Here is a 115343-nt window from a genome sequence, read left to right on the forward strand (position 1 = left end):
AAATATGACTAATATTTTATAAATAATTCTACATAGTGATAAAAATACTCATGCAACATCAGCAGCCCCAACCCCTCCCAATAAACACACCGAGTCAATTAGTAAATTTTGGTTTTAGAGAAATCCAATGTGCATGGAATTATTGTTACCGTATGGGATGGATGCATCCAACATTAATAAATACAATTTCTTTAGAACAAAAAATGAATCACTTGGTAATTTACTTAAATAGTTTAAGCAATAAAGATTATTTTATTAATCAAATAATTTACCACCAAACAAACAATTTAATTGATAACAATTATTTCAATTGGATTAACAAAAAAGATAAAAGATTGATTATTCATTTAATTAACGCTTTAATAAATGAATTTAAAATACAAATCAACATAGGTTTTCTACCCAACCTATATGAAGAGTTTGTTATTAATTTTGATTCCATACTTTATGATACAAATACAAAAATAAGTTTTATAACGAATCAAAAAAATATATGGAGTCAAATCAAAACCAAGGATTCTCAATTAAAATGGCTAGAACAAAATAATACATCCCAATTAAATTGGGCATGGGATTATTTAGGTAAATTTAATAAAAGAAATAATGCCTTTTTTATACCAACTGATAATGATGACTTATTATTTTCTATACAAGCAGCTTTCGATTATATGTCATACGGAAATCCATCGGACAAGATTTTATTCCTTGAGCGTATGAAAAAAACATGGAGTCAGAAAAAATTTAGAGATTCTGGAAAGGCAAAAAAACCTTATCATCTCCCTTTAACAAAAAGCACTCAAAAGCAACTTGAGCAATTAGCTGAGCTAAAAAACTGTCGAAAAGAGCAGGTTATTGAAAAGCTAATTAAAATCGAATTCGAATTACTAAATTTAGATGAGAATGGTAAACCTAAATACAAATAGTAGTATCCCACTGATTGATATTGAATAGTGACTAAGATTAATTACTTAGTCACTATCTTTAAGGCAACTAGTTCATACTTTTTAACTCTATTATTTTATAGACGCTAACCACGACTATTTAAAATGATTAAATCCCCAAAACCATCTGATAATGCTTAAATCCATCCAGTACAACTCCACCAATCAGATTGATGAATGGTTCTGTATTACCATAAGCCATCCATTGATCTAAAGCCTCATAGTAGGCTAAACGATTTTCTACTGTAATCACACTGGGCGGATAGCCTGCTTTAAGCAGTTCCAGATTCATCAATAACCGAGATGTTCGTCCATTCCCATCGACAAAGGGATGGATACCTACGAATTCAGCATGAACTTTGGCAGCTCGTTCAACTGGATGCAATGTATGAGCTTCCGTATTATACCAATCTATAAACTGAGTCATTTTGTCATTAAGCAAAGTATGGTCTGGCGGATTAGTTGTAGCACCTGAAATTAATGCATTTTGCTGGCGATATCGTCCAGCATTTTCATCATCAATGTTTTTCAATATTAGTTGATGGATGTTCCGAATTTGCCATTCTGAAAATGGCTCTTCTCTTTTTATAATGTCTTCGACATACAAGATTGCATCACGATGATTGATCACTTCAAAATGCTCTCTTAATGCCTTACCACCTACCGTAATTCCTTCTAGAACAACTTTGGTTTCCAATAAGGTTAAAGTATTACCCTCAATCGCATTGGAATGGTAAGTCCATCGCAGGATTAAGTCTTCATGTAAATTTTTGACAATCGCAGGTGAAAGAGGTCGACGCTGATCTAATTTAGTTTTTAAATCATCAATGATCTCAAACATGCTTGTCTCTGTACGTACGTAAGTATCAAATGATCATACATTAAAAAACGATGGCAATAAAATCCGTCAGGTTAGTGCAAAGCTTTAATGATATAGTAAGAAAAATAGCTGTGTAGCTAAGGAAGTACCCTCATGCAGTTGGGGGTATAACTGGGGGTAAAACACAAAATACGTTTTTAAATTTTAATTAATTATCATACATTTAAATTAATAAGTTTATTCCCTCTCTCGCCAAGATTTATATGAATGAAAAGCTTAACTCGGAAGGGTTAGGCTTTTTTATTATTTATATCGCCTTAAATTTAATTAATTGAAAAGTAATAAAAATATATTCTAAGTAGATTAATTATTTAGCTAGAATTTTTTAAAGAAAATTTTAGATATTTAAATAATTGATTACATCACAAGGATTATCCAAATTAAAAGGTATTACTTTCAAAAGAGCTCTATTATGAGTTGCATTAAATGTGAATTGAGGTAACGGCTGATTAAATTTATCTTTACGATATGGATAAATAAGAATTACTTCACTACTGTGCTTTAAATAATGATGACTGTATGCAAACATTTGCTGAATATCACTATCTTTCAATCCATATCGCCCTGACAGATCGCCCTGATTAATCAGTTTCCATTTTGTATCTAACACAATTTTTTTATTTTGCTTTTCAATATAGATATCTGGTTTTAGTTTAAAAATTTTTCTATCTTCATGTGTACACATATGTTTACTTGATACTTGTGTCTTTACTTTCCAATCTTTTAAACTTCGGCGTAAAAAATAAGCAACATAATGCTCAAACAGTTTTTCCATAGGAAACAGTAGGCTCATCCCACGCCAACCGCCTTGAGTAGATACGGGCATGTATTCACTTAAAATCAGCTCAGTCCAAGGTTTTATATCTGCATATAGTGCGAGTAAACGCCCTGACTGCCACTGTTTAAAATCTTGAGTAATATTTTGACTCTTTGGAATTTCTCCAGTCATTAAGCGAAGCTCTTGAGCAAGTTTCCAATTTTTAGAACTTCGTGTTTTTTTACAAACGACTTCTAATGCCGTTTTAATTAACCTATTTTCAGGGCGATCAACTTCATAGATGTCGTGCTCAATCGGGAAAATATGCTTTCTTGCTGGGGATTGTCGCATATGCTTCACATGCTGCAATTGCCCTCTTAAGTACTTTTGCTCTTCTTGCACACGTTGATAATCAAAGCGTAAACCGCGTTGTATTAGTTTTTCAAAATTACAAAGAAACTGATCTATGATCCACTCATGTATAGGCTGTTTAAAACGACTTAAATTTGCCTCACCAGCATCCCGATATGGTAAATGCAAAGATATCCTAAGCATCTTTTTTAAAAGCTCACGTTCTTTTTCAATCACCGTTTCATTAGATTCACTAGGCTCTATATCAACATACTTCGGTAATATTTCAATACGCGTACCACATTTGGTTTCGAGAACTCCGACATATTGATCTAGTCTGAGTTTCCTACGCCCAGCTAATTCAAATACCTTTGCACCATGTCGAGAAAATGATGCTGAGAGTTCACACAAATGATCAAAAGCAGACGCAGAAATATAAGCATGGTCTATCGTTGATTCAGGGCATCCAGCATATGCAACACTAAGATATGCATATTCTCTGACGGTTATCAGATCAGACATATTTGCCCCTATCAATGCTGAATAATCTTTGCAAAACTTTCAATAGACTTGAATGATGTCGGGACCAACTCCCAAGTTTTTTTATCTTCAAAGTAACCTAAATCTTCAGAATCTACATTCGGAAATATTGCTGATTTTTCTACAGGTTTTGGTTTAAGCATTCCATTACCATTTAAAACTAAATTGATCTTTGCCCAGTCATCAAAAAAGTATTCTTGTAATTGTGGAATGACCTTCTGCTTAAAAATATCTGACAAATTATCTAAAGTTGGTTTCTCTTTTAAATTCATAAAATTAGCATGACCTAAGCAATGATCACGATCAATTAAGATTTCAATTCTTTGGTTGATAACAGTTAATAATCGTTCAATATCTACACCATCAACACTCACATCTCTCAATAGATTTGGTTGAGGTGGCATCTCAATAAAAGTGAATCGACGACGTAAAGCAATATCTAAACCTGTTAAAGAGCGGTCAGAAGAGTTCATCGTACCAATAAGGTAAAGATTCTTTGGAACAGTAAGCTCATATTTAGAATATGGCAAAGTAACAGATAGTTCTTCTTCTGCACCTTGACGCTTTGAATCCTCAATTAAAGTAATCAATTCACCAAATATACGGGAAATGTTGCCACGGTTGATTTCATCGATGATCAGTACGAATTTCTTATCATTGTCTTCCTTTTGATGACTCTCCAAAAGATTTTTAAGTTTAGTAATATTTATTGCATTTGCTAAGTTGTAAATTGTTTGTTGCGAAAGAACTTTATCAAATAGTTGTTCTACATTTAGGCTCGGTTTGAACAATTTAAGCCATTTAACAGATTTCTTTTGAACGTATCTAGGTGCATCATCACTATCAGGTAATAGTTCATAATTACCACTTATTTCACCAATAGCTCTAAATTTATAATTCCCATCAGAAATGATGATTAAGTCACCAACTTTCGTTTTGTTTTTAAAATCATTTACAAATCTTGAAGCTGAAGGATATTTTTTACGATAATCCTCATAACCTTGTTCATCCATAATCTCCTCAACTTGCTTACGGTTAGTAGTACTAGAAAAGTTTATGTCATCTCCCCATCCAAGAAGTACACAATGATTTTTGACGCAGTAATCGAAGATATCCTCATCCTCTCCTGCTCTTCCTAAAGACATTTTCCATATTTCATTTGCACTAGAATCAAAATTGTTCTTTTGACTTTCTAAAATTACTTTTGATTGAGCAGTATCACACAACGATTTAAATACCCCAGAAACTACAGGATATTCGATATTTTTTTTACCCTCATTATCTTCTACTGTTTCAGCTCGAATGCCCTCTACAAAATCCTCGTAACTGAAACTCTGATGAAAAGTTACAAACTTAATCTGTCCTTTATTCTTATACTGATCAAATCTATTTTTTAGATCTTCACGCTCTTCTTTTTCCAAATCTTCTAGGGACTTATCTTCAATAATCGAAAGTGCATGATTGATTGTATTAAAAGTTTTCCCAGTCCCAGCAGCACCAAATAAAATACGATTTAATGGTTGTACCATCTTATTCGACATTTCTTTATTTTCCTTTGAATTACTCTTGTCTAATGATTGAAGTGTATCCAATTCATACCATTCACAAAATTTTTCTAAATCATTTAAATTATTTATCTCAATGTAATATGCCTTATTACCCTTATACAAACTAGGAGCATGAGACTTCAAACCATCATGACGTCCTTCGTTTTCATCATATTTACCGAATATTTTTGAATTATTATCAATAAAATTAAATTTAAAGTATTGGTTGTCTTCTGGGTCTACACCTATAAACAAAGAAGGTCTAGAATTTTCTAAAATCAAAGCTAACTCTCGATTAGAATTATTTCTAAATCCAACTATTTTCTTAGTTGCTTCCTTAATTTTCTGATATTTTGTTTTTAAAAAATTGTAAGCTTCTAAAGTTGTAAAATAGTCTTCTACTTCATAATTTACAGGGTATAAATCTTCACCTGAATAATCTAAGTCTAACTCCTCAGTGAATGTCTTTACCTGATCTAGCCAGCCTTTTAAATTTAATTCTTTTTGTACAGATTGATCATATCCTTGTGGTAGGACATCCTCATCAACACGTAATAATCTATATGTTTGATCTGCGATGTACAGTATAAAATTTCCATTCTTTTCTAAATGAAGTACAAATAAGAAATCTTCTACTCTCTTCGCTTGAACTCTTTTTCTACCAAAACCTAAATACCCATACTTAGATGCTCCAGCATGGTAGATATCAATATTTGGAAATACTTGCTTTATTTCCATCAATTGTTCCCAAAACCAATTCTTCTGTGATTCCGATAAAAGTGCTACATAATCGTTAATACGAGGCAAATTAAATTTTTGCTTAAATTCTTCTAATTCCATGAATTAAATAACCTTATGCTTTATCTATTATCTTCTTGTTTTTTGCTGGCTTACCAATACATCATAAATAATATTGGCAAACTGCTTCATTTTGGCTGGATCACTCATCAGCTGTGTCATTTGTTCAGTATGTGCAGTATTACTATCGAGTACCGCATCATCTAAAGCACTATCAAACTCACCCAGCATCGCTTGTTCACGGGTATTGTTTTGAATCTGCTTCATCATCTTGGCGTTTTCAGACATCTTGTCTGCCACCGTATAGACATAATTAATCATGTCCTGATCTGTCAGCTTATCGGTAATAAAAACATCATTTACACGCTGTAAGATGACCGATAAAAAATCCTCTTGTTTATTTTTTGCTTTTGCCGAACCGAGATCATTAGCTGGTTCTAATTTATGTTCAGTACTATCTGCTTTAAGTTGAATATCCTGTTGACGGATTTTAGAGAGCCGATAATGACTCATTGCCACATTACTCAAATCAATCACATCTTCATCTGCCGCTTGCTCACGTAATAACGGCCGCAAAGTACGAGCAAACAAACTGATTTTTTCGAGTTCTTTATCATCATATTCTACAATCTGTGACATAAACTCATAAAAACGACTAAAACTACCTAAATCCTTTTTAAAGATTTCGAGTGCATCACGTGCCTTTTTCGCTTCGGCAAATTCATTTTCAGCATTTGCAATCAACACAGGTTCACCTGTCCGTTTGCTAATTTCCAAACGATTCTTGGTCACGTCATAATCATTGATTGCTTGAGAATAACGTTGCTGCCAACGTTGCATCGCTGGTTTACAGATATTGGCAAGTGCAGCATTGGATTTATTTTTACTATAGAAAGCATCAACAAATTGCTCGACTTCAGTCATGAGAAAAATGCGTGCTGCTTTCAGCTTTTCAGCAAGGTCATAGACAATATCAGGATTAGAAACATCTGCCAGTTCTGCCGTTTGATAGTAAGGCTGGAATGCATCCAAAATTTCTTGTGGTTCATTAAAGAAATCTAGAACAAATGTGCCTGATTCTGCTTTGCCAGGATAGGTTCTGTTTAAACGCGATAAGGTCTGCACGCACTCAACACCACCTAGTTTCTTATCGACGTACATAGCACACAATTTTGGTTGGTCGAAACCTGTCTGAAACTTATTCGCCACAATCATTACTTGAAAGTCATCACTATCAAATGCTTTACGCATTTCACGCCCTTTCAAATTTGGATTGATATTAGTTTCAGTAAACTTCTGCCCGACCAAATGGCTGCTGTCTGCATCGTGATCAGCAAATTCGACTTCACCTGAGAATGCTACTATCGCTTGAATATTGGCATAGTTTTGCTGTGACACATATTTATCAAAGGCTTGTTTATAGCGTATGGCTTCTTTACGTGAGCTGGTCACGACCATGGCTTTGGCTTGACCACCCAATAAGCCCATCACATTCTTTTTAAAATGCTCAATAATCACGCGTACTTTTTGCGAGATATTGTGGTCATGTAGTCGCACCCATTGATTAAGCTTAATCTTGGCTTTTTTGGCATCGACCTGATCGTCTTTTTCCTCAATCTTTTGTTTGAGCTTATAGATAACTTTATAGTTGGTATAATTTTTTAAGACATCCAAAATAAAGCCTTCTTCAATCGCTTGGCGCATTGAATAGACATGATAGGCTTCGGGCTTATTGATTTTGGATGGGGGTAGTTCAGGATTCGGCAAACACCCAAACAGTTGTAATGTCTTATCTTTTGGGGTTGCAGTAAAGGCGTAAAAAATTAAATTATCACTCCCTTTACGTGAAGCCATGACCGCATCTAATACATCTTCTGACGTGAGCTGATCATCTTCATCACGCTCATCAAGCATCAGCGTTTCTTTGAGTTGTCGTGCCGTTGAGCCACTTTGCGAAGAATGTGCTTCATCTGCAATTACGGCATATTTACGTTCTTTTAAACTGGTACTGTTTTCAATTGCTTTGAGCACATGAGGGAAGGTCTGAATGGTGACAATAATAATCGGCTGTGCCATTTCTAATGCTTTTGCCAATTTTTCAGATTTAGAGCCATCGCCCTCTTTATTGTTAATTCGTCCAACCACGCCATCCGCATGTTCAAACTGATAAATAGTATCTTGTAGCTGTGCATCCAGAATAGTTCGGTCAGTCACTACAATCACTGAATCGAACATCTTGTTATTGTTGGCATCGTATAAGCTAGACAGTTGATGTGCTGTCCATGCAATTGAGTTGGACTTGCCTGAACCCGCACTGTGCTGGATCAGGTATTTTTGCCCTGTTCCTTCAGCTAGTGAATCTTCAACCAGTTTGGTTACAACTTTCCATTGGTGATAACGCGGGAAAATCAGACTTTCTTTTTTATATTTACGCCCTTCCCAATCTTCTTTTTCTTCAATCTGTAAGTGAATAAAGTTACCAATAATATTGAGTAAGCTATTTGGGGTTAAAACCTCATTCCACAGATAACCTGTTGCATATTCATTTGTATCTTCAGGTACATCATTGCCTGCACCTTGTTCTTTAGTGCCTTTGTTAAAGGGCAAGAAATAGGTGTTGTCGCCATTGAGATGAGTTGCCATATAGACTTCATACTGACTCACCGCAAAATGCACTAATGCACCACGTTTAAAGGTCAATAATGGTTCTGGCTTATTGATTTCAGGGTCTTTGGGTAGGCGTGTTTTTTTGTACTGTGCCATGGCATTTTGTACGGCTTGTTTAAACTCTGACTTGAGTTCTAGCGTTGCCACAGGAAAACCATTAATAAACAGGACTAAATCGATGCGCCATTTTTTGGCTTGTTTGCCTGTGGCTTCGAGTTCGGCTTTATTGGCATATGGGCTATACACCAACTCAGGTACAATACGACAAACATTCTGTTTATAGATGTCAGTTAATTCAGGGTTTAAACTATGTTCAGGTTTAAACTGACAAAATGAAAAGCGTGTACCACGGGTTTTCAGTCCATGACGTAATACACCCAAAGTCCCATAACTACGAGATTCAATATCCGTAGCATTAATATCGGCTTTTTTAAGCTGAGCCACCACCGTATCTAAAAAATGGCGTTCTGTATCATTCGGAAAAATACTTTTAAACTTTTGCCATTCTTTGTCTTGGGTCTTTTGTACAAAATCTAAAACGTCTTGTTCATAGAGGGCTTTTTCACGGTTGTAGCCCTGTGGTGAACCAACCTGCCAACCATGACTTTGCATTTGCGTAATAATATCTTGTTGAAAAATCGTTTCTAACGTTACATCCGATCTCATTGTTTCCGTCGCCCTTTTAAATTCTAAATATCTTTTCTATTGTTTTATTTGCCAGATTGGATAAGTTTGCCAATCTTCAGGAAAGCCCATAAATGCTTTTGATATGTTGTTATGCGACAACAAAAGATCAATCAAACGCTGACGCCATGTATGTTGTAGAGTAATTTTATCTATAAAGTACAGTAGAAAAACCAAGCTATTATACAATTTACGATCTGCCGAGGTTTTTTGATCAAAATTGCACTGCTGAGCTAAGCCCAAAGGTTTATTTCGAGGTTTCGCAATGGTTTTAGTAAATTTACGATTCCATAACCGTGAGTGATGTGCACAGGTATTTCGCAAATATACGAGATGCTGTAATAAACCCTCAAATTGTTTTTCATCGCAATCAAAATGACTCGAAATTGCTGTGCGTGTTTGTTTCGGAGCCAGTGACTGATACCATTTAGAAAGTTGCCCGAAACTCATCACTTCACAAGTTGCCCAAATCGGTGGCAATGCAGGCTGATCATAAGTACGTTGGTAATGTTCTATAAATACTTCATCAGCTCGGTCTATTTCTCCCTCTAACGACTCTAATAATTTTTCCCATCTAAACAGGGGTTTAAAATATTGCGAATGCATAAAAGCATGTGCACCGTGCCGATGCGCAAGTTCATAAGCAAATTGGGTACGAATTGCTACCTCAATCCGTTCGATTGCATCGAGCACCAATAATCTGAGTTCACGGTCAAAAACATAGATTTCCCACACCTGTTCAAAATGCGTGTTTTGTTTAAAACAGTGGGGGGAATGGGTCTGTTCAAAGGGTAACCAATAGGCACCTAAACGGTAATAATTGACTTGGGCTAAATGAAAAATGGCTTTTTGTTCATCGGAAACGACCATCCCGCGAGATTTTAAAATCTCCAGTTGTTCAGAAAATGTTTTAGGCGATTTATTAAATGCTTTCATACGGCCTTACCTGCACATCGAGGTAATTGCCTGTATGTAGCGTCATGATTATGTTTTGGTATAGCAGAAAAAAGTAACCCGACAGTTTGAGGATGCAATTGCTTGCCTAGCCTTGTCGGGTGTTGTTGTGAGTATTGTGCAGCTTTGTGCGTTTTTGTGCAATGACTTTTTGTTCGCATTTGCGAACAAATTTGTATAAAACACATGGAGAGCATCATGCACTTAACTCCATATTCACCTCATTATTTTTATTCGGATTTTGCCAGTTGCGAACATCGATTTTACCTGTTACGGCTGCTGAAATTAGTGCTGTACGGCGTTCTTGCATAAGTTGAATTGCGTTATGGGCTTTAACTTCTAGCTTACTAAATTCAAGTACCTTATCTTCAAGATATTTAACAAGCTCTTTTTGTTCTTCAGTAGGAGGTAAAGCAAAATAAAAATTTGATATTTGCTCGAAATTCAATCCCTCTCTATTTCCACCTGTTTGAATTGATTGAATTTGTGCTTGAATAAGATCGGATTGAATTACCAAAGCCAAAAACTCTTGTAAATACTTACTTACCCTAATAATGCATACATGTTGATTTACATTTGCTTCAGGGAATTCATCTGGAACTAAGCAACTACGTCCAATCGAACCACCTGTGATATTCAGGAGAATGTCACCTGAATAGACCTTAGATGTTGACATATCATCATGAATGGCTTCTGAAATATAAGTACTTTCTGAACTTTCAACTCTTAACCCATCATTGTAAACATTTTGACTTCTTATAAATAAGATACCTTCATCTTGATATATTTCAGCTCCACCTTTAGGTGTTTTACCACTGCCAATTTTTAATGTATGGAATCCAAATTTTGTTACAATCCAATGGTCAGGCACTTCCCCTAACCATTCCACACCTGAATCTTTCATTGCTATATTCGGATTTAAACCTTTAGTCACCGCATGACTAATCACCGCTTGGCGTTTTTCTTTCAGCAGTTCAATCAGCTTTTCTTGTTTGGCAATGAGGGTGTCAATTTGTGCGGTTTCGTGGTCGAGGAAAGCAGCAATTTTATCTTGTTCAATTATTGCTGGTAATCTAATCAAGATATTATCCATATCTGATTGATTCAACTTATCTCTAGTGCTTCCTGAAATATACAAAGAGTAATCAGTACAATTTAAGGCATATGTTAAAAATTTAGTATTAACTAGTTTTTTAAAAGGTCTTAAAACATGTACATGGTTATTAGGCCAAATTTTTCCATTTACAGCAAAAGCAACATTTTTTGATTTATCAAAAAATGGAGCACCATCCTCACCCAACAAAATAAGTTCCTCATCAAAAATCCAATCATTGAGGTAATCAACAACTTTATTTGCTCCCCAATATGGAATATCCCCTTGTTTTTCACCTCGCTCAGTACCATTCAGAGGAATTCGCTGCCCATCTAAACATTTTGTAAGAAATTTAATTTTTGAAATATTCCAGTTAATTGGTATTTGACCAATTTCTTTTAAACCCGAATCTTTATATTCAGCATACTTCTGATACTTTGCCATTAAGAATGCACCTCTTGTAAAAGTGCCATAATTTCACGGCTCACAGCATCCAAATCGGCATCAATCTCTGCTAAATCACGTGGCGGTTGGTACACTAAAAATGACGGTTAAACGGAATCTCATAACCAACTATACCAATCTCTCCATCCTGTGCATCACGCTTATCCGCATTGATCCACGCATCAGGCACATGTGGTAGTACTTCACACTTAAAATAAGACTCAATTAAATCGGTGGTGCTTTGGCTTGGATCAAGCGCAATATTTTCTGCATCACGCAAATCGCCATCCTGAACAAACTCAACCACTTTGCCCTTGTAATTAAACTGACCGTATAGCGGGTTTTCTTGTGCTTTAATGACTTTATTAATTACAGGTTCAGCTTCAGCATTCTTCCAAGTTACCGCATCCAAGAACTGCTTTTTCTCTTTCGCTTCGAGTTTAATATTGCCATCTTTTAAAGCCTGTTTAAGTAGCTCATCAAAGATATTAAAATCATCAAACTGTGCTGTACTGATCTTGGTTTGTAAGCTTTGTGCTTTACGCATTAAAGCCCGTTGTTCAAGCCAGAGTTTTGGCTCAAGTACAGTTTTAATATCTTTTTCTTTCAGTTCGCTAAATTCAGCTTTGATCAATGTACGAATTTCAACTTGAGCATCGTCACTCAACTGACAATAGTTCGTGTCAGTCCAATCATTGCCGTAATCATCGTAAATTTTCTGCATCACCGTATTAAACGGCTTTGGTGCAAAACGTAAACTGGCAATTCGTTCATCAGACAATTGCGCAGATAAACGTAGTGGACGTTCAATAGTCACACGGCGATAGCCAAATTCATAACTATTAAAAATTTTGCTAGAGAATGGCTTTTGTTGCTCGCTTTCACCATCTAAAGTCAGTGTATCTACCGCTTCAAACGCGCCATAGTTTTGTGTGATGGTTTTAATTTCTGCATCAGTAAGGTAGTTACGCTTCGAGCCAAGCGACTTACGCATTTTCGAACTGAGGTTTGTGGCATTAATTAAATGCACTTTGCATTTGCGCTCTGCGTCTTTCTTATTACTGAGCACCCAAACATAGGTCGCAATACCTGTGTTATAGAACATATCGGTTGGTAAAGCGATAATCGCTTCAAGCAAATCCGCTTCTAAAATATAACGGCGGATTTCACTTTCACCACTACCTGCACTACCCGTAAACAAAGGTGAACCATTTAAAATGATACCAATACGACTGCCCTGACCTGTGCTATCCACATCGCGCATTTTACTGATCAAATGCATCAGGAATAGCAATGAACCATCTGAGACACGGGGTAAACCAGCACCAAAACGGCCATTAAAGCCCTTTTGCTGATGCTCATCTTTAATCTCATCTTCGATCTTTTTCCAGTCCACACCAAATGGCGGATTTGAAAGCATATAGTCAAACTTTTCATAGGCAAGCTGATCATTAGACAATGTATTGCCTAACTTGATACGGCTGACATCCTGCCCTTTAATCAACATATCCGCTTTACAAATGGCGTAGGATTCTGGATTCAGTTCCTGACCAAATACACGCATCACTGCTTCAGGATTATGCTCATACACATATTCAGTACCTGATGATAAGAATCCGCCTGTCCCAGCAGTAGGATCATAAATGGTACGAATCACACCTTCTTTATTTAGGGCATCATCATCTTGGCTAAAAATCAAACCTGTGGTGAGTCGTACAATATCTCGTGGGGTAAAGTGTTCCCCTGCGGTTTCATTTGAACTTTCAGCGAAACGACGAATCAGCTCTTCAAATACCAAGCCCATGTCATGGTTTGAAATACTTTGTGGACTTAAATCCGTGCTCGCAAATTTTTGCACGACTTTATAAAGTAGATTGGCATCGTCCAATAAGCCTGTGAACTCATCAAACTTAAAGTGTTCAAAAATTTCACGTGCATCTTTTGAAAAGTGCTGGATGTAATTACTGATATTCGCTCGAATATTTTTTTGCCCAAGGCTACTTAAATCAAGCTCTGAAGTATTAAAAAATGACAGGCCTTCTGTCGCCCTTAATAACATTCTTTCTTTAGCCTCTTCTGGCAGAGGCATCGCCTTCACTTTTTCATTTGCTTCAAGCACTTTAGCTTTGCTTGGCTCAAAAACACACTCTAAACGACGTAGTAAAGTAAATGGTAAAATCACACGTCCATATTGAGATTGTTTAAAGTCACCACGAAGTAGGTCTGCGACTGACCAAATGAAAGCTGCAACTTGAGAAAAATTGTTATTTGTCATTGAAATATACCACTTGCTTTACAGCTTAAAACTGAAAATTTATGCGGCTAATTGTGCCTGATTTACAATGGGTTTTACCACCCGTAGAATGTCTTAAAAACTGATTAATTCTTATAAATATAGGTTTCTTAATGGTGTTTGAAGAAAAAGAAACTTATAGTTTTATATTCAAAGACAAATAAGATGAAAAACTAACATCAACTTTTATATTAATTACTGACTAATATAGGTTATTCAGAAAAGAGACGTTAAACGCTAGATAAAGCCCCATCCAACAACTTATTAAAATTATTTGTTTGCTCATTTTTTCGCTTGTCTTTTTAGCTAGATTAGGTAAAATGCTCGCCACGTTGCCGGCATAGCTCAGTTGGTAGAGCAACTGACTTGTAATCAGTAGGTCCACAGTTCGAATCCGTGTGCCGGCACCATCAAATTCAAAAAAGGCTTAAACTTTCAGGTTTAAGCCTTTTTTATTGCCTCGCATTTCACTGCACTGATTTGAACATAACGCACCAAACCATCTCGGTAGAGTTTTCGGCACAGCTTGGCAGTCATATTGATTTTCAACTGAGCAAAATCCACTACTTTTTTTTCGATTTGCTGCATTTCAATATATCGCGCAAAACCATTTAAAACAGGTTCGGAGAAATCCTGAATGTCGATATCACTTAAACCATGCTGTGCTAAGGCTTGTCGAAGTTGTTGCTCATTCATCAAATGCTGCCAATCAACATCCGCCCCTTTTAATAACAAACGATATTGTTGCTTTTGCATATAGGAACACTGTTGCCAAGCGTCAGACCACATTAAATAGTGAAAAACAACACGACCTTTTGAATTTAAAACGGGAATGACTGAATTCAGAAATGAATTCAAATGACTGTGATACGCCGCATCAATGCAGATCACGGCATCAAATGAATTTAAAAAATAAAGGGTGTTTAAATTCAAAAAAGATTGGCAATAGCTTTCAATCTGTGGCAAGTTTTTTTGAATTTGTTCAATGCAGGCGGGTTGTAATTCAACTGCACAGAGCTGTTCGACGTGATAACGCTTGAGCCAATGCAACACACTCGCACCTTGCCCACAGCCGAGGTCTAAAACACGATCCTGCTGTTGCAATTGGATCGAATCTGCGGCTTGATCAGCGAGACTTTGGCATGCGAGTGGATAATCATCATATTGGGCTTGCCAATATCCTAAATTACTCCAAGCAAGCGTGGCATCATCACCGAGCCGTTTGGCATCAATGGCATACTTATGCCCGATGAATTTTTCAATCCATGCCTGCTTGAAGCGGGTCATCTTAGTAACCGAGTTCAGGTGCAACGGTAACCTTCGGTTTAAGCCCAACAAAAGGTAACGGTGCACCTAAGATTCCAGAGATATGCATCGCCGAAGTCACAGCTGATTCCAAGATTGGTAGACCATCACATGACCAAGAACCACAGTAGAAAACTTTACGATTTTGGTCTAAATGACGTTGCTGAATTTGCTTATTCAACGCCACCGTTTCTGAGTCCACCACCGCACGAGTAAGTTTTACTTTAGAAATAATTTTCTTTGGATCAATATCAATCACAGGACACCATGTTTGGAACACGGCATTTTTACCCACCAAAGTCGGTTCAATCGCGTTGATCCACACCGTAAACTGCTGACGGGTAAATTTACGATCCATCATATAGCTCAACACTGCCCAATCTTTACGGCGTGGTGGCATGACCACAGAATCGGTATGAATGACCAAATCGCCTTGCTCAAATCGAAATTTCTTTAACAGAGCAATATCTTCAGCAAATTGTGGCTGTTTCAAGAAATTTTCAATCGCAGGAGTCGGTGTTGCGATGACCACACGATCAAACAACTGGCTTTGACCGAGTGCATTTTCTACCAAAATCTTGTCACCTTGCTCTTCGACTTTCTCAACCGCAGCGCCACTATGGATCTCAATACCTTCAATCAAGCGGCTGACCAAAGCAGGCGTTCCCCCTTTCATTCGCAATAACGCCTCACCTTCAGTCAATTGGCGAATAAATTCTAATAAGGGTCTCGCTGGCCATTCTCCAATGGTTTTTGGATGGCAAGTGCAAATAGTATAAAGAACGGGCATAACCGTTCCGTGCCAAAATACTTCTTCAATATGATATTGATTCATAAACTCCGCAAGCGTGATGTCTTGATTCTCAGATTTAAAGAACTGATTCACTGCTGTTTTGAGCTGCAACATTCCTTTGACCAAGCGCCAACCGTATTGCTGAATACCTTTGCGGTTATTAATAATCGGAAAATTACCGATACGACTACGAGATGTCGTCAACCATGTGTCTGTTCTGTCTTCAAATAACCAACTGCAGGCCATAAAAGTCCGAACAGGAAAAGTTTCAATGCCTAAGTAACTGGCTAAACTTAAAGTGTTCTTCCAAAGCTTTGGATTCATCACACGCAAGGGAGCATCAATGATACCGCCATCAAAATCTATACTATGACTATCCATACCTCGACCTGCGAGTGCTTCGAAGATCGTTACTTTATGTCCTGCATCATGTAGGATTCTGGCTGCAGCAAGCCCTGCCATTCCACTGCCGATAATTGCAATATCCAAAATTATGTCCCATCAGTTGATGATTTTTATTGATTATGACCGATCATTAACCTAAACACCTTATTAAAAAATACCAGATTCAGCATTTAAGTCAGACTTTTGTCTAAATATTTTATCTTACTATAGTTACATTTTATCACAATTCATTTTATGAATATAAATAACTGAAATTCATAAATAAATTTCAAAAAAAATCCAAAAATATACAGATCCTTCTATATTTTTCCATATTTTAGTTTTGAAAGGCTTTGCAAAGTTCAAAATTCAGGCTATTCTGTTTGTACAACAATGAGAACTGAGTCACATAATAAGCTGTATAATTATAAGTGACCTAACATTAAAAAAATCAATAGAGAACGTTATAGCCGAAGCCCATAACTCTAGCGGAGTTATGGGCTTTCTTATAAGCAATTGATAAGTAAAATAATTTAAACTACATCGCTCCAAATTTACCACTATTGAAGTCATGTATCGCTTCGGCAATCTCAGTTTTACTGTTCATGACGAATGGTCCATATCCTTCAATCGGTTCATTCAGTGGCTGACCCGTTAAAATCAAGAATTTACTGTTCTGCTCAGCTTTGATTGAAAACTCAATCTCTTCTCGGCTGAGTACCACTAAACTTGGTGATTGTACCTGTTGCGTTTCATTTAAAGTCACTTCACCTGCAAGTAACACCAACAACGTTGTATGGCCTTCAGTCACATAAAAATGATGTTGCTGACCTTCAACAATTGTCCCATCCCAAACATTGACAGGACTGAATGTCGTCGCAGCGCCTTGGGTATCTTGATATTGCCCGGCAATCACACGTAACTCACTGCCCACGTCATCCAGTGCAATATGTTGAATCTGTGCTGCATCAATCGCTTGATACTTGGCAGGGGTCATTTTGGAATGAGCGGGTAGATTCACCCAAAGCTGTACCATTTCAAAGAGACCGCCTTGCTCAGCAAAGGCTGGTGAATGAAACTCTTGATGCAAAATTCCCCCACCTGCAGTCATCCATTGCACATCACCCGCTTTGATGGTGCCACCACCGCCAGCAGAATCTTTATGCGTCACTTCACCTTGGTAGGCAATCGTCACCGTTTCAAAACCACGATGTGGATGAGTTCCCACACCATGTTGTGCATGGGTCGGTTCAAAGCGATAAGGTGCAGCATAATCTAATAGCAAAAATGGGCTAATGCTTTGTCCTAAACGGTCGTAGGAAAATAGGTTATATACTGGAAAGCCATCACCTACCCAATGCATGTGTTTATTTTGATAAATACCAAGAATCTTTTTCATCTATGTACTCCTATAACGTAGAAGTTCTGATCTTGGTTATTATTTTACGCCCCTCTACTCAAAGCTTATATCATCAGATTGACAACACATTATTCCATAAATAGGACAAACGACTATATAAAATACGAGATAATTCCAGTAATTGTCTCTTATCAAACGCACCTAAATCTTAATCATCCTATTTTTAGTATTGTTTATCCTATTTTTTAGACTTCATTCCGCTTCGTAATTTCACTAGCATTATTTTCAGAGATACCCATAGGGCGTTTTACCTTCGTATTTATTTTACAACAACATGAGGATACAACAATGGCTCAAGACTATATTCGTCTAGACAAAGACAACGCAGCAGTGCTTTTAGTCGACCATCAAACAGGTTTACTATCATTGGTTCGTGATATTGATCCAGATAAATTTAAGAACAATGTATTGGCGCTTGCAGATGCCGCAAAATACTTCAATTTACCGACAATTTTAACCACAAGCTTTGAAAATGGTCCAAATGGCCCACTGGTTCCTGAACTCAAAGAAATGTTCCCTGATGCACCTTATATTGCTCGTCCTGGTCAAATCAATGCATGGGACAATGAAGATTTTGTCAAAGCAGTGAAAGCAACCGGCAAAAAACAATTAATTATTGCCGGTGTCGTGACCGAAGTTTGTGTTGCATTCCCAGCACTTTCGGCCCTTGCAGAAGAATTTGAAGTGTTTGTGATTACCGATGCTTCTGGTACATTCAATGCATTAACACGTGATGCAGCTTGGGATCGTATGTCTAAAGCTGGCGCTCAACTGATGACATGGTTTGGGATGGCTTGTGAACTACATCGTGACTGGCGTAATGATATCGAAGGTTTAGGTACATTATTCTCTAATCACATTCCTGATTATCGCAACCTCATCAATAGCTATAATCAAAATACATCACAAAAATAAAACACACGGGAGGTTAGAGTCCTACCTGCGACTCTAATCTTCTCTCTGTACAGGACTACATCGATCTTGATTAACTCATTTGATGATTTCCATTATTTCTATCTCGTGGTGAAACACGGTGGCTTTAGTGCTGCCAGTGAAGCAGAACATATTAGCAAGTCGAAGTTAAGCCGTCGGATTATTGAACTGGAAAATAAATTTAATGTCAGTCTCATCCAACGGACAACCCGCCACTTTAAAGTGACTGAACTCGGACAGGAGTTTTATGAAGAGTGCTGCAAAGTGATTGCACAAGTTGAATGTGCTGAAAATGTGTTACTCAAACAAAAAAGTGAACCTCAAGGTTTGGTCAAAATCAGTTGCCCACCATTGATGATGCATTTCCAAATTCGCAAGTTATTAAATGAATTTCTAAAAACCTATCCCAAAGTTGAAATTGCCTTAGAACTGACTAGCCGTCGTGTCGATCTCATGCATGATGATATTGATATTGCCATACGAACCAGCTTTGAACCCAATGAAGACTCAAGCCTCATCGTTCGTGATGTGATTCAGACTGAACATTGTTTGGTTGCTGCGCCTGAACTTTTGCAGGGTCGACAGATTCAACATTATTCAGAATTATCCCATTACCCGAGTGTGGCTCTGGGTATCCAGAAAAGCCAATACTTTTGGCATTTATGTCATGTGAGCGACGATAAAAGCGTGGATGTTCCCTACACGCCTCGGGTCAGAAGTAATGATCTTGCTGGCGTGTATTATGCTGTCAGCGATGGTTTAGGTATTGCAGATTTGCCCTACTTAACCGTGCAAGCAGATATCGAAAAAGGCAAATTGATCCATATTTTACCCGAATGGAAATCCAATCGGGGTACGGTGCAATTGGTCTATGCCTCACGCAAAGGACAGCGCCTAGTGGTTGAAAAACTGATTGATACCTTGATCGAAAATTTAAGACGTCTGCCTGAAAGCCAACACCAGCATGGCTATCTTTCGACTTAAAAAAACGGTCATGAATGGGCATGACCGCTCTTTAACAAGTTTGGATCTTCAGATATCCAAGATCTACTCAGATAGATCCACACAGAGATATTTCATCTCGAGATATTCTTCAATACCAAATTTTGAACCTTCACGTCCCAGACCTGATTGTTTTATGCCACCAAATGGCGCCACTTCATTCGAAATTGCGCCCGTATTAATGCCAACCATGCCATATTCAAGCGCTTCACCAACACGCCATTGACGAGCTGTGCTTTGAGTAAACACATAGGCCGCCAAACCAAATTCCGTATCATTTGCCAGTGCCACTGCTTCGTCTTCAGTGTTGAAACGGAATAACGGCGCAAGTGGACCAAACGTTTCTTCTTTAGAGACTTTCATGTCTTGAGTGACGTTGGTGAGTACCGTTGGTTCAAAGAAAGTGCCACCGAGTGCTGAACGCTGACCGCCAATACGTACTGTCGCACCTTTTGAAGTCGCATCAGTAATATGAGACTGGACTTTGGCAACCGCATCTTCATCGATCAATGGGCCTTGGGTGGAAGCTTCCTCACGGCCATCGCCGACTTGTAGCTTGGATACTGCTTCGACTAAATGATCTGCCAAGGCATCGTAAATACCCTCTTGCACATAAATACGATTCGCACAGACGCAAGTCTGACCACTATTGCGATATTTGCTCGCCATAATGCCCTGAACCGCTTGATCGAGATTGGCATCATCAAATACCAACACAGGCGCATTACCACCCAATTCGAGCGATAGCTTCTTAATGGTTGGCGCACATTGCTGCATTAAAATGCGTCCCACTTGGGTTGAACCTGTAAAGCTCAACTTACGTACAATATCGCTCTCGCACAGGGTTTTGCCGACTTCAATCGAATCCCCGCTGATATTTAACAAAATATCGGCAGGTAAGCCTGCTTGCAAAGCCAACACTTCCAGTGCATACGCAGTCAAAGGGGTTTGTTCAGCGGGTTTGACCAACATCGAACAACCTGCCGCAATTGCTGGTGCAGCTTTGCGTGTGATCATCGCCGCAGGGAAATTCCACGGCGTAATCGCAGCCGTTACCCCAATCGCTTGTTTAATCACAAGCAAACGTTGATTTGGCAATGTTGGCGTTAACACCTCACCATCGATACGACGAGCTTGCTCTGCAAACCAACGGATGAATGAAGCCGCGTAACCAATTTCACCTCGTGCTTCAGCCAACGGTTTGCCTTGTTCTGCAGTTAAAATCTGTGCGAGATTTTCTTTATGCTCAAGCATCAATTGATACCACGTCAATAGCACGTCAGCGCGCACTAAAGCGGTTTGCTTTTTCCATTCGGCTTGAGCTTGGGCTGAACGCTGAATTGCTGCTTCAACACCTGCACGGTCATAGCTTTTCACCCATGCCAATGTTTCACCTGTCGCAGCATCTTTCACTTCGATATCCTTATGCGCGGCTGGTGCAGCGAATGAAATATCGGGATGCTGTAATAAATACTGCAAATTGTTTTGAATCATGCAGATTGCTCCACGGCTTGTGCACGGTCTGCTGTTAATGCTGCAAAACCTTGTTTTAAAATATCGAGACCTTGACGGAATTGCTCAGCAGGAATAGTTAACGGATATAGGAAACGAATCACATTACCGTATTTACCACAAGTGAGAATCAATAAACCATGTTCCATTGCGTAATTTTGTACTGCTTTTGCTTGTTCCGCTGTTTCTAGTTCAGCAGCCACCATTGAACCCAAAGCACGAATTTGAGTAATAACATCACCTGAAGTGTCTTGAATTTCTTTTAAAACAGTAACCAACGCTGCACCCAGCTGATTGGCACGATCACATAAGTTTTCTTCTTCGATTGCATCAATCACAGCATGCGCAGCAGCAACCGCGATTGGGCTACCTGCATAGGTACCTCCCAAACCGCCTGGGTTTGGTGCATCCATCACTTCGGCACGTCCCACTACACCTGAGATTGGGAAACCACCACCCAAGCTTTTCGCCATCGTGATCAAATCTGCTTTGGTTTCATAATGATTCATGGCAAATAATTTGCCTGTACGGGCAAAGCCAGATTGCACTTCATCTGCAACCAATAAAATACCGTGCTTATCACACAAAGCACGTAAGCGTTTTAAGAATTCGGCAGGTACAACGTTGAAACCGCCTTCACCTTGTACAGGTTCAAGCACAATCGCAGCGACATCATGTGGTGCAATATCTTCGCTAAAAATATCTTCAACACTTTCAATCGCCGCTGCAACCGAGATGCCCTTTTCTGGCACTGGATAACGCGCATGAAATACACCTGCTGGCATCACACCAAAGTCACGTTTATAAGGTGCTGTTTTACCTGTCATTGCCATCGTCATAAATGAACGACCATGGAAACCATTACCAAACGTAATGATGCCATGACGACCAGTATATGAACGTGCAATCTTCACCGCATTTTCAACAGCTTCTGCACCTGTGGTGAAAAATGCCGTTTTCGCTGCACCTGCGATCGGCGCACGTTGATTAATGCGTTCAGCCAAAGCCACATAACTCTCATAAGGCGTAACTTGATAAGCAGTATGGGTAAATTTAGTCAGTTGCTCTGTTACGGCAGCGATCACTTTCGGATGACGATGGCCTGTATTGAGTACCGCAATCCCCCCTGCAAAGTCGATGTATGGTTTACCTTCTTTATCCCAAATCGTTGCATTTTCAGCTGTTTCTGCATACCACTGACACATCACACCGACACCACGTGGCGTTGCTTGCTGTTTACGTATATTCAGTGCAGAATGTTGAGTGTCCATTTGATTCCCTCATATTTCATCATCAGTTACAGCTTTGGTCTTACATCCTAGGAGTCGATTTTTGGGATGCGATACAATGGCTGCCTATAGCTGTAATTTCGCTCGTCTGATGGCAAGTGACGAGAGCCATTTTTAAACTGTAGGAGAGAGCCAATTGCGTAGCTTACTTGGAGATCATTTACTGCAAAGACTCCAACAAGACACTGAAGGGAAACTCCATCAACGTCTTTTCCGTTGTCTGCGCGCTGCAATTATAGATGGGGTGATTCAGCCGATGACGCGCTTACCTGCGTCACGTGATTTAGCCAGCGAAATTCATGTCTCTCGAAATACCGTGCTCAGCGCTTATGAGCAGTTACAAGCGGAAGGTTATTTAGAAGCACGCACAGGCCATGGCACTTGGGTCGCTGAAAAACTGCCTGAAACTTTTTTAAACAGCAGAAATAAAAATAAAAATTCTGAGATACCCCACATTGAAAGCTCTTATGCTTTATCACAGCGTGGTTCAAACTTATTGGGTTATGCGGCAGCTTCACCCCATCAATGGGGAGCATTTGTACCAGGTGCACCCGATGTGACTGAGTTTCCCCACCATATTTTTAGTCGCATTCAAGCACGTTTGAGTCGTGAACCTGATGTCAATCGACTAATTTATAGCAATGCAGGGGGATGTATTGAACTTCGAAGTGCCTTGGCGGATTATTTAAAAGTCGCACGCTCAGTGCAATGCGATGCGGATCAGATCATAATCACCGAGGGTATTCACCAAGCCATTGATTTAGTGTCTCGTGCCCTCAGTGATATCGGGGACCGTATCTGGATCGAAGATCCTGCCTATTGGGGCATGCGGAACACGCTCAGGATCAATGGTCTGGATATTCAGCCTATGCCTGTCGATGCAGAAGGTATTATTCCTGAAAATAACCCGACCCAGCCGCCAAAGCTGATCTTTGTGACACCCTCGCACCAATATCCATTAGGCTCCCATCTCAGTTTAGATCGACGTCGACAATTGATTCATCTCGCACGCCAGCACAACAGTTGGATCGTGGAAGATGATTATGACAGTGAATTTCGATTCTCTGGGCAACCTTATCCAGCCCTGCAAGGTTTAGAACATAACGCCCCCGTGTTATATATGGGCACCTTTAGTAAAACCATTTATCCCTCATTGCGGATCGGTTATTTGGTAGTGCCTAAACCGCTATTTTCACCGTTACGCATCGTAGCGGCTGAACTTTATCGTGGTGGACATTTACTGGAACAAAAAGCTTTAGCCGAATTTATTCGTGAAGGTCATTATGAAGCGCATATTCGGCGTATGCGCCTACTGTATGGCAAACGTCGGGACTATTTGGTGAGCTTGATTCAACGTTATCTAGGCGCTGAGTTTTTACATGAATATGATGAAGCTGCGGGCTTACATCTGGTTTTAAAATTACCCGATTATTGTGATGATGTTGCCATCGCAGCAACTGCGTTGGAACGTGGGGTCAAAGTCCGCCCTCTCTCCCAATACTATATGCAGTCCCATGCTCGTGCACAACGCGGTTTGCTCATGGGCTTTGCCTGTGTCAATGAAAAAGACATGGTGATGACGTTTGGAGTCTTGCTGCAATGTCTACGTGAAGCAAAAGTACCGACGCTTTCCGCATAAATTCAATAAAAAAAGAACCTCGATATGAGGTTCTTCAATTCGCTTCAACGTTTCGGATTAAAGCGATGGCTTTTCTTGAATCATTTCACTTTGTGCGCTTTTTCCCCAGTTGAATTTCTGAACCAGAAAACCTACTGCCACAATGAATAAGGCCAATAATGAAGTATAGGTCACTTCTTTAAAATATGTGCCTTCAATCAACATGGTAATGATCGAACCAATGATCGCAAAAATCACCAGGTAAGTCAGCCAAGGAAATAGCCACATTTTAAAATCAATTTTAACACCTTCAGCTTCAAGTTTTTTACGCATCCGTAGCTGTGAAAAGGCAATGGTCAAATACACATACAACGCTGCCGTACCCGTTGCCAGCATGAAAATATCATAGACATTCATACTCTCTGTGGCGGTCAAAAAAGTTGCGAACAAGGCAAATAAACATGATGCAATTACACCAATGCCTGGACTGCCTTTTTTATTTAAATAACCAAAACTTTTGGGTGCATCACCCCGTTTAGATAATGAAAATAGCATCCGTGAACAGGTATACAAGGCCGAGTTAAAGCAACTACACACCGAAGTCAGCACCACAAAACTCACAATATGACGTGCTTCTGGGACGCCCAAAGCATTCAAAGTTACACTATAGGTTCCCCATGTCGGGTCTTTTAACAACGGGTTGTTATAGGGAATCAAACACACGGTAATCAGCATCGAACCCACATAAAACAACATAATCCGCCATACAATCGAGTTGGATGCTTTGCGAATTTCCTTAGATGGATTTTTCGACTCTGCAGCGGCAACGGTGACGATTTCAGCCCCGATATAGGCGAACATAACCCCAAGTAAAGCGGTGATCACAGAGGAAAAACCATTAGGCATAAAGCCTTGTGCAGTGAGATTACCCACACCTGCGGCAGAAACCTCTCCCCAAGGCCAGAGGTGCATAATGGCTAAACTACCGATCACTAAAAAGATTACAATCGCAATGACTTTAATCAATGCAAACCAAAATTCAAACTCGCCATAATTCTTTACGTTTTGTAAGTTGATCCAAACCAGTGACCCAATCACCAACAGCATATAGCCCCAAATCGGGATAAAAGGAAACCAGTTGTTCAAGATTTTGCCTGCAACATAAGCCTCCCATCCCATGAGTAATGCCCATGAACACCAATATAACCAACCAATGGTAAATCCCGCCCAGCGACCAATGGCACGATCAGCATAGGTTGAAAAGGAGCCGCTGTCAGGGTTTTGAACCGCCATTTCCCCTAACATACGCATAATAAATAAAACCAGTAACCCACCTAGGGCATAAGCCAAAACAGCCGCAGGTCCAGCGGAGTAAATCACATTGCCCGAACCGATAAATAATGATCCACCAATCACGCCTGCAATAGAGATCATGGTCAAATGTCGTGATTGCAATCCATGTTTTAAATTTTGGGAGAGATTGGCTTCAGAACCGTGTTGATGTGCTGCCATATCATTTTCCTTAACCTATTGGGGATATTTGCAACCTGAGAACTGTTCATCTCAATGCCCCATATATCCCTTAAAATGGTGTTGTTCAAACCTGCTCTCCTCAAATAAAAGAAAGGACGAATGAACAACGCTTCCGTATGCATACTTGCTATGGCTTTAATTTGTCGTTTCGACCCTGAAGAAACGAGAGCCATTTTTAGAATAAAAGAGAGAGCCAATTGTAAAAATTATGCACAGTTTTGGCGAGTTTTATGATCAACCCAATCTAATTCTCAATCGGTGATTTAGCGTTTTTATGGAAGTTTATATAGGGGATATATTCGTTGAGATGACATAACAAAAGCCCCTTTCCAATCGCTGAAAAGGGGCTTTCGAGAAACTTGTTCAGTGAATATTACAAGTTAGAACGGCAAATCATCATCTAAATCCGCAGGTGCTGTTGCAGCAGGCTGTGGTGCTTTAGGCGAGTTAAAGCCATTTCCAGCTTGTGGGCTGCCAGCATAATTGCCTTGGTTTCCACCATTAAAACCACCACCTTGACCATAACCATTTTGATTGTTGTTATGACCTGTGTTTTGGTATCCACCGCCTTGATTATTGTTAAAACGTGGTTGATTGAAGTCACCACCGCTTTGTTCGCTCTGCTGACGTGAATCAAGCATTTGCATTTGATCACCGCGAATTTCAGTGCTGTAGCGCTCTTGACCATTTTGGTCAGTCCACTGACGAGTACGTAGCGAACCTTCGATATAAACCTTCGAACCTTTGCGAAGATATTGCTGTGCAATTTCACCTAAACGGTTATGCAATACAATACGATGCCATTCCGTTTGTTCTTTACGTTCGCCTGTATTTTTATCTGTCCAAGATTCACTTGTTGCAATCGAGAACTGTGTTAGCGAGCCACCATTCGGAAAGGTCTTTGTTTCTGGATCTTTACCCAAAGTACCAACTAAAATAACTTTATTCACACCACGCATTAGCTGTCTTCATCCTATCTATTTCTATGTTTTACTTTATAAGAGTTATGCTTAAATGGCTACCTCTTTGCCAATCAAGTGCGTTAAATCTTGTCGCCCAGCATCATCTAGACACTGTTTATCGACCTTAATATAAGCAACCTGTTGTTCGGGCATCACCACCACTTCTTCAATACCACGAATTGCCAAAAGTTTTGAAGTCCACTCGTCCGTTTTTTGGATTTCAGGCAGTGCAAGCACCACTGATGTCAAATAACGCGGCTGAGTCAGACGAAAACTGATGAACAACCATAGTATAGCAATGACCGTGAGTACACTCCAACCCAGTGCAGTATTCTGTAACATGATCAATTGACCACCTAGAATCCCACCACAGAATGCCCCTAAAAATTGGGCGCTGGCATTGATGCCCATGGCAGTGGCTTTGGATTGTAAAGGTGCAGATTTAGACAGCCACGACGGCAATAAAGCCTCCATGACATTAAATGCAATAAAGAAAATACCCAAACCTGTGAGTAATACATATTTTGATTCATAACCAAAAATCAAAATAAATAAACCAACGATTACCCCTGCAATAGCGGAGAGAAAAATGCCACGCATTTTTCGATATTTCTCTGCCACAATAATGCTTGGAAAAGCAAAGAACAGACTGATCAACAATAATGGCAAATAAACCCAACCATGTTGTGATAATGGAATTTGGGCGTACTCAATCAACTGCGAAGGCGCATAGATAAACATTGCGGTTAACAGCAAATGTAAGGCAAATACAGAAATGTGCAGACGATTCAAGTCTGCCATCTGAATCACTTGTTTAAGTTGGGGTAAATAACCTTGTTGGAAGTTGCGATGATGGCGTGTGACTTTTGGAACCAGTAAGAGCATGACTATTGCAATCAAGCCCATTAAGGTGGTTACCCAAAACAAGCCTGAAATCCCAACCAAACTGGTTAACCAAGGTCCTAAACTAAAGGCAACCACAAAGGATAAACCAATACTCATACCCATGATGGCCATGGCTTTGGTTCGTTGCTCTTCACGCGTGACATCTGCCAACAGTGCCATTACTACAGCAGAAACGGCTCCTGCACCTGCAATCGCACGACCAATAATCACGCCATAAATGGTTTCAGACATGGCCGCAATCGCGCCACCTAAAGCAAAAAGTAATAAACCAAGCACGACCAATGGTTTACGACTAAAGCGATCTGCGAGCAGGCTGAATGGAATCTGTAACAGTGCCTGAGTCAGCCCATAGACACCGACAGCCAAACCAATCAATGCAGGCGTTGCATATTGATAGGACTGCCCTGCTACTGCAAATACAGGAATAATCATGAACAGGCCCAACATGCGTAAGGCAAAAATGCTACTTAAGGCAAAGGTTGAGCGGCGTTCTAAAGCATTCATCATTTTAAGACACTAAAACTGGCTGAACGGATTATAAGCCATCCGCTCACAAAGCGTTGAAAAAAACATAACCAAAAAACAAAAAGGGACGTTGCCGTCCCTCATCATCTTAGTCGTTTGAACTGAACTCAAACTTAAGAGAGTTGCTGTTGTCGCTTGCTATACTGTATCGAAGCGATTACCGCCCAAACAATAAAGGCAACGCCAATCAAACCTGTTACAACTTCGGGCACATGTAAACCTGTACCGCTTGCAATCATAATAAATGCTAAAGCACCAATCGCATAATGTGCCCCATGCTCCAAGAAGATATAAGCATCTAAAGTGCCTTTTTCGACTAAATAAATAGTCATCGAACGGACAAAGATTGCACCAATCGCAAGACCCAACATAATGATCACAACATCACTGGTAATCGCAAACGCACCAATTACACCATCAAAACTGAATGATGCATCGAGGACTTCCAAATACAAGAAACCACCAATCCCGGCTTTTACCACACCTTTTGCTGCCCCATCTGCACCTTGTGTTACGGCATTGCCATTGTCATCCACCTCAGGCTCTCCACCCAATAAGTGACTTAGAACTTTCACGCCGATATACACCACGATGCCCCAGATCCCCGCCATGGTCACCACGAGACGTTTCACTTCATCAACATGCGCAGCCATGATTAACATCGCCACCAACGCAATAAAGACCGACATCGCAGGTATACTGGCTAAATCTGCCAGTTTAGACTCAATCCAGCGGAACCAATGGGTTTCCTTTTCATCATCAAAAAAGAAGTTTAAAAACACCATGAGTAAGAATGTTCCACCAAAAGCTGCGATCTCTGGATGATGCTCCATCAAACGTTCAGAATAGGTCTTTGGATCATTCAATGCCATTTTCACCACTTCCATCATGCCCATGTCTGCAGTGACAGCAACGATCAAAATCGGGAAAATCAAACGCATCCCAAATACAGCAACGAGAATACCCACGGTTAAGAACAACATCTTCCAGAAGTGATCCCAATTACGGAGGACGGAGGCATTCACCACGGCATTATCAAATGACAAAGAAACTTCCATAATCGCCAAAATGACAGTAATGGTGAGTGCCTTTAACATGGTTGAAATGCCTGCTTCTGGGCCATGGGTGTAACCCCAATATGCAGACAGTGCCAAACACACGATGGTGAAAAAGATGGAAAAACGGAAATGCTTCATGAGCTGCCTTTTAGACAAAATTATTGGGTTATAAAAATGTGTCTATTGTAGGCGAGTTTTGACCGAAAGACAGAAAAGATTGTTGGACTTGTTTGCAGATTCAAGTGAAGTAAAACTAACTTCTGTTATAGTTTGGACAAAATTTATTTTTATCATTTTACAGGTTCATTTCATGGCATTTTCACAAGCGCTTTGGCAGCAAAACGAAGATTTATACCAAAAAATATTAGCTCTTCCCTTCAATCAAGAACTGGCAGCAGGCACATTAGACCCAAAAACATTTTGCCATTATGTGATTCAGGACGCGCATTATTTATTAGCGTATGGTCGCGCACTTGCGATAGCCGCAGCCAAGGCGTATGAAGCCGATGACGTGATTCAATTTTCTGAAGCTGCAAAAATTGCCATCATTGTTGAACGTAGCTTGCACAATGATTTTATGCAGGAATTTCACATCAGCAAAACCGAGTTTGAAAGCACGCCATTGACATTGGCTTGCCATCATTACACCTCTTTCTTGACCGCAACTGCATGGTCAGAAAGTTACCCTGTGGTTTTGGCCGCCTTACTGCCTTGTTTTTGGATCTATGCCGAAGTTGGTAAGGATATTGTCAATCAATCCGTCGCTAACAATCCCTACCAAGCATGGATTGATACCTATGCAGGTGAAGAATTTAATATCGCCGTTGCGAATGTGATTGCGACCGTGGATAAAGTTGCCGCACGTTGCGATCAAGATACTTTAGCGAAGATGCATGCGGCCTATACCATGGGTGCAAAACTCGAATGGTTATTTTGGGACAGCGCCTATCAGCAACGCCAATGGTTAGGTCTAGACCAAGCCTAAGCCATTCCGTTATTTTTTAGTTTTTAATCGACATAAAAAAGCCCCGATGAAGGGGCTTAGTCGTATATCGTATCGTCCGACATACTGTATGAGGCTCATCTCAAACTGGCGCCATTAAAACACAAAGCTCAAACGCTGCATAGCTCCAGCATTAAAATAAATTGACGACAATTAAAGCAACCAAAGCTGGCAGCGCTTGGATATAGATAATATTCTTACTAGCAGTCAACCCACCATAAATTCCAGCCACCAACACACAAGCTAAAAAGAAATTCGCCAAAGGCAATGCATAGCTGTCAGGTGCATACAATGACCAGAATAAACCTGCGGCAAGGAAACCATTATAAAGCCCCTGATTTTGTGCCAGTACCTTGGTGAGCTGTGCTTTTTCAGGCGAATTTCCAAATGCTTTCAAACCTGCTGGTTTATCCCACAAGAACATTTCCAACACTAAGATATAAACATGCAACAGACCAATCAACGCGATTAAAATATTTGCTAGCATTGTTCTCGATTCCTTATTCTGCTCATCCTATGATTGAGATGAATGTAGCACTGATCTAGCGATTTTGCTCGATCGGCAATTGGATTTGTGTGACTTTCCAGCTCAAGCCCGTTCTTTGCAAGATAATTTTGGTCGGCAAATGATTGTGTGGATGCTGAATTTGCACGGCGAATTGATTGAAAGACTGGTAACGACCTTTATAGCTCACTTTTTCTGCACGAGATGAAAACGCCGATTCGGATGAATGTGTCGTTTGAGACGTTGTGTTTGCTTGCAGTGGCAAACTGTCTTTGAGCTGCTTACCTTGCATAAGCAGGGCCACTCCTTGTGGTGACACCATAACATCCACTACTTTATCCAGCATTGATGAAGCTAAAATTGCCCCGAATGCAGCGAGTCCTCGCTCCGAAGAAGGCACTTGAGGCATATCTTGCAACATTTGTGCATTGACCTGATCTTTTAAACTCTGGCGTACACTTGGAAAATCAATATAACTGGTCAAGGCTGCACTATCCTCTTGTTCAATCGCTTGACGAATTTGATAAATCGTTAAATAAGGTGAAGCAAATAAATAACCGAAGACCAATAACACCAGCATAATGCTGAACATCTTAAATTTTTGTGACATCTTATCCTCAGCAATGAACAATTTTTTTACTAAATGGTTTGTGAAAACTCACAGATAAACACTTGGGCAATATAAAAATTTCATGTTAAAACATTAGGCACATCATTTATCCGACACAAACTGACGCTTAAAATCGTTTTGTTACAGCTTGAACAATTTTAAATCGCTATTATATAGAGGGTTTGAGGAAACTTCACAAATCCTAGTAGGAATGAAGATTACACTCCCTATTTCAATTTCCACATTACTGAGATGTATTTATGAGTCAAAGTCATATCCGTATTCGAGGCGCACGTACCCATAATTTAAAAAATGTGTCACTCGATATTCCACGTGACAAGTTTGTGGTGATTACGGGACTTTCAGGCTCAGGAAAATCATCCTTGGCATTTGATACCTTATATGCTGAAGGTCAACGTCGCTATGTTGAATCACTTTCAGCCTATGCACGTCAATTCCTTTCGCAAATGGAAAAACCTGAAGTTGATTCAATCGAAGGTTTATCCCCTGCAATTGCGATTGAACAAAAATCGACGAGTCATAACCCACGTTCAACTGTCGGAACGATTACCGAAATTTATGACTATTTGCGCTTACTCTATGCGCGTGTCGGTACACCTTATTGTCCTGAACATGATTTGCCGATGGTCGCGCAAACTGTTTCGGAAATGGTTGATGCGGTAAAATCGCTCGATGAAGGTACAGCACTAATGTTGCTCGCACCTGTGGTTCGTGAACGTAAAGGCGAATACAGCAACTTATTTGAGCAACTACAAAGCCAAGGTTTTGTACGCGCACGTGTCGATGGCGAAATTATTGATATTGATACCCCACCTGAACTGGATAAAAAGAAAAAACATACCATCGAAGTCGTGGTCGATCGTTTCAAAGTACGTGATGATCTTGGCAATCGAATTGCAGAATCCTTTGAAACAGCCTTACGTTTAGGCGGCGATATTGCGATTTTATCGTGGATGAATGGCGAACATCCTGAACGTGTCTTTTCAGCGAAACACTCTTGCCCTGAATGTGACCGTGCGGTTGCTGAACTCGAGCCTCGTTTGTTCTCATTTAACAATCCTTTTGGTGCTTGCCCTGTCTGCGATGGTTTAGGGACGCGTAGTCATTTTAGTGCAGACAAACTTATTCCAAATCCAGAAGTATCGATCAGCCAAGGTGCAATTCGTGGTTGGGACAGACAGCGACCGTATTACTATACGATGCTTCAAAAAGTCGCAGATCATTTTGATATTCCACTCGATACCCCGTGGAATCAACTGGATAAAGAGACACAAAAGAAATTCTTACAAGGTACAGGCAAAGAAAAAATCGATCTGAGTTATATCGATGAACGTGGTCGTAAACATAATCGTGTGCAACCTTTTGAAGGAATCTTGCCACATTTAGAACGCCGCTATCGTGAAACGGAATCGAATTATGTCCGTGATGACTTAGCTCAATACTTATCCAATGCCGCTTGTGATGCGTGTGGTGGTTCTCGTCTCAATGAAATCTCGCGTCATGTTCGCGTCAAAGACAAAACCATTGCTGAAATCACCAAGATGTCGATTGGTGATGCTGAAAGTTATTATCAAGACCTCAATCTTGAGGGGGCTAAAGGCGAAATCGCGGATAAAATCTTTAAAGAAATTCGTGAGCGTTTACACTTTTTAGTGAGTGTGGGACTCAATTATTTAAGCTTAGCACGTTCGGCTGAAACCCTTTCAGGGGGTGAAGCGCAGCGTATTCGCCTCGCTTCGCAAATCGGTGCAGGTTTGATGGGCGTGATGTATGTTCTTGATGAACCATCGATTGGTCTGCATCAACGAGATAATGATCGCTTATTACAAACCTTAATTCGTTTACGTGATCTCGGCAATACCGTACTGGTCGTTGAGCATGATGAAGATGCGATTCGTGCTGCGGACCATATTATTGATATCGGACCAGGTGCAGGGATTCACGGTGGTGCGATCATCGCCGAAGGAACCTATGATGAATTGGCAAGCCATGCCGATTCGCTTACAGGTCAATATCTTTCAGGCAAATTAAAAATTGCAGTGCCAAAACAACGTACCCAATCACCACGTCCTGATGAAGTGATTAAGCTTTCAGGCGCAAGCGGACATAATCTTAGAAATGTCGATTTGACTATTCCTTTAGGCATTATGACCTGTGTCACTGGTGTTTCAGGTTCAGGAAAATCAACCTTAATTAACCGTACTTTATTGCCTTTAGCAGCCACTCAACTCAATGGTGCAACCACTCTTACCGCAGAAAAATTTGATTCGATTGATGGGTTGCAACACTTGGATAAAGTGGTTGATATTGACCAAAGTCCAATTGGTCGTACACCACGTTCGAACCCTGCTACCTATACGGGGTTATTTACCCCGATTCGTGAGTTATTTGCACAAACACCTGAAGCCAAAGCACGTGGTTATAGTGCAGGCCGTTTCTCGTTTAACGTGAAAGGCGGACGCTGTGAGGCCTGTGAAGGCGATGGCATGATCAAGGTCGCGATGCATTTCCTGCCTGATATGTATGTGCCTTGTGATGCCTGCCACGGCAAGCGTTATAATCGTGAAACGCTGGAAGTGGGCTATAAAGGTAAGAATATCTCTGATGTGTTAGAAATGACCGTAGAAGATGCAGCAGAATTCTTTAGTGCAATTCCTGTGATTCATCGTCGTCTAGAAACCCTGACGCAAGTGGGTCTTGGTTATATCCGTTTGGGTCAAGCCGCAACAACCCTTTCAGGTGGTGAGGCTCAACGCGTGAAATTAGCGCGTGAGTTAGCAAAACGTGATACAGGGAAAACTTTATATATCTTGGATGAACCAACTACAGGTCTGCATTTCCATGATATTGCCAAGTTACTCGACATCTTGCATGAACTACGCAATAAGGGTAATACCATTGTAGTGATTGAGCATAATCTGGATGTGATCAAAACTGCCGATTGGGTGATTGATCTTGGACCAGAAGGTGGTTCTGGTGGTGGTCAAATTATTGCAGAAGGTACACCTGAGCAAGTGGCTAAGGTTGAAATCTCACATACTGGTAAGTTCTTAAAACCGATGTTGAAATAAATTTAATTGATTCTCCAAAACTGGCGTAAATTTAGGCTGTACTTGTCTCTCTAGCTTGAATTTACGCCAACTTCCTAAATGCGGAACAGATGCATATTCAATATTATCAAACAAAGAATACTGTGTTTTCTGTAATTTCTCAGCACGCTTTATGCATTCCCTCAACCATGAGTAAGACATTTTCATATAGTCAGCGACATTCAGATATGTATATTTGAGTAATTTGGGTTTTAGACTTTCAAATAATTGAACATATGCCAAAGCCATCGAGAAACTATTTTCTTGAATCTGTTTTACTTGTTTCTTTTGGAGGAAAAGTTGTTCTTCATCATCAATCATTCCCTGTAATGGCTCAGTTGATGCTGAAGATGATATGCTCAAAAGAATCGGATTAATCGCTTCATCTGGATCATTTCTAGAACTTTGATCAAAACTCAATGCATATTTAATTATACGATCCGTACCATGAACAAATAAATTCCACATTTTGTGTTTTAATTCAACCCAGTGTTCGGGATTGTATGAGTCAAATTCACCAACCCACTTTTCTACAATAAATAAAAAGGCATCTTGAGCAATATCTTCCGCTTCACATTGTTTAGAAGAAAGAGTTATCTTCTGCCAATCTTTGTAATGTTCAACAGAATAAATCAACTGATATAATTTTTTTTGGTCTTTTGCTAGCACAGATAGAATCTAATATTCGAATTCATTTAAACTATCAATTCTAAATTTAAATTTGATGACGAAATAAAAATAACCGCGGTAAATCGCATGATAACGTTTGTTTAACCCTCCACCACATTCTTCCCTTTTACCTTCGCTTTCAATAAAGACTGATCCGCATTTTCTAACAGTTCAAGCCAGCTTTCTGCACCAACTGCGACACCAATACTCACCGAAACTTGAATGATCTCACCCGAACTTGAAACCACAATCGATGCATTAGAAATTTCAGTACGAATACTTTCCGCAATTTGTTTTGCAGCATCCATTTCAATATTTTCAATGACCACCAAGAACTCATCACCACCATAACGGACGATTAAATCCGATGCTCGTACATTGTGCTTTAACTGATCAGCGATCATTGTAATCACCTGATCGCCAACAATATGCCCATACTGATCATTCACAAATTTAAAATTATCAATATCAATCACAATCACAGCTAAATGCCTAAGAAGCTCAGGTTTAGATTGAAGTAGATCAAGATACTCATCTAGAGCAAGGCGATTGGATACCCCTGTCAACGCATCCGAATTGGCAATCTGTTTTAATTGCAACTCCATCGTATCCCGTTGAACCAGCATAACTTTGAGTTTATCTATCGCCTCAAATAAAGAATAAAACTCATTTTGGGATTTGTTTGAATTTACTGGTTCATCACTGACATCAGATAATTCAAGAATCATATTCCGTGCTTTGATCAAAGGACTAAATACTTTTTGCTTGGCATAAATCATCGTAAAGAGTGCGATTAGTAAAGATAAACTCGATATACCGAGCGTAAAAAGAAATTGTTGTTGGGCATGCTTTTTTTGGTTGATCGCAAATTCAATACTGTAGTCCAGAATATAGTTTTGCAAATCCATCACTGTCGTGAATTTATCTACAATTTGCTCAGTAAGTTCCGTTCCAGAAATAAAATAATCTTCGTTATTTTTACTCTGTAATAATAATCGAGTCACAATTGGAAGCCCTTGATCCAAGAACTCAGTTTTGACTCGTTGATGCAACCGACTATATTCAGGCGTTTTGGATTGCTCTAAATGAATCGTATCGACCAAAGCCCATAAGTAATAAGTTTGATGTTGGGTTTGTAATGAACGAGCGAGATTCTCATCTGAGATTTTTTCATCAAAGGTCACGGGAGCCATGATATTAGAAGCAACCCGCCCTGCCTGATCTCGCATGTCAGTTAAGATCAAAATAGACGTAAAATAATTTGAAATTTTACTGTCCTTACTTTTTGACTGGATCATTAACTTGTTCAAAAGTTCACGTGCTTCATCCCACGCAGCAAACATGGATAAAATCGCTTGATCAAACTGCAACGATGTTCGTTGATGAGGTGGAATTAATGCATAAGCATCCACAGTGATTCGAGCTTGGGCCAATTCTGCTTTTAAATCAGTCTGCAAAGATTGAGCTATTAACGGAAAACCACCTTGCTCTAAAATTGTAATGGTTCGATCAATTTCAGCATCAACAACACGTCTAAAAGCACGTAACTCCGCTTGGTTTGCCACCAATTCATCTGGTGTACTAGACATTACTTTATTGGAAGGTGCACGTTCTCTAGAAATTTTATTTACGGTCTTGACCAATGCCCTTAAACTTGTTGTTTCTGTGAGCACCTGTTTAGTTTCAATATATTCTTCATAGCTGCGAATAATCAGCGGTATAGAGATATATAAAATCGATAGAATAATCACAACCATACATGAAAATAAACGAAGGCTAATTTGCTCAGAACGTAGTTTTGAGTTTTTTAAATCACGTCCCATGAACACACCTTGCTTTTCTCACCCATCATTTTGATCAATTCACAATCAAATAAACATTTTAGCGATGTTCTTACAATCACCAGACCTTTAAGCGATCGACATCATATACTTCTACTCACACTATTGCCGAAACAGATTGTAAAAATGAAAATTATCAATTTTACAAATCAAACATCAAACTACATACTTTGATTAAGCAATATGAATGAGTTACTACTCACCAATTACCCTCTAGGATGTTTTCTCCCCCAAGCGTAAACATCCTATTTATCAGCCCAACTCAAACCAAGAGAGTGGGCTTTTTTAATAAAATCAGTATATTACCTACTACAATAACTTTAGTTGCGTTAATGCCTGATAAACAATTTCTTTACGTGCAGCTGCATGTGTAGGTTGATTCATTTCCATATTGAGAGAAAAAGCGGTAACTTTTCCGTTTGGATCTTCAATCCAGCCTGTCCACCATCCTACTTGCGGGGTAATATCCATCCCCCAGCCACTTTTGGCGTAAATTTTGGTTCCTCGGACTTCATCAACCAACAACATATCAATCACTTGCTTTTGAGTGTTTTGGGTAAACGGTAACTCCCGTTTTGCAAGCCTGTAAGCAAATTGTGCTTCTTCAATTGGCGTAATCTTTAAAGGGCCAACGAGCCAGAAATTATCAACTTGTGTTCCGATGAGCGTATTACCGAAGTCTACTCTTTTGACTTCTTTTGCCATGAGATCTAAACCAATCCGCTGAGCAAGCGTTTGATAAACAGGTACAGCTGATGCTTGCATGGCTTCAGCTAAAGTCAGGTCTTTTTCCCAACTTTCAAAAGCACGTTTCTGACCATCCCACTTAAACATTTCATTTGGAAAGGTCTTATCATGTTCTATACCAATCAAAGCATTTAAGATTTTGAAAGTAGATGCTGGGACATATGCAGTCTGGGCACGATTGAGATCATTACCGTATGTTTTAAGCACCTGCCCATCAAAGGTAATCAAAACACCTGTTGTTTGAACATCTTGAAATAAAGACGCGATCTTTGAGGCTTGATCATTTTGAACTTGAATGAATGATACTGGCGTGGGATTATGCTGGCAGGCGACAGCGGTTAATCCAACACCAATGAGTGCAGCGAAGATAAATAATTTTGATTGCTTCATTTTCTGTATTTAAGTTATCGGACTTTAATCGTTACTATAGAGCTTTTATACAAATTACTTTGTGATATTTCTTGATTTGGATCTTCTACTATAAGTGAATAAAAAAAGCTCGACCTTGGGGAAAGCCGAGCTAGAAAACTTAAAAAATACACAAGGAAAATGTTAGGAGATCGTAAAATGCAAATTACATATCTCTTGATTCGTATTATGTGAACTATACCTCAAAAAGTAAAGTAAATTAAATAAATTATTTTCTATTTTTTAATCGGTTTATTAAATAATGACGATAATTTGAGCTTTCTTTAAGCGGAATTGGCCGTTTTTTCAAACAAAATCACTGCTATTTTTCTGCTACATTGATCGCATAATTGTGAAAAAAACGCATCAAAAACACATTTTTTATGGCAATTTCATGACAACTGATTAAGCACATTAAACGTAAAAATCGATTGTATTAATCGTTTTAAACAATCTCATCCCTCTTATTCTCAATCTTCTAGTAACGTGTATTTTTGTAACAAAACCCAATCATCTCATTGTTAATTATATATTTTTTATCAGGTTGACAAGAAAGGATGCTTTTGTTCGATTTTTAAACAACCTATTGTACTGATTTTACCCTTGGTCGAGTAATTCGATTTATGACATTGACAACATACTTTGTTACAATACAATGACTCCAACTTAACTCAATCACTGTTAAAGCTGGAAATTATTATGAAAAAACTCGGTTTAGCCACTGCTTTATTATTAGCCATGACCGGTGCCAACGCTTACCAAGTAGAAGTTCAAGGTCAATCTGAATTCATCAATGCAACTGATGCAAATGACAAAGACTTCACAGGTGCTGGCCAAGCAACTTATTACTTCAAAGATGTAGACGCTTCTAAAGGTCCTTTAGCAGAAGCTGCGTTCTTAAACCAAGCTTCTAATGTTTCTGCTGCTTATAGCTTTGCAAAATTAAGCGGTGATGAAGTTGTAACATCTAAAACTCAATCTTATGGTGCTAAAGGTGAAGCGTATATTCCAACACCTTACTTACCAGTATATACAAGCGCTTCTTATAGCCACACTAAATCTAAAAGTGATGATGAGCGAGACAATGGTGACCGCTTCGCATTAGAAGTGGGTACTATGCTTACACCTAACTTCTTAGTTGCTGTTGGTTATACCAACATTGCTGACCAATTTGCTTTAGATGCAAACAGCGTACTTTCTAGCGGTATTGCTAAATCATTTGCTCAACCTTTAGTTATTGGTGAAGACCAAGATGCGATTACTGCACGTACTAAATACGTTGGTAACATCGATGGTACAAACATGGCTGTAGGTTTCGAAGCTGGTCTTGTTTATGGCGATACAACTGCTTATGAATTAAAAACTGACTTCTATGTAACACCTAAGTTAAGCGTTGGTGCTTCTTATGCAGAAGTAAGTGCAAGCTCTAACCAAGCAAATGACAAATTCTCTCCAATCAGATCGGCTTGGGGTGCAAATGTAAATTACTTCATCACTCCAGCAATTGCTGTTGGTGCAAGCTACGTAAATGCAAACGCAAAAAGCTTCCTAGATGAAGATGCTGAAACTGTTAACTTAGATACGCAAACAATCGGTTTAAACGCGAAGTTCCGTTTCTAATTTTGGATTTTGGTTCTTTCTATAGAACACATGATTCATAATAAAAAAACCAGTTCTTTTGAACTGGTTTTTTTATGCAACGTTTACAAAATACGTCGATACCACCAAAGAATATAAAAATCAGGAAATTTTCTTCTCATCAATATTTAATGCACTGATCGCTAAAACGGCTTGAGTACGATTTTGCACGCCCAGTTTACGGAAAATCGCGGTCACGTGCGCTTTAATAGTTGCCTCAGATACATCCAATTCATAAGCAATTTGTTTATTTAACAACCCTTCAGCAACCATCATGAGTACGCGAAACTGCTGGGGCGTTAAAGACTGCAAGCGTTCTGCCAAAGCCGTCTCATCTGCTGCTCTTGGATCAAAGCTCGCATGGGTCGGTAGATTTGGGGGTAACCAGATTTCTCCATCTAAAACATGCTTAATGGCTTCACCAATATGACTTGGATGAGATGATTTCGGGATATAGCCCATCGCCCCATGTGCAATGGCACGTTGAATAATCGAAACTTCTTCATGTGCTGAAACCACGATAATTGGAATCGCTGGGTATTGCGCCCGCACATAAACAAGAGCAGAAAAACCCGATGCACCAGGAAGGTTTAAATCAAGCAAAACCAAGTCAGGTTCTGCACCATGCTCTAAACGCTTATAAAACTCATCTACATCAGCCGTTTCTTGGATCTGCGCTTGGGGCAAACTGTAACGAACCGCTTGAATTAAAGCGTGTCTAAAGAGAGGGTGATCATCTACAATTAAAATATTCATAAGCGCTATAAGCAATCTGCTGTTTTAGTACGTCACTGTACGGTGTTTATTAAAATTAACCTATCTAAGCCTATTTTTAAATAAACCATTGGTCAAGCACTCTGACATTTTTTCTTTCTTTTTCCAGTAAAATAAATCACATATTCGTATAAATCAAAGCGATTACGACTCTATTTTAAAAATTTTGAATAGAAACATAGAATTAAATCACGGTAAATTTTCGATTTTACATACTTAGGCGATATATCTTTAAAACAGATAAGCTTGCAGCATTTCCTTATTTTACAGAATGAGGACAGATGTCGATAAATAAAAGCCATTGGTAATGAACTTTTATTTAGGCGATCTCTATGTCCAAGCATCATACGCTCTCAACTCCGCTCAATATCGTTGCTGTTTCAGGCGGTTTAAATAGTCCATCAAAAACAGAAAGCCTCGTCCAAGCCATCCTTGATGAGCTTGCAGAAGCAATTAATATCCAAGTCCATTTTGTAAAACTCAGCGAAATCGGCCCCTTATTGGGCGGCGCAATTTATCGAAACCAATTACCCCAACGCGTCCAAGATGACTTGGCTGCGGTGGAAGCTGCAGATGCATTAATTGTTGGAACACCCGTTTATCGTGCTTCGTTTACAGGGCTATTTAAACACTTTTTTGATTTTGTTGAACAAACTGCCCTAGTTGATGTTCCAGTACTGTTGGCTGCTTCAGGTGGTAGTGACCGCCATGCTTTGGTACTCGAACATCAATTACGTCCTTTGTTTAGTTTTTTCCAAGCGCAAACCTTACCGATCGGTGTTTACGCGACAGATCGTGATTTCACAACAGCATACACGGTCAACAGTGAGCAATTATCTAACCGCATCACTTTAGCCGTTGCACGTGCCTTACCTATTTTGGAGTGGGTTCCTGCCAAAGGACAACGTGCAGCGGTTATCAAAGCCAAAACAGAACAAGCCAACCAAAACTTGGGGATCAATAAACAAATTGAACAGGCAGAAGTTTTACCCTCAGCGGTTGTGCCTGACCTCACTACTGCCGAATCTCGCTTACACCCCAAGCTGACAAAAAAATTAACCCACGTCGCTTAAAAAGAAAATCTGGAGGGGCGAAAAATGACAATTTCATCAGCAATTAAATTTGCCTATTGGGTTCCCAATGTCAGCGGCGGACTTGTGGTCAGTAATATCGAACAACGCACTGATTGGAGCTATGACTACAATATCCGTTTAGCACAAACCGCAGAAAAAAATGGATTTGAATATGCACTTACCCAAATTCGTTTCACGGCAGGTTATGGTGCAGAAAATCAGCATGAATCCGTGAGCTTTAGTCATGCGCTATTAGCCAAAACCGAAAAACTCAAAGTGATTGCAGCAATTTTACCTGGCCCATGGAAGCCTGTACTGGCTGCAAAGCAACTGGCGACTATTGACTACTTAACCCAAGGCCGCATCGCGATTAATGTTGTAAGTGGTTGGTTCCGCGGCGAGTTTGATGCAATTGGTGAGCCTTGGCCTGAACATGATCAACGTTATGTCCGTTCTGAAGAGTTTATCCGCACACTCAAAGGCATCTGGAGTACTGATAATTATAGTTTTGAAGGTAAATATTACCAATTTCAAAACTACACCCTAAAACCTAAACCCCTACAAAAACCTTATATTGAAGTCTTTCAAGGCGGCAGTTCCCGTGCAGCACGTGATATGGCAGCTCGTGTCTCTGATTGGTATTTTACTAATGGCAATAGCGTCGCAGAGATCAAAAAGCAAATCGATGATGTACGTGCCAAAGCAAAACTGGAAAACCGACAAGTTAAAATTGGAGTGAATGCTTTTATTATTGCCCGAGACACGGAACAAGAAGCCCAAGCTGTGCTAAATGAAATTATCACGAAGGCAAATGTAGAAGCCGTCAATGCCTTTGGTGATGCAACACGTGAAGCAGGGGCAGCAGCGCCAGAACAGGAAGGCAATTGGGCTAAATCAAGCTTTGAGGATCTTGTGCAATACAATGATGGCTTTAAAACCAATTTGATCGGTACGCCACAGCAAATTGCTGAGCGAATTGTGGCTTTAAAACAGGTCGGTGTAGATCTGATCCTGTCTGGTTTTCTACATTTTATTGAGGAAGTGGAATATTTTGGTGAAAAAGTATTGCCATTGGTGCGGCAACTAGAACAACAGCAACTGCCTCACGTCACCGCGAAATCAGCTTAAATTTCAAACATTTTTTGAATAAGAAGAAAAATAAAGATAAAGGCGCAAAAATTACCCCCAAGACTCGGCTTGGGGGCTTTTTCAATTTAACCTTCTACCTTACTCATTTCTGGGTAAACCGTTGCGATTAACGCATCTACCACTGCTGGTTCAGCAAGGGTTGACGTATCGCCTAAGCTATCCAGTTCATTCGCTGCAATCTTTCTCAAGATACGGCGCATGATTTTACCAGAACGTGTTTTTGGTAAAGCAGGTGCCCAGTGTAAAGCATCTGGTGTTGCCACTGGCCCAAGAACTTTACGAACCCAATTGACCAATTCCTTACGTAATTCCTCAGACTCTGACACATCGGCTTGTAAGGTCACAAAGGTACAAATCCCCTGCCCCTTAATATCATGTGGCATACCTACTACAGCAGCTTCAGCTACTGCTTCATGGGCAACCAATGCACTTTCAATTTCAGCAGTGCCTAGACGATGTCCTGAAACATTGAGTACATCATCAACACGACCTGTGATCCAATAATATCCGTCTTCATCACGACGTGCGCCATCGCCAGTAAAATAGCAGTTCTTGAAGGTTGAGAAATACGCTTCAATAAATCGCTGTGGGTCCCCCCAAATCGTGCGCATTTGACCCGGCCAAGAATCCTTAATCACCAGATTCCCTTCATTCGCGCCTTCGAGTGAGTTACCCTCACCATCAACCAAGGCAGGTTGTACCCCAAACATTGGACGTGTTGCCGAACCCGGTTTTAAAGCTGTTGCTCCTGGTAAAGGTGAAATCAGAATACCGCCTGTTTCTGTTTGCCACCATGTATCGACAATCGGGCAACGTCCTTCACCAACCACTTCGTAATACCAGTTCCATGCTTCAGGGTTAATTGGTTCACCCACTGAACCGAGTAAACGTAGGCTACTACGATCACTCTCACGAACATAAGCATCGCCCTCACGCATCATGGCACGAATGGCAGTTGGCGCAGTATATAGAATCGTGACATTATGCTTATCAATCACATGACCAATACGCGCCCATGTTGGGTATTGAGGAATCCCCTCAAACATCACTGTGGTGGTTGCATTACAGAGTGGACCGTACAATAAATAGCTGTGTCCTGTAATCCAGCCTACATCTGCTGTACACCAATACACGTCCTCTTCTTTGAGATCAAAAACCTCTCTAAACGTGGTATTCACATAGACTAGATAACCACCCGTTGTATGTAGCACACCCTTAGGTTTACCTGTCGAACCAGATGTATACAGAATAAATAAAGGATCTTCCGCCTTCATTGGTTCAGGTGGACAATGCTCATCCACTTCCATGATTTCTAGGTGATACCATAAATCACGTGCTTCATTGAACTGGATCGGGTTACCTGTACGGTGAACCACAATGACATGTTCTACACTTTCCGTACCCTGAATTTCTAAAGCGGCGTCCACATTCTCTTTCAATGGAATCAGTTTACCGCCACGCATACCTGCATCAGCAGTAATCACGAGTTTGGCTTGACTGTCTTCAATACGGCTTGCCAATGAGTCAGGTGAAAATCCACCAAAAACCACACAATGTACAGCACCAATACGGGCACAAGCCAGCATCGCAATTGCTGCCTCAGGAACCATTGGCATATATAAAACAACGCGGTCACCTTTGCTAATGCCTTGTTTCTTCAACACATTGGCAAAACGGCAAACCTCATCATGCAACTCGGCAAATGAAATAATCTTATGGCGTGAAGGATGGTCACCTTCCCAAATGATTGCAGGCTTTAATGCATTGTCTTTCAAATGGCGATCTAAACAGTTTGCCGAGACATTTAGTTCACCATCTGCAAACCATTCGATTTTAAAGTTCGCTGGGTCAAAATTAGTATTTTTGACTTGAGTAAAAGGTTTTATCCAATCAATATTTTGTGCTTCTTCTGCCCAAAATTCTTCAGGCTGCTCAATTGAATATTGATAACGATTGAAATAGTCTGCTTCCGAGATCCTTGCCGTTTCTTTAAATTTTTCAGGCACTGGGTAGATTTCTTTCATAACTTACTTCCTTGGTCTTTTATCTCATACCTTAGATGTACTCATCTATTTCTTTGGTATGTCTGTGCTCATTTGCAGTATGGCGATCATCTATAAGGGTAAACAATGCGGCTTTGGTCGTAGGAGTGCGCGCCCTATCCGCTCACTTGACTATAAAGTCCCTCAAAATAATTTAAATATTAACTGCTTGTCGATGTTTTTTATTTTCAAAAAGGATCATTATTTTGATCATTGACCATCAATCAACCGACCAAAGTATAAAAAAATAAACTGATAAAATTGTTTATTTTTTGACAACGAAACTTCTAACAATCATCATAAACGATCATGCTCAATACGTTATAAAATAAAACCATAAAGTTGTGAACGAATTTCTCATGCGAGCCGATTGCAAATTGATTATGATGACGCACCTGATTCCACCTCACCATGACATAGAGATCTTACCTTGGCAAACGAACAAATCACCTTAACAAGTGTCGCCAAAGATACAGGCACATTGATCCAACAAGCAGGCAGCAAAACCACCGAAACGGTCTTGGCGCATACTGAAAAATATCAGGATGCGTATAGTGCCATCGACAAAATGATCTATGCATTTTGGGATCGTATTCCTTATATCGGTCTTGCGATTATTGTTTTTGTCATTTTTTGGTTGCTGACAAAATTATTTAAAGTTTTTGTGAATAAAACGCTTAGCAACCGTTCTTATACACGACAAAATTTGGTCTTGGTATTACACCGTGTCGGTAGCACTTTTATTTTATTTTTTGGTTTCTTGATTGCTTTAGTAATCGCCATTCCAGGTTTTACGCCGAGTCAGCTCATTGGGGCTTTGGGGATCGGTTCAGTCGCGATTGGTTTCGCATTTAAGGATATTTTTCAGAACTTACTTTCTGGTGTATTAATTTTATTAGGCGAGCCATTCCGTATTGGTGACGCGATCATTGTCAATGGCATGGAAGGCACGGTTGAAGATATTCAAATTCGCGCTACTTTCTTACGCTCTTATGATGGTCGTCGAATTGTGATTCCAAATGCAACGGTGTATACCAGTGCTGTGACGGTTAATACAGCTTATCAACAACGTCGCTGTGAGTTTATCGTTGGTATTGGTTATGATGATGATGAAGAGAAAGCCAAACAAATTATATTGGACATTCTAAACAACGACCGCAACGTATTGAGCCAGCCAAAATTTACAGTCAATGTAACAGCACTTGCGGATTTTTCAGTTACCTTAACTGTTCGTTGGTGGATTGATACCACAGAAACTGATATTGCTACCTCTACAAGCTCTATCCAAGCTCAAGTAAAACAAGCATTTAATGCTCAAGATATCAATATTCCTTATCCGATCCAAGAGCTCAAAGTTCAGGCAAATCAAACTGCAGAATTGCCACCAGCGATACAATCTTCAGATAAACAGCCGTCCTAAAATATTCGACACAGCTGTTTCTGTTCGCAAAATTCGGTTGCCTAAGCATACTGCTTGGCAACCATTTTTTTGTAGTAATTCAACTTCATATGGAATGAATCCTCCCTCAGGTCCAACGATCACACTACATCGATGTTGAATCGCATGAGGCATAACCGCTTCAGCATAAGGATGTGCGACATATGCAGCGGCCTCAGTCGTGATAAAGCAAGGTAAGATATCCTCAACAAAAGGCTTGAACCGCTTATACAATTGAATCTCAGGAGCAATCGGATCACCTGCTTGTTCTAAGCCAAGCGTCACATAATCATCCAATTGTTGCAAAAAAGGCGTTTGCCAATAGCTTTTATCCACTCGATAACTATGGATTAAACTGATCCGTTCCACCCCCAAAGTCACAGCATCCATCACCATACGGCGCAACACTTTAGGACGAGGTAAAGCCAAAATCAGATGGACTGGTAATTTTTCAGGAATTGCCTCAACTCGAATCGGTTTAACAATGATTCTTTGCTCGGAAACATACAACACTTCTGTTAAATAACGCTGCTCGTTGCGAATACCTATTTTTAATGTATCGCCGGCACTTAATTGCAGATGTTGCTGTAAATGTTTTAATTGACGTGGGTTGTCGATTAACCATTGATCAGCACTAGCCGTTTGATGTGGCTCCAATAAAACCATGTTCATGACAAATTAGTTTGCTTCAAATAATGATCAAGTAATTGAATATGCTTTTGCAATGAACCCTGATTACGCTGTAACACCACTTGAGCCTGTTCGATTAACTGCTGACGTTGCGTTGAATCATTCAAACAATTGAGAAGTTGTGCCGTAACCTGCTCAGCATTCTCGCCAATCAAAATCGCCCGCTCTGCAACAAACTCATCCACGATCGTTTGGAAATTAAAATAACGGGGACCAATCACCGTTGGGACATCTAAAACCATCGGCTCTAGAATATTATGCCCACCACCTGGTTCATTCAATGATCCACCTACAAAGCAGGCTTGACTCAAGGCATACCACAACCACATTTCGCCCATACTATCAGCCAAAAAAACTTGCGTATCTGCTTGAATCATTTGCTTAAGACTACGACGTTGCGTATTTAAATTTAAACTTTGGCAAGCCTTATACACTTCCTCGAAACGCTCTGGATGACGAGGAACAACGATACAAAGTAGATGAGGATTTGAATTTAAATATTGCTGTAATTGTTTAAGTAAATTTTCTTCCTCAGGGGCATGCGTACTGGCTAAAGTGATAATTTGCCGCCCAAGTAAATTCCAGTCTTGTTTTAATTGTTCTGCTTGCTCGACAAACTGCTGGGGAGCAGTAATATCAAATTTTATATTTCCTAAGACCTGACTTTTTGTTCGATCCAGACCTAACTCAATATAGCGTTGTTGGGTAGCTTTATCTTGTGCCAACAGCCAAGTCAGCTGTTGTAACATCGGTCGAGTTAAACGACTCACTTTTCCATAGCCTTTGGCTGATTTTTCCGAAAGGCGTGCATTGAGCAAAATACAGGGAATTTGTTGTTGTCTTGCTTCAGCAATTAAGTTCGGCCAAATTTCAGTTTCAACCAAAGCCAAGAGTTTTGGTTGATATAACTCAAAAAACTGTTTGAGTAATGACTTTTGATCAACGGGTAAGTAAACCGCCTGAAATAAATCAAGATAAGGAGCTTTTAAAAAAAGTGATTTTGCTCGAGCTTGACCTGTCTTGGTGGTATTGGTGACCAGTACTGGATGACCTAATTTTAAATAATGCTCAATCAAAGGCTGTGCAGCATTGGTTTCACCGACAGAAACCACATGAAACCAAATGGTCGCTAAATTTTTTGGTGGCTGGAAGGGACCAAACCGCTCCACACATTCTAGCTGATACAGCGCATCACTTTCTGCACGTTGTTTTATTTTCCAACGATATAAGGGTTTGAGACAGGTCAATAAAAAGTTATACCAAAATGGTGTTTGCTGTACTGCGTTTTGCTGCGCCATCCTAGACCATATTTCACGATTTAATATGTGCTTATTATGCGGAATTTCAATAAAAAACTCATGCCATTTTTGTTGATTCTGTTAAGACGATTTAACAACCATTAATGACATGAGTGTTCGAATAGAAGCTTATGCTTCTAGTTTTTCAAATACAGGATAATCCGTATATCCCTCTGCACCATCAGCATATAAAGTTTGAAAGTTTACCTGATTTAAAGGTAAATCATATTGTAAACGCTCGAATAGATCTGGATTGGCAATATACGCTAAACCAAATGCCACAGCATCCGCTTGCCCAGTCGCCAAAATGCGTTTTGCTGATGCAGGCGTTAATTTTTCGTTGGCAATCCAAGTACCTTTGAATTTAAGGCGTAATTTTGGCATTAAACTGTCTTCTGCTTCATATTCACGCGTGAAAATGAATGCAACATGACGTTGATCTAACTGCTCCACCACATAACCAAAGGTTGCCAATGGATTTTCATCCCCCATATCGTGCGAATCAGCACGTGGTGCTAAATGTACACCGACACGACCTGCGCCCCACACTTCAATAAAGGCGTCCACGACCTGTAATAACAAACGTGCACGGTTTTCGATAGAACCACCATACTCGTCATCACGTGTATTGGTCTTACTTTGCAAGAATTGATCGATCAAATAACCATTGGCTGCATGTAGCTCCACCCCATCGAAACCTGCTGCTTTGGCTTGTTCAGCAGCATGTTTATATTCCGCTACAATTTCTTGAATTTCTTCATGTGATAAAGCACGAGGTGTGACGAAAGGACGTTTTGGACGAAGTAAACTCACTTCACCAGCAGGTTGAATTGCACTTGGTGCAACAGGTGTATCGCCATCCAATAGGTCAGGATGCGAAATACGGCCCACATGCCAAAGTTGAACAACTATTTTTGAACCTTGTGCATGTACGGCATCAACAATCTTGTGCCAAGCTTGAGCTTGTTCTTGTGACCATAGACCTGGTGTCTTGGCATATCCCACGGCCTTAGGACTAATCACCGTTGCTTCAGTAATAATTAAACCCGCATTCGCACGTTGTTGGTAATATTCCACCATCAAATCATTTGGAATACGTTCTTCACCACTACGTGCACGGGTTAATGGAGCTAAAACCAAACGGTTTTTAATTGTAAAATCACCTACTTGTAAGGTAGAGCTTAATTCTGCCATGATCGCCTCAACTTCACTATGAACCGAAGCTTAAAGACCAAGTCTTGACTCACGGCTATAGTGTTTGTTTTAAATATTCGATGTATTGCTGAATCAAAGCTTCATTACGTGTGAAGTATGACCATTGCCCATATTTTTCAACTTTAATCAAACCCGCTTGCTGTAATACAGACAAGTGATTCGACATCGTCGATTGCGCAACTTTGCCTAAACGTTCGATGTGTCCTGCACATACACCGCGTTCAAAACTGCCACCACATTCTTGTACAGGTAAAAATTGCTCAGGCTCTTTTAACCATTGCAAGATCTGTCGACGTAATGGATTGGCTAAGGCCTTGCTTATAACATCAATATCCATAGACTCACCATGTTTCTCAACAGGCAAAGCTTTGTTCAGCACCTAGAATCAGTATATCGAATTTTATAAATATTAATATCTATTTTTTTCGATATTAATATCATATTTTTCCGATTAACCTTAAGGTACTGAACGAGATTGCCGTTCTGAATTTCTTTATCCCCCTCCTTTTGCTCTCTCAGAATACTGAGAAAGTTCATCTCTTCAAAAGAGAGGACACTCGATTAGACCATCGAAGACGTCTCCCTCTTTTAAGAAGTGATTGAGAGAGGTTCTTATAAACCTTGTTTCAAACTCGCTTCAATGAACTTATCTAAGTCACCGTCTAGCACAGCTTTAGTGTTGGAATTCTCCACACCAGTCCGTAAGTCTTTAATTCGTGAGTCATCCAAGACATAAGAGCGAATTTGACTTCCCCAACCAATATCAGACTTCGAATCTTCCAATGCTTGTGCAGCTTCATTACGCTTGCTCATCTCTAACTCATAGAGTTTGGCACGTAATTGCTTCCATGCATGGTCACGGTTCGCGTGCTGCGAACGCTGGTTCTGACACGCCACCACAATTCCTGTCGGAGCATGCGTTAAACGCACCGCAGAATCGGTTTTGTTAATATGCTGACCACCTGCACCCGAAGCACGATAGGTATCAGTACGAACGTCAGAAGGATTAATATCAATTTCGATATTGTCATCAATCTCTGGTGAAATGAATACCGCAGAAAATGAAGTATGACGGTTATTGTTACTGTCAAATGGCGATTTACGTACTAAACGATGCACACCACTTTCAGTACGTAACCAACCATAAGCAAACTCACCATCGACACGGATTGTTGCTGATTTAATACCCGCAACATCACCATCTGAAACTTCCATCAACTCGGCCTTAAAGCCATGACGTTCGATCCAACGTAAATACATACGCAATAGCATAGACGCCCAATCCTGTGCTTCTGTTCCGCCAGAACCTGACTGAATTTCAAGGAAGCATGGATTCGGATCCATAGGATTGCTAAACATGCGACGGAATTCTAGATTACCTAAAGCTTGTTCTGCACTGTCCAACTCAGCTTGTACATCGAGCAATAGACTTTCATCATCAGCTTCAACAGCCAAATCAAGCATTGCTTTTGCATCATCAAGCTGTTCAGCAAGACGATCAAACACTCCAATGGTATTTTCTAAACTGCCCTTTTCTTTGGCGATGGCTTGAGCGCGGTTTTGATCGTTCCAAATCGCAGGGTCTTCTAATTCTCTTAAAACTTCTTCTAAACGCTCAACTTTTAGATCGTAGTCAAAGATACCCCCGTAGTGTTTGGCTACGATCAGATAAATCTTTCAATTGAACTAAATACGGATTAATTTCCACGTGTGTTTTCTCACAAAAATTTTTCACTCAATTTGATATTTTAACATAACTGATATAGCCGACACAGCCTCTATCAGGTGAGAGCAATAATTGCGAAACAAGATCAACATCAACATTTTTTCTTATCGGTTTTATAACTCTCAAACGACACATTTAGCGACAATAGTGTTCAATAATTACACGAAGAATACCTAAACACACAATCCATCCTATGTTTTAATAAATCAAAACATTAATTTTTCACAATAAAAATCAGTATGTTAAATAAAAAAACTTACAATACACTTACATTTGTACCATCTGATTACTGACGAAGGATTGACGCATACTGGTTTTAGCCTAGACTGGAAGTTGTAACAAAACATGTAATCGAAATTTCATTTGGTTCATTATCTCAAAGGGGCATAACCATGAAAAAATTAGCAATTGCATCAGCACTTTTATCTGTATTTGCAGTAACAGGCACTGCTCATGCGTATCAAGCTGAAGTTGGGGCATCTGTAGGTTATATCGACCCTGACAAAGGTAGTTCAGGCAGTGACTTCGCGATTAATGGTAAATACTATTTCAATCCTGTACAAACTCGTAACGCGCCACTTGCTGAAGCAGCATTTTTAGATCGTGCAAGTAACGTTAGCGCTGAAGCAGTTTGGAAAGACAAAGGTGATACTGATGACAATACCTATGGTGTTGGTGTCGAGTACTTTGTTCCTAACTCAGATTTTTATGTCAGTGGTGATGTGAGCCGCAACACCTTGAAGTTGAAACAGGCACGTGATATCAAAACCACTTATTATGGTGCTGAAGTCGGTTATCTACCTGCACCAGGCTTCTTAATTGCAGTCGGTATGAAAGGCTATGACAACAAGTTTGACGATGGTGTTGATCCAACTATTCGTGCGAAATATGTGACTCAAGTCGGCGGTAATGACATCAACTTAGAAGCTGGTGCAGCATTCGGTGACTTAGATGAGTTTAACCTAGCAGCGGATTACTACATCGATAAAACATTCAGTGTTGGTGCTGATTACTACGACAATGATCTCTCTAAACAACGTGAATTTGGTGTGAATGCACGTAAATTCTTCAACCAACAAATGAGTTTAGAAGGACGTATTGGTTTCGGTAAAGACAGAACCGTTGCTAAAAATGACTACAATACATTTGGTGTTGCAGCAAAATATCGTTTCTAATGTAATTACTAAAATAGACTTTTTCGTCTAATACATAATCGCTCTGAAATAGGAATATTTCAGGGCGATTTTTATATACATAATTTCAACCAAATCAGAATAACAATCCAACTTCCCTAAAAGCATAAATGTCTTTTTTAAACGATAAATATATAATCGATTTGACCATTCATTTAATAATTGACGTATCTATTTTTTTCACTAAACTACTCCCCTGTAACAAAATATCAATAAATGACTTATTTTAATAAGGGGTTATCAATGAAAAAACTAAGTTTAGTTACTGTTCTTTTATCATCATTCATCGGCTTTAATGCAAATGCATATCAAGCCGAAGTCAATGGTGCTTATGAATATACAGATATTGATGGAGGGGTAAAAGTTAATACAGCGACTATTAGTGGAAAATACTACTTTAACCCAGTTCAAACTCGAAATGTACCTTTAGCAGAAACCGCTTTTTTAGATAAAGCATCAAATATTGGTCTAGGCTATACTTATTCTAAACAATCAATGAAAATTGGCTTTGAAGAAAATGAGTTATTTTGGAATAGCCCTGCCGTAATCGCCAACTTAAAACAAGAATTTAATACGATAGGTATCAATGGTGAGTTTTTTATTCCAAACTCACAGTTCTACATTTCTGGTAGTCTCCACAGAACTGATGTAAAAGATACTATTAAAGCTTATGGATATTCATATAGTGAAAGCATAGATGGCACTGGTTACGCTTTGGAAGCAGGTTTTTTACCAATCAATGGTTTATTATTAGCAGTTGGTGTTGCTGATTTGTCAGAAAGCTTTGACCCAATCCAAGCAGCAAAATATGGTTTTATTACGACTTATTCAAATGCAGCAGTTGTTACTGGCGAAGATGATGATACTGCGGTGACTTTACGTGCCAAATATGTTTCACAAATTGGTGGTTATTATACTAACTTTGAAGCACAAACTTATATCGGTGATGAAACCACTTACCGTTTAGCTGCTGATCTCTATCTAGATCCAACACTCAGTATAGGTATTTCAATTGCTGATTCAACTGCAGATGACTCAGATAGTATTTTCAATATTCGTGCACAGAAATTCATTACACCTGAATTTGCTTTAGGTGTAGGTTATACGACTGTTGATGGTGCAGATTCTTATGGCATCAATGGAACATTCCGTTTCTAAAGCACACAATAAATAGTCAATATCCGCTCCATATGAGCGGATATTTTTATTGCTGAAGATGCACAATCTGCAATTGCAGACTGGTACTGCCATTAAATACATTACGCTCTAAACTATAGACTAAATCGACATACCCTAGCATTGGGTTAAATTCAAAACGATCTATTGCGTTAAAAGCAATCGCGTCAATTGAGTGTGACCCTACTGCCAATTTCAGTTTTAAATGCTGATCTTTAAGCCAACGATAATCAACCACTTGGAATCGTCCTTCAAACTGCGGCAAAGGGAACTTTTGCCCCCAAGGTCCAAGCTGCTCAATCCAATCCAAAGAGCTTAAATGCAAAGCTGAATCATCTAACTCTCCATCGGTCCATAAGGTGGCTTGAAATAAATCAGAATCCATCTCAGCGATCATTTGAGTAAAAACGCTTTTAAACTCATCAAAATGTTCTTTCCTAAGCGTTAAACCTGCTGCTGCTGCATGACCACCAAAATGGCTCAGTAGATCTGGACGCTGCTCTGCCACGGATTCAATCATATCTCGGATATGAATGCCATCAATAGAACGTGCAGAACCTTTGATGTGTATCCCATCTTCATCAGGTGCAAATACCAAACTTGGGCGATAAAACTGTTCTTTTAGTCGCCCAGCGACAATACCAATGACCCCTTGATGCCATTGTTCATCAAACATCACTAATGCTGGCGGTATTTGCTCAGCTGTTAATTGGATATGTTGCAAGGCAGAAAGTGCTTGTTGCTTCATCTCTGTTTCAACTTGCCGACGCTCAAGATTTAATTGATTGAGCTGCTGTGCGATTGGATAAGCGGTTTGCATATCGTTTGCAAGTAAGCATTCAATGCCGATTCGCATGCTTTCCATACGCCCTGCGGCATTAATACGAGGCCCAAGGACAAAACCTAAATCCTGTGCACGTAAACTCGCAGCATCACGTCCCGCAATATCTAATAGAGCCAGAATTCCTACACGACATTGATGCTGCTGAATCCGTTTCAGCCCCGCATCAATCAATATACGGTTGTTGTAATCCAAGGTTGCGACATCAGCATAGGTTCCCAATGCCACGAGGTCTAAATATTGAGTGACTTTACAGCTACTTTTTCCATACTGAGCACGGTAACTGGCCAATTTTGCCAATACATAAAAAGCAACGCCCACCCCAGCCAAAGCTTTACTTGGGAAATCACATCCAAGTTGATTTGGATTGACTACCGCTTCAGCAGTCGGCGTTGGCTTTGTCGTGAGGTGGTGATCGGTAATAATCACCTGCATAGCTAAAGCTTGTGCTGTTTCTACACCAGCATGACTGGAAATGCCATTATCGACCGTGATCAGCAAATCAGGCTGATAACTCTGCTTTGCCAATTCAGCAATTTTGGGCGTGAGCCCATAACCATACTTAAAGCGATCAGGGACTAAATACTCTACTCTTGCCCCCATTTCTTGTAGAGCCAAAACCATCAATGCAGTGCTGGTTGCCCCATCCGCATCATAGTCACCGATAATCACTATTTGCTTTTGTTGATCAATCGCTTGATCAATCAATTCAACTGCGACATCAATCCCTTTTAAAGTAGGGGGCAATAAATGTTTTAACTTGAGTTCAAGCTCTTGCTCTGATTGAACACCTCGTCTTGCTAATATTTCAGCAATAAACGTAGGCACGCCCTGAAACTGTTCAGGGCGTGTAAGCAAAGGTCTTTGTTGAATTTTTATCTGTGTCATTTATAAAATTAATCAACCTTTAACTTACAAATAATTGAGTTACATGAAGAGAATGAGGCGCTGAAACCAAATTAATATCAAACTTTAACGAGGGCTCAATTCTTGAACTTGCATTATGAATTCTAAAAGAAATTTGCCATCCTTCATTTAATGTGACTAGTAAGGTTGTTTGTGAATTTTCCTTATATACAACTTCTATTAATCTATTTGGGAGTTTAAGTTTTGGAACTTTAGCTTTAGGTTTAATACTTTTGAATGGTAGATTCAACGTACCATGCAAGTTATAAGATTGAATTTCAACCTTATTACTTCCCTTAATCACTTTATAAAAATCTTTGTTGCCTATTAAATACTCTACCAATCTTGCAGCAACAATCCCTGGATTTTCCTTGTCTAAGCGAATTAACTCTTCCTTAAAAGCGTCCAAAACCGGTATATATACAGAACTATGATAATCTCCTAACGTTTCCCATTTTTGTGTTGATCTACTGGCTTTCTTGATTTGAGCTAGATTATCAAAGATTGGCTTGATTTTACTAAAATAAGCATTAGTACAAGATAAACCTAACCATTTCTTACCAAAATCAATATCATTGGATAAACGAGAATGTTTTACTGCTCTATGATTATTCTTTGCAGATATACCAATTTCCCAATTTTGTGAAGAACGCAATGCTAAAACATCACGAACATCACCTGATTCTCCAGCCTTATCAGCAACAATTTCTAATTGTAATACATCATTTATATCAATTTCATTAGAAAGACGCGGCTCTAGATCAATCAAATAATTAATAGCAAAACTTGCAATCAATCTAAATTTATCTTGTTCAGCTTCAATAAAACTATTAAAACAATTCAGTGCTGTTTTATATGGTTCATTCTCAATAATTTCTATTACTGAAACAAAAGGTGTCAAACGAGCCTGAAATTCAAGTAATACCGCATATTCAAAAGCTTTCCCATTAATTGTTTGCTTTGCCACTTTCACCATTATGCAGACATCCTGTTTACAATCTCACTTAATTTTTCTTTTACAACAGTCCCATTAACCTCTTCAGAAAACGTCCTATTAGTTGATATCTTTATTGCATTTAAATCACTATAAATTTTTTCTGCTAAAATTTTTCCCATTCTTACTGGAACAGCATTTCCAATCATTTTATAGGCGGCACTAACTTTTGTATAATCAAAGAAAAATTTGTCAGGAAATGTTTGAATTCTGGCACATTCACGAATACTTAATCTGCGATACAAATGCTCTTGTCCTTTAATAAATTCACGAACATTTTGTTCTACAAACCTCATCTTAGGCGCTTGTGGATGCAATGGAGCATGCCGACCGCCAGCTTGAATTGTAAAAGAAACCTCATCCCACGATCTAACTCTATTTCTTGACATATAAATGGATGAAAAGCCACCAGTCATATATTCATGATTTAGTATTTTGCAATCAGCTCCATTAGTGAGGTTTCCATCTTTCGCAGGTAAGACATTTTCACTTAAATCACCAATTGCTTGTGCTAATGTAATTTTATCAACAGGTGTTATTGGTTTAGGAAACTCAAATCTCTTACCTAAATCTTCTCTATAACCTACAAAAAAAACTCGCTTTCTATCTTGGGGAACACCAAAATCTGCAACGTTCAAAAGCTCAAAAGAAAGTTGATACCCAATGTCTTGAAACATTTGTTTGATATGTTCCAAAGCCTCCTTATGTGCAGGTAATAACATTCCAGAAACATTCTCTGCTAGAAAGAATTTTGGTTTTTTGTCAGCAAGAATTCTCATAAATTCATAAAAAAGCTGTCCTCTTTTATCCGTAATACCACGTTTTGACCCAGCTTCTGACCAACTCTGACAAGGTGGACCACCAATGATTCCATCACAATCAGGTACTTCATCTGATGAAATATCAACGATGCTTCTCTTATCTAAAATTGTATTCTTATGATTTAGCTCGTAGGTTGACCAAATTTCTTTATCATATTCATTCGCCCAAACTACATCAAAGCCAGCTTGCTCAAAACCTAAATCCAGACCACCAGCTCCTGCAAAAAACGATACGACTTTCATAAACTGATACTTTATACTGAACAACTTGTGTAATGATCTAACCATTATCGCCAAATTGCAATTTAAAACTGAAATCATTGCGACAAAGAACGTCGTTTAATACTAAAAACTTATATCAATAGCTTAAAAAAATAATCAGACAACCCCATTCTCAGCAATAAACGTAGGCACGCCCTGAAACTGTTCAGGGCGTGTAAGCAAAGGTCTTTGTTGAATTTTTATCTGTGTCATTTATGGCATCAAACGCTGTATAACCCATTGCCCATCCTGTTTTTCATAACTCAAGCGGTCATGTAAACGATTTGGACGCCCTTGCCAAAACTCATAATAGTCAGCAATTAAACGATAACCGCCCCAAAAATCAGGTTTAGTGAGTTCACCGTGTTCACCCACTTGCTGCTGTAAGTCATAAAAACGCTGCTGTAACTCTTCTCGACTCGCAATTCTACCGCTTTGTGGGGTGCTGATATGCGCGGCGATTTGACTATCACGCGGACGCTTTAAATAATACTCAGTTGATTCATGTTCAGAGATCTTGACCACTTGACCACTGATACGAACTTGGCGCTCTAAACTTGGCCAGTAAAATAACAACTCAGCGAATGGATTTTCAGCAAGGTCTATCCCTTTTTGGCTGTCATAATTGGTATAAAAATCATAGCCTGCTTCTGTCGCACCACGTAATAACACAGTCCGTACATGTGGGCGACCTTGTGCATTTGCAGTGGCCAAAGACATCGTATACGGCTCATGTAAATGTGCCGCCAAAGCATGATTAAACCAATTCAAGAATTGCAGGTGAGGATGATCGCTGATCTGTGCTTCATGCAACTCACCTTGTTCATAACTTAATCGTAATTCACTCAGATCCTTAATCACATCACTCATTGGTATTCTCTCTTAAGCAACTTGAGCTTGCGCACGCACAGCATCAGCTAAACGGTTTGCTAACGCTTCAACTTCAGGTAAGTCATCACCTTCAACCATTACACGAATGACTGGCTCTGTGCCTGATTTACGAATTAATAAGCGTCCACGACCTTTCAACTGTTGTTCTGCTTTTTCAAACTCTTCAACTAAAGAAGGAATTGAATATGGATCAATCATTTGTTGTAAACGGACATTGACTAATACTTGCGGAAATAACTTAAAACCATCTACTAACTCATGTAAGGCTTTACCTTGTTCAACCATGACGGTAAGTACTTGCAGAGCTGCAATAATTGCATCACCGGTGGTACTTTTATCTAAAGTTAAAATGTGCCCAGATGGTTCACCACCAATACTCCAATTCTGCTCCTCAAGGGCTTGCAATACATAGCGGTCACCCACTTTTGCACGGACAAATCCAACATTGGCTTTATCTAACGCAAGCTCAAGTGCCATATTGCTCATCACTGTTCCAACCACACCTTCTGGCTTATGGTTGGCTTGTATTGCAAGAATATAAAGAATATGGTCTCCATCAATGAGATTGCCATTTTTATCCACCATTACGACACGATCGGCATCACCATCAAAAGCAATACCAAGATCTGCTTGATGCTTAACTACCGCTTTTTGTAAATGCTCTGGATGTGTAGAGCCACAGTTTTCATTGATATTTAAACCATCAGGATCATTAAATAGTGGAATAACTTTGGCACCTAACTCGCGAAACACTGATGGTCCAACACTGTAGGCTGCACCATTGGCACAATCCACGACAATTTTTAAATTATGTAGGTTGAAATGATATGGGAAAGTTGATTTGCAGAATTCGATATAGCGACCATTGGCATCTTTTACACGAACACTTTTACCTAAGTTCGCTGTATCATCAATAAGCAAATCTTGTTCAAGCTCTTGATTAATTTGATCTTGTATATTATCAGGAAGTTTCTTACCTTCACTTGAGAAGAACTTAATCCCGTTATCAAAATAAGGATTATGTGAAGCAGAGATCACAATGCCCGCGTGTGCATGCAGAGCACGAGTAAGGTGTGCAATTGCTGGAGTCGGTAATGGACCAAGCAAATGCACATACACGCCAGCCGCATTTAAACCCGCTTGTAATGCAGCTTCTAAAATATACCCTGATAAACGTGTATCTTTCCCCAAGACCACAATTGGCTTATTTTTTGGGCTATTACGTTTTAATACTTTTCCTGCAGCAAAACCCAATTTTAAAGCAAATTCTGGCGTAATCGGCAATTGTCCAAATTTGCCTCGAATTCCATCAGTACCAAAATAACTCATTTTCTACTCACTTTCTTATCGTAATATGACGCTAAGCCACATCATTTATCATCTATTTCACTTTACACTAAAACAAAAAAACCGTCAGCGAACTGACGGTTTTTCCAGCGACAAAATTACCAAAAATCAACCAACACGGTAGTTTGGCGCTTCTTTAGTAATCGTCACGTCATGTACATGTGATTCAGACATACCTGCTGAAGTAATTTTTACAAATTTCGCATTTTGACGAAGATCTTCAATCGCAGCTGAACCCGTATAACCCATAGATGAACGTAAACCGCCCATCATTTGATGTACGATGTTACCCATTGGACCTTTATAAGGAACACGACCTTCAATACCTTCTGGTACTAATTTTTCAGCACTTGCTTTTGAGTCTTGGAAATAGCGGTCAGCAGAACCAGTCGCGCCTGCCATTGCTCCCAATGAACCCATGCCACGATAGGCTTTATAGTAACGACCTTGGAAAAACTCAACTTCACCTGGTGCTTCTTCTGTACCAGCAAGTAGCGAACCTACCATGATCGTGCTTGCACCTGCGCCAATCGCTTTCGCCATATCACCAGAGAAACGAATACCACCATCCGCGATCAAAGGAATTTGATCTTTTAAGGCATTTGCAACACTATCAATGGCAGAAATTTGTGGCATACCAATACCAGCAACAATACGCGTGGTACAAATAGAACCTGGACCGATACCCACTTTTACCGCATCTGCACCTGCATCAAGCAATGCCAATGCCGCATCACCAGTTGCGATGTTTCCGCCAATCACCTGAACTTGTGGGTAATTCGCTTTTACCCAACGTACGCGCTCAATGACGCCAGCAGAATGACCATGTGCTGTATCAACAACAATCGCATCTACACCAGCATCGACCAATGCTTCTACGCGGCTTGGTGTCTCAGCACCTGTACCAACTGCTGCACCTACACGTAAACGACCGAGTTCGTCTTTACAGCTATTCGGGTAGCTTTCTGCTTTACGGAAGTCAGTCACCGTAATTAAGCCTTTAAGTTCGTTGTTTTCACCAACAACTAAAACTTTTTCAATACGATGCTTTTGTAGCAATGCTTGGATATTTTCTTTCGACTCGTCTTCACGTACAGTGACTAAGCGATCTTGACCTGTCATGATGTTACTAACAGGTTGCTCTAGATTCGTTTCAAAACGTGTATCACGTCCTGTCACAATACCGACAACTTTGCCGTCCTTAACCACAGGTACACCGCTAATATTATTTGCTTGTGTAATTGCAATCAGTTCACGAACCGTCGTTTCTGGTGTTACTGTGATTGGATCTTTCACCATTCCAGCTTCAAATTTTTTCACACGGCGTACTTCAGCGGCTTGCGCTGCGATATCCATGTTTTTATGCAAAATACCAATACCACCATTTTGCGCCATTGCAATCGCCATACGTGACTCAGTCACTGTATCCATTGCAGCCGAAACGAGAGGGATATTGAGTTGAATTCCGCGAGTTAAACGTGTCTTTAAGGAGACATCTTTTGGGAGAACAGTTGAGTAGGCAGGAAGTAATAAGACATCATCGAAGGTTAGCGCTTCTTGAACGATGGTCAGCATAACAATCTCACTGGTAAATTCCGTGAGCTATTATAAACAAATTTCACAGTGAATTTCATTTTCTAGGATGAAATAATTTCAGAAAAACCGTTACCATCACGTTTCCCTGTTTTTTGAATCCAGTTTCACAGACTTTTAATCAACCCACCTGATCATAATCTTCATTATTTGCAGCATCTTGTTCTTCAATTTGAATCAAAGGAATCATATTGTGTGCAAGTCGAGCTTTATGACAATGTTCATCACCAACCTGTACTTCTCGGCAGGTTGAGCTACGCACCGCATAAATTGAACAACTCACCTGCTGTCCAACCACGCCTTCTAACGCAATACATCTAACCTGAGTTTGATTTGTTCCTTTCATGCATGAATAAACAGCTGTGAGCGGCTCAATCATCTCACTTGGCATGACTTCAGCCTCAGCCCAATAAAACGATACACGGTAATGCGCACAACATGCGCCACAATGGACACATGTTTCAGAGGTCACAATTTGAGACAACATTTTTGTTAAAATTCTCGTTATCAAAATAAAACTCTTTAAAACGCGAATCCTAAAAAAACTTATCTACAAAAACAAGAGAGATGAACCCTATTTTTTGTATTCGACCGTCATATTTATCCTATGTTTAAGCGATTTCTGTGGGCATACTAAAAACATATTCATTCATCAGATCTACGCCACATTCCAGTGTTTCGATCCAGTCTAGAAATTGATTGATCATCTCTTTGCCAATAAAAGCTGTCCCATGCTGTGGCACAATCATCTCCAGATCCATCTGCCGAACCATACTGACCCACAAACGAATCACTTTATTGGAACACATATAGCGTTGATGAAAGCCTTTCATTTTTTTGATATGCGCATCAAAGTCAGCAATTGGCTGGCTGGCATCGTCAACAATCGAAGCACCCATATCCCCTGAAAATAAGATTTTTGCTGTCGGATCATAAAACTGGAAATTACCGACAGAATGTAAGAAATGTGCAGGTACTGCGACAATCGAGGACTGCCCTAAAGGAATAACTTGTCCCGTATCAGACAGCTCGATCAGTCGCTCTTCCCAATTTCCCTTCATGCGATCACTCATAAATGCTGAATTGAGATGCGGTAGAAAACGTGCCCACAACTTTGATGCGACAACTTTGGCATCGGTATAGACCAACCAACGAGGCATCGAGGTAATAATGTCTGGGTCCTGATGAGAAGCCATCACATAATCAAGATTTTTCAGTTTGGTGTAGCGATTAAGCTCCATGGTTAAAGGCACATATGTGAGATCACCGCCTGGATCTAAAACCGCAGCTCGCTCATGATCAATAATCAAAAATTGATTTGCTTGAATGCCTTCCCCTTTCACCAAACTGGTAAAACTAATGCATTTATGCGTACCATTATCAAATAATATCTGTGATGTTGTCCGTTCAAAACTCATAGAAACCCCAAAAAATCTTTTAAATATGAATTATTTTAATTCCATAATAAAATAATGGGATTTAAATCTAGATTCAATCATATATTGGATATTTATCATAATTTATCCAACAATCAGCTTTAGATTTATTGCTTGGTTTTAGAAAACGGATCCCTTAAAATAATAACCATTCTCATTCATGGCATTCACCTGCCATTTTGCTCCCTCCCTTGGACATCTCTATGCTTGTTACGCATCGTACTTTACTCGCAACACTTATCTTAAGCACTATGACCACGGCATATGCTAAAGAAGATCAAGACTTTATACTCCCAACTATTTCGGTCAAAGCCCAACAGCAAGATCAGGCCTATGCCGCCACGACAGCGACTTCAGCACTCAAATCCAATGCACCTCTATTTAAAACTGCTCAATCAGTTTCTGTTGTCACCCGTGAACAACTTGACCAAAAACAAGCAAGAACTCTTACGGATGCACTTGAAGGGGTTGCTGGTGTAGAAGCTGGAAAGCTTGGTCGCCGCGGTTGGGATGATTTTATTATTCGAGGCCAAACTTCTTCTGACTCGGTGTATGTCGATGGTTTAAGAATTGGGCAAAGTTCACCTACGCCTTCTGTAGCTGCTGAAATTTCGGGAATGGATCAAGTACAAATATTAAAAGGCCCCGCTTCGATTAATTTTGGTTTGGTTGCTCCGGGAGGTATGGTCAATTTAGTCACCAAACGACCTGAAGCAGAAAACTTTGCACGAGCTAGCATGACTTATGGTAGTTACAGCCTTAAAGAAGGGACTTTCGACTTAAACTATAGCCCAAATAAGAGTGAAAAAGGTGCCTTCCGTTTAAATGGTCGTATCTCTGATCAAGATGATCCAACTGACTACGTTTATTTTAAAAATTACTACATCTCCCCCTCTTATAACTTTGACTTAGGGGATAACACTGATCTTTCTGTCATCGCAAGCTATCAGCATCGAGAATATATTCGCCAACAAGGTTTACCTGTCATTGGTACATTAAAAGATAACCCTAACGGCGCTATAGACCGAAGTTTATATATTGGCGATCCTCATTTTGGTAAATATGAAGCAGATGTATATCGTACTGGTTATATGTTTAAGCACGCCTTTGAAAATGGATGGAACTTTAACCAAAACTTTGCCGTACAAAAAACTGAAATGGATGGTCAAGCAGTCTTTGCCCGTACAGGTAGTAACTTTTGGGCAGATAAAAACTACACCACGATCAGCCGTAAAAATAACAGTCGCCACCAAATTATTGATAACTTAAGTTATGCAATTGATAATCGTTTAAATAACCAATTTGAATTATATGCCATGCAGCACGACATCAATATAGGTGTTGATGCCTTCCAAGAAAAAAGTGATTACACCAACAACCGTTGTAATGTCGGTGATTTAAACATATACACTCCCGTATATGGACAAACTGTTATTTGTTCCAATCCTGTCAGCAACCACGATATTAACCGTTTAAAATACGCAGGTTTATATATTCGTGACCGTATTCAACTCAATGATCAATTACTGTTAAGTCTATCTGGTCGCCAAGATTGGGCACAAACTCAAACTACAAGTTTGATTACGGGAAATAGCAGCAAACAGTCTGATGAAGCATTTACTGGTAGTGCTTCTGTCATGTATACCCTCAATGACATTGTGGCGCCTTATGTCAGCTACGCGACTTCATTTACTCCAAACAGTGGTACTGATATCAATAGCAATCCGTTTAAGCCAGAAAAAGGAAAACAGGTAGAAGTTGGGATGAAGTTACAAAGCCCAGACCAACGTATTCAAGGTGCTATTGCTTGGTATGACTTAAAACGTCAGAACGTAGTTGTTAATGATTCAGTAAATTCAAATGAAAAAGTACAACGTGGTGAACAATTAACTCGTGGTATCGAAACTGAACTCAGCTCAGAAATTTTAGAAGGCCTAAAATTAATAGCTGCCTATACCTACACAGCCGATGCCAAAATTAGTAAAGACGCCGATAGTAGCAATATTGGCAAAGCACTTAATAATGTCCCAGAACACAGCTACAGTTTCTCTGCACGTTATAAATTTGATCCCACATCAAAACTTGGCTGGTATGTAGGTGGTGGATTCCGCGGTGAAACTTATAAAACTATGGATAAACTAGATGTCCATATTCCAGGTTATACCGTCTTTGATACTGAAGCAGGCTATGATGCGGCACATTGGGGTGCCCAATTGGCAATTCGCAATATGTTTGATAAAGACTATTATGCGGGTGCGCTCAATGAGAATCTCATCACCTTAGGCAATCCACGACAGATTAATTTTACTGTGAAATTTAACTATTAATCATTTAAAGCCCCTTTGATCAAAGGGGCTTTAAAATTGTAATACGCTCTAATCAACAAAAACTCAACAACTTCTGCCAAAGCGTGTTTTTCAGATTACAACCCTAAAAGAAATAATGCTGAAGCAAAGTAGACACACCGATAATCAAGAAAATGGCAGCACCGACTTTATGAATCAATGAAATCGGCAATTTATCAGCAATCTTGTGCCCAATGAACACCGCTGGCGCATTGGCAATCATCATCCCTAAGGTTGTACCCATCGTCACCCAAAAGATACTGTCAAAACGTGCAGCTAAAGCAACCGTTGCAATTTGGGTTTTATCTCCAATTTCTGCCAAGAAAAACAAGATAAAAGTCGCACCAAATACACCAAACTTTTGCCATTTATTAATGTTCTCTGATTCATCGCCCAATTCATCCGGAATCAGCATCCAAATCGCCATTCCAATAAATCCAAGCGCCAGAATCCACAACAAAATTTCAGGGCTGAGTACAGTTGTAATCCACTGACCTAGTACAGCAGACACACCATGGTTGATCAAGGTCGCCAATAATATAGCAATTAAAATCGGAATCGGCTTACGGAATCGCGCAGCAAGTAACAATGCCAAAAGCTGAGTTTTATCGCCCATTTCTGCAAGGGCAACAATCGAAGTTGAGATGAGAAATTCATACATAATGGATTGCTCTGGCTAGCATATATACCGATGACCTATCCCTCCTGCTAGCCAAAATCAAATGAATTGATGCAGAGTGATAAATCAAAGGTCTTGCCAACAAAAGCACAGCGTGAGCTGCTTTGGTTCTTTGCTATGATGACCATGTTCGGTTGAACAATTATGTTGATCATCACCTCTTTACTTTGCGTAAAGAGCGGCTACTCCCCAATGAAGTTTAATTATTTTAACAAATCCCTTCCCCATTTAAAATCTCTAAATTTAGATTTTTTGATAACACCATAATCCATAACGTAATATACCCAACACACAAGCAAAAAAAAGATTACTCCCTATAAAACCCATACTGCCCCAACTGCTTACACCACCCACTTGCTGTGCTTGATATTCCATTGTCATCGCGACTGTAGCAACCATTACTTCTAACCCCATCACCATATAGAATACCCATTCCCACGGGAAATGCAGAACACTCACCCAGAGCCCCATAGCAATAAACATAACCAGCAATAACGGCAACATTATTTTATATACCGCGAACATTATTACTCCACATCAGATCTCCTTATTTAGTATTCATTTTAGATAAAAAATTGCACAAATAAAGCACTACATTGATTCAGGCTATTCAAAAAAAGAAAACCCCGCAATTGCGAGGTTATTCCAAATCAAACCATTGAAATTACAGTAACAAAGTACGAATATCTTTCAATAATTTAGTCAATTTATTGGTAAAGCGTGCTGCATCCGCACCATTGATCACACGATGATCATAAGACAATGACAACGGCAACATTAAGCGCGGATCAAAGTCTTTACCATTCCATACTGGCTGCATGGTGGCAGGTGAGATACCCAAGATTGCAACTTGAGGCCAGTTCACCAATGGCGTAAAGGCCGTTCCACCAATTGAACCTAAGCTGGTAATCGTGAAGTTCGCACCTTGTAAATCTTTTGGTGATAACTTGCGATCACGCGCTTTTTGACTAAGTTCAGCTAACTCCGTAGCAATTTGCTTAATGGACTTTTGGTCTGGATTACGTAGTACAGGCACTGTCAAACCATCTGGTGTTGCAACCGCAATACCCATATGGATTTCATTACGAAGCAATACAGACTTTTGATCATCCGCCAAATGACCTGCAAAATAAGGCTCATCTTTTAACAAGTGAGCAACCGCTTTCGCGATGAACGCTAAAATAGTTAAACTAACGCCTTGCTTCTTAAAGCCATCTTTCAGTTCGCCACGCCATGCTTCAAGCTCAGTGATATCAGCCAAGTCAAACTGAGTCACTTGCGGAATGAAGTTATTCAATGACAATTGCGGTACCGAAACCTGTTGCAAACGCGTCATTGCTTTTACTTCACCACCACCAAATGCGGTGAAATCAGGTAGCGATGGCAAACCTGAAGCCACAGGCGCTGCTTGTGTGCTTGGAGCAACTTGCGGTGCAGTTAAACGAGTTTTTACATAAGCAAAAACATCATCTTTCATCACACGACCATGTTCACCAGATGCTTTAACTTGGCCAAGTACCACACCCAATTCGCGTGCTAATTTACGCACGGCAGGACCAGCGTATACCTTGGCATTTTCAGCTTCTTGCTCTTTAGTTAACTTGTCAGTACCAGATGGTGCCGCAGGCGCAGACTGAGTTGGAGCAGGAGTTGCCGCTTTAGGTGCCGTTGCTGGTGAAGTAGATGCTACTGCTGCTTTTGCTGCTGGAGCTGCCGCAGTTGCTTGACCTTCAACTTCAATTGTTGCAAGCAATATACCTTGCGAAACTTGTTGACCTGCTTGTAAATGAATTGCTTTAACAACACCAGTAACCGTACTTGGGACTTCTACAGTCGCTTTATCTGACTCAACCACAACAAGGCTTTGGTCGACATCAACTTTATCGCCAACTTGGACCAAGATTTCAGCAACAACTGCTTTATCAACACCTAGATCAGGAACATTGATATCCACTGGACCAGATTGAGTAGCCGTCGCTGCTACAGTTTCTTGCTGAGCTGGTGCAGCAGCTGTGGTAGAAGCAGGCGCCTCAACTGGTGCACTAGATGCAGACGTTGTTTTCACTTGAAGAAGCACAACACCTTCTTTAACGGTATCGCCTTCTTTCACTTGAATGCTTTCCACAGTACCCGCAACACTACTTGGAACTTCTACAGTCGCTTTATCTGACTCGACAACCACAATACTTTGTTCAACATCGATCTGATCACCCACTTTAACGAGGATTTCACCAACCAATGCTTTTTCAACGCCGATGTCAGGCACAGTTACGTCAACAGTTGCAGTTGATGTAGCAGCAGGTTGGGCTGAAGCTTGAGTTTGTTGTGCAGGTGTTGGAGCAGTTGGCTTTTCTTCAGCCGCAGGAACTGGAGTTGGCGCTGCTTGTGCTGCCCCTTCTGCTTCGACCTCGATCAAAGCCACACCTTCAGTCACATCATCACCTTGATTAATCAAGATACTTTTTACGACACCTGCCGAAGTACTAGGCACTTCAACAGTTGCTTTATCTGACTCAAGCACAACAATACTGTCGTCAACTTCAACACGGTCACCAACTTTTACTAAAATTTCAGCAACGTTTGCTTTATCTACACCAATATCAGGGGTCTTAATTTGCATACTTAGTTCCCCTCACCTGTTTGCGTTTCATTGTATTCAGCAACTGGCTGAACTTCTGGATGTGCTTGTGGAACCCAGGCTACTGGACGATCCGTATCTAACTCAAAGTTAGAAATTGCATCTTTCACCAAACGTGCATCCACCTCACCTTCATCCGCTAATTTTTTCAAAGTCGCAACAACGATATGCGCAGCATCAACACCAAAGAAACTACGTAGGTTCGCACGGGTATCTGAACGACCATAGCCATCTGTACCCAATGCTACAAATGGGCGACCATCTGGAAGATAGGCACGAATTTGTTCACTATAAGCACGCATATGATCTGTAGCAGAAACGACGATACCTTCCGTACCTCGTAATTGTTTAGATACCCAAGATTCTTTCACTTGTTCAGCAAGTGGGTGTAGGCGATTGTATTCTTCACATGCCATACCATCACGTGCCAATTCGTTGAAGCTTGTGACACTCCACACATTTGAATGAATTTGGTATTCATCACGTAAGATTTTCGCAGCTTTAATCACTTCACGAAGAATTACACCTGAACCAAGTAATTGGACAGTTGCTTTTTCATCTTTTTCGAATAAATACATACCACGTTTAATGCCCTCTTCAACGCCTTCTGGCATTTCAGGATGTTCGTAGTTTTCATTCATTACCGTTAAGTAATAGAACACACGCTCTTGGTTCACATACATACGTTGTAAACCGTCGTGTACGATTACCGCTAACTCATAACCAAAACATGGATCATACGATACGCAGTTTGGAATCGTGTTCGCCAAGATATGTGAATGACCATCTTGGTGCTGTAAACCTTCACCGTTTAATGTTGTACGACCCGCAGTCGCGCCCAACAAGAAACCTTGAGCCTGTGCATCACCAGCAGCCCATGCAATATCACCAATACGTTGGAAACCAAACATTGAGTAGTACATGTACATTGGAATCATCGGCAAGTTATTGGTTGAATAACTGGTTGCCAAAGCAGCCCATGCGCTCATCGCACCTGCTTCATTGATCCCTTCTTGTAACATGTGACCATCTTTTGCTTCACGGTAATGCATGAGCTGTTCTTGGTCTTCTGGTGTATATTTTTGACCGTGAGCGGCATAAATACCAAGCTGACGGAACATACCCTCTAAACCAAACGTACGTGCTTCATCTGGAACAATTGGCACGACGCGATCTTTAATTGCTTTTTCTTTGAGTAAAGCAGCAATTAAACGAACCATCACCATCGTGGTGGATTGCTCTTTGCCACCCGAACCTTTCAACACTGCATCAAATACAGATAAATCAGGAATCGCTAAAGATTCACTCTCACGACGACGTGCAGGTAAGTAACCACCTAACGCTTCACGACGCGCTTTCATATATTTCATTTCTGGAGAGTTTTCACTTGGACGATAGAATGGAAGTTCTTCTAACTGCTCATCCGTGAATGGAAGATTGAAACGGTCACGCACATATCGTAACGAGTCAATTTGCATCTTTTTGATTTGGTGCGTTTTATTAACTGCTTCAATTTCTTCAGACAAACCATAACCTTTAATGGTTTTTGCCAAGATTACTGTTGGCTGACCCTTCGCTTTCATTGCTTCTGCATACGCAGCAAAAACTTTGTACGGGTCATGACCACCACGGTTAAGGTTATCAATGTCCTCATCACTTAAATCTTTTACAAGTTCCGCAGCTTCTGGGTACTTGCCAAAGAATTTCTCACGCGTATAAGCACCACCTTTTACTTGGTAGCGTTGGTAATCGCCATCAACGGCTTCTTCCATACGTGCTTTTAAGGCGCCGCTTGTATCTTGAGCCAGTAATGGATCCCAATGACGCCCCCAAACCACTTTAATCACACGCCAGCCTGCACCACGGAAGATCGATTCAAGTTCTTGAATAATTTTACCGTTACCACGTACAGGACCATCTAGACGCTGTAAGTTACAGTTAACCACCCATACTAAATTATCGAGCTTTTCACGGCCTGCCAATGAAATAGCACCTAAACTTTCTGGTTCATCCATCTCGCCATCGCCGAGATATGCCCAAACTTTACGATCTTCTTCTTTAATCAAACCACGGTTCATCAAATATTTTTGAATGTGCGCTTGGTAGATCGACATGATTGGACCAAGACCCATTGATACCGTTGGGAATTGCCAATAGTCTGGCATCAAATATGGATGTGGATAGCTTGGTAAACCATTGCCGCCAACTTCACGACGGAAATTACTTAACTGCTCTTCAGTTAAACGTCCTTCAAGAAATGAACGTGCATAAATACCAGGAGCACAGTGTCCTTGGTAATAAATCATATCTCCGCCAAAGTTATCACTGTTAGCACGGAAGAAATGGTTAAAACCAACATCATATAGGGTTGCACTTGATGCAAAACTTGCAAGGTGACCACCTAAATCATCACCTGTTTTATTGGCACGAAGAACCATCGCCAAAGCGTTCCAACGGATTAAAGCACGAATACGGCGCTCCATGTCCTGATCGCCTGGCATTGCAGGTTGCTCTTCAACTGAAATAGTATTGAGATAAGGTGTATTTAAGCGTTGAATAGGAACATGTTTGGCAATGGCACGTTGATAAAGTTTTTCAAGTAAGAAAGCAGCGCGTTCCGTGCCCATATGTTGTAATACTGAATCAAAAGCATCTTGCCATTCTTGGGTTTCCTGCGCGTCTGAGTCGCCATAAAACGCCATATAATTCACCTTTTCCCTTAAGCTATATTGGTTATTGCTATATTTATCATGTTTTAGCTACATAAAGATATTGCCCTAAATGAATACAAAAGCACTTAATATTTTTTTTCTAAATAGTCATTGACCCAAATCAAACAAAAAACATAAAAAATCGCCAATAAAGGCGATTTTCTTAAATATTTATATACAACTGTTAACAAATTACATTAAGGCAACATTGCAAGGTAAGTTGAAGGGTTTCGACGTTGACCATCTTTTACTACTTCAAAGTGTAAATGGGGTCCAGTACAACGCCCTGTACAACCCACGTTGGCAATATGCTGACCTGCACCGACACGCTCACCTGCATTCACCATCAAACGTGATGCGTGCGCATAGCGAGTTACATAACCATTGCCATGATCGATTTCAACATATTGACCATAACCCGTACCCCAACCTGATTTAGTGACAACTCCAGGACCTGTAGCATAGATAGGTGTGCCCGATGGTGCTGCAATATCAACACCTGAGTGATGGCGAGTAGAACCCAATAAAGTACGGTTGCCCCAAGTCGAACTCACTCGACCTTCTTGTAATGGGTGACTCACTAACCATGAATGACCCGTACCGGCTGAGAATGATGGCTCACTTTCTTGACGACCGTACTTCTTCTCAATGCTGGCATTGTTTAATTCAATAGTTTTTTCGCGTAATTTAACAGAGACATTTGATACAGCGGGCAAATCAATATCATCAGGATGGGTATAAGAACCTTGCGCTAAGGTTTTAGATAACTGCTCTAGACGGTCTGCAGCAGTGGCTTGATTGATATTTTGATAATCCGCAAAAGCAACCGAAGCAGCTGAAGCAGCAAGTGAAAATGCAAGTAAAATACGACGCGTATGCATAAAAAACCTCTTGAAACCGTCCTTAAATTGTTCCTTTATCATCTCTTCCTTGATCACAGCCGAACTAAACGCTTAAGATGGACAGGTAACCTCGAAGGAAGTTGACATGTCTGAACCTAACAACGTTTTCCAACAGAAAGGACAACATACAAAAACTGGAAACTTAACGTTTCTGACTACGCAAGTCACACAATGGCAAAAACTTACGAAAATTATTCAACCATTATTGCCCCAACCAGAGCAATGGCAGGTTGTTTGTTATCAACATGGCGTTTTGATCATAACAGGTGAAAATCAAGCGATGATTAGTCAGCTTAGTTACTTACAAAGTCACTATGTCGCGCAGTTCACTCAACTAGAAGCATTCCGAGATTTACGTAAAATCCAAGTTCGATTGAGAAACAAAAAATATGTTCCTGTAGAACCTGCTCCCGCATCAAAGAAACTTAATTCAGAGACCCAAGAGCTTTTGCGCAGTGCCGCCGAATATGTGAGCGACCCTAAGCTTAGCCAAGCTTTACTATATTTGGCAAGCAATAAAAAATAATTACCAAGCATTACAGTAGGATTACGAACACATTTTTTGTGACAAAAATATCACTTTACATTGTTATAATATAACATATTCACTAAAAGACAATGACTTATGTCACGCTTACATATGGAATTGGACATTCATCCTCGTTAATAAATGTTACAATTTCATAACTACTTGGATCATTCTGAACATTGCGTAATAACTGATTGTTAAGCGCATGACCCGATTTATATCCATCAAACTTGGCAATAATTTGATGCCCTAAAAGGTATAAGTCACCCACTGCATCTAATATTTTATGGCGTACAAACTCATCCGCGAAACGCAAACCTTCTTCATTGACCACACCGGTATCATCTACGCCAATCGCATTATCCAAACTTGCACCTAAGGCTAAATTATTGGCCTTTAGGTAATCCAAATCCTTCATAAAGCCAAAAGTACGCGCTTCGCTAACTTCATATACAAAGGTTTCGGTTGAAAAATCGATGGTTGCCGACTGATATTCTTTTGCAAATGCAGGGTGATCAAAGTCAATGGTAAAGTTGAGTTGGAAACCAGAATGTGGGGTAAAAATAGCGCGTTTATCTTCGATTAGCGCTTCAACAGGTTTTAAAATTCTTATAAATTTTTTCGGGGCATTTTGCTCTGCCAGTTCACCTTGCATCAACAAATAGATAAAAGGTCCAGCACTCCCATCCATAATCGGAACTTCTGAAGCAGAGACTTCAACAATCAGATTATCGATCCCAAGTCCTGCAATTGCGCTCATGACATGTTCAATGGTACCGACTTTGATATCCTCTCGAACAAGGTTCGAGCACATAAAAGCCTCTTGGATCAGCATCGCATTTGCTGGAATATCAACAGGCGGATTCAAATCGATACGACGAAACACAATTCCTCCATCAACGTGATGTGGAACAAAATTAATCAGCACCTTTTGACCACTGTGCAGACCAATACCGCTCGCTTTCACTACACGTTTAAGAGTCCGTTGTTTCAACATGCCATGCCAACTTTATTTGGAAAAACCGATATAAGTTAGCATATTTGGGGTGTTTTGGCACTTGAAAAATCGAATCTGTTGTTGGCAGAAATGTCAATCAATACTTTATTTCAAAAAATGAAAAAGGGAGAATCACCTTCTCCCTCTTTTCAAGCATTTGATTTAATTACTTTCTTTGTTGGTTTTTCAAATAATCTTGAATACTCATCGGAGAAGAAAGTGGTGACGAACTTGGCGCTGCACTGCTTGGTGCTTCAGTATTTGAACGCTTACTGATCGCTGGAACATCATCTTCATCAACAGATTGTGCCCCTTGAGAAACGGCCTGAGCATGTGTGGTTCGTTTCTTGGTTTCTACTTCAGATGCATTACGGGTTAAGCCTGTTGCGATCACAGTGACACGCAGTTCATCACGTGCATCTGGATCAAATACAGTACCGTAGAAGATTTCGCCTTCATCCAAGTCAACGATTTGATTGACCACATCCGTAATAATTTCAGTCTCACGCAAGGTAATATCATCACCACCCGTGATGTTAATTAATACACCTTTGGCATTGATAATATTCACATTATCAAGCAGTGGACTACGAATTGCCTGTTCAGCTGCTTGACGAGCACGATCTTCACCACGCCCTAAACCAGCACCCATCATGGCGTAACCACGCGTACTCATTGCTGTTTTCAAGTCAGCGAAGTCAAGGTTAATATGACCACGATTAACAACTAAATCAAAGATACTACGTACCGCATTTAACAATACATCATCCGCCTTTTTATAGGCATCTTTCATGGATATATCGCCATAAACGCTGAGTAAACGTTGGTTTGGAATAATAATCAAAGAATCGACATGTGCTTCTAATGCATCAATCCCTTTCTCAGCAGACTTCTGGCGACGACGACCTTCAAAATTGAATGGTGTTGTTACCACACCAACAGTCAAGATGCCCATTTCTTTGGCAACTTCAGCTACAACAGGTGCTGCACCCGTACCTGTACCACCACCCATGCCGGCAGTTACAAATACCATGTCTGTACCTTCAAGGTGTTGACGAATCACTTCACGACTTTCTTCTGCCGCAACCTGACCAACCTCTGGATTTGCACCAGCGCCTAAACCACGCGTACTTTGTTCGCCCAATTGAATTTTGAATGGAGCATTCATACAATCCAGTGCTTGCTTATCCGTATTCGCACAAACAAATTTCACACCTTGAATATCTGACTGCACCATGTGCTGGACAGCATTACCACCCCCACCACCAACGCCAAACACTGTGAAACGGGCTTGACCGTTGCCATCGTCTAGTTCATCTTCTATAAATTCAAATGAGGCCATGACCTTTAGATTTCCTAATATATTAATGGCAGTTACTTCAGCCCGTTACTGCCCTGATTTTTAAAACTACTGATGTTTAGGATGCTGTTCAATAATCACTAGCTTGTCAAGTACAGTGACCTACTATTACAACTTCTTAACAAATTTTCCCAAAAAAAACTACAACTAAGGGTTTGTTTAGATTTCTACCCGGCCTTGCCTGATTAGCTAAAAAACCAATGTCGCAATGTGAGTTATAACGCTCAAGGTAGAATCTCAGCAAATCCTAAAATATAGCCTTTAATTTGCTATTCAATGCATTCCAACCATTGGCAACACGTTCGACAAAACTACGCTCGGTTGCTTCTTCTGGTTCTTCGACCACATCTTGCAAATCACTTTGGCTAAACATCAACAAACCTGCAGCCGTTGCATACATTGAACGACGTAGCGCTGGTAGATGTTGATCGTCGGCATAAACTTGTAACGGTGGATTGCCCAAATGAGCCGAAACGCCAAGCATACGACGAGCCAAATTCACCATCCCTTCAATCTGACATGCATCACCAGTTAATACAACACCATGATACAAACCATGAATCGCACCGCTATGCTCCAATTCCTCACGGATCATCGCAAAAATTTCTTCATAACGGGCAATGATGATTTCAGCCAATTCAATGCGGCTAATGGTTTGCGTCCCATCAATGCCTTGTACCTGAATCATATGATCAGGTTTCACTACGCTGAGATCGACACAACCATGTAATATTTTAATACGTTCTGCTTCTTCTGTGGTGGTTTGCAAAACAGCTGCAATATCACGCGTTACATTTTCCCCACCACGCTGTAAGGTCCGCGCCAAAGCTAAACGACCATCTAAATACACCGCAATATTGGTTATACCCGCACCGATATCCACCAAACAAACGCCATATTCTTTTTCGTCTTTGAGTAGACTTGCTTCAGCTGTTGCCAAGCATGATACGACCATTTTCTCCACCCCAATATTCGCTCCTTTCATCGCGCGATCGAGGTTTTGCATGGTACTGATTGGCATCATCATCAGCTGATAATGTCCCGTCATACTATGCGCTGACATATTCACTGGATTTTGTACCCATTCACCTGAATCGCCAAGCTCAAAGCCTAATGGCACAGCACTCGCCAAATAATAGTCGGGAGAAACATGGCTGGCTTTTGCCAGCTCTAAAGCACGTACCACTTCATTGGTTGTAATAATATGATCGTGGTTCGCCACAGGCGTACGGCCTGATGCATAAAAACTTTGTAATTCGGTACTTGGAATAGATACCCATGCACTATGAATACGGCACTCTGCCATATCCTCAGCTTCGGATACCGCATTTTTAATAGCCGCAATCACCTTGTCGAGACTGACAATCTTGCCTTTCACCATACCGCGGTTACGAGCAGACGCCATGCCAATCACTTGAATCTTATCGGGCGCATGGATTTTACCAATTAAAACTGTGACCTTATGAGTCCCAATATCAATCGTAACAACTGAGGGAACAGTTTCACTCATTACTTCAATACCATATCTTTTGTTGTTTAGTACGGGCAAACTGCCTGTTGTTTTCAAGCCACGTATTATGGCTTTGCCTGAATTCCACCTGCAAGGCTTGTGTCATCAATCGTTACAACAAACTGACCATTGATGATCTTAGGCGGCGTTGCATTTCTCCACTGGATTGCCAATCCATTTCGATAACGCAAATCGATCGCCGAGATCTTCGGCCATACAGGTTTAAGATCCGTTTGTGCCAAATGGCTTAAGCGCTGCAACTTATTCATGGTTTGATCTTGATCAACGATAATACGCAAACCTGAATCAAACTGCATAAACCATGTCATTCGCTCGGTTAAATACAATTCTTTCAGACGTAAATTGGCTGGCTGAAAGAGTTGATTAATTTCATTATAACGACGCATCATCATTTTGGATTGGCTGATGGGCCCATGTAAAAGTGGTAAATTAGGATGTGCTTTTGACTCAGCCTCACTAAATACCTCTCCATTGTCACTCAGCAAACGCCCTGTTCCCCAACGCGCAATCGGATGGCGCGGCATAACCCGCACTCGAATTGCATTTGGCCAAGCTCGTGACACTACCACACGGTCAACCCAAGACACTTTCAATGCATAATCTCGAATTTGCTCTAAATCCGAGGTGAAATAATTATCTTTAATTACTGGACTCAACTGCTGAACCAGCTGTTGATTTTCTTGTTCTGAATTTGTCCCAACGACCTGCAGCTCTGCCACAGTCGCATCAGTCATCACTTTATACAAGCCATAGATGCCCAATGCCAATACTGCGAATGCAACGACCAACAATATCCAACCACCCGCATTGACCATTTTTTGTTTTGGCGTAGGTGGTTTCTCATGGATTGAGCTAATGGCTGGTCGTTGTTTACGACGCATAGATGCAGGAAGTTGAGCCATAAAACTAAACCGACGCTACTAAGGTTTGCTCTAAAATCGCAACACAGAGCGCATCAAAGCTATAACCCACCGCTTGAGCAGCCTTTGGAACCAAAGAATGGCTAGTCATACCTGGAACGGTATTTACTTCTAACAACCAGAAATTACCTTGCTCATCCTGCATCGCATCAATACGCCCCCAACCTTCAGCACCAACAGCTTGAAAAGCGCGTAAACAAAGTGCTTGCAATGTCTTTTCTTCTGCCTCACTCAATCCACAAGGAATACCATACTCCACATCATTGCGTTGGTATTTTGCTTCATAGTCATAAAAAGCTACATCAGCAGGTGGTTGTAAACGAATCACTGGCAAAGGCTGACCATTTAAAAATGAAATGGTAAATTCACGTCCTGTAATCCATTTCTCTGCCATCACCACCGCATCATGTGCTGTTGCTTTCGCAATTGCCGCGGCAAAGTCTTCGGTTCTCTCGACTTTACTCATGCCAACACTAGAACCTTCATGTACCGGCTTAATAATGACTGGCAAACCGAGATCCGCAATCACCGCCTCTAAATCAGTATCTTTCGTAATAATACGATACGGTGCTGTAGGTAAATCACTGCCCTGCCAAATTTGCTTGGTTTTGACTTTATCCATCCCGATCGCAGAGCCTTGAACACCTGTGCCTGTGTACGGAATATTCAGCCATTCAAGCACACCCTGAATCTGACCATCTTCCCCACCACGACCATGCAACACAATAAAAGCACGATCATACGCAACCAGCTCTGTCACACTACGCTCTTGTGGGTCAAATGCCTCTGCTTGTACACCTGAACGCAATAGTGCCTCTAGCACAGCCTGACCACTGTCCAATGACACAGCACGCTCAGCCGACTTCCCACCCAATAACACAGCAACTTTGCCGAATTTTGCAGCATTTGACACGTTTATATCCTTAAAACTTTTAATATTTACAAAACAAAATTATTCGGCATACAGACGATGCTGAGCCAATTCTACTGAAATTGCACCGACGTTACCCGCGCCTTGTGTTAATAATAGGTCATTGCCTTGTAACACTTTTTGTAAAACACTTGGTAAATTTCCATCAACAAGATCAACCAAAATCGGCTCAACCTCGCCACGCAAACGAATACTACGTGCCAATGCCCGACTGTCCGCGCCAACAATTGGTTTTTCGCCTGCCGAATAAACATCTAATAATAACAATTGGTCCACTTGTGACAACACTTCTACAAAGTCATCAAAACAATCGCGCGTTCGACTATAACGATGTGGCTGGAATAACATTACCAAACGACGGTCAGGATGGCTGGCACGCGCCGCTTTAATGGTCGCTTCGACTTCTTTTGGATGATGACCATAATCATCAACCAACTTCACAAGACCATCACCGACTTCGAACTCACCTTGAACTTGGAAACGACGACCAACTCCACTAAACCCAGCCAATGCTCGACAAATCGCCTCATCAGAAACGCCTTCATCTGTTGCCACACCAATTGCTGCCAGTGCATTCAAGACATTGTGTAAACCTGGTTGATTCACAGTCACACGTAATGGTTCACGATCTTTGCGCAACACAGTGAAATGTGAACGCATGCCATCTTGTTCAACGTCGATTGCACGAATATCGTTGTCTTCATCAAAACCATAGGTCAATACTGGACGACCAACTCGCGGTAAAATCTCACGAATATTGGCATCATCGCCACAAACAACAGCTAAACCATAGAACGGTAAATTATGGAGAAATTGAATAAACGTATCTTTTAACTTATCAAAACTACCTTCATAAGTATCCATGTGATCCGCATCAATATTGGTCACGATCGCTGCCATTGGCTGTAAATACAAGAACGACGCATCTGATTCATCCGCCTCAGCCACAATGATACGACTGTCACCCAGTGCAGCATTGACACCCGTGCTATTCAACAATCCGCCAATCACATAGGTTGGGTCGAGATTGCCTTCCGCCAACATGGTAGTCAACAAGCTGGTTGTTGTCGTTTTACCATGCGTGCCCGCCACTGCGATCCCGTGACGATAACGCATGAGCTCACCCAACATTTCAGCACGGCGCACAATCGGAGTACGCTGTTCAATCGCTGCCTTTACTTCTGGATTTTCAGGATCAATCGCGGTCGATACCACCAGTACGTCAGCATGTTTAATATTGTCCGCAGCGTGGCCGATATAAACTTTAATATTATTCGCTTCAAGCTGTGCTGTAGTTTTCGAAGCCTTGATATCTGAACCAGACACTTTATAGCCTTGGTTACTCAATACTTCGGCAATACCACACATCCCCGCACCACCAATACCAACAAAGTGGATATGTTTAATACGGCGCATTTCTGGCACTTTAATCAGCTTTTTGGCTTGGTTTGGACTTGTTGGAGACATAAATAAACTCGAATTACAATTTTTGAATCAGATCAACCACATGCTGCGTTGCATTTGGTTGCGCCTGTTGACGTGCTTTGATTGCCATTTCAGAGAGTAGCTGGCGGTTAAGTAGATGCCCAAACAACTCATCCAAAGCCGCTGGTGTCATCTCCGCTTGCTGGCAAATCTTGGCAGCCCCCACATTTGCTAAAAATTTTGCATTTGCTGTTTGGTGATCATCGACCGCGATCGGTAAAGGAACAAAAACTGCTGCAAGTCCCGCAGTTGCCACCTCAGTTACAGTTAAGGCACCTGCACGACAAATAATTAAATCCGCTTCACTGTAGGCTTTCGCCATATCATGAATAAATGGCTCAACCGTAACTTTTAACCCCTCAGGTGCATCTTGATAACGTGCGCGTGTTGCATCTTGTTGATTTTGACCACATTGATGAAATACATTCAACGGGACATTGACCTTTTTCAAGACGTCGGGCAATCGTTCATTCAACGCTTGTGCTCCTAAGGATCCCCCAACAATCAAAATATTCAATGCTTGTTGTTCTTGCTCACGGGTTTGGTAACGCCATGATGGGTTTAAAATTGCAGTGATCTCAGCGCGCACAGGATTGCCTGTGGTCACCACTTTATCACTCGCGGTAAAAGTATGGGGAAAAGCCTGACACACGGTTTTAGCAATACGTGCTAACTGGGTGTTGGTAAAACCTGCGATCGCATTTTGCTCATGGATTAAAACAGGGATACCTAAGATACGTGCAGCTAATCCCCCTGGACCTGCGACATAACCACCAAAACCAGCAACCGCATCAATCTTGAGCTGCTTCATGTAGCGCATTGCGCTGAAGGTTGCTTTTAATATTTTAAACGGTGCACTTAATTTACGTAGCAAGCCATTGCCACGTACACCTTGAATATCAATTTGATAAATTGGAATATTTTGATCTTTGAGCAACCGATTTTCCATACCTGTTGGAGTCGCCAACCATGAGACTTGGCAGCCTTCTTGTTGAAGTTGTTTGGCAACAGCAAGCGCAGGAAAAACATGCCCGCCTGTACCAGCAGCCATCATCAAGACATGTTTAGGTTTGTTGTGGGGTGAATTGGTCACGGTCTAATTCTTCAACTCAAAAAAGAAGGTTATCGTCTATTGTTTTCGGGCGTTATTTTAATCCTAAAGTTTCATTCACGAAAAGCGAATTTCACTTGTTTACAACAGAAAGCTCGGCTTTTTTCAATTCTTTGCTAAAAACACGATGATGTCTACATTGAATTGCCCATTTAGTGCCAAGTTCGGCAAAAAAATACATGGGCAATTCGGTCAAAAACAAAGGGGCTATTAACATTGCAGCCCCTCAACTTTTAGTTGGTACGACCTGCTTCGAGCACAGCAAAAAGATCATCCGCAATCGAAGTACCATATTGCGCATCAATCTCACGAATACAGGTTGGGCTAGTCACATTAATTTCAGTGACATAATTGCCAATGACATCTAACCCCACAAAAACCAAACCTTTTTCACGCAAGAAAGGACCGACTTTTGCTGCAATCATTTTGTCATTCTCACTCAATGGTCGTGCTTGCCCTAAACCACCTGCTGCCAAGTTGCCACGCACTTCTCCATTTTGAGGAATACGTGCCAAACAATAAGGCACAGGCTCACCATTGACCATCAAGATCCGCTTATCCCCTTCAACAATCTCTGGAATATAGCGTTGTGCCATGATTGGGCGTGTACCCAATTCAGTCAACATTTCTAAAGTCGAACCGATATTCACACCATCTTGGTATAAACGGAAAATTCCCATTCCCCCCATGCCATCAAGTGGCTTTACGATCACATCGCCATGCTCAGTAATAAACTCGCGAATTAGATCTTGCTGTGACGTGACTAGAGTTGGCACTTGTAATTCTGGAAATTGGGTCGCGAACAGCTTTTCATTACAATCCCGCAGCGATTGCGGTTTGTTAATAATCCACGCGCCTTCACGTTCAGCTTGTTCTAAAATATAAGTGGTATAGACAAAATTCATGTCAAACGGTGGATCTTTGCGCATCAACACCACATCGTAGTCAGCCAATGACTCTTTGCGCTTCTCACCCAACTCATAATAATGATCGTAATCTTCAAAGACTTTAAGCGGTGCAATCAAACCAAACGCTTTACCTTGGTCGATATATAAATCGTGTTGTAATGCATAACCCAGCTCATGTCCTCTACGGTTTGCCGCCCATAACATTGCCATGGTTGAATCTTTCTTGAGATTCACGGTTTCTATTGGGTCCATCACGACAAGTACACGCATAATCTGACGCTCGTATTTTTAAATCTTGGCAAAAAGTATATCGAAGTTCGCAGCTGATCGTGCAACAAGTTGTGTAATTATTAAATCGAAAAAATTCCAATTGATTCAGATGACTACATCAGGTTTATTTTAAAGAAGATTTTTATCTTTCATTATAAATAAAAAATTACTGGCGAATGATTTCATCCCCAGTAATTCGTGCAACATTCGATTTCAGATTCAAATTAAGCCAAAAGTTTCTGAATATCTTTACCAATTTTTTCGGGCTTGGTGGTTGGAGAATAACGCTTGATCACTTTGCCGTTTTGGTCAATCAAAAACTTGGTGAAATTCCATTTTATGCTTTCACTGCCTAAAATACCTTTGGCTTCTGAAGTAAGATATTTATAAATCGGATGTGCATTTGAGCCATTCACATCGACTTTGGCAAACATGGGAAATGATACGCCATAGTTGCGCTGACAAAAACTACCAATTTCTTCATTACTTGATGGGTCTTGGTTAGCAAACTGGTTACAGGGGAAACCCAAAATTACTAAACCTTGTTGTTGATAATCTTGATATAGCTTTTCAAGTCCTTCAAATTGTGGGGTTAAGCCACACTGACTTGCAGTGTTTACCACCAATAAAACTTTGCCTTGAAAGTCTGCAAGGTTCTTTTGCTCGCCTTCTAACAATTCTGCCTGAAAATCATAAATTGTGGTCATACAACACCTCTCTTAGATTCAATCAATCTTATTTACCTAATCGCTGTTTGCATCTGTTCAGCTGTGCATATTAATATTGCACACAATTATATTGTGTGCAAGTTAATTACACACAATATACTTTTAATCATTTTCAAACTATACTGTCGCCTAGCAAAAGCGATGTTGAGGAGTGAAGCATGACCGAAATTTCTTACTTGGATAATCAAGTGTGTTTTGCGATGTATTCCGCGACCAATGCGATGATTCGTCAATATCGTCCTTTGCTTCAGGAATACGACCTGACCTACCCGCAATTTATTGTGCTGTTGGCTTTATACGAAAAAGACAATGTGACTTTGTCTGAAATTGGTCAAAAGACCTTTTTTGATTCGGGCACGCTGACACCGATTATTAAAAAACTAGAAGAAAAGCAGTTTTTAAAGCGTGTTGCAGTGAAAGAAGATGAGCGCATGAAGAAAGTGATCTTGCTGGAAAAAGCTCTTGCTGCAAAAAATGAAATTACGTTAATTCCTTTTAAACTCGCCTGCTCTTTGGGTATGGACCCGAATGATCTGCTAGCGATACACAACTTGTGTCATCGTTTTTTAAAGGGTTTAGAGCATTCTAAACTTGAAAGTTTGAGTGAATAAATGCAACAAGCCATTGTTGGATTTCACCTCGATGATGAGAATCATTGGGTTGCTGATCTCGCTTGTGGTCACACCCAACATGTGCGCCATGATCCACCGTGGCAAAATCGCCCTTGGGTGTTGACTGAGCAAGGGCGCAGTGAGAAATTAGGGGTAATGTTGGAATGTAAGAAGTGTGAGGACGAGTAATTCGCATAACGCCCCTTATGTTAAATGGCATGGTGCTATAAATATATTAGCTTTCGAAAAAAGTATTATTTTGAGGGTTAAATATTATTATATTCTCAATATCTTCCAAATAATCCAGCATCAAAATTGTGTGGTTTGTATAATTTTTTGATTTATCATCAGCAAACCTAACTACTATCCGCTTATTAATATTAGAAAAATCTCTCGCTCGACTAGGTTCACCATATGTTGCTATTTTTATTGAATCATCAATTATATGTTGGCCAGTTTCATAAAAAACTCTAATCCACCAGTTCTCCCAAGAAAGGAGTAAATGCTTTTCAGAAGAGTCGAATGGATCCTCTTCATATTGAACATTAAATCCCGTTGTCTTTGAAAAACAGCTTGTTAATTCTGTTTCAAGAAATTGTAATGAAAATTGATTTGAATTTTCATTAAGTAAACAATAAAGCGAAAAGGCCAAAATCTATTTCTCCATATATTGAATGTACTAATTTCAATAGTAATCTCCTAAAATTAACATAATTCGCCCTATGCGAAACACATTAACTTTTCTTTTTATCATCAATATCTTATCTAAATCCGTTCTAGGTTTCAGCACACTGGAACGGCTTTTTTGTGATTTTTCACGTTCCACGCTTAATTTTCAATAATTATTTCTAATAATCGATTAATTAAACTAAATACGGAACTCTCACATATTTTACCTAATAACTAAATTTAGTCCTTGACCTCAAGCTAAGTTGAGCTTTTATAGTTGCCTTTTAATTTTAGATACATGGAAAGAGTAATGAGCGATTCGAATAAAACATTTCTCATATACGGTGTTAGTAAAGGACTAGGAAAAGCCATTGCTCAAACTGTACCAAGGTCAACAGATACGATCTATGGCGTATCCCGAACTCAACCACAAGAAATTCAAAATTTAAACTGGATCTGTACTGATCTTTCCAAATCTGAACAAGCTGTAAGTGACGTAAAAACAGCAATTGGACAGCAAAAAGTTGATGTGCTGATTTACAACGTAGGCATTTGGGAACAACAGGCATTTAGCGAAAATTATAATTTTGCAGACGTTTCTGCCGCTGAAATCAACCAAATTATTAATACCAATATCATCACCTGTATCCAATCCATTCAATCATTGCTTGAAAATCTAAAGTGCTCTGACAATGCCAAAATTATTCTGATCGGTTCAACTTGGGGTGTTGATAACCATAACGGCAAAGAGCTTATTTTCTCCGCCACCAAATTTGCATTAAGAGGTATTGCACAATCCCTCAGAGAAATCTTACGTGAACATTTAATTGGAGTGAGTGTGCTTAATCTAGGCTACCTTGCGAGTGAATATGAGATTGAAAAACCTGTTGTAGAAATTTTAGAAGAAACAGAATATTCCTTAATTCCTTTGGCAGATGTTATTCATACGATTAATTTTATTATTTCAACCAGTAAAGCAAGCTGTGTAAAGGAAATACTGATGCCTGCGATGCTAGATCAGAATGTTTAATTTTTTACTTAAGTTTTAAGTACACCAACAACCATTCATGCTTAAGCATCAAATACACTCTCCATCAGCATATCGTTTTTCTTTTCTCATTATTCCAACCTCGCTTTAACAGAACGTCCCTTGATGATATGATATATACTAATGATACATACCGCAGTATTGGGAGGTAAATATGGAAATTGCGAAAGTATTTAAAACAGGCCGAAGTCAGGCAGTTCGCTTGCCTAAAGCTTTCCGTTTTAATGGTACTGAGGTAGCCATCAAAAGCTTTGGTCGTGGCGTATTACTCATGCCCATCGACAATCCTTGGGATGTAATGTTGGAAGCTGTCAACGAATTTGAGGTTGGGTTCCAGTTAGAACGAGCAGATCAAGGGGAACAAGAGCGTGAGGAATTTAGATGATTTACCTCCTAGACACAAATATTTGTATCTATGTGATTAATCACAAACCTCAGCACGTCTTTGACCGATTTAAACAGTACCAACTTGGTCAGCTTGCAATTTCGAGTATCACTGCATCTGAACTTGCTTTTGGTGTAGAAAAGTCTGGATCTGAACGCAATAAGCAGGCACTAAACAAATTTTTATCACCTTTAGACATCTTAGCTTATGATGAGCATGCTATTTGGCATTACGCTAAATTACGCCATGCTCTTCAATCGACCGGTAAATCTATTGGTAACTTAGATATGTTGATAGCTGCCCATGCTTTAGCGTTGGATGTTGTCTTAGTCACGAACAATACCAAAGAATTTGAACGTATTGATGGTCTAAAGTTAGAAAATTGGGTCTAATTTTATGCACCTGCTGAAGGGTTAGCATTCACATAAAAAATTTAAAGTTGAATCACTAGGTTAAAAAAAACAACTGTACCTTAAAAAGTAATGAAGAAGTGGATCTACCATATTTTTAAACGATTAGAGAGACATTATGATTAAAAAGTATGTGCTTAATTTTACTGCTAGTTATCTATTTATGATTATCTTATTGGGCATTATTTCTATTTTTGTTGATATTTCTGGGGCGATTAGCTCTATTATCATTCTTTTGGCAGCAGCTGCTTACACATCTGCAAAATTTGTAACTGATCAAAAACGTATTCCTGATCATTCTGAAAAAAGAAAACTTGTTTGGTGGTGTTTCTTTTCATCAATCGCCCTCAGTACACTATTAATATTAGCTTATTCAATTTTAGATATGGGTTTTGATTCATTTATTGAAGTTATTCAATCCATCTTAAGCGAAGTTCCACTTTGGATCTTAGTGATCAGCTTTACGATTTCATTACTCATTCAGTATTGGATACTAAATTATAGTTTTAGTCACATTGCACAAAAAAGATTGGAAAAAATGAGAAAAGATCTATTAAAAAGCCAATTTTAATCCTTTGTTTTGTAACAAAAAAGGAAGCCTTCGCTTCCTTTTCTCTTTCACTTAAAACTTAGATGCCATATTTTTCACGATAAGCCTGCATATTTGCCAATGCTTCTTTCTCGCCTTTTGCATCCAAATAATCCATCAAATCTTTCATTGTGATTAAAGCATGCACTGGGATTTCAAGTTCTTTTTGCACTTCCTGAATCGCAGAAAGCTCACCTTGACCACGTTCTTGACGGTCTAATGCAACCAACACCCCTGCAATCGTCGCACCTGCATTTTTTAAGATGGTCACAACTTCACGAATCGCAGTTCCCGCGGTGATCACATCATCAATGATCCAGACTTTTTGACCTGCAACTGATGCACCAACCAACACACCGCCTTCGCCATGATCTTTGGCTTCTTTACGGTTAAACCCCCACGGCACACTCTTACCATGCACTTGAGATAAAGCCACTGCTGCTGCTGCAACAAAAGGAATACCTTTGTACGCTGGACCAAAAATCACTTCAACATTGTCACACTGAACCAATTTATCCGCATAACCTTGTGCTAATAACGATAGTGCTTCACCATCATTGAGCAAACCTGCGTTAAAGAAATAAGGACTGACACGACCTGATTTTAAGGTAAACTCACCAAATTTAAGCACACCACGTGATAATGCGAGTTCGATAAAAGCTTGCGGATGAAATGACACAGGCGTTGTCATATAAGGTGCTCCAAATTCTTCAATTGAGGTTAAACAGACGTATGATACCAAAGGATAGCTATCCAAGTGATGTAAAAATTCTTCGAGTCGTTTCAATTAACGTGAATGGGCTGCGTGCATCCGTAACCAAAGGACTCTTGGAGTGGTTAGAACAATCCGATGCAGATGTAGTCTGTATGCAGGAAAGCCGTATTACTCATGAACAATGGACTGATAAATTTAAACCAGAAGATTGGTATACACACCTATTCCCTGCTGAACGTGCTGGTTATGCAGGTACAGCCATCTATAGTCGTCTACCATTTGTTTCGGTCACCAATGGTTTAGGTTTTGAACTGGCAGATTCTCAAGGACGTTTTATTACCGCTGAATTTGATTTAGGACTGTCACATCCTGTTCATATTGCCTCGTTATACTTACCTTCAGGATCAAGTGGTGATGAAGCTCAAGCACGTAAAGATATATTTCTCGAAGAATACGCAAAAATCTTAAAACAATGGCGTGATGAGAAGAAATCAATCATCGTGTGTGGTGACTACAATATCGTACACAAGCGTATTGATATTAAAAACTGGTCAGGTAACCAGAAGTCATCAGGTGTATTACCGCATGAACGTGCATGGCTCGATCATATTTATGATGAGTTGGGTTATGTTGATACCTTCCGTGAAGTACGAACTGAAGCAGAATTGTACTCATGGTGGTCAAATCGCGGTCAAGCGCGCGCAAAAAATGTCGGTTGGCGTATCGACTATCATGCATGCTCTCCAGATTGGAAAGCACGTACCGCAAATGCATGGGTCTATAAAGAACAATGGTTTAGTGACCATGCACCTGTGATTATTGACTATAAAATACACGAATAAGTGAACAGTTGTTCACTTTGACCGCTTCTTTAGCTTACATATCATGTCGCTTTTTGTGTATTTTTATTTAACAACTGTGACGGCATTATAGCACCACGGCACAGGGAAGCGGTCAGGATGACCACAAAGGGATAGGACGCCGTAGGAAGATAAAATAAACTTAGTTTAAGTTTATTTGCAAGGATGAGACATTGGACGTTGAAATGAGACCCGCATGATCAGGATGATTAAATGCGGGTTTTCTCTTTTTTAAATCTACAAATTTTTTCTTAGTCTTTTCCTTCGCCTGTAACTCAAACAATCAATCTGTTTAGACACCTCATTTGCTTCTTAAAAACACTGCATCGATTAACTTGATAAAAAAATCCGACTGGCAAATCACCTCACTTTTCAGTTAGGCTGTGAGGAAGATGATTCACTCTTTTTGATGGTTTTAGCATGTTTAAAATTTACGGTATTAAAAATTGTAATTCGATGAAAAAAGCGTTTGATGCACTACAAGCGAAGGGAATTGATTACCAATTTCATGATTATAAAAAACAAGGCATTGATGCTGAAACTTTAGAGATTTGGTTAAAGGAAATCGGTGCAGATAAAGTCCTCAATAAGAAAGGTACAACATGGCGTAAATTAACAGCAGATGAACAAGCGCATGCAAGCAGTAGCGAACAAAACCTGATTGAGACTTTAATTGCACAGCCAAGTTTGATTAAACGTCCTGTATTACAAACCCCGCAAGGTTTTATTATTGGCTTTGATGAAACAACATATCAAAACCTATCAGCTTAGAAATAGATATTAAAAAACCGAGTTCACGTTAGGCGAACTCGGTTTTTTTATTGGACAAATTAACTTAGTTAGAACGCACCCAAGTTTGGTTACGACCCAGTGCTGCAACGCCGATATAACCGCGTAATTTCAGCTTTTGACCACCATCAGTCAACTCAGCTTTAAGCTTATAAGTCTTACCATTTTTTGGATCCACAATAGAACCACCATCATAGTTTACGCCACCTACATTTTTAAGGTTACGTACAATGGTCACGCCATTCAGTGATTTGTTATGAAATGGGCCTTCACATTTCGTACAAACACTTTCCTGACCTGGAACTAAGTATTTCTGAATCGATGCAGTTAATGAACCATCTTTTTGCTCAGTAAACTTGACGATTGCTTTTGGTTGCTTAGTTTCATCGTCAATCGTTTGCCACACGCTACCGTGTAATGCGTCCGCCGCATTGGCAAATGCTGTCAAACTAAACAATCCTAGTGCTAAAGCTATTTTCTTCATTTTTGTAATATCCTTCGTGGGTCTTTTAAGACTAAGAGTATTGAAAACTTCCATCAATATTGCAATTCTTGATTGTGACTATTAGGTACAGCCTGATCAGGTGCAAAACACCGTACAGAACACCATTGAATAGGTTTTCAAATCAAGTACTCTCTTAGTTGTATACTGCTCTAACAATATGGAAAAATTATGAAATTTGGTACTGTTTGGAAATATTATTTTACTGAATCCCTACTCAAAGCCACCATCCGGACACCAAGTCAATTCAATTTAGCACCGAATGCTTTACGTCCGTTATTAGATCAAATGTGTCGTTTATTTCCACTCAATCCAAACGCTCGGATTCGACCACTGCGTCTTGCTGGTATACGTGGCGAAGAAATCAAAACGACTGCCAACGCAACACAGTTAATTTTTCATATTCATGGCGGCGCATTTTTCTTGGGTAGCCTCAACACGCATCGCGCATTGATGACCGATATTGCGGACATTACACAAATGCAGGTGATCCACATTAATTATCCTTTGGCACCAGAACACCCTTTTCCTGAAGCGATTGATGCGATTTTTGATGTTTACCAAGCGTTACTGGTTCAAGGGATTAAACCCAAAGATATTATTATTTCAGGTGATTCTTGTGGGGCGAATCTTGCACTAGCGCTGTGCTTACGTTTAAAGCAACAACCTGAGCTGATGCCAAGTGGCTTGATTTTAATGTCTCCTTATTTGGATTTAACCCTCACCAGTGAATCGCTACGCTTTAATCAAAAACACGATGCATTACTGTCGATAGAAGCCTTACAAGCGGGAATTAATCATTATCTGACTGCAGATATTCAAGCTGATGATCCTCGTGTCTCTCCTTTATTTGATGATTTAACGGGCTTACCACCAACATTGGTTCAAGTCGGATCCAAAGAGATCTTATTGGATGATTCCAAGCGTTTCCGCGAAAAAGCAGAGCAAGCAGATGTGAAAGTGATTTTCAAAATCTACACTGGCATGTGGCATAACTTCCAAATGTTCAATGCATGGTTTCCTGAGGCCAAACAGGCGTTGGCGGACATTGCAACTTTTGCACAGCGAATTGATCGCGACTAAGCTTTTTTACTGTGTGCAAAAAATGGTCAGCTATGGCTGGCCATTGTCATACTTAATTTATTATTGTCATTATAAAATAAAATTGATCGATTATTTAGATAATACTTTATTTCTCCAAGAATTTTTCCCGTTCTGTTTTGCACTCAAAGCGCAGAAGCCGCCTTTCTTCTCAATCTAAAGATGCTATTGTTAGTTAAATATGCTTTTGATAAAGATTTTGATACCGCATTTACATTTATAAAAGTTTCTTAGGAATCTCATTGCATAAAAGGATGCATGCCAATGACAAAGATTCATTTTAAGAGGACGGCGAATCGAGAGAAATGGAGTTTCTCACAACTTTGGGAACATGAACCACTGATCAACTGGAACATGTTAAAGAAGTCGATTCTATTACTGATCCTTGCTGCATTTATGACCCTTTTCGGAATCGTTTGGGATATCTTGGTTTTACTCAATCCCATAACATGGCAATGGGTCAATTTACCTTTGGTTTGGTCTAAACTTTGGACCAATCTGATCATGTTTTTTGTTTTTTTAGGTCTTATTGTGACCTGTTATCTTTTTAAAAAACGTGCTTGGGCATCTGAAGTTATTCCTATCTTGACCGTACAACTGTTTACCGCACTGCTGTGCCACACCAGCTATTTAATCGGAAGCTTTAGTCCTGCCACGATGGTGGTTTATGTCAGTGTCGTCGCCGTTGGCTTAGTCTTGTTTAACCGTAAAATGATTTACTGTGCGCTTGTTCCTGCAACGATCGCATTGTTGTTCTGTAATATTCTCAGTTTATATGGGTTACTTCAGTACGCACCGCTATTTAATCCGAAGATTTTAAATCAAGCTGAGATGCATCCGTTTTGGGTGGGAAGCATGTTGTTTTTCCTGTTGCCGATTTTAATCGCTTGTTTATTTTTATTTGAAATCTTACTTACACAATGGCGTACTCGTGAAACCGCAATTCAAGCGCTGAGTCGTCTTGATCCTCTCACCAATGTTATGAATCGCCGAAGTATTAGTAACCATTTGGAGAAGCTCAATAAACAGCCCAATTCGTTTTATTCGGTGGTGTTACTTGATCTAGATCATTTCAAAAACATTAACGACGAATTTGGTCATAGTATGGGCGATCAAGTTCTGGTACACGTGGCAAAGTGTCTTTGCAACAATGTCCGTGATCAGGATCTGATTGGACGCTTTGGTGGTGAGGAATTCATTTTATTATTTCCCAATACCACAGCCATCCAAGCCAAAAATGTAGCTGAACGTTGTCGTTTAGCGATTGCCGATATGTGTTTTATTTCTGAGGAACAACAACAATTTTCTGTCAGTGCAAGTTTTGGGATCAGTAGCTCACTCAATGCTGATGAGCCACATCTCGTTGTGAGTCAGGCCGATCAGGCACTTTATGCGGTAAAAGCTTCAGGTCGGAATAATATCCAGATTTTTGGAGATCTTTTGGCAGAGTAATGCAGAAGGGAAATTACCTTCTGCACGACATTTTCAGTGATTTAATCCCGCAAATATGTGTCACGATTTTGACGATATGGTTCATCAAAAGGGACAAACATTTGTTCTTGTTTTGCCTCGGTCACCCACTGTTGAACCGATGGCAAGGCCAAGATTTTTTGCATATAAGCTTGGCTTGATGCAGAGACAGGGAGCTGGAAACACACAAAACGCATCACTACAGGTGTATAAAATGCATCAGCAATACTAAAATCACCACATAAAAAGCTGTCTTCACTTGGGCGTTCTGACCAAATCTGATCAATTCGTGCTACTTCAGCGCGTAATTGTTCATGCTCAGCCCACAATTGCTGACCAATATGAGCCAAATCCGCTTCAATATTCATCGGACAAAGATTACGTAAGTTCTGAAAACTGCTATGCATTTCAGCGCTGATACAACGTACCCTAGCCCGTAATTTCTGATCTTGCGGCAACAGTTTTTTTCCAGGGTGCTGCTCAGCTATATATTCACAAATTGCTAAACTATCCCAAACCGTAATATCTTTATCGACCAGAGTAGGCACTTTTCCTGTTGGATTGAGCTTTAAAGTTTCGGTCTTAAACTGGCTATCCGCTTCAAAGCTATCAAATTGAATTAAATGCTCATGAAAATCAATTCCCGCTTGTTTTAATAAAATCCAAGGACGCATTGACCATGTTGAGTAATTTTTATTACCGATAAAGAGTGTATACATCGTTATGATTTCCCTTTAAATAAAGCCAGTTGTTGTAGTAACTCCGTTTTTTTAAATGCACCCGTTAAACGTAATGAACGGAGTTCTTGTTTTTGCTGATCTAAAAATAAATAAGTCGGTGGACCCAAGATATCCCATTGCTTTAATAAAGCCTGATGTGATGCATCATACTGACTCAAATCTAGCTTAATTAAATAATACGGCGCGAGCGCTTGCTGCACTTCTGCATCTTTTAAAATACGATGCTCAATAGGTTGACATGCCACACACCAGTCGGCATATACATCAATAACAATATTTCGATCTTGCGGCGCATTGGCAAGAATGGCTTGAAACTCATCCGCTGTTTTGGCGACATGCCATTCGGCCAATTTGTCTGCCTGAACTGAATTGAGATTTTGAATATGTTGATATTGATTGAATACAAGCCAGGGTGTCGTGATCATCAATAAGACAACATAAAGCCATTTCAGTTTACTGTTCTGTGCCAACAAACGAGAAACAGCATAAATAATAAATGCTAAACCAAGAATGAGACTGAGAATTTGTAATGCCAACTCAGGTAATAAGGGACGAATAAAATAAATACTTAGCGCCAACATTAAAAAGGCAAAAATTACCTTTATTTGATGCATCCACTCCCCTGCTTTTGGCAATACTCGAGCACCTAAAACTGTAGCCAATAACAGTGGAATCCCCATCCCAAAGCCCAAGGTAAATAGCAATAATGCACCTTGCCATTGGTTCTGTGTTTGCGAAATAAATAGCAACACACCTGCAAGAGGCGCTGTCATACATGGTCCGACCAATAACGCCGAAATCATCCCCATAACACTCGCACCGACCAGCGTCCCACCTTTTTGCGAGGCTTGCAGATGATCCAGTCGATTCACCCATTTCTGTGGCATTTTCAATTCAAATAAACCAAACAGGTTTAAAGCAAACACCACAAATAACAAGCTAAATGCAATCAAGGTGGCAGGCTGTTGTAACCAACGTTGAAAATTCAATCCAGCAGCGGAAGCAATAAGCCCCAGCAGGGCATAAATCATTGCCATACTGATCACAAAAGTCAGGGCAATCGCCCAAGCTTTGACTCCTTTATTTTCACGCACAATAAGTGACGTCAAAATCGGTAGCATGGGGAGTGAGCAAGGTGTAAAGGCCAGTAAAATTCCTAAACCTAAAAATAAAAGAATGCTATACAACAATGAATGCTGGGCTAAACGACTCGACCATTTTTGATCTTGTGCCATTTGACCGATGTCATTGGTTGAGCTTATTGCAGAGACTTGCTCTTGATCCGAAATATCAGCCAAGTCGGGTCGTTGGGTATTGATCGCATTGGCGGAACGTGCGACATCGAGAAAGCGTTTTTGTGCGTTTGGACTGAGGTTTTGTGTGTTTACAAGCCCATTGGCATCCGTATCAAATGCGATTGTTTGTGGTGGATAGCAAATACGGTCTTTGGCGCACCCCTGCCATGTTACTTGATAGTGTTGAGATGCTTGTGTAGGAATCTCGAATTCAAGCTCATGATAATACACTTGGCTATGACCATAATTTTCATCATATTGAGCCATCGCCTTGGGTAAGTTTAAAGCAACGGGTTTATTGCCTTGGATTACCTCAAACTTATGCTGATATAAATAATAATCCGGTTGAATTTCCCAATGTAATCGTGCTTGATCGGTACGAGAAGATTCTACGGAAAATACAAATGCATCCTCAGGGTTTAACAGTTGTGCGGAGATATTCTCTTGGGCATGGGTAAAACTCCCACATAACAACAATAAACTACCAAGAAAGTAACACACCAGTTCGCTACTGTAGCCACCCTGAGCATAAATTTTCATTCAGATTTCTCTTTTATCAACCCAATACTCCCGATGAGAAATGCAGGGATTCACGGAAGATGGAGAAGTCACATTGATTAAAATAAAACGGAAACGCCGAAGCCACCATTATAGCTTCTCGCATTGCCTTCTAAATCGACACCCACACTGGCATCGAGCTGCATACGATTATTGACCACATAGACCAGACCAGTACCTAAACCATATTCATAGTCTTGGCTTTCTGCTTTGCGATAAATAAACTCTGAATATCCAGACAATTTTCCAGCGATTTTATAATCAATCGTTGGAATGGCAGTGACTGCCCAATTGCTGTTTTGTGCTTCGTAACGCATGGTTATCGAGGTGCCAATGAGGTCACTAAAATCATAAGCCACCGCTGAAGTTAAGCTATAGATATCATCATGGGCAGTAAATTCATCATTTCCAGTCGCAAGAATCGCTTCAGCCAACAATGCCATGCTCAGACGGTCATCTTTTAAGTTAATGGCTTTTTTCAAACCAATGCTGACATCACCTAAGCCGTTATTTTCTTTCGTAGCACCCGCACGCTTGTGCTGCTGCCAGACTGGACCTTGCCAACCCAACTGAAGCTCTAACCCTTTCGCCAAACCTGTACGTAACAACATATCGCCATTTAAGGTTAAAGTTTTTTCCTTTGCCCCATCAATCGTTTGTTGCTGATAACTTACGCTTGGCAGACCTTGCTCCCAAGCCAGTTGACCGACTGGTGTAATGCCTGTGCCCATGCCAGCACCAGGACGATCAAAAGAAAATTCATTTGCAAAAGCTGTACTTGCTAGCATTGATAGCGCGATCAAGCTTAATGTTTGACGTTGTTTCATCATTATCCCCTTTTTATTCAATCGGCTAATCTCAAGTTGCTAGCTCTTTTGACATTTTTGCACCATGTTCACGTAGCAATTCAAGTGTTGCACGTTCCTCTACCAATGCTTGTAACCAATCAATTTCATCAAAATCACAATCAAAGAACAGCTGGCTAATCGAGGATAAAATCGTTAGACCTTCTTCATCACGTGTATTCGGGTCAACTTTTTCATCTAATAAGCGTTTTACCACTGGTGCACATGCTGAACTTGCGGCATCCCAAAGCGGTCCATAAAACTCTTCTGCATCCCAAAGATGTAAATTCGCTTTCGCTTGAATGAGCGCATCTAAAATATCTAAGTAGACTTGAAGTTGTTGTTGTTTTTCAGTTTCAGTCAGTGGTTGATTGGCTTCATATGCCTCACAAATCGTTTCCCACCATGCAAATAATCCATCACATATCACTGAAACGGGGGGTCCTTGTTCAGGATCGATAAAATTTGGGTCGAGTCCCTCAGCAAGTAAAGATCGCACTTGGTCTAAATCGAGTTGTTGTATGGCTTGCACCAAGGCCTGCTGCTGATTGCTTAACATGACCAATTCTCACAATATATTTAATGGTTCTATTATGCCGAATATCCCAACAGGTTTTTATAAAACGATCTAAAAATCATGTATAAATTTGATACAGGCAAAAAAAAAGCCCAACTTTTGGGCTTTTTCTAAGTTGTTACTAAGATGCTTCATCGTCTACATCAACGAATTCAGGTAAACCACCTCGATGATGTTCTTTTTTCTCATAAAGATGTTCCAGACTACGTTTTAATTTATCAATCGCACCATGAATCGAATGATCAATATTTGCAGCTTTGTGCGTTACTGCAACAGGCTTCATTCCTGCCGGACGGGCTTCGATCATACAACGTTTGTCATGTTCGCCCGTTTTGTCCCCATTTTCATCACTAATATGAACCGAAAAGTGTGTAATACGCTCGCTATAACGTTGGAATTCTTGTGTAAGCTCTTCACGAACATAACTGATTAAACGTTCACTACCTTGAATGTTTTTATCTGTACGGATTTCAATATTCATAAATATCTTCCTCTCTTTTCTGTGAGACGGTTCTACAAAATTATCTTATTGAGCACGCTTTTGAGCATGCATTCATTCAACGCAGTTGTATATTTTGTTTATGTAAATGCTTGTCGTCTCCTTGCTTTACATCTGTTGCTTTTCAGTGGGAAAGAAGATCTTCTATAATTCCAATATCCGTCCTTAATGAAAAATATGCAAGCTGATTTTTGACATTTTTATTAAATCTTGAGCAAATAATAGTTAAATGGCATGCAATTCCCTTTGATTTTCAGCAATACAATTCTTTTGAGCATTTGGTCAAATTTGGCTTTATTTTTGCTTAATTCCTTGTATGCTTTACACGCCTTTCAGGGGGGATTTTTAAATGCAATTGAAGCAACTTGCGGCGACATGTTTATTGGTATCTACAGCAGCTTTTACTCAAGCAAAACCGATTTGGCAGGATTTTAGCCTGACAGGTTTATATGGCGAAAACTATGAAGTTGTTGATGAAAAGCAAACAACTTTAACGGTTGAATACGCAGCAAAAGTAAAATACGCCGATGTATTTTTCTTTATGGATCGTATGCGTGGGAGTGATGACCATAAAAGCACTTATTTCGAGCTTTCACCGCGTTTTAGTCTAGGTGAAATTTCTGGCCAAAAATTAGCTTTGGGTCCAATCAAAGACGTATTGGTTTCAACAACATGGGAAAGTAATAATGATGATTTCTCTAGTTTTGATAACTTCTTATATGGTGTAGGCTTTGATCTTGATCTCCCATATTTCCAATATGCAAATATCAATTTCTACCGTGCAAACAATGAAAAAACTGCTGATGACTACCAGCTTACTTTTGTCTATGCATTGCCATTTAAACTCTCAACTGAAGAGTTCTTAGTCGATGGCTTCCTTGACTGGTCAACGGCTGAAAAGGATCACGCGAGCGAACTCAACTGGACCACACAGTACAAGTGGAATGTAGGTAAACACATTTCACCAGACACTCGCCTCTATCTCGGGGTTGAGCATTCGGTGTGGAACAATAAATTTGGTATCAAAGGCAGCGACGAAAACAACGTTAGCGCTTTGATCAAATACCATTTCTAAGCGTATTAGAATGAAAAAAACAGCAAGGTATTCCTTGCTGTTTTTTTTGATATGTAGAATAAAATAATCAAATCTATTTATTTAAATTTAAGATGTCATTTACTACCGTGACAGGCGACATGGATGTCGCCTTGTTGAGTTGCGGTATCAGGATGTACCGTCAACTCAACAGAAGATTTTTGTTACTTTTGATCTTTCAAAAGTAAGAGATTCCCTATACACAAACAATCCGCCTCATCATAATCTATGTGGCAGTAACACGATGTGAAATAAAATCAATTCACTGATTCGAGTTGATCTTCTACCTAATTCAACCTATGACCTATGGCTACTTCTACTCAATTTATGCCTCACATATTCAATAAGTATTACAAGATCCGCTCGGCAACAATTCATGACCTTGAGCAGATTCTCACCATTTATAACCATGAAATCATCACGGGCACGGCCAACTGGAATGATCAAGCAGTTTCCCTGACAGAGTATCAACAACGCTTCCATGATTTACAACAGCAACAATTCCCAATGATTGTAGTTGAGGATCAACAACTAGATCGGATCGCAGGATATGCCTATTACTCAGCATTTCGCTCGATTAGTGGTTATCGGCATAGCGTTGAGCACTCGGTGTTTATTGATCCAAGTTATGCACGCCAAGGGTTTGGTAAAGCCTTGATGCAACAACTCATTCATCTGGCGAAACAACAGCACATGCATATGATGGTGGCTGCCATTGATAGTGAAAATCAGGGATCAATCGTGCTACATGAGCAACTCGGATTCATCCAAACAGGCTATATGCCTCAAATCGGACAAAAATTTGGACAATGGCGGGATTTAGTTCTAATGCAATTACAACTTAATGCTTAAAAAGCATAACAATTTCATCACTGCTATATTTATATTGTTCGTTAAAATAAAAACAATCACCATTTAAAAATAACTGATGACAAGTATGAAAATATCAGCCTTATATTTACTCACTGCCGGTGTTTTAGTTACAACGACAAGTTTTGCAGAAACTTCTTTTGAACAAGAACTCCAACAAGGTTGTGCCAAATTAAAACAATATGCACAAACAGGAAAGAAGTTCTATGACCAAAAACAATATGCTAAAGCAGTGAAGCAATTTGAAGACCAAGCCGCATGGGCACACTTCTGCCAACTGAATGCAGAAGAAAGTGGTATTCACGTTACTGATCGAGACATTGAAATCGCCAATAACAATGTGGGATTGAGCTATGCCAAACTGGGTAAACCGCAATGGGCAAGAGTCTGGTTTTTAAGAAATAAAGATTCTAAAACAAGTCAATATAATTTAAAACAACTTCCAAAAACTCAAATCGCTAAAGAATTACAAGGCACCTATGTCCGTGCGAACGGTTTTGGACAATGGGATTACATCACGGTTAAAAAACAACAGAAAGGATATCTCATTGACTTTGAAGGTTACTATTTCGGACTACGTGGACTCATTTATGGTCCAAACCTAGGTTCATTTGAAACCACGATGCCAATTACTGCAAACCAAGCAAGTTATCGTTACGAAGACTGTCAAATCAAACTGCAATTTTTGAATGACACACAGAATGGACAAAAAATTCAGGTCGAGCAAAACAACGGTAATTCAAGCTGTGGCTTTGGACATAATGTTTATGCAGGTGGGACGTTCTATAAGGTTGAACGCAAATAAATCTAGTACCAACCATTTAGTTTTCTAAATTGTATTTACCCAACATTCACTATCGTGACAGGCGACATGGATGTCGCCATGTTCGACTGCGGTTACAAGGATGTACCGTCAGTCGAACAAAAGATTTTTGTTACTTTTGATCTTTCAAAAGTAAGATATATCACCAAGGTAGAGACTTAAAAAAACAGATAAAGAATCCTTAATTGAAGAATATTAAATCGCGACCAACTCTCGAATCCCTTTCTCAGGCATATCGCCCCCCTGTCCTTGTGCAATCACCTGACCACGTGCCATCACGGTATAATTATCTGCAAGCTCTTCAGCAAAATCATAGAACTGCTCAACCAGCACAATTGCCATCTCACCCTGATCTGCCAATTTACGAATTACTCGGCCAATATCTTTAATAATCGAAGGCTGAATCCCCTCAGTCGGTTCATCCAAAATCAAGACACTAGGCTCAGAAGCCAACGCTCTAGCAATCGCAAGCTGCTGCTGCTGACCACCAGATAGGTCTCCACCACGGCGATGTTTCATTTCATCGAGTACAGGGAAAATTTCATAAAGATGACTCGGGACTTTTCGTGTTTTTGCACCCGAAAATTTTGCCATCCCAATTAAAATATTTTCTTCCACTGTCAAAGTCGAAAATATATCTCGTCCTTGTGGCACATAAGCCAAGCCTGCACGTACTCGTTGCTCAGGTGACATCTTGGCGATATCTTTTCCATCTAATAAAATCTGTCCTGATTTAATCGGCAAAATCCCCATTAAGCATTTGAGCAAAGTGGTTTTCCCGACGCCATTCCTTCCTAAAATAACACTGCATTCTCCTTCAGGCGCTTGAAAAGACACGTCACGCAGAATATGACTGCCACCATAAAACTGGTTAATTTGTTTCACTTCTAACATGGCAGTCTCCTAGCGTCCTAAATATTTTTCAATCACATCTTCATTGGCTTGTACCTCTGCCAATGTGCCCTCTGCTAAGATTGCACCTTGCGCTAAGACCGTAACTTTCTCACTGATGGTGTCAATAAAGCTCATATCATGTTCAACCACAACTAACGTGTGATTCTTTTTAAGTTCTAAACATAGTTCGGCTGTTCGTTCAGTTTCTGCATCCGTCATCCCTGCCACAGGCTCATCCAATAAAATCAGTTTCGGTCGCTGCATCAATAACATACCGATTTCTAACCATTGCTTCTGACCATGGGACAATAACCCTGCGGGCTTTTGTACAAATTCCTTTAAACGAATTTGCTCCAAACTTTCATCTAGTGCCAACTGCGCTTCTGGATCAAGTCGGCTAAACAAGCTTTTTTTCACTCGCTTATCTCGTGGCGCAGCCAGCAATAAGTTTTCCATCACGGTGAAATTTTCAAACACAGTGGGTTTTTGAAATTTCCGTCCAATGCCCACTTCAGCAATTTGCTCGGTGCTCATTTTGGCAAGATCGTAATTTTGCCCAAAAAAAGCTGTGCCTGTGGTTGGACGGGTTTTGCCTGTAATCACATCCATCAACGTGGTTTTACCTGCACCATTTGGCCCGATAATGCAACGCAACTCACCCTCTGCGATATACAGCGATAAATCATTTAAGGCACGAAATGAATCAAACCACACACTGACTTTTTCCAGATATAAGGCAATACCATGACTAAAGTCTGCACCTTGTGTTTTGGCGCGTCCGTAACCCTCACCCAGTTGACCACCATGTTGAGCTGAGTTGTTGTGTAAATCACTCATTTAATTACGCTCCTTTTTAAAGCGGTCAAACAAACCAATTACACCTTTAGGAAGGAATAAAGTCACCACAATAAATAATGCGCCCAATATCAGCAGCCATGCTTCAGGTGCAGCTACCGTGAAATAGGTTTTAGCGGCATTGATCAGTCCTGCACCTAAAATTGGGCCAATTAAGGTACCACGCCCACCCGCAGCAACCCACACCGCCATTTCAATTGAGTTGACAGGATTCATTTCACTCGGATTGATGATGCCGACTTGCGGTACATAGAGCGCACCTGCAATCCCTGCGATCACAGCCGAAAGCACCCACGCTGACAGTTTGTACCACAGCGTGCGATAACCTAAATATTGCAAACGGTTTTCACTGTCACGTATTGCACCAAGTACACGACCATAAGGACGGTTCATCAATTGACGTAATCCAATAAAGCACAGCATCAATACCAAAGCAGTTACAAAACATAAGGTGGCACGCATCGGTGCAGAGGTAATATCAAAACCCAATAAGGTTTTAAAACCAGTGAAACCATTGTTTCCGCCAAAGCCTGTTTCGTTACGGAAGAACAAGAGTGCTGCGGCAAACACCATTGCCTGAGTAATAATCGAGAAATACACGCCTTTGATTTTGGAGCGAAATGCAAAGAAACCAAAAATAAAGGCCACAATGCCAGGAACTAAAATCACCAGTGCCATTGCCCAGAGAATATGCTCTGTTCCTGTCCAATACCACGGCAACTCTGTCCAGCTGAGAAAACGCATAAAATCGGGTAAGCCATCGCCTGCAGATTGGCGCATCAAATACATACCGAAAGCATAACCACCCAGCGCAAAGTACAAACCATGCCCTAAGCTGAGAATCCCTGCATAGCCCCAGACCAAATCCAATGCCAATGCCACTAAAGCGAGGCACATAATTTTGCCAATCAAAGTGATCCAATATGCAGATAAGTAAAATGCTGAATCCGAAGGCAGTAAATGTAGCCATGGTAAAATCATCATCACCGTAAAACACACGGCGATGGCAATACCGCTATAGGGTTTATCTGCAAATAAAGAAATGATTTTCATTGGCTTACTCCACAAAACGACCTTTGATGGCAAACAAACCTTGTGGACGTTTTTGGATAAACAAAATCACAAGTACCAGTAGAATAATTTTTGCCAATACAGCACCCATGCCGATTTCCAACACCGTGCCACTGATGCCTAAACCCAGTGCTGCCAAAACTGCGCCCCACACTTGTCCCACACCACCGACAACCACCACGAGGAAAGCATCAATAATGTAGTTTTGTCCGAGATCAGGACCGACATTGCCCACTTGTGCCAACGCACAACCTGCCAAGCCAGCCAAACCAGACCCCAGTCCAAATGCCATCATGTCAATCCGCGCTGAGCGAATACCGACTGCACGCGCCATCTGACGGTTTTGTGTGACGGCACGAACGAATAATCCGAAACGGGTTTTATTGAGCAAGAAAACCAACAACAGTAAAACTGCAATGGTGAATGCAATAATCGCAATGCGGTTATAAGGCAACATTAAACTCGGTGTGACGGCAATACCACCACTGAGCCATGAGACATTGGACACTTCGACATTTTGCGCACCAAAAACCATACGTACCAATTGCATCAAAATCAGACTGACACCAAAGGTCGCTAATAAGGTCTCAAGCTGACGACCATATAAAGGGCGGATCACCGTGCGTTCAATCAACATGCCGATCAGTGCACTGACGAGGAATGCAGCAGGAATCGCAGCCAGTAAATACCAATCGATCAATCCAACAAAATGGGTTTTGAAAAAGCTTTGTACAACATAAGTGGTATAGGCACCAATCATGATCAATTCGCCATGTGCCATATTAATGACACCCAGCAATCCATAGGTAATAGCAAGACCAAGTGCTGCAAGCAATAAAATACTGGCGGTGCTTAAACCTGAAAATACATGTCCAGACCATTCACTGGCTTGTATTCTGGTTTTAATTTTATTCTTGGCATCCAACAAAGCCGTTTGTAATTCTTGGTTGGCAATCGGCTGTTCTAAGGTTTGCTCAATCATTGCCAATACATCAGGACGATTCGACTCAGCGAGAACATTGACCGCCGCAACTTTTCCAAATACATCGGCATCTTTAAACTCTAAGCGTGCTTTAAGTTGTGCTAAACGTGCTTTGACTTTGTTGTTGCTCTCGTTGAGATAGAGTTGCTTGACCATTGCGACATCGATTTCAGCCAAGTTATTTTCCAAAATATCAACGGCTGCCAAACGCTGTGATGCATCTTCTGAATTGAGTTTCGCTTTGGCTTGTCCGAAATTGAGCGCTTTGCGTAAGGTATTGACCAAAGTCACTTGAGATAAATCGGCAGGCCAATCTTCCAATACCTGTTTGGCAGGATAACTGAGTAAGACCTCATCATTCTGTAAAATGTAAGTCTGTCCTGCATGATCGGTATACAACTCATTTTGGTCAATATACGCAACAAGCTGGTCTAGCTGTTCAATACTGGCTGGCCACTGATTCAGCATGGCACGACGCGTTGCAAAATCACCTTTAACGAAGGTTTGAATTGCATCTTGGGTAACCACAGCAGTTTCTACAGAAAGCGTGGTTGCTAAAGGATCTTGCTCTGCCCATGCAAGACTACAAAAAAACTGTGTCGTCACGCAGAGCAATGCTAAAACATAATGTTTTGCCATACGACTCGCCCTTATGGATCGTAGATTTTTACGAAGCACCGAAAAAGAAAATGAAGAAACCTGCCATCGAAATAACAGGTTTTAGAACAAGCTTATTTTGGGATATAAGGACTCCAAGGCTCTGCCTTGATGGTTTCTGGTGTTTTATAAACCACGTCAAATTGTCCATCTGCACGAATTTGCCCGATCATCACAGGTTTGTGTAAATGATGATTGCTTTCGTCCATTTTTAAGGTATAACCCGAAGGTGCTGCAAAGGTCTGTCCTGCCATTGCTTCGCGGACTTTATCGACATCCGTAGTCCCCGCTTTTTCAACCGCTTGCTTCCACATATTGATCCCAACATAGGTTGCTTCCATCGGATCGTTGGTCACGACTTTATCGGCATTTGGAAGTTTGTATTCCACCGCGAATTGTTTGAATTTATTGACAAACTCAGTATTTTTTGGATTTTTGACTGACATGAAATAATTCCATGCTGCCAAATGCCCCACCAACGGTTTGGTATCAATACCGCGTAACTCTTCCTCACCCACTGAAAATGCCATGACAGGAATATCAGCGGCTTTAACCCCTTGGTTGCCGAGTTCACGATAAAATGGCACGTTTGAATCGCCATTGATGGTCGAAATCACTGCGGTTTTTTTACCTGCAGAAAACTTTTTAATATTGGAAACAATGGTCTGATAATTACTATGACCAAAGGGTGTGTACTCTTCCATAATGTCTGCGTCGGCAATACCTTTGGACTTCAGGAATGCCCGTAAAATTTTGTTGGTCGTTCGTGGATAAACATAGTCTGTGCCAAGTAAGACAAAACGTTCAGCCTTGCCCCCTTCATCACTCATTAAATATTCAACCGCAGGAATCGCTTGCTGGTTTGGCGCTGCGCCAGTATAGAAAATATTCTTAGATTGTTCCTGACCTTCATACTGCACTGGGTAGAACATTAAACCGTTTAATTCTTCTACGACAGGAAGAACCGATTTGCGGGATACCGACGTCCAACTTCCAAAAATCACGGCGACTTTATCTTGAGTGATTAACTGACGCGCTCGCTCAGCAAATAACGGCCAATCTGATGCAGGATCCACCACCACAGGTTCTAATTTTTTACCTAAAACCCCACCGTTGGCATTGATTTCATTAATAGTCATCAAAGCAGTGTCTTTGAGTGAAGTTTCAGAAATCGCCATCGTTCCCGAAAGTGAATGCAAAATTCCGACTTTAATGGTTTCACCACTCTCTGGCGCCTTTTTTGTTTCTGTCGTGCTTTGTTCTGTTTTTTCGGCTGGCTTTGAACAACCGACCAGCCCTGCCCCCATCATGGCAGCCATAAGTACTGATATTGGCATCATTTTATTGTGCATCTTTGTTCTCCACAGTTTGATCTTATGATTCGACTGAATGGAGTTATTCAATTTTTATGCCAATAATTTAAGATATTGTTTTATATGTATTTTAAACACAACCATTTGATAAAAATTCTATCTTGTATACAACGTTGCATACAAAAAATACGCATTGAACTAAAATGATGCATTTTTGATCTTAATGAAAAAAGCCAAGCGGACGCTTGGCTTTTTCAGTTGAATTGAGCAAAATTTAAACCGCAATATCTGCCAAATTACCTTTTTGTTCTAACCAATGCTTACGATCCGCAGCTCGTTTCTTCGCAAGTAATTTATCTAATAAACCTGCGGTTAAATGTGCATCATCCAAGTCCAGCTGTACCAAACGGCGTGTATTCGGATCCATGGTGGTTTCACGCAATTGGCTGGCGTTCATCTCACCCAAACCCTTAAATCGGGTGATTTGTGGATTTTTATTGCCTTTAATATTTTTTAGAATTGCTTCTAATTCATCATCATCCAAGGCATAGTGCACGTCCTTTCCAATATCAATTCGATATAACGGCGGCATGGCAACATATAAGTGGCCTTCTTCCACCAAAGTCGGAAAATGTTTCACAAACAAAGCGCACAATAAAGTTGCAATGTGCAGTCCATCCGAATCCGCATCAGCAAGGATGCAAATTTTTCCATAGCGCAATTCAGATAGATCATCACTGCCTGGATCAACACCTATCGCAATGGCAATATCATGTACTTCCTGAGAGGCTAAGACCTCATCCGAAGACACTTCCCATGTATTTAAAATTTTTCCGCGAATCGGCATAATCGCTTGGAAATTCTTATCTCGTGCTTGTTTCGCACTACCGCCTGCAGAATCACCCTCGACAATAAACAGCTCACTATCTTCACGGGTTAAGCCGACACAATCTGCTAATTTTCCTGGTAAGGCAGGACCTGCAACGATCTTCTTACGCTCTACCTTTTTTGCAGCTTTTAAACGACGACCCGCTTTGGCGATCGCCATTTCTGCAAGTTGTGTTGCGATCTCAGCATGTTGATTGAGCCATAAGGCAAATGCATCCTTGGCAATATTTAAAACAATATTCGAGGCTTCACGACTAGATAAACGTTCTTTGGTCTGCCCAGAAAATTGTGGTTCTTGGAATTTCAATGACAGGATGAAATTCACCCCATCCCAGACATCTTCCGCAGACAGCTTCATATTGCGTGGCAATAAATTACGTAATTCACAAAACTCGCGCAACGCTTCTGTCACACCTGAGCGTAAACCATTGACATGAGTACCGCCTTGCGCGGTTGGGATTAAGTTAACGTAACTTTCCTGAATTTGTTCTCCACCTTCAACGTTCCAGCAAATCGCAAATTCACAGGCGGCGCGTTCCGCTTGTCCACTACTCACAAAAGCTGGAGCAGGCAGAATCTCACGGTCTTCGAGCTCATCCATCAAATAGTCGACTAAACCATTTTCAAACTGCCATTCAATCTTTTCATTATTGATTTTATCGTCATAAATAATTTTCAAACCTGCCGCTAAAACCGCTTTAGCTTTAAGGTTGTGTTTGAGCGCTTTTAACGCAAACTTTGGACTATCAAAATATTTTGCTTCTGGCCAGAAACGAACGGTTGTCCCTGTCGCCCGTTTCGCTACTTTGCCTTCTAAAACAGATAATGGCGCAACAGGTTCACCTTGTTCAAATGCCATCTGATACAAGTTACCTTGGCGTTGTACCGCGACTTCAACCCGTGTAGATAAAGCATTGACCACAGAGATACCGACACCATGCAACCCACCAGAGAACTGGTAATTGTCAGTGCTGAACTTTCCACCTGCATGGAGCTTGGTCAAAATGATTTCGATACCACTTTGACCATATTCTGGATGGATATCAACTGGCATTCCACGACCATTGTCTTCAACTGACAATGAACCATCTTCATAAATCGTGACCGTGACTTGATTGGCATGACCTGCAAGTGCCTCATCAACGGCATTATCAATTACCTCTTGGGCCAAGTGGTTTGGACGTGAGGTGTCGGTATACATTCCGGGACGACGACGAACAGGATCTAAACCAGAAAGAACTTCAAGGGATTGTGCCGTGTATTGTGTCACTTGGTCTGACTTCCTTTTTGCAGGGCTGCCGATAAAAATTCGAGTACTAAAGGTAATTTTTCTTCAAAATCATCCATTGCATGATTACCATCAGCGTCGGTTAAAATCAATGAGGATGGATGAGCTGCACTATAATAGCGTTGTGCTTGACGATAATCCAAGACTTCATCACCTTGTTGCAACAACACCAGAATTTTATCAGCATGCACTAAGCTGGTCTCAGCAATCGATTGTAATTGCTGCAATTGATCTATATCAAGTGTCCATGATTCAGTCACTTTGAGTGGAATCTGTTCAATTCCAAATAAATCTTGAAACAGTTGCCATGGTCGCATAGCAGGATTAATCAAAACAGCTGGACAGGCATATTGTGCGACAAGATAAGTCGCATAGAATCCCCCCAGACTACTCCCCACCACCACCACTTGATCGAGTGGTAAACTTTCTACCAGTGCCGATAGATATTGCATAACTTCTTGTGGGGTGCGGTTTAAATCTGGAAAATGCACGTGAATATGATCATAATGCGCACAATATTGATACAACTGCTGCCCTTTTATTGACCTAGGACTACTTCGAAAACCATGTAAATAAATAATTTGCATACGTACCTACAGCGTCATTTGCTTGACTTAAAGCCAAATAGATCACATTATCAAACACAATTGATAAATAAATAACAATATAGTTTGCAGATAAGCCCTAAATTGTCAGACACAAAAAACGATACTATGCACCGTTCATCAGTATTCTAAAAAAAATACTGTTGAAACAAGAAAAGATGCATGCGTTTGCTGTAGTTTATCTAAACAATATTAGATCAATAACTTCAAACCTTCGGTATATATCAAGGATGAGGAAATCAATATGCCAAGTTTAACACCTCTGCATGAAACCTACTGTAAATGGGACAGTACGCCCCCAAGTCAGGCAGATGTTTTGGAAGGTTTGGCACAACTCGTAAGCACGAGCTTAAGTGGGGTGCACGAATTAGTGCAATTGGTCCAAACTGAGGTGTTACGAACAACGCTTGGTTTGAGTGCTCAAAAAGCCAGAAAGTTACAAAAACACCCTCAACTACAGAGGTTTTATCAATTTTCTTATGTTGCCATTCAGAAATATGGCAGCAGCTTTCTTGCACCAAACTTGCGCCGAGTCATTGCAAAATTTCCAGTATTACATGACAAACCGTTGAGCCCGTCTTTACATTTTGTGGTGGGTGCACTCAATGGGATCTTCGGGGATCATTTTTTAAATCAGCAAAATCCGATGGCTTTGCCTATGGTGCTGTATGATCACTATGGCTCTTTGCAACAAGGCGAATTGACGGGTCGTGTGGTCATTTTGACTCATGGTCTTTGCATGAACCATTTAACGTGGTCAAATCATCGTTACGGTGGCATTGGTGAACGTTTGCTTGCGCAACGTGATAACAATACCATGCTCTATCTCAACTACAATACTGGTCGCCGTATCTCAGCCAATGGTCGCAGCTTTGCCAATGTGCTGGAAGATTTGGTACAACGTAATCCACGTATCACCAGTATTGACCTGATTGGACATAGTATGGGGGGATTAGTCTCTCGCAGTGCCCTGTTTTATGGCAAGCAGAACCTATGCCAATGGGTTCATATGGTTGAAAACTTAGTCTGCATTGGCTCACCCCATCATGGTGCAGTGCTTGAACGTTTTGGTTTTATTTTACAAGATAAACTCGGCGCGTTTCCTTTTATTAACCTTATCGGTCAATTGGTCAATGTTCGCAGTAATGGTATTTTAGATTTACGTCACGGTAGCGTACGTGATGATGATTGGGAACATAATGATGCGCGTATTGGTTTTGAAGATGACAATCGTAAGCCTGCACCATTACCATCACATATTAATACCTTCCTCATTGCAGGTACGCTAGAGTTTGAAAAGCTTAGAACCAAAGCACTTACCGTGATTGGCGATTACCTAGTCAGTGTTAAAAGTGCTTTAGGCGAGCATCCAAACCCGCGTTTCCAGCTCAAACTTCCTGATACGCACAAAGCAGTTTTCTACGGTTTGAACCATTTTGAGATTCAATACCACTCCAGTGTCGCAGAACAAATTACGCGTTGGTTATATCCAGATGTCAGCGATAAGGTTGAAGCTGGTGTTCAAACACATCTCATTAATATTCCAAACAATCACAGCTTTGAAGATTTAGAGGGCATCGTTGAAACCTAACGATTCTTCTAGTTTCATCCATTAAAAAAGCCAACATCACGTTGGCTTTTTTACGAATTAGGCAGGATATTTTCTAAAGAGTTGCCATAAACAAATCACAAGAATCAAGCTGAAATATACCAGTGACCACACAGGGAGTGACTGTCCCAGAAAACTCCAATCAATCAGGGCACACTCTCCTGAGCCAGAGAGTACTTGTTGCAGTACCGTTTTCATCGGCAAAACATCAACCAAATAATCTAAACCTGGTCCACAACTGGGTACTTGATCGGGTGGTAAATGCTGTAGCCATACATGACGCGCCGCAACACCAGCCGACCATCCGATCGCCAAGGTTGCCAATACCGCATAAAAGCGTTTAAAAAAGTTGGAAATTGGGTTGTGAATAAATGCAACTAATGCAATTAAGCCCATACCAATTAAACCAATTCGCTGAAAAATACATAATGGACAAGGTTCCAGACCTTGCACGTGTTCTAAATATAAAGCAAATGCGAGCCCAATGATGCTCGTCAGTACCAATACAGCACTGACCAAACGGTAATTCCAGCGCATGGAAAGTCCTCAAAATTTTTAACGATAGTGTGCAAGATATTCTTCAAAACTCATGTGATTATCTTGTTCGAGTTGAGACTGTTTTTGCAACGAAGTTTGTGCCAAATGTTCGAAATATTGTTTTCTTTCTGAACTGATTTGGTGTTGCTCATAATCCTTTACATGTTGTTGAGCCATGATACTACCAAAGTTCCATGTCCCTCCATATTGCAAGGTATCATTGATTACCTGTTCAGAAAGCGTATTTTCAACCTGATATAAACGATGCTGCATCACCTGTACCGCATCTTGATAGAGTGAAGTACCCTCTATTTGATCGAGTAAAATTGCACACGCTTGAATTTGTCTGAGATGGCGTTGCGCCCAATCTTGGAAAGGTACTTCAAACGGTCCATCTTTAATTTTGGCATCTGCCGCCCGACCTCGATTGACGATTTCGGTTTGATTCAGATCAATCTGATCTTGTTCGTCTGCCCACAATTCAGGGCTGTCATTCAACAAACAATACAAAGCTAAACTTTCTAGGAACCCAGCGGCGGTCTCATCAATTCCAATCGCACGATATGGATTGACATCCACTGCTCGTAACTCTACATAGCCCACGCCACGATTTTTTAACGCTTGGGAAGGTGTTTCATTCTGTTCAGGGACTTGTTTCGGACGAATCAAACTATAGTATTCATTTTCAATTTGTAGAACATGATCATTGATTTGAATCGGCTCACCTTGTTCATCATCTAAGCCTAAAGCGGTGAACTGAGGGTAAGGCGTATGCACCGCTTTTTGTAAACCCTCTAAGTAATCATGCAAATCGTTATAGTGAATACCTAACTGCTTTTGGGCTGAGTTTTGATAACCCAAACGTCCCATACGTAAAGCCGTAGCTTCTGGTAAATACAACGTGCCTTTGATCAATGCTTGTAAATGATGTTCACGTCCTGTCAAAAAACAACGACATACGGATGGGCTTGCTCCCAGCAGATACATCACCAAAGGTGTCAATCGAATAAAGTTGCGAATCAAACCGAAATAACGATGACTACGATAATCCTGCAAGCTAAGCTGCTTCAATTCAGCATTGGTTTCATGCTGTTGTAAATTTTCAAATAATTGATCAGGAAAGGATAAATTATAATGTACACCTGAAATGGTCTGCATACGGCGACCATAACGCACACCTAAACCGTGACGATATAAAGTTTTAAACCGACCAATATTTGAGGTGCCATATTGCGCCAATCTAATATTTTCTTCTTGGTCATCCAACATACACGGCATAGAAAGCGGCCACAGCTTTTCCCCATCTTGCAAATGCTGATGCACCACATGATGAATATCTCGCAACTCATCTAAAGCAGCCGCAATGGTTCGATGTGGCGTGGTGATAAACTCCATTAATGCTTCAGAATAATCCGTGGTGATATGCGGATGTGTCAGTGCTGAACCTAAAGCAATTGGATGGTTTTTTTGTGATAAAAATCCATTGCTTTGCATACGCAAACTTTCACGCTCGATACCTCGTAACATACCTGCCAATTGCGAAGCATCTACCCAAGTTGGTATCACAGAGGAAGAAAGTGCGCTGGGTTGATTCATAATATATATGCTCATTGATTCACTGGCCAAACACTGTGTAGTGGCTTGCTGTTGCCAATTATAACGACTATTGCCATCTAGTCAGCTAGGGTTTGTTGATATTTCACAGATGTTTGCGAAAGAGAATATCTGTGGAATGTCATCAACTCTCTCTAATTTGGCAATTTTTATCACAAACTTGTTATTTAAGACATGCTGAAATTGTGATTTTATTGAAAAATAATTCTGCTGATGGATAACCGCTTATGCAAGCACAAGACATTCTAAATTTTTGGTTTGCTCCCGATCATCGCCCTTTATGGTTTGCTAAAAGTGAGAGTTTTGATGCCAAAATTCGTGAGCTTTTTCAATCCATCCATCATCAAGCCACGCAAGCAGAACTTTGGTCTTGGCGTCAAACTGCTGAAGGACGCTTGGCTGAAATTATTATCCTAGATCAATTTTCTCGCAACTTGTATCGCGATCAGGCCCAAGCTTTTGCCTATGACAGCATGGCACTGATGTTGGCACAAGAAGCGATTAGTCTACAACTCGATACTGAGTTGAGCCCCGAACAGCGCTCTTTTTTATACATGCCATTTATGCACAGTGAATCCAAAATGATTCACGACTATGCCCTAGCGTTATTTCAACGCTTAGGCAATCCCATCAATTTAAGCTTTGAAGAAAAACATAAGGTGATCATTGATCGTTTTGGCCGCTATCCACATCGTAATGTGGTGCTTGGGCGAGTTTCAACAGCAGAAGAACTTGAGTTTCTAACTCAGCCAGACAGTCACTTTTGATCCGATCTTCCAGAGAGGAATAACTTATGAAATCGTTATTAATGTGTACGCCTGTACTCATCGCATTGACCTTTGCAGGGTGTGCAACTGTGCCTAAACAACCCAAGACTTTCGATCAATTGGGGCAATTTACCGCTTATCCGTTAAATAACAAAAGCTTTCGTATCAGCTTCCAAGCAGGAAATAATCTGAGTTATGGTACAGCAGAGGAAATTACTTTATTAAAGGCAGCACAAACCACAGTTAAAAATGGCTTTCGATTTTTTACTGTCGTTGATGATCCAAGTAATGCACGGATTAAAGAGCAACGCCAAGCGGTGATTTATCCAAGTCGACCTTATTATCCTTATGGCTACTACCGTCGTCATCCTGCGTTTTGGCCGGATCCATTCTATGATATGCCACAAGTGGTCAATCTTGATCCCATCCAAGTGTCGTATACTATCGAATGTTTCAAGACTCAACAGCAGTCACCTGATGCCTTTGATGCACAGTTAATTTTACAATCCTTAGGGCAAAAATACGGGTTGAGTCCAACAGGAGAGGTATTGCAGCCACCTGCCTCACCTCAAAACAAAAAATGAATGAATAGGATGACTCAATGAATTCAGCCGAAGAAATCCATGTGCCAAGTTTGCAAAGAAGTAAATACTTCGCCACCCTCGCCTTGATTATTGCTGTCTCGGCATGGGTTGTACTCATGGTTGTGGCGCACTTTCTACCTGAATATAAATGGCTCATCCATATCTTCATGTTAGGTGCTGAAGCGGGCGTGGTCGGAGGATTAGCAGACTGGTATGCCGTCACGGTGTTATTCCGCAATCCATTTGGAAAAATGCCCCTACCGAAATTGTTACGTGACCATACTGAAATTATTCCGCGTAATAAAGCACGTATTGCTGAATCAATGGGTCGTTTTGTACAAGAGAATTTCCTCTCTCCTGTCATTGTTCAACGCAGCCTACAAAACTCCGATATCAGTTTGGCAGTAGGTGAATGGCTTGCCAATCCCAAAAATAACGGTCAAGTGGTACAGATCATTCAGCAAACGGTGCCGAAAATTTTTGAGTTTGTCAGTCAAGACCAAATAGCCAATTTTGTCCAAAATAACAGCGTGCAATGGGTGCGCAGTACCAAAATCAATACCCTAGCCAGTGAGATGTTACGTGCCGTTTTAGACAATGACTTTCATCAAGATGTGTTACAGCGTGGTTTGGATGTTGCGCATGAATGGATGGTTTCTCATCCCGAAGAAGCACGCGAATTGTCACGTACCCTATTTAAAGAGTTGGGTGTATGGAAACTAGCGAAAGGCGCAAGCTGGATTGGTATCGATGTACAACAACGTACTATTGATTCACTGATTGAGCGTGTTGAATCGATGCTGGCCAATCCTGATCATCCATGGCGACAGGATATCGAAGCTGTAACCCACAAACTGATGTTAGAACTTGCAGACAATGACAGTGAAGCCAGCCAACGTTTAAACAATGGCAAAGATGCACTCCTCGATAGCCCACAGGTTTTAAATTTTATTACAGGCGCAATCGCGATCTTATGTGATGCCATCAAAACAGATTTGATGCAAGAGGATTCTGGAATTGCCACCAATTTACAAGCTGCCATTCAACAACTTGGTGTGAGCTTGATTCAAAATGACAAGGTTCGCCAAGTTCTTAATACTAAAATGGTGGGCTTAGCAACCAATTTCAGTGAACAATATAGCGATAAGATTATTCGTTATATCAGTGAACGAATCCATGAATGGGATTCACGAGAAATGATTGCCAAAATCGAGAGTGAAGTGGGTGGTGATTTACACATGATTCGTGTGAACGGCGTCATCGTCGGCACCTTTATCGGCTTGATCTTGGGGATCATACGGGCCGTTGTTGAAAATGTTCTGTAAATAAATCATCCCGTAAACAAACTTTATTTTTAAGTAGCTCACCCCATGCATGTCACGATCAACGATCGTGACGGCGACATAGATATCACGCGTGGTGCTACGATCTCAAGGACGGACTCCAGCACTACAAAGCGTTTTTGTTACTTTTTTCCTTGAAAAGTAAAGAATATCTACACAAAACAATGATCAATCTAATGTACTTTTTGATAACCTAAATATTAAGAAATAACTGTTATATTTCGCCTTTCAATAAGGACATTCTATGTTAGAGCTTCAGTCAAAACTTCCTAGTCAAGGCGTAACCATTTTTAGCGTGATGACTGAACTCGCACATCGACTCAATGCGCTCAACCTGTCCCAAGGCTTTCCCGACTTCCCAGCCCCGCCCGCTCTGCTTGAAGCGCTCAGTCAAGCCACACTTTCAGGTTATAACCAATACCCTGCTGGAGATGGCGTACTGGCATTGCGAGAACAGCTTGCCACACAGTTCATACAGCGTGATCAATTACAACTGGACCCAGCGACTGAAATCACCATTACTTCAGGCGCAACGCTTGCAATCTTTTGTGCCATTCAAGCCTGTATCCATGCAGATGATGAAGTCATTATCTTCGATCCAAGCTATGACAGCTATGCACCTGCAGTTCAGCTTGCAGGCGGAAAATCGATCCATATCAACTTGGAAGCACCCCACTTTGAAGTTGATTGGCAACAAGTAAAAGACCGTATCAGCACAAAAACCCGCATGATTATTGTCAATACACCGCATAACCCAACAGGTGCAATCTGGTCAAAACAAGACTGGCTGCAACTCATCGAACTGATTCAAGATAAAAATATTGTGGTACTTTCCGATGAGGTTTATGAGCATTTGGTGTTTGATGGGCAGAAACATTACAGCGCATTGCAATTTCCTGAACTAAGGGATCGTAGCTATGTGATCGGTTCTTTTGGTAAAACTTATCATGTTACAGGCTGGAAAACGGGTTATTGCGTTGCTTCTCCACAATTAATGCGTCTATTTCGTCAGGTGTATCAATTTACCAATTTCTGTGGCAATACACCGTGTCAGTTAGCACTTGCCCATTATATGCAACATTATCCTGAACATATTCAAGAGCTACCACACTTTTACCAAGCAAAACGTGATTTATTTAATCAACAAATACAAAACTCACGTTTTAACTTTATTCCCTCGCAAGGTACCTATTTTCAAAGTTTGGATTACACGGCCATTCGTCCTGACCTAAACGACGTGGCAATGTGTCAATTCTTA

At 40.3% G+C, this 115343-nt stretch carries 98 protein-coding genes, 1 tRNA gene, 2 pseudogenes and 1 riboswitch (1 of these 102 running past the window's edge); of the genes and pseudogenes, 33 read left to right on the forward strand and 68 right to left on the reverse strand.

The window, feature by feature from the left end:
* Positions 1-50 precede the first annotated feature (50 nt).
* Positions 51-923, forward strand: coding sequence for a hypothetical protein (locus tag DK207_RS03540; RefSeq protein WP_109439995.1), 873 nt, complete (start codon positions 51-53; stop codon positions 921-923).
* A 127-nt stretch (positions 924-1050) separates the two neighbouring features.
* Here DK207_RS03540 and DK207_RS03545 read toward each other — a convergent pair whose 3' ends face one another.
* The 7 genes and pseudogenes from DK207_RS03545 to DK207_RS03580 form a co-directional block, all read right to left on the reverse strand.
* On the reverse strand, positions 1051-1782 hold the full coding sequence (locus DK207_RS03545) for a Fic family protein (protein WP_109439996.1): 732 nt from the start codon (positions 1780-1782) through the stop codon (positions 1051-1053).
* Positions 1783-2158: 376 nt separating this feature from the next.
* Positions 2159-3451: an McrC family protein gene (locus tag DK207_RS03550; RefSeq protein WP_109439997.1), complete on the reverse strand. Its 1293-nt coding sequence runs from the start codon at positions 3449-3451 to the stop codon at positions 2159-2161.
* A gap of 11 nt (positions 3452-3462) precedes the next feature.
* The gene (locus DK207_RS03555) at positions 3463-5856 is read right to left on the reverse strand and encodes an AAA family ATPase (RefSeq protein ID WP_109439998.1); all 2394 of its coding nucleotides are present in this window, start codon (positions 5854-5856) and stop codon (positions 3463-3465) included.
* A 27-nt stretch (positions 5857-5883) separates the two neighbouring features.
* Positions 5884-9147 (reverse strand): type I restriction endonuclease subunit R, encoded by a 3264-nt coding sequence (locus DK207_RS03560; protein ID WP_109439999.1) that lies wholly within the window; start codon positions 9145-9147, stop codon positions 5884-5886.
* 36 nt (positions 9148-9183) lie between these two features.
* On the reverse strand, positions 9184-10101 hold the full coding sequence (locus DK207_RS03565) for an Abi family protein (RefSeq protein ID WP_109440000.1): 918 nt from the start codon (positions 10099-10101) through the stop codon (positions 9184-9186).
* A gap of 214 nt (positions 10102-10315) precedes the next feature.
* Positions 10316-11656 carry a restriction endonuclease subunit S gene (locus DK207_RS03575; protein WP_109440002.1) on the reverse strand — a complete coding sequence of 447 codons (1341 nt, stop codon included), beginning with the start codon at positions 11654-11656 and terminating at the stop codon, positions 10316-10318.
* Positions 11656-13931 (reverse strand): annotated as a pseudogene (locus tag DK207_RS03580) (type I restriction-modification system subunit M). The gene DK207_RS03575 and the pseudogene DK207_RS03580 overlap by 1 nt, the downstream one beginning before the upstream one ends.
* A gap of 352 nt (positions 13932-14283) precedes the next feature.
* Here DK207_RS03580 and DK207_RS03585 point away from each other — a divergent pair.
* Positions 14284-14359, forward strand: a tRNA-Thr gene (locus tag DK207_RS03585).
* 31 nt (positions 14360-14390) lie between these two features.
* On the opposite strand, the gene DK207_RS03590 is transcribed toward DK207_RS03585, so the two are convergent.
* The 3 genes from DK207_RS03590 to DK207_RS03600 form a co-directional block, all read right to left on the reverse strand.
* Positions 14391-15236, reverse strand: a complete 846-nt coding sequence (locus DK207_RS03590; RefSeq protein ID WP_109440003.1) for an SAM-dependent methyltransferase — start codon at positions 15234-15236, stop codon at positions 14391-14393.
* A 1-nt stretch (position 15237) separates the two neighbouring features.
* A complete protein-coding gene (locus DK207_RS03595) occupies positions 15238-16536 on the reverse strand; it encodes an FAD-dependent oxidoreductase (RefSeq protein WP_109440004.1) in 1299 nt (432 codons plus the stop codon).
* A 433-nt stretch (positions 16537-16969) separates the two neighbouring features.
* On the reverse strand, positions 16970-17830 hold the full coding sequence (locus DK207_RS03600; protein ID WP_109440005.1) for a pirin family protein: 861 nt from the start codon (positions 17828-17830) through the stop codon (positions 16970-16972).
* 309 nt (positions 17831-18139) lie between these two features.
* Between DK207_RS03600 and ycaC the strand changes: the two genes are divergently transcribed.
* Both ycaC and DK207_RS03610 read left to right on the forward strand, forming a co-directional pair.
* Positions 18140-18766: an isochorismate family cysteine hydrolase YcaC gene (gene ycaC / locus DK207_RS03605; RefSeq protein ID WP_109440006.1), complete on the forward strand. Its 627-nt coding sequence runs from the start codon at positions 18140-18142 to the stop codon at positions 18764-18766.
* Positions 18767-18832: 66 nt separating this feature from the next.
* Positions 18833-19768 (forward strand): LysR substrate-binding domain-containing protein, encoded by a 936-nt coding sequence (locus DK207_RS03610; RefSeq protein ID WP_109440007.1) that lies wholly within the window; start codon positions 18833-18835, stop codon positions 19766-19768.
* Positions 19769-19831: 63 nt separating this feature from the next.
* Here DK207_RS03610 and DK207_RS03615 read toward each other — a convergent pair whose 3' ends face one another.
* Together DK207_RS03615 and gabT are read right to left on the reverse strand one after the other, a co-directional pair.
* Complete coding sequence (locus DK207_RS03615) at positions 19832-21280, reverse strand: NAD-dependent succinate-semialdehyde dehydrogenase (RefSeq protein WP_109440008.1); 1449 nt, start codon at positions 21278-21280, stop codon at positions 19832-19834.
* Entirely contained in the window at positions 21277-22569 is a 1293-nt protein-coding gene (gene gabT, locus DK207_RS03620) for a 4-aminobutyrate--2-oxoglutarate transaminase (protein ID WP_109440009.1), read from the reverse strand. The genes DK207_RS03615 and gabT overlap by 4 nt, the downstream gene beginning before the upstream one ends.
* Positions 22570-22723: 154 nt before the next feature.
* On the opposite strand from gabT, the gene DK207_RS03625 reads away from it, so the two are divergent.
* Positions 22724-24226 carry a PLP-dependent aminotransferase family protein gene (locus tag DK207_RS03625; protein ID WP_109440010.1) on the forward strand — a complete coding sequence of 501 codons (1503 nt, stop codon included), beginning with the start codon at positions 22724-22726 and terminating at the stop codon, positions 24224-24226.
* A 57-nt stretch (positions 24227-24283) separates the two neighbouring features.
* Here DK207_RS03625 and DK207_RS03630 read toward each other — a convergent pair whose 3' ends face one another.
* From DK207_RS03630 to DK207_RS03650, 4 genes are all read right to left on the reverse strand, one after another.
* Complete coding sequence (locus tag DK207_RS03630) at positions 24284-25717, reverse strand: amino acid permease (protein WP_109440011.1); 1434 nt, start codon at positions 25715-25717, stop codon at positions 24284-24286.
* Between the two features lie 401 nt (positions 25718-26118).
* The gene (gene ssb, locus DK207_RS03640) at positions 26119-26697 is read right to left on the reverse strand and encodes a single-stranded DNA-binding protein (RefSeq protein WP_100833074.1); all 579 of its coding nucleotides are present in this window, start codon (positions 26695-26697) and stop codon (positions 26119-26121) included.
* Positions 26698-26748: 51 nt separating this feature from the next.
* Positions 26749-28113, reverse strand: coding sequence for an MFS transporter (locus DK207_RS03645; protein ID WP_109440013.1), 1365 nt, complete (start codon positions 28111-28113; stop codon positions 26749-26751).
* Between the two features lie 131 nt (positions 28114-28244).
* Positions 28245-29327, reverse strand: a complete 1083-nt coding sequence (locus DK207_RS03650) for a DUF475 domain-containing protein (RefSeq protein ID WP_109440014.1) — start codon at positions 29325-29327, stop codon at positions 28245-28247.
* Positions 29328-29499: 172 nt separating this feature from the next.
* Between DK207_RS03650 and tenA the strand changes: the two genes are divergently transcribed.
* Positions 29500-30174 (forward strand): thiaminase II, encoded by a 675-nt coding sequence (gene tenA / locus DK207_RS03655; protein WP_109440138.1) that lies wholly within the window; start codon positions 29500-29502, stop codon positions 30172-30174.
* Positions 30175-30325: 151 nt separating this feature from the next.
* Here the strand turns inward: tenA and DK207_RS03660 are convergent, their stop codons facing one another.
* Both DK207_RS03660 and DK207_RS03665 read right to left on the reverse strand, forming a co-directional pair.
* Entirely contained in the window at positions 30326-30679 is a 354-nt protein-coding gene (locus tag DK207_RS03660; RefSeq protein WP_109440015.1) for a DUF1304 domain-containing protein, read from the reverse strand.
* A gap of 55 nt (positions 30680-30734) precedes the next feature.
* Entirely contained in the window at positions 30735-31307 is a 573-nt protein-coding gene (locus tag DK207_RS03665) for a DUF2939 domain-containing protein (protein WP_109440016.1), read from the reverse strand.
* 260 nt (positions 31308-31567) lie between these two features.
* Here DK207_RS03665 and uvrA point away from each other — a divergent pair, with 260 nt between their 5' ends.
* Positions 31568-34399 carry an excinuclease ABC subunit UvrA gene (gene uvrA / locus DK207_RS03670; protein ID WP_109440017.1) on the forward strand — a complete coding sequence of 944 codons (2832 nt, stop codon included), beginning with the start codon at positions 31568-31570 and terminating at the stop codon, positions 34397-34399.
* On the opposite strand, the gene DK207_RS03675 is transcribed toward uvrA, so the two are convergent.
* The 3 genes from DK207_RS03675 to blaOXA form a co-directional block, all read right to left on the reverse strand.
* Positions 34379-35086, reverse strand: a complete 708-nt coding sequence (locus tag DK207_RS03675; protein ID WP_109440018.1) for a hypothetical protein — start codon at positions 35084-35086, stop codon at positions 34379-34381. The genes uvrA and DK207_RS03675 overlap by 21 nt on opposite strands.
* Positions 35087-35187: 101 nt before the next feature.
* Positions 35188-36909, reverse strand: a complete 1722-nt coding sequence (locus DK207_RS03680) for a GGDEF domain-containing protein (protein ID WP_109440019.1) — start codon at positions 36907-36909, stop codon at positions 35188-35190.
* 327 nt (positions 36910-37236) lie between these two features.
* Positions 37237-38064 (reverse strand): class D beta-lactamase, encoded by an 828-nt coding sequence (blaOXA, locus tag DK207_RS03685; RefSeq protein ID WP_109440020.1) that lies wholly within the window; start codon positions 38062-38064, stop codon positions 37237-37239.
* Between the two features lie 714 nt (positions 38065-38778).
* On the opposite strand from blaOXA, the gene omp33-36 reads away from it, so the two are divergent.
* On the forward strand, positions 38779-39702 hold the full coding sequence (gene omp33-36 / locus DK207_RS03690) for a porin Omp33-36 (protein ID WP_265735793.1): 924 nt from the start codon (positions 38779-38781) through the stop codon (positions 39700-39702).
* A gap of 120 nt (positions 39703-39822) precedes the next feature.
* Here the strand turns inward: omp33-36 and DK207_RS03695 are convergent, their stop codons facing one another.
* Positions 39823-40476, reverse strand: a complete 654-nt coding sequence (locus tag DK207_RS03695; RefSeq protein WP_075314441.1) for a response regulator — start codon at positions 40474-40476, stop codon at positions 39823-39825.
* A gap of 350 nt (positions 40477-40826) precedes the next feature.
* Here DK207_RS03695 and msuE point away from each other — a divergent pair, with 350 nt between their 5' ends.
* Both msuE and sfnG read left to right on the forward strand, forming a co-directional pair.
* Positions 40827-41567: an FMN reductase gene (msuE, locus tag DK207_RS03700; RefSeq protein ID WP_109440022.1), complete on the forward strand. Its 741-nt coding sequence runs from the start codon at positions 40827-40829 to the stop codon at positions 41565-41567.
* Positions 41568-41591: 24 nt separating this feature from the next.
* Entirely contained in the window at positions 41592-42695 is a 1104-nt protein-coding gene (gene sfnG, locus DK207_RS03705) for a dimethylsulfone monooxygenase SfnG (protein WP_109440023.1), read from the forward strand.
* Between the two features lie 86 nt (positions 42696-42781).
* Here the strand turns inward: sfnG and acs are convergent, their stop codons facing one another.
* Positions 42782-44740: an acetate--CoA ligase gene (gene acs, locus DK207_RS03710; protein ID WP_109440024.1), complete on the reverse strand. Its 1959-nt coding sequence runs from the start codon at positions 44738-44740 to the stop codon at positions 42782-42784.
* A 448-nt stretch (positions 44741-45188) separates the two neighbouring features.
* Here acs and DK207_RS03715 point away from each other — a divergent pair, with 448 nt between their 5' ends.
* Positions 45189-46178: a mechanosensitive ion channel family protein gene (locus DK207_RS03715; RefSeq protein WP_109440025.1), complete on the forward strand. Its 990-nt coding sequence runs from the start codon at positions 45189-45191 to the stop codon at positions 46176-46178.
* On the opposite strand, the gene DK207_RS03720 is transcribed toward DK207_RS03715, so the two are convergent.
* From DK207_RS03720 to prfB, 5 genes are all read right to left on the reverse strand, one after another.
* On the reverse strand, positions 46158-46868 hold the full coding sequence (locus DK207_RS03720) for a 16S rRNA (uracil(1498)-N(3))-methyltransferase (RefSeq protein ID WP_109440026.1): 711 nt from the start codon (positions 46866-46868) through the stop codon (positions 46158-46160). The genes DK207_RS03715 and DK207_RS03720 overlap by 21 nt on opposite strands.
* Positions 46865-48184 carry a 3-deoxy-D-manno-octulosonic acid transferase gene (locus DK207_RS03725; RefSeq protein WP_109440027.1) on the reverse strand — a complete coding sequence of 440 codons (1320 nt, stop codon included), beginning with the start codon at positions 48182-48184 and terminating at the stop codon, positions 46865-46867. Before DK207_RS03725 ends, DK207_RS03720 begins: the two co-directional genes overlap by 4 nt.
* 129 nt (positions 48185-48313) lie before the next feature.
* Positions 48314-49378 carry an alkene reductase gene (locus tag DK207_RS03730; RefSeq protein ID WP_109440028.1) on the reverse strand — a complete coding sequence of 355 codons (1065 nt, stop codon included), beginning with the start codon at positions 49376-49378 and terminating at the stop codon, positions 48314-48316.
* Between the two features lie 55 nt (positions 49379-49433).
* Positions 49434-49736 carry an ArsR/SmtB family transcription factor gene (locus tag DK207_RS03735; protein ID WP_075314431.1) on the reverse strand — a complete coding sequence of 101 codons (303 nt, stop codon included), beginning with the start codon at positions 49734-49736 and terminating at the stop codon, positions 49434-49436.
* A gap of 275 nt (positions 49737-50011) precedes the next feature.
* Positions 50012-51107 (reverse strand): peptide chain release factor 2 gene (prfB, locus tag DK207_RS03740; protein ID WP_100222739.1). Its coding sequence is split into 2 segments (ribosomal slippage): positions 50012-51034 and positions 51036-51107, totalling 1095 coding nucleotides; the frame shifts between segments, so codons are not numbered across the junction.
* 410 nt (positions 51108-51517) lie between these two features.
* Here prfB and DK207_RS03745 point away from each other — a divergent pair.
* Together DK207_RS03745 and DK207_RS03750 are read left to right on the forward strand one after the other, a co-directional pair.
* On the forward strand, positions 51518-52300 hold the full coding sequence (locus DK207_RS03745) for a putative porin (RefSeq protein ID WP_109440029.1): 783 nt from the start codon (positions 51518-51520) through the stop codon (positions 52298-52300).
* Between the two features lie 261 nt (positions 52301-52561).
* Positions 52562-53476, forward strand: a complete 915-nt coding sequence (locus tag DK207_RS03750; RefSeq protein ID WP_109440030.1) for a putative porin — start codon at positions 52562-52564, stop codon at positions 53474-53476.
* A gap of 46 nt (positions 53477-53522) precedes the next feature.
* Here the strand turns inward: DK207_RS03750 and recJ are convergent, their stop codons facing one another.
* The 9 genes and pseudogenes from recJ to DK207_RS03790 form a co-directional block, all read right to left on the reverse strand.
* Positions 53523-55223 (reverse strand): single-stranded-DNA-specific exonuclease RecJ, encoded by a 1701-nt coding sequence (gene recJ, locus DK207_RS03755; protein ID WP_109440031.1) that lies wholly within the window; start codon positions 55221-55223, stop codon positions 53523-53525.
* Positions 55224-55242: 19 nt separating this feature from the next.
* Entirely contained in the window at positions 55243-56217 is a 975-nt protein-coding gene (locus tag DK207_RS03760) for a HaeIII family restriction endonuclease (RefSeq protein ID WP_109440032.1), read from the reverse strand.
* A complete protein-coding gene (locus tag DK207_RS03765; RefSeq protein WP_109440139.1) occupies positions 56217-57299 on the reverse strand; it encodes a DNA cytosine methyltransferase in 1083 nt (360 codons plus the stop codon). Before DK207_RS03765 ends, DK207_RS03760 begins: the two co-directional genes overlap by 1 nt.
* Before the next feature lie 150 nt (positions 57300-57449).
* A pseudogene (locus DK207_RS16065) lies at positions 57450-57530 on the reverse strand (hypothetical protein); the annotation flags it as partial.
* Positions 57531-58187 (reverse strand): pyridoxamine 5'-phosphate oxidase, encoded by a 657-nt coding sequence (pdxH, locus tag DK207_RS03770; RefSeq protein WP_109440033.1) that lies wholly within the window; start codon positions 58185-58187, stop codon positions 57531-57533.
* Positions 58188-58199: 12 nt separating this feature from the next.
* Positions 58200-59537, reverse strand: coding sequence for a phosphoglucosamine mutase (gene glmM, locus DK207_RS03775; protein ID WP_109440034.1), 1338 nt, complete (start codon positions 59535-59537; stop codon positions 58200-58202).
* 126 nt (positions 59538-59663) lie between these two features.
* Positions 59664-61130, reverse strand: coding sequence for an IMP dehydrogenase (guaB, locus tag DK207_RS03780; protein WP_109440035.1), 1467 nt, complete (start codon positions 61128-61130; stop codon positions 59664-59666).
* A gap of 139 nt (positions 61131-61269) precedes the next feature.
* A complete protein-coding gene (locus DK207_RS03785; protein WP_109440036.1) occupies positions 61270-61635 on the reverse strand; it encodes a YkgJ family cysteine cluster protein in 366 nt (121 codons plus the stop codon).
* A gap of 124 nt (positions 61636-61759) precedes the next feature.
* Positions 61760-62566: an MBL fold metallo-hydrolase gene (locus DK207_RS03790; protein WP_109440037.1), complete on the reverse strand. Its 807-nt coding sequence runs from the start codon at positions 62564-62566 to the stop codon at positions 61760-61762.
* Between the two features lie 221 nt (positions 62567-62787).
* On the opposite strand from DK207_RS03790, the gene DK207_RS03795 reads away from it, so the two are divergent.
* Positions 62788-64911 (forward strand): TonB-dependent receptor, encoded by a 2124-nt coding sequence (locus DK207_RS03795; RefSeq protein ID WP_109440038.1) that lies wholly within the window; start codon positions 62788-62790, stop codon positions 64909-64911.
* 103 nt (positions 64912-65014) lie between these two features.
* Here DK207_RS03795 and DK207_RS03800 read toward each other — a convergent pair whose 3' ends face one another.
* The 5 genes from DK207_RS03800 to DK207_RS03825 all read right to left on the reverse strand — a co-directional run bounded on the left by DK207_RS03800 (position 65015) and on the right by DK207_RS03825 (position 71838).
* Entirely contained in the window at positions 65015-65590 is a 576-nt protein-coding gene (locus DK207_RS03800) for a TMEM165/GDT1 family protein (RefSeq protein WP_008942147.1), read from the reverse strand.
* An 83-nt stretch (positions 65591-65673) separates the two neighbouring features.
* Positions 65674-65811: riboswitch (yybP-ykoY riboswitch) on the reverse strand.
* A 40-nt stretch (positions 65812-65851) separates the two neighbouring features.
* Positions 65852-66133 (reverse strand): hypothetical protein, encoded by a 282-nt coding sequence (locus DK207_RS03810; RefSeq protein ID WP_075314415.1) that lies wholly within the window; start codon positions 66131-66133, stop codon positions 65852-65854.
* Between the two features lie 139 nt (positions 66134-66272).
* Positions 66273-68228, reverse strand: a complete 1956-nt coding sequence (locus DK207_RS03815; RefSeq protein WP_100833070.1) for a 2-oxo acid dehydrogenase subunit E2 — start codon at positions 68226-68228, stop codon at positions 66273-66275.
* Positions 68229-68230: 2 nt separating this feature from the next.
* Positions 68231-70948, reverse strand: coding sequence for a pyruvate dehydrogenase (acetyl-transferring), homodimeric type (gene aceE, locus DK207_RS03820; RefSeq protein WP_109440039.1), 2718 nt, complete (start codon positions 70946-70948; stop codon positions 68231-68233).
* Positions 70949-71154: 206 nt separating this feature from the next.
* Positions 71155-71838 (reverse strand): M23 family metallopeptidase, encoded by a 684-nt coding sequence (locus DK207_RS03825; protein WP_109440040.1) that lies wholly within the window; start codon positions 71836-71838, stop codon positions 71155-71157.
* 106 nt (positions 71839-71944) lie between these two features.
* On the opposite strand from DK207_RS03825, the gene DK207_RS03830 reads away from it, so the two are divergent.
* Positions 71945-72385: a DUF721 domain-containing protein gene (locus DK207_RS03830; protein WP_109440041.1), complete on the forward strand. Its 441-nt coding sequence runs from the start codon at positions 71945-71947 to the stop codon at positions 72383-72385.
* Between the two features lie 97 nt (positions 72386-72482).
* On the opposite strand, the gene lpxC is transcribed toward DK207_RS03830, so the two are convergent.
* From lpxC to DK207_RS03875, 9 genes are all read right to left on the reverse strand, one after another.
* Positions 72483-73385, reverse strand: a complete 903-nt coding sequence (lpxC, locus tag DK207_RS03835; RefSeq protein WP_109440042.1) for a UDP-3-O-acyl-N-acetylglucosamine deacetylase — start codon at positions 73383-73385, stop codon at positions 72483-72485.
* 166 nt (positions 73386-73551) lie between these two features.
* Positions 73552-74727: a cell division protein FtsZ gene (gene ftsZ / locus DK207_RS03840; protein ID WP_109440043.1), complete on the reverse strand. Its 1176-nt coding sequence runs from the start codon at positions 74725-74727 to the stop codon at positions 73552-73554.
* Positions 74728-74992: 265 nt separating this feature from the next.
* The gene (gene ftsA, locus DK207_RS03845) at positions 74993-76255 is read right to left on the reverse strand and encodes a cell division protein FtsA (RefSeq protein WP_004641555.1); all 1263 of its coding nucleotides are present in this window, start codon (positions 76253-76255) and stop codon (positions 74993-74995) included.
* Between the two features lie 65 nt (positions 76256-76320).
* The gene (locus DK207_RS03850) at positions 76321-77178 is read right to left on the reverse strand and encodes a cell division protein FtsQ/DivIB (RefSeq protein WP_109440044.1); all 858 of its coding nucleotides are present in this window, start codon (positions 77176-77178) and stop codon (positions 76321-76323) included.
* Positions 77179-77182: 4 nt separating this feature from the next.
* A complete protein-coding gene (locus DK207_RS03855) occupies positions 77183-78109 on the reverse strand; it encodes a D-alanine--D-alanine ligase (protein WP_109440045.1) in 927 nt (308 codons plus the stop codon).
* 39 nt (positions 78110-78148) lie between these two features.
* Positions 78149-79594, reverse strand: coding sequence for a UDP-N-acetylmuramate--L-alanine ligase (gene murC, locus DK207_RS03860; RefSeq protein ID WP_109440046.1), 1446 nt, complete (start codon positions 79592-79594; stop codon positions 78149-78151).
* Between the two features lie 13 nt (positions 79595-79607).
* Positions 79608-80705 carry an undecaprenyldiphospho-muramoylpentapeptide beta-N-acetylglucosaminyltransferase gene (gene murG, locus DK207_RS03865; RefSeq protein ID WP_109440047.1) on the reverse strand — a complete coding sequence of 366 codons (1098 nt, stop codon included), beginning with the start codon at positions 80703-80705 and terminating at the stop codon, positions 79608-79610.
* A 251-nt stretch (positions 80706-80956) separates the two neighbouring features.
* The gene (gene gshB / locus DK207_RS03870) at positions 80957-81901 is read right to left on the reverse strand and encodes a glutathione synthase (RefSeq protein WP_109440048.1); all 945 of its coding nucleotides are present in this window, start codon (positions 81899-81901) and stop codon (positions 80957-80959) included.
* 224 nt (positions 81902-82125) lie between these two features.
* Positions 82126-82608, reverse strand: a complete 483-nt coding sequence (locus DK207_RS03875) for a glutathione peroxidase (RefSeq protein ID WP_109440049.1) — start codon at positions 82606-82608, stop codon at positions 82126-82128.
* A 179-nt stretch (positions 82609-82787) separates the two neighbouring features.
* Between DK207_RS03875 and DK207_RS03880 the strand changes: the two genes are divergently transcribed.
* Together DK207_RS03880 and DK207_RS03885 are read left to right on the forward strand one after the other, a co-directional pair.
* Entirely contained in the window at positions 82788-83240 is a 453-nt protein-coding gene (locus DK207_RS03880) for a MarR family winged helix-turn-helix transcriptional regulator (RefSeq protein WP_109440050.1), read from the forward strand.
* Positions 83241-83429, forward strand: a complete 189-nt coding sequence (locus tag DK207_RS03885; protein ID WP_109440051.1) for a DUF3565 domain-containing protein — start codon at positions 83241-83243, stop codon at positions 83427-83429.
* A gap of 46 nt (positions 83430-83475) precedes the next feature.
* Here DK207_RS03885 and DK207_RS03890 read toward each other — a convergent pair whose 3' ends face one another.
* Positions 83476-83892 (reverse strand): hypothetical protein, encoded by a 417-nt coding sequence (locus tag DK207_RS03890; RefSeq protein WP_109440052.1) that lies wholly within the window; start codon positions 83890-83892, stop codon positions 83476-83478.
* 327 nt (positions 83893-84219) lie between these two features.
* Between DK207_RS03890 and DK207_RS03895 the strand changes: the two genes are divergently transcribed.
* The 4 genes from DK207_RS03895 (at position 84220) to DK207_RS03910 (ending at position 86323) form a co-directional block, all read left to right on the forward strand.
* Positions 84220-84939 (forward strand): SDR family NAD(P)-dependent oxidoreductase, encoded by a 720-nt coding sequence (locus DK207_RS03895; protein ID WP_109440053.1) that lies wholly within the window; start codon positions 84220-84222, stop codon positions 84937-84939.
* A 172-nt stretch (positions 84940-85111) separates the two neighbouring features.
* Positions 85112-85342, forward strand: coding sequence for an antitoxin (locus DK207_RS03900; RefSeq protein WP_075314389.1), 231 nt, complete (start codon positions 85112-85114; stop codon positions 85340-85342).
* Positions 85339-85734, forward strand: coding sequence for a type II toxin-antitoxin system tRNA(fMet)-specific endonuclease VapC (gene vapC, locus DK207_RS03905; RefSeq protein WP_109440054.1), 396 nt, complete (start codon positions 85339-85341; stop codon positions 85732-85734). The genes DK207_RS03900 and vapC overlap by 4 nt, the downstream gene beginning before the upstream one ends.
* 136 nt (positions 85735-85870) lie before the next feature.
* Positions 85871-86323 (forward strand): ABZJ_00895 family protein, encoded by a 453-nt coding sequence (locus DK207_RS03910; protein ID WP_109440055.1) that lies wholly within the window; start codon positions 85871-85873, stop codon positions 86321-86323.
* Positions 86324-86381: 58 nt separating this feature from the next.
* Here DK207_RS03910 and pyrE read toward each other — a convergent pair whose 3' ends face one another.
* Positions 86382-87032, reverse strand: coding sequence for an orotate phosphoribosyltransferase (gene pyrE / locus DK207_RS03915; RefSeq protein ID WP_109440056.1), 651 nt, complete (start codon positions 87030-87032; stop codon positions 86382-86384).
* A 41-nt stretch (positions 87033-87073) separates the two neighbouring features.
* Between pyrE and DK207_RS03920 the strand changes: the two genes are divergently transcribed.
* Positions 87074-87898: an exodeoxyribonuclease III gene (locus DK207_RS03920; protein WP_109440057.1), complete on the forward strand. Its 825-nt coding sequence runs from the start codon at positions 87074-87076 to the stop codon at positions 87896-87898.
* Positions 87899-88336: 438 nt separating this feature from the next.
* A complete protein-coding gene (locus DK207_RS03925) occupies positions 88337-88687 on the forward strand; it encodes an arsenate reductase (protein ID WP_004641582.1) in 351 nt (116 codons plus the stop codon).
* 64 nt (positions 88688-88751) lie between these two features.
* Here DK207_RS03925 and DK207_RS03930 read toward each other — a convergent pair whose 3' ends face one another.
* Positions 88752-89189: a DUF2147 domain-containing protein gene (locus DK207_RS03930; RefSeq protein WP_109440058.1), complete on the reverse strand. Its 438-nt coding sequence runs from the start codon at positions 89187-89189 to the stop codon at positions 88752-88754.
* Between the two features lie 189 nt (positions 89190-89378).
* Here DK207_RS03930 and DK207_RS03935 point away from each other — a divergent pair, with 189 nt between their 5' ends.
* A complete protein-coding gene (locus DK207_RS03935; protein WP_109440059.1) occupies positions 89379-90290 on the forward strand; it encodes an alpha/beta hydrolase in 912 nt (303 codons plus the stop codon).
* 282 nt (positions 90291-90572) lie between these two features.
* A complete protein-coding gene (locus DK207_RS03940) occupies positions 90573-91760 on the forward strand; it encodes a GGDEF domain-containing protein (protein WP_109440060.1) in 1188 nt (395 codons plus the stop codon).
* Positions 91761-91801: 41 nt separating this feature from the next.
* Here the strand turns inward: DK207_RS03940 and DK207_RS03945 are convergent, their stop codons facing one another.
* The 5 genes from DK207_RS03945 to DK207_RS03965 all read right to left on the reverse strand — a co-directional run bounded on the left by DK207_RS03945 (position 91802) and on the right by DK207_RS03965 (position 96274).
* Positions 91802-92497, reverse strand: a complete 696-nt coding sequence (locus tag DK207_RS03945) for a glutathione S-transferase family protein (RefSeq protein WP_109440061.1) — start codon at positions 92495-92497, stop codon at positions 91802-91804.
* 2 nt (positions 92498-92499) lie between these two features.
* Positions 92500-94353, reverse strand: a complete 1854-nt coding sequence (gene dsbD, locus DK207_RS03950; protein WP_109440062.1) for a protein-disulfide reductase DsbD — start codon at positions 94351-94353, stop codon at positions 92500-92502.
* Positions 94354-94430: 77 nt separating this feature from the next.
* The gene (locus tag DK207_RS03955) at positions 94431-95198 is read right to left on the reverse strand and encodes a transporter (RefSeq protein ID WP_171293620.1); all 768 of its coding nucleotides are present in this window, start codon (positions 95196-95198) and stop codon (positions 94431-94433) included.
* Positions 95199-95229: 31 nt separating this feature from the next.
* Positions 95230-95775 carry an ankyrin repeat domain-containing protein gene (locus DK207_RS03960; RefSeq protein ID WP_109440064.1) on the reverse strand — a complete coding sequence of 182 codons (546 nt, stop codon included), beginning with the start codon at positions 95773-95775 and terminating at the stop codon, positions 95230-95232.
* A gap of 139 nt (positions 95776-95914) precedes the next feature.
* Complete coding sequence (locus DK207_RS03965; protein WP_109440065.1) at positions 95915-96274, reverse strand: HPF/RaiA family ribosome-associated protein; 360 nt, start codon at positions 96272-96274, stop codon at positions 95915-95917.
* A 367-nt stretch (positions 96275-96641) separates the two neighbouring features.
* Here DK207_RS03965 and DK207_RS03970 point away from each other — a divergent pair, with 367 nt between their 5' ends.
* The 3 genes from DK207_RS03970 to DK207_RS03980 all read left to right on the forward strand — a co-directional run bounded on the left by DK207_RS03970 (position 96642) and on the right by DK207_RS03980 (position 99060).
* Positions 96642-97367, forward strand: coding sequence for an outer membrane protein OmpK (locus DK207_RS03970; RefSeq protein WP_109440066.1), 726 nt, complete (start codon positions 96642-96644; stop codon positions 97365-97367).
* 324 nt (positions 97368-97691) lie between these two features.
* Positions 97692-98237 (forward strand): GNAT family N-acetyltransferase, encoded by a 546-nt coding sequence (locus tag DK207_RS03975; RefSeq protein WP_109440067.1) that lies wholly within the window; start codon positions 97692-97694, stop codon positions 98235-98237.
* An 85-nt stretch (positions 98238-98322) separates the two neighbouring features.
* A complete protein-coding gene (locus DK207_RS03980; protein WP_109440068.1) occupies positions 98323-99060 on the forward strand; it encodes a hypothetical protein in 738 nt (245 codons plus the stop codon).
* A gap of 213 nt (positions 99061-99273) precedes the next feature.
* Here DK207_RS03980 and urtE read toward each other — a convergent pair whose 3' ends face one another.
* The 7 genes from urtE to DK207_RS04015 form a co-directional block, all read right to left on the reverse strand.
* A complete protein-coding gene (gene urtE / locus DK207_RS03985) occupies positions 99274-99972 on the reverse strand; it encodes an urea ABC transporter ATP-binding subunit UrtE (protein WP_109440069.1) in 699 nt (232 codons plus the stop codon).
* Positions 99973-99981: 9 nt separating this feature from the next.
* Positions 99982-100809, reverse strand: a complete 828-nt coding sequence (gene urtD / locus DK207_RS03990) for an urea ABC transporter ATP-binding protein UrtD (RefSeq protein WP_004641608.1) — start codon at positions 100807-100809, stop codon at positions 99982-99984.
* The gene (gene urtC / locus DK207_RS03995; RefSeq protein ID WP_109440070.1) at positions 100810-101880 is read right to left on the reverse strand and encodes an urea ABC transporter permease subunit UrtC; all 1071 of its coding nucleotides are present in this window, start codon (positions 101878-101880) and stop codon (positions 100810-100812) included.
* Positions 101881-101884: 4 nt separating this feature from the next.
* Entirely contained in the window at positions 101885-103519 is a 1635-nt protein-coding gene (urtB, locus tag DK207_RS04000; RefSeq protein WP_109440071.1) for an urea ABC transporter permease subunit UrtB, read from the reverse strand.
* 92 nt (positions 103520-103611) lie between these two features.
* Positions 103612-104889 carry an urea ABC transporter substrate-binding protein gene (gene urtA / locus DK207_RS04005; RefSeq protein WP_109440072.1) on the reverse strand — a complete coding sequence of 426 codons (1278 nt, stop codon included), beginning with the start codon at positions 104887-104889 and terminating at the stop codon, positions 103612-103614.
* Positions 104890-105124: 235 nt separating this feature from the next.
* Positions 105125-107008 (reverse strand): DNA topoisomerase IV subunit B, encoded by a 1884-nt coding sequence (gene parE, locus DK207_RS04010; protein WP_109440073.1) that lies wholly within the window; start codon positions 107006-107008, stop codon positions 105125-105127.
* Entirely contained in the window at positions 107005-107613 is a 609-nt protein-coding gene (locus DK207_RS04015) for a YqiA/YcfP family alpha/beta fold hydrolase (RefSeq protein ID WP_109440074.1), read from the reverse strand. The genes parE and DK207_RS04015 overlap by 4 nt, the downstream gene beginning before the upstream one ends.
* Positions 107614-107875: 262 nt before the next feature.
* On the opposite strand from DK207_RS04015, the gene DK207_RS04020 reads away from it, so the two are divergent.
* Positions 107876-109222 (forward strand): hypothetical protein, encoded by a 1347-nt coding sequence (locus DK207_RS04020; protein WP_109440075.1) that lies wholly within the window; start codon positions 107876-107878, stop codon positions 109220-109222.
* Positions 109223-109279: 57 nt separating this feature from the next.
* On the opposite strand, the gene DK207_RS04025 is transcribed toward DK207_RS04020, so the two are convergent.
* A complete protein-coding gene (locus DK207_RS04025) occupies positions 109280-109777 on the reverse strand; it encodes a disulfide bond formation protein B (RefSeq protein ID WP_109440076.1) in 498 nt (165 codons plus the stop codon).
* 18 nt (positions 109778-109795) lie between these two features.
* Complete coding sequence (gene gshA, locus DK207_RS04030) at positions 109796-111373, reverse strand: glutamate--cysteine ligase (RefSeq protein ID WP_109440077.1); 1578 nt, start codon at positions 111371-111373, stop codon at positions 109796-109798.
* Positions 111374-111618: 245 nt separating this feature from the next.
* Here gshA and DK207_RS04035 point away from each other — a divergent pair, with 245 nt between their 5' ends.
* From DK207_RS04035 to DK207_RS04050, 4 genes are all read left to right on the forward strand, one after another.
* Positions 111619-112158, forward strand: coding sequence for a DUF924 family protein (locus DK207_RS04035; protein WP_109440078.1), 540 nt, complete (start codon positions 111619-111621; stop codon positions 112156-112158).
* Between the two features lie 26 nt (positions 112159-112184).
* A complete protein-coding gene (locus DK207_RS04040; RefSeq protein ID WP_004641631.1) occupies positions 112185-112742 on the forward strand; it encodes a CC0125/CC1285 family lipoprotein in 558 nt (185 codons plus the stop codon).
* A 17-nt stretch (positions 112743-112759) separates the two neighbouring features.
* Positions 112760-114067, forward strand: a complete 1308-nt coding sequence (locus tag DK207_RS04045; protein ID WP_109440079.1) for a DUF445 domain-containing protein — start codon at positions 112760-112762, stop codon at positions 114065-114067.
* A 262-nt stretch (positions 114068-114329) separates the two neighbouring features.
* A protein-coding gene (locus tag DK207_RS04050) for a methionine aminotransferase (protein ID WP_109440080.1) crosses the window boundary here: on the forward strand, positions 114330-115343 show its 5' portion. The gene runs 141 nt beyond the window's last position; 1014 of the gene's 1155 nt are visible here — the first part of the coding sequence; it begins with the start codon at positions 114330-114332; the stop codon falls past the right edge of the window.

This window comes from Acinetobacter haemolyticus (genome assembly GCF_900406815.1).
Classification (GTDB): domain Bacteria; phylum Pseudomonadota; class Gammaproteobacteria; order Pseudomonadales; family Moraxellaceae; genus Acinetobacter; species Acinetobacter haemolyticus_A.

Bases quoted from the DNA above. Each gene is read 5' to 3' on its own strand.
- DK207_RS03540 (WP_109439995.1), top strand. From the start codon at position 51: ATGCAACATCAGCAGCCCCAACCCCTCCCAATAAACACACCGAGTCAA.
- DK207_RS03545 (WP_109439996.1), bottom strand. From the start codon at position 1,782: ATGTTTGAGATCATTGATGATTTAAAAACTAAATTAGATCAGCGTCGA.
- DK207_RS03550 (WP_109439997.1), bottom strand. From the start codon at position 3,451: ATGTCTGATCTGATAACCGTCAGAGAATATGCATATCTTAGTGTTGCA.
- DK207_RS03555 (WP_109439998.1), bottom strand. From the start codon at position 5,856: ATGGAATTAGAAGAATTTAAGCAAAAATTTAATTTGCCTCGTATTAAC.
- DK207_RS03560 (WP_109439999.1), bottom strand. From the start codon at position 9,147: ATGAGATCGGATGTAACGTTAGAAACGATTTTTCAACAAGATATTATT.
- DK207_RS03565 (WP_109440000.1), bottom strand. From the start codon at position 10,101: ATGAAAGCATTTAATAAATCGCCTAAAACATTTTCTGAACAACTGGAG.
- DK207_RS03575 (WP_109440002.1), bottom strand. From the start codon at position 11,656: ATGGCAAAGTATCAGAAGTATGCTGAATATAAAGATTCGGGTTTAAAA.
- DK207_RS03590 (WP_109440003.1), bottom strand. From the start codon at position 15,236: ATGACCCGCTTCAAGCAGGCATGGATTGAAAAATTCATCGGGCATAAG.
- DK207_RS03600 (WP_109440005.1), bottom strand. From the start codon at position 17,830: ATGAAAAAGATTCTTGGTATTTATCAAAATAAACACATGCATTGGGTA.
- ycaC (WP_109440006.1), top strand. From the start codon at position 18,140: ATGGCTCAAGACTATATTCGTCTAGACAAAGACAACGCAGCAGTGCTT.
- DK207_RS03615 (WP_109440008.1), bottom strand. From the start codon at position 21,280: ATGATTCAAAACAATTTGCAGTATTTATTACAGCATCCCGATATTTCA.
- gabT (WP_109440009.1), bottom strand. From the start codon at position 22,569: ATGGACACTCAACATTCTGCACTGAATATACGTAAACAGCAAGCAACG.
- DK207_RS03630 (WP_109440011.1), bottom strand. From the start codon at position 25,717: ATGGCAGCACATCAACACGGTTCTGAAGCCAATCTCTCCCAAAATTTA.
- ssb (WP_100833074.1), bottom strand. From the start codon at position 26,697: ATGCGTGGTGTGAATAAAGTTATTTTAGTTGGTACTTTGGGTAAAGAT.
- DK207_RS03645 (WP_109440013.1), bottom strand. From the start codon at position 28,113: ATGATGAATGCTTTAGAACGCCGCTCAACCTTTGCCTTAAGTAGCATT.
- DK207_RS03650 (WP_109440014.1), bottom strand. From the start codon at position 29,327: ATGAAGCATTTCCGTTTTTCCATCTTTTTCACCATCGTGTGTTTGGCA.
- tenA (WP_109440138.1), top strand. From the start codon at position 29,500: ATGGCATTTTCACAAGCGCTTTGGCAGCAAAACGAAGATTTATACCAA.
- DK207_RS03660 (WP_109440015.1), bottom strand. From the start codon at position 30,679: ATGCTAGCAAATATTTTAATCGCGTTGATTGGTCTGTTGCATGTTTAT.
- DK207_RS03665 (WP_109440016.1), bottom strand. From the start codon at position 31,307: ATGTCACAAAAATTTAAGATGTTCAGCATTATGCTGGTGTTATTGGTC.
- uvrA (WP_109440017.1), top strand. From the start codon at position 31,568: ATGAGTCAAAGTCATATCCGTATTCGAGGCGCACGTACCCATAATTTA.
- DK207_RS03680 (WP_109440019.1), bottom strand. From the start codon at position 36,909: ATGGGACGTGATTTAAAAAACTCAAAACTACGTTCTGAGCAAATTAGC.
- blaOXA (WP_109440020.1), bottom strand. From the start codon at position 38,064: ATGAAGCAATCAAAATTATTTATCTTCGCTGCACTCATTGGTGTTGGA.
- DK207_RS03695 (WP_075314441.1), bottom strand. From the start codon at position 40,476: ATGAATATTTTAATTGTAGATGATCACCCTCTCTTTAGACACGCTTTA.
- msuE (WP_109440022.1), top strand. From the start codon at position 40,827: ATGTCCAAGCATCATACGCTCTCAACTCCGCTCAATATCGTTGCTGTT.
- sfnG (WP_109440023.1), top strand. From the start codon at position 41,592: ATGACAATTTCATCAGCAATTAAATTTGCCTATTGGGTTCCCAATGTC.
- acs (WP_109440024.1), bottom strand. From the start codon at position 44,740: ATGAAAGAAATCTACCCAGTGCCTGAAAAATTTAAAGAAACGGCAAGG.
- DK207_RS03720 (WP_109440026.1), bottom strand. From the start codon at position 46,868: ATGAACATGGTTTTATTGGAGCCACATCAAACGGCTAGTGCTGATCAA.
- DK207_RS03725 (WP_109440027.1), bottom strand. From the start codon at position 48,184: ATGGCGCAGCAAAACGCAGTACAGCAAACACCATTTTGGTATAACTTT.
- DK207_RS03730 (WP_109440028.1), bottom strand. From the start codon at position 49,378: ATGGCAGAATTAAGCTCTACCTTACAAGTAGGTGATTTTACAATTAAA.
- DK207_RS03735 (WP_075314431.1), bottom strand. From the start codon at position 49,736: ATGGATATTGATGTTATAAGCAAGGCCTTAGCCAATCCATTACGTCGA.
- DK207_RS03745 (WP_109440029.1), top strand. From the start codon at position 51,518: ATGAAAAAATTAGCAATTGCATCAGCACTTTTATCTGTATTTGCAGTA.
- DK207_RS03750 (WP_109440030.1), top strand. From the start codon at position 52,562: ATGAAAAAACTAAGTTTAGTTACTGTTCTTTTATCATCATTCATCGGC.
- recJ (WP_109440031.1), bottom strand. From the start codon at position 55,223: ATGACACAGATAAAAATTCAACAAAGACCTTTGCTTACACGCCCTGAA.
- DK207_RS03760 (WP_109440032.1), bottom strand. From the start codon at position 56,217: ATGGTGAAAGTGGCAAAGCAAACAATTAATGGGAAAGCTTTTGAATAT.
- DK207_RS03765 (WP_109440139.1), bottom strand. From the start codon at position 57,299: ATGAAAGTCGTATCGTTTTTTGCAGGAGCTGGTGGTCTGGATTTAGGT.
- pdxH (WP_109440033.1), bottom strand. From the start codon at position 58,187: ATGAGTGATGTGATTAAGGATCTGAGTGAATTACGATTAAGTTATGAA.
- glmM (WP_109440034.1), bottom strand. From the start codon at position 59,537: ATGAGTTATTTTGGTACTGATGGAATTCGAGGCAAATTTGGACAATTG.
- guaB (WP_109440035.1), bottom strand. From the start codon at position 61,130: ATGCTGACCATCGTTCAAGAAGCGCTAACCTTCGATGATGTCTTATTA.
- DK207_RS03785 (WP_109440036.1), bottom strand. From the start codon at position 61,635: ATGTTGTCTCAAATTGTGACCTCTGAAACATGTGTCCATTGTGGCGCA.
- DK207_RS03790 (WP_109440037.1), bottom strand. From the start codon at position 62,566: ATGAGTTTTGAACGGACAACATCACAGATATTATTTGATAATGGTACG.
- DK207_RS03795 (WP_109440038.1), top strand. From the start codon at position 62,788: ATGCTTGTTACGCATCGTACTTTACTCGCAACACTTATCTTAAGCACT.
- DK207_RS03800 (WP_008942147.1), bottom strand. From the start codon at position 65,590: ATGTATGAATTTCTCATCTCAACTTCGATTGTTGCCCTTGCAGAAATG.
- DK207_RS03810 (WP_075314415.1), bottom strand. From the start codon at position 66,133: ATGTTCGCGGTATATAAAATAATGTTGCCGTTATTGCTGGTTATGTTT.
- DK207_RS03815 (WP_100833070.1), bottom strand. From the start codon at position 68,228: ATGCAAATTAAGACCCCTGATATTGGTGTAGATAAAGCAAACGTTGCT.
- aceE (WP_109440039.1), bottom strand. From the start codon at position 70,948: ATGGCGTTTTATGGCGACTCAGACGCGCAGGAAACCCAAGAATGGCAA.
- DK207_RS03825 (WP_109440040.1), bottom strand. From the start codon at position 71,838: ATGCATACGCGTCGTATTTTACTTGCATTTTCACTTGCTGCTTCAGCT.
- DK207_RS03830 (WP_109440041.1), top strand. From the start codon at position 71,945: ATGTCTGAACCTAACAACGTTTTCCAACAGAAAGGACAACATACAAAA.
- lpxC (WP_109440042.1), bottom strand. From the start codon at position 73,385: ATGTTGAAACAACGGACTCTTAAACGTGTAGTGAAAGCGAGCGGTATT.
- ftsZ (WP_109440043.1), bottom strand. From the start codon at position 74,727: ATGGCCTCATTTGAATTTATAGAAGATGAACTAGACGATGGCAACGGT.
- ftsA (WP_004641555.1), bottom strand. From the start codon at position 76,255: ATGAGTGAAACTGTTCCCTCAGTTGTTACGATTGATATTGGGACTCAT.
- DK207_RS03850 (WP_109440044.1), bottom strand. From the start codon at position 77,178: ATGGCTCAACTTCCTGCATCTATGCGTCGTAAACAACGACCAGCCATT.
- murC (WP_109440046.1), bottom strand. From the start codon at position 79,594: ATGTCTCCAACAAGTCCAAACCAAGCCAAAAAGCTGATTAAAGTGCCA.
- gshB (WP_109440048.1), bottom strand. From the start codon at position 81,901: ATGCGTGTACTTGTCGTGATGGACCCAATAGAAACCGTGAATCTCAAG.
- DK207_RS03875 (WP_109440049.1), bottom strand. From the start codon at position 82,608: ATGACCACAATTTATGATTTTCAGGCAGAATTGTTAGAAGGCGAGCAA.
- DK207_RS03880 (WP_109440050.1), top strand. From the start codon at position 82,788: ATGACCGAAATTTCTTACTTGGATAATCAAGTGTGTTTTGCGATGTAT.
- DK207_RS03885 (WP_109440051.1), top strand. From the start codon at position 83,241: ATGCAACAAGCCATTGTTGGATTTCACCTCGATGATGAGAATCATTGG.
- DK207_RS03895 (WP_109440053.1), top strand. From the start codon at position 84,220: ATGAGCGATTCGAATAAAACATTTCTCATATACGGTGTTAGTAAAGGA.
- DK207_RS03900 (WP_075314389.1), top strand. From the start codon at position 85,112: ATGGAAATTGCGAAAGTATTTAAAACAGGCCGAAGTCAGGCAGTTCGC.
- vapC (WP_109440054.1), top strand. From the start codon at position 85,339: ATGATTTACCTCCTAGACACAAATATTTGTATCTATGTGATTAATCAC.
- DK207_RS03910 (WP_109440055.1), top strand. From the start codon at position 85,871: ATGATTAAAAAGTATGTGCTTAATTTTACTGCTAGTTATCTATTTATG.
- pyrE (WP_109440056.1), bottom strand. From the start codon at position 87,032: ATGACAACGCCTGTGTCATTTCATCCGCAAGCTTTTATCGAACTCGCA.
- DK207_RS03920 (WP_109440057.1), top strand. From the start codon at position 87,074: ATGATACCAAAGGATAGCTATCCAAGTGATGTAAAAATTCTTCGAGTC.
- DK207_RS03925 (WP_004641582.1), top strand. From the start codon at position 88,337: ATGTTTAAAATTTACGGTATTAAAAATTGTAATTCGATGAAAAAAGCG.
- DK207_RS03930 (WP_109440058.1), bottom strand. From the start codon at position 89,189: ATGAAGAAAATAGCTTTAGCACTAGGATTGTTTAGTTTGACAGCATTT.
- DK207_RS03935 (WP_109440059.1), top strand. From the start codon at position 89,379: ATGAAATTTGGTACTGTTTGGAAATATTATTTTACTGAATCCCTACTC.
- DK207_RS03940 (WP_109440060.1), top strand. From the start codon at position 90,573: ATGACAAAGATTCATTTTAAGAGGACGGCGAATCGAGAGAAATGGAGT.
- DK207_RS03945 (WP_109440061.1), bottom strand. From the start codon at position 92,497: ATGTATACACTCTTTATCGGTAATAAAAATTACTCAACATGGTCAATG.
- dsbD (WP_109440062.1), bottom strand. From the start codon at position 94,353: ATGAAAATTTATGCTCAGGGTGGCTACAGTAGCGAACTGGTGTGTTAC.
- DK207_RS03955 (WP_171293620.1), bottom strand. From the start codon at position 95,198: ATGAAACAACGTCAAACATTAAGCTTGATCGCGCTATCAATGCTAGCA.
- DK207_RS03960 (WP_109440064.1), bottom strand. From the start codon at position 95,775: ATGTTAAGCAATCAGCAGCAGGCCTTGGTGCAAGCCATACAACAACTC.
- DK207_RS03965 (WP_109440065.1), bottom strand. From the start codon at position 96,274: ATGAATATTGAAATCCGTACAGATAAAAACATTCAAGGTAGTGAACGT.
- DK207_RS03970 (WP_109440066.1), top strand. From the start codon at position 96,642: ATGCAATTGAAGCAACTTGCGGCGACATGTTTATTGGTATCTACAGCA.
- DK207_RS03975 (WP_109440067.1), top strand. From the start codon at position 97,692: ATGGCTACTTCTACTCAATTTATGCCTCACATATTCAATAAGTATTAC.
- DK207_RS03980 (WP_109440068.1), top strand. From the start codon at position 98,323: ATGAAAATATCAGCCTTATATTTACTCACTGCCGGTGTTTTAGTTACA.
- urtE (WP_109440069.1), bottom strand. From the start codon at position 99,972: ATGTTAGAAGTGAAACAAATTAACCAGTTTTATGGTGGCAGTCATATT.
- urtD (WP_004641608.1), bottom strand. From the start codon at position 100,809: ATGAGTGATTTACACAACAACTCAGCTCAACATGGTGGTCAACTGGGT.
- urtC (WP_109440070.1), bottom strand. From the start codon at position 101,880: ATGAAAATCATTTCTTTATTTGCAGATAAACCCTATAGCGGTATTGCC.
- urtB (WP_109440071.1), bottom strand. From the start codon at position 103,519: ATGGCAAAACATTATGTTTTAGCATTGCTCTGCGTGACGACACAGTTT.
- urtA (WP_109440072.1), bottom strand. From the start codon at position 104,889: ATGCACAATAAAATGATGCCAATATCAGTACTTATGGCTGCCATGATG.
- DK207_RS04015 (WP_109440074.1), bottom strand. From the start codon at position 107,613: ATGCAAATTATTTATTTACATGGTTTTCGAAGTAGTCCTAGGTCAATA.
- DK207_RS04020 (WP_109440075.1), top strand. From the start codon at position 107,876: ATGCCAAGTTTAACACCTCTGCATGAAACCTACTGTAAATGGGACAGT.
- DK207_RS04025 (WP_109440076.1), bottom strand. From the start codon at position 109,777: ATGCGCTGGAATTACCGTTTGGTCAGTGCTGTATTGGTACTGACGAGC.
- gshA (WP_109440077.1), bottom strand. From the start codon at position 111,373: ATGAATCAACCCAGCGCACTTTCTTCCTCTGTGATACCAACTTGGGTA.
- DK207_RS04035 (WP_109440078.1), top strand. From the start codon at position 111,619: ATGCAAGCACAAGACATTCTAAATTTTTGGTTTGCTCCCGATCATCGC.
- DK207_RS04040 (WP_004641631.1), top strand. From the start codon at position 112,185: ATGAAATCGTTATTAATGTGTACGCCTGTACTCATCGCATTGACCTTT.
- DK207_RS04045 (WP_109440079.1), top strand. From the start codon at position 112,760: ATGAATTCAGCCGAAGAAATCCATGTGCCAAGTTTGCAAAGAAGTAAA.